The organism is Winogradskyella sp. 4-2091 (assembly GCF_045765065.1).
Taxonomy (GTDB): Bacteria; Bacteroidota; Bacteroidia; order Flavobacteriales; family Flavobacteriaceae; genus Winogradskyella.
The window spans coordinates 365722-481064 of record NZ_JBJKOD010000001.1; the positions used below are offsets into that span (position 1 = coordinate 365722).

104 protein-coding genes and 1 tRNA gene (2 of these 105 only partly in view) are annotated in these 115343 nt (G+C 32.5%); 61 read left to right on the forward strand and 44 right to left on the reverse strand.

Going from position 1 to position 115343, the window contains the following annotated elements:
- From ACJBCC_RS01580 to ACJBCC_RS01610, 7 genes are all read left to right on the forward strand, one after another.
- On the forward strand, window positions 1–2050 hold the 3' portion of the coding sequence (locus ACJBCC_RS01580) for a glycoside hydrolase family 3 N-terminal domain-containing protein (protein ID WP_407556211.1). Its footprint begins 170 nt before the window's first position; only the last 2050 of its 2220 coding nucleotides appear in the window; the start codon falls outside the window, past its left edge; it ends in the stop codon at window positions 2048–2050.
- Window positions 2051–2060: 10 nt separating this feature from the next.
- On the forward strand, window positions 2061–4664 hold the full coding sequence (locus ACJBCC_RS01585) for a glycoside hydrolase family 2 TIM barrel-domain containing protein (protein WP_407556212.1): 2604 nt from the start codon (window positions 2061–2063) through the stop codon (window positions 4662–4664).
- 78 nt (window positions 4665–4742) lie between these two features.
- The gene (locus ACJBCC_RS01590; protein ID WP_299099347.1) at window positions 4743–5627 is read left to right on the forward strand and encodes an alpha/beta hydrolase; all 885 of its coding nucleotides are present in this window, start codon (window positions 4743–4745) and stop codon (window positions 5625–5627) included.
- A 1-nt stretch (window position 5628) separates the two neighbouring features.
- A complete protein-coding gene (locus ACJBCC_RS01595; protein WP_407556213.1) occupies window positions 5629–7335 on the forward strand; it encodes a sulfatase in 1707 nt (568 codons plus the stop codon).
- 3 nt (window positions 7336–7338) lie between these two features.
- Window positions 7339–9186, forward strand: a complete 1848-nt coding sequence (locus ACJBCC_RS01600) for a family 43 glycosylhydrolase (protein ID WP_407556214.1) — start codon at window positions 7339–7341, stop codon at window positions 9184–9186.
- A gap of 1 nt (window position 9187) precedes the next feature.
- Window positions 9188–10012, forward strand: a complete 825-nt coding sequence (locus ACJBCC_RS01605; protein ID WP_407556215.1) for an endonuclease/exonuclease/phosphatase family protein — start codon at window positions 9188–9190, stop codon at window positions 10010–10012.
- A gap of 57 nt (window positions 10013–10069) precedes the next feature.
- Window positions 10070–10528, forward strand: a complete 459-nt coding sequence (locus ACJBCC_RS01610; protein WP_299099351.1) for an RNA methyltransferase — start codon at window positions 10070–10072, stop codon at window positions 10526–10528.
- Window positions 10529–10616: 88 nt separating this feature from the next.
- Here ACJBCC_RS01610 and rho read toward each other — a convergent pair whose 3' ends face one another.
- Window positions 10617–12329 (reverse strand): transcription termination factor Rho, encoded by a 1713-nt coding sequence (rho, locus tag ACJBCC_RS01615; protein WP_407556216.1) that lies wholly within the window; start codon window positions 12327–12329, stop codon window positions 10617–10619.
- Window positions 12330–12542: 213 nt separating this feature from the next.
- On the opposite strand from rho, the gene ACJBCC_RS01620 reads away from it, so the two are divergent.
- Complete coding sequence (locus ACJBCC_RS01620) at window positions 12543–12953, forward strand: DUF4293 domain-containing protein (RefSeq protein WP_407556217.1); 411 nt, start codon at window positions 12543–12545, stop codon at window positions 12951–12953.
- A 63-nt stretch (window positions 12954–13016) separates the two neighbouring features.
- On the opposite strand, the gene ACJBCC_RS01625 is transcribed toward ACJBCC_RS01620, so the two are convergent.
- Window positions 13017–13511 carry a metallophosphoesterase family protein gene (locus ACJBCC_RS01625; protein ID WP_407556218.1) on the reverse strand — a complete coding sequence of 165 codons (495 nt, stop codon included), beginning with the start codon at window positions 13509–13511 and terminating at the stop codon, window positions 13017–13019.
- 96 nt (window positions 13512–13607) lie between these two features.
- Between ACJBCC_RS01625 and truA the strand changes: the two genes are divergently transcribed.
- Window positions 13608–14354, forward strand: coding sequence for a tRNA pseudouridine(38-40) synthase TruA (truA, locus tag ACJBCC_RS01630; RefSeq protein ID WP_407556300.1), 747 nt, complete (start codon window positions 13608–13610; stop codon window positions 14352–14354).
- A 28-nt stretch (window positions 14355–14382) separates the two neighbouring features.
- Complete coding sequence (locus tag ACJBCC_RS01635) at window positions 14383–16152, forward strand: ABC transporter ATP-binding protein (protein WP_299099358.1); 1770 nt, start codon at window positions 14383–14385, stop codon at window positions 16150–16152.
- 95 nt (window positions 16153–16247) lie between these two features.
- Here the strand turns inward: ACJBCC_RS01635 and ACJBCC_RS01640 are convergent, their stop codons facing one another.
- Genes ACJBCC_RS01640 through folP form a run of 4 tightly spaced genes read right to left on the reverse strand, consistent with a single transcriptional unit; the run spans window position 16248 to window position 19368 of the window.
- Window positions 16248–17027, reverse strand: a complete 780-nt coding sequence (locus tag ACJBCC_RS01640; protein WP_407556219.1) for a DUF3667 domain-containing protein — start codon at window positions 17025–17027, stop codon at window positions 16248–16250.
- Window positions 17027–17809: a diadenylate cyclase CdaA gene (gene cdaA / locus ACJBCC_RS01645; protein WP_299099362.1), complete on the reverse strand. Its 783-nt coding sequence runs from the start codon at window positions 17807–17809 to the stop codon at window positions 17027–17029. The genes ACJBCC_RS01640 and cdaA overlap by 1 nt, the downstream gene beginning before the upstream one ends.
- 26 nt (window positions 17810–17835) lie before the next feature.
- Entirely contained in the window at window positions 17836–18537 is a 702-nt protein-coding gene (locus ACJBCC_RS01650; protein ID WP_407556220.1) for a hypothetical protein, read from the reverse strand.
- Between the two features lie 3 nt (window positions 18538–18540).
- Window positions 18541–19368 carry a dihydropteroate synthase gene (folP, locus tag ACJBCC_RS01655; RefSeq protein ID WP_407556221.1) on the reverse strand — a complete coding sequence of 276 codons (828 nt, stop codon included), beginning with the start codon at window positions 19366–19368 and terminating at the stop codon, window positions 18541–18543.
- 188 nt (window positions 19369–19556) lie between these two features.
- On the opposite strand from folP, the gene ACJBCC_RS01660 reads away from it, so the two are divergent.
- The 6 genes from ACJBCC_RS01660 (at window position 19557) to ACJBCC_RS01685 (ending at window position 24749) form a co-directional block, all read left to right on the forward strand.
- Window positions 19557–20099, forward strand: a complete 543-nt coding sequence (locus tag ACJBCC_RS01660) for a DUF1599 domain-containing protein (RefSeq protein ID WP_299099366.1) — start codon at window positions 19557–19559, stop codon at window positions 20097–20099.
- Between the two features lie 18 nt (window positions 20100–20117).
- Window positions 20118–21212 (forward strand): BT_3928 family protein, encoded by a 1095-nt coding sequence (locus ACJBCC_RS01665; RefSeq protein ID WP_299099368.1) that lies wholly within the window; start codon window positions 20118–20120, stop codon window positions 21210–21212.
- Window positions 21213–21359: 147 nt separating this feature from the next.
- Window positions 21360–22436, forward strand: a complete 1077-nt coding sequence (locus ACJBCC_RS01670) for an ABC transporter permease (protein ID WP_407556301.1) — start codon at window positions 21360–21362, stop codon at window positions 22434–22436.
- A 189-nt stretch (window positions 22437–22625) separates the two neighbouring features.
- Window positions 22626–23375, forward strand: a complete 750-nt coding sequence (tpiA, locus tag ACJBCC_RS01675; RefSeq protein ID WP_407556222.1) for a triose-phosphate isomerase — start codon at window positions 22626–22628, stop codon at window positions 23373–23375.
- Window positions 23376–23575: 200 nt separating this feature from the next.
- Window positions 23576–24412, forward strand: coding sequence for a 50S ribosomal protein L11 methyltransferase (prmA, locus tag ACJBCC_RS01680; RefSeq protein WP_299099372.1), 837 nt, complete (start codon window positions 23576–23578; stop codon window positions 24410–24412).
- 64 nt (window positions 24413–24476) lie between these two features.
- The gene (locus ACJBCC_RS01685) at window positions 24477–24749 is read left to right on the forward strand and encodes an ATP-dependent Clp protease adaptor ClpS (protein ID WP_157362944.1); all 273 of its coding nucleotides are present in this window, start codon (window positions 24477–24479) and stop codon (window positions 24747–24749) included.
- Window positions 24750–24890: 141 nt separating this feature from the next.
- On the opposite strand, the gene ACJBCC_RS01690 is transcribed toward ACJBCC_RS01685, so the two are convergent.
- The 6 genes from ACJBCC_RS01690 to ACJBCC_RS01715 all read right to left on the reverse strand — a co-directional run bounded on the left by ACJBCC_RS01690 (window position 24891) and on the right by ACJBCC_RS01715 (window position 29218).
- On the reverse strand, window positions 24891–25160 hold the full coding sequence (locus ACJBCC_RS01690) for a heavy-metal-associated domain-containing protein (protein ID WP_299099374.1): 270 nt from the start codon (window positions 25158–25160) through the stop codon (window positions 24891–24893).
- A 107-nt stretch (window positions 25161–25267) separates the two neighbouring features.
- Window positions 25268–26674 carry a rhodanese-like domain-containing protein gene (locus ACJBCC_RS01695; RefSeq protein WP_299099375.1) on the reverse strand — a complete coding sequence of 469 codons (1407 nt, stop codon included), beginning with the start codon at window positions 26672–26674 and terminating at the stop codon, window positions 25268–25270.
- A 71-nt stretch (window positions 26675–26745) separates the two neighbouring features.
- Complete coding sequence (locus tag ACJBCC_RS01700; RefSeq protein WP_299099377.1) at window positions 26746–27549, reverse strand: sulfite exporter TauE/SafE family protein; 804 nt, start codon at window positions 27547–27549, stop codon at window positions 26746–26748.
- 1 nt (window position 27550) lies between these two features.
- Window positions 27551–27967 (reverse strand): DUF6691 family protein, encoded by a 417-nt coding sequence (locus ACJBCC_RS01705; RefSeq protein ID WP_299099379.1) that lies wholly within the window; start codon window positions 27965–27967, stop codon window positions 27551–27553.
- A 2-nt stretch (window positions 27968–27969) separates the two neighbouring features.
- Window positions 27970–28527, reverse strand: a complete 558-nt coding sequence (locus ACJBCC_RS01710; protein ID WP_299099381.1) for a YeeE/YedE family protein — start codon at window positions 28525–28527, stop codon at window positions 27970–27972.
- Between the two features lie 55 nt (window positions 28528–28582).
- Window positions 28583–29218, reverse strand: a complete 636-nt coding sequence (locus ACJBCC_RS01715; protein WP_299099383.1) for a Crp/Fnr family transcriptional regulator — start codon at window positions 29216–29218, stop codon at window positions 28583–28585.
- Between the two features lie 85 nt (window positions 29219–29303).
- On the opposite strand from ACJBCC_RS01715, the gene ACJBCC_RS01720 reads away from it, so the two are divergent.
- A tRNA-Arg gene (locus ACJBCC_RS01720) sits at window positions 29304–29377 on the forward strand.
- A 119-nt stretch (window positions 29378–29496) separates the two neighbouring features.
- Here ACJBCC_RS01720 and ACJBCC_RS01725 read toward each other — a convergent pair.
- On the reverse strand, window positions 29497–29649 hold the full coding sequence (locus ACJBCC_RS01725; protein WP_299099385.1) for an SsrA-binding protein: 153 nt from the start codon (window positions 29647–29649) through the stop codon (window positions 29497–29499).
- Between the two features lie 566 nt (window positions 29650–30215).
- Between ACJBCC_RS01725 and ACJBCC_RS01730 the strand changes: the two genes are divergently transcribed.
- Window positions 30216–32174 carry an endonuclease gene (locus ACJBCC_RS01730; RefSeq protein WP_407556223.1) on the forward strand — a complete coding sequence of 653 codons (1959 nt, stop codon included), beginning with the start codon at window positions 30216–30218 and terminating at the stop codon, window positions 32172–32174.
- 77 nt (window positions 32175–32251) lie between these two features.
- Here ACJBCC_RS01730 and ACJBCC_RS01735 read toward each other — a convergent pair whose 3' ends face one another.
- Together ACJBCC_RS01735 and ACJBCC_RS01740 are read right to left on the reverse strand one after the other, a co-directional pair.
- Window positions 32252–34594 carry a M56 family metallopeptidase gene (locus ACJBCC_RS01735; protein WP_407556224.1) on the reverse strand — a complete coding sequence of 781 codons (2343 nt, stop codon included), beginning with the start codon at window positions 34592–34594 and terminating at the stop codon, window positions 32252–32254.
- Window position 34595: 1 nt separating this feature from the next.
- Window positions 34596–34955, reverse strand: a complete 360-nt coding sequence (locus tag ACJBCC_RS01740) for a BlaI/MecI/CopY family transcriptional regulator (RefSeq protein WP_299099391.1) — start codon at window positions 34953–34955, stop codon at window positions 34596–34598.
- Window positions 34956–35121: 166 nt separating this feature from the next.
- Here ACJBCC_RS01740 and ACJBCC_RS01745 point away from each other — a divergent pair, with 166 nt between their 5' ends.
- Complete coding sequence (locus ACJBCC_RS01745) at window positions 35122–36072, forward strand: calcium/sodium antiporter (RefSeq protein ID WP_299099393.1); 951 nt, start codon at window positions 35122–35124, stop codon at window positions 36070–36072.
- Between the two features lie 57 nt (window positions 36073–36129).
- Here the strand turns inward: ACJBCC_RS01745 and ACJBCC_RS01750 are convergent, their stop codons facing one another.
- Window positions 36130–37155, reverse strand: a complete 1026-nt coding sequence (locus ACJBCC_RS01750) for a glutamine synthetase beta-grasp domain-containing protein (RefSeq protein WP_299099395.1) — start codon at window positions 37153–37155, stop codon at window positions 36130–36132.
- 178 nt (window positions 37156–37333) lie between these two features.
- On the opposite strand from ACJBCC_RS01750, the gene ACJBCC_RS01755 reads away from it, so the two are divergent.
- From ACJBCC_RS01755 to ACJBCC_RS01775, 5 genes are all read left to right on the forward strand, one after another.
- Entirely contained in the window at window positions 37334–39520 is a 2187-nt protein-coding gene (locus ACJBCC_RS01755; protein WP_407556225.1) for a glutamine synthetase III, read from the forward strand.
- 205 nt (window positions 39521–39725) lie between these two features.
- Window positions 39726–39863 carry a hypothetical protein gene (locus tag ACJBCC_RS01760; RefSeq protein WP_299099397.1) on the forward strand — a complete coding sequence of 46 codons (138 nt, stop codon included), beginning with the start codon at window positions 39726–39728 and terminating at the stop codon, window positions 39861–39863.
- A 182-nt stretch (window positions 39864–40045) separates the two neighbouring features.
- Window positions 40046–40720, forward strand: coding sequence for a Curli production assembly/transport component CsgG (locus tag ACJBCC_RS01765; protein ID WP_407556226.1), 675 nt, complete (start codon window positions 40046–40048; stop codon window positions 40718–40720).
- A 38-nt stretch (window positions 40721–40758) separates the two neighbouring features.
- Window positions 40759–41937, forward strand: a complete 1179-nt coding sequence (locus tag ACJBCC_RS01770) for an AIR synthase related protein (RefSeq protein WP_407556227.1) — start codon at window positions 40759–40761, stop codon at window positions 41935–41937.
- 19 nt (window positions 41938–41956) lie between these two features.
- The gene (locus tag ACJBCC_RS01775; RefSeq protein ID WP_299099404.1) at window positions 41957–42961 is read left to right on the forward strand and encodes a DUF3078 domain-containing protein; all 1005 of its coding nucleotides are present in this window, start codon (window positions 41957–41959) and stop codon (window positions 42959–42961) included.
- Between the two features lie 10 nt (window positions 42962–42971).
- Here ACJBCC_RS01775 and ACJBCC_RS01780 read toward each other — a convergent pair whose 3' ends face one another.
- A complete protein-coding gene (locus ACJBCC_RS01780) occupies window positions 42972–43631 on the reverse strand; it encodes an ATP-binding cassette domain-containing protein (RefSeq protein ID WP_407556228.1) in 660 nt (219 codons plus the stop codon).
- A 61-nt stretch (window positions 43632–43692) separates the two neighbouring features.
- On the reverse strand, window positions 43693–43980 hold the full coding sequence (locus tag ACJBCC_RS01785) for a hypothetical protein (protein ID WP_299099408.1): 288 nt from the start codon (window positions 43978–43980) through the stop codon (window positions 43693–43695).
- 242 nt (window positions 43981–44222) lie between these two features.
- Here ACJBCC_RS01785 and prfA point away from each other — a divergent pair, with 242 nt between their 5' ends.
- The 4 genes from prfA to ACJBCC_RS01805 all read left to right on the forward strand — a co-directional run bounded on the left by prfA (window position 44223) and on the right by ACJBCC_RS01805 (window position 47689).
- Entirely contained in the window at window positions 44223–45299 is a 1077-nt protein-coding gene (prfA, locus tag ACJBCC_RS01790; protein WP_299099410.1) for a peptide chain release factor 1, read from the forward strand.
- A gap of 28 nt (window positions 45300–45327) precedes the next feature.
- Window positions 45328–45999, forward strand: a complete 672-nt coding sequence (lepB, locus tag ACJBCC_RS01795) for a signal peptidase I (protein ID WP_299099413.1) — start codon at window positions 45328–45330, stop codon at window positions 45997–45999.
- Window positions 46000–46821 carry an orotidine-5'-phosphate decarboxylase gene (pyrF, locus tag ACJBCC_RS01800; RefSeq protein ID WP_299099415.1) on the forward strand — a complete coding sequence of 274 codons (822 nt, stop codon included), beginning with the start codon at window positions 46000–46002 and terminating at the stop codon, window positions 46819–46821.
- A gap of 85 nt (window positions 46822–46906) precedes the next feature.
- Window positions 46907–47689, forward strand: a complete 783-nt coding sequence (locus tag ACJBCC_RS01805; protein ID WP_407556229.1) for an ABC transporter substrate-binding protein — start codon at window positions 46907–46909, stop codon at window positions 47687–47689.
- Between the two features lie 155 nt (window positions 47690–47844).
- On the opposite strand, the gene ACJBCC_RS01810 is transcribed toward ACJBCC_RS01805, so the two are convergent.
- Complete coding sequence (locus tag ACJBCC_RS01810) at window positions 47845–48555, reverse strand: DUF4197 domain-containing protein (protein ID WP_299099418.1); 711 nt, start codon at window positions 48553–48555, stop codon at window positions 47845–47847.
- Between the two features lie 165 nt (window positions 48556–48720).
- Here ACJBCC_RS01810 and ACJBCC_RS01815 point away from each other — a divergent pair, with 165 nt between their 5' ends.
- Complete coding sequence (locus tag ACJBCC_RS01815) at window positions 48721–49851, forward strand: TlpA disulfide reductase family protein (protein ID WP_299099420.1); 1131 nt, start codon at window positions 48721–48723, stop codon at window positions 49849–49851.
- Between the two features lie 37 nt (window positions 49852–49888).
- Here ACJBCC_RS01815 and ACJBCC_RS01820 read toward each other — a convergent pair whose 3' ends face one another.
- Complete coding sequence (locus ACJBCC_RS01820; protein WP_299099422.1) at window positions 49889–50989, reverse strand: OmpA family protein; 1101 nt, start codon at window positions 50987–50989, stop codon at window positions 49889–49891.
- Between the two features lie 280 nt (window positions 50990–51269).
- Window positions 51270–52124, reverse strand: coding sequence for a formyltetrahydrofolate deformylase (gene purU / locus ACJBCC_RS01825; RefSeq protein WP_407556230.1), 855 nt, complete (start codon window positions 52122–52124; stop codon window positions 51270–51272).
- 145 nt (window positions 52125–52269) lie between these two features.
- On the opposite strand from purU, the gene ACJBCC_RS01830 reads away from it, so the two are divergent.
- The 4 genes from ACJBCC_RS01830 (at window position 52270) to ACJBCC_RS01845 (ending at window position 57788) form a co-directional block, all read left to right on the forward strand.
- Window positions 52270–55707, forward strand: a complete 3438-nt coding sequence (locus tag ACJBCC_RS01830) for a methylmalonyl-CoA mutase family protein (protein ID WP_407556231.1) — start codon at window positions 52270–52272, stop codon at window positions 55705–55707.
- A 149-nt stretch (window positions 55708–55856) separates the two neighbouring features.
- Window positions 55857–56330 (forward strand): OsmC family protein, encoded by a 474-nt coding sequence (locus ACJBCC_RS01835; RefSeq protein ID WP_407556232.1) that lies wholly within the window; start codon window positions 55857–55859, stop codon window positions 56328–56330.
- A 245-nt stretch (window positions 56331–56575) separates the two neighbouring features.
- A complete protein-coding gene (locus ACJBCC_RS01840; protein ID WP_407556233.1) occupies window positions 56576–57115 on the forward strand; it encodes a sigma-70 family RNA polymerase sigma factor in 540 nt (179 codons plus the stop codon).
- 58 nt (window positions 57116–57173) lie between these two features.
- Window positions 57174–57788: a DEAD/DEAH box helicase gene (locus tag ACJBCC_RS01845; RefSeq protein WP_407556234.1), complete on the forward strand. Its 615-nt coding sequence runs from the start codon at window positions 57174–57176 to the stop codon at window positions 57786–57788.
- Between the two features lie 3 nt (window positions 57789–57791).
- Here ACJBCC_RS01845 and ACJBCC_RS01850 read toward each other — a convergent pair whose 3' ends face one another.
- Entirely contained in the window at window positions 57792–58187 is a 396-nt protein-coding gene (locus tag ACJBCC_RS01850; RefSeq protein ID WP_407556235.1) for a hypothetical protein, read from the reverse strand.
- Between the two features lie 123 nt (window positions 58188–58310).
- Here ACJBCC_RS01850 and ACJBCC_RS01855 point away from each other — a divergent pair, with 123 nt between their 5' ends.
- The gene (locus ACJBCC_RS01855) at window positions 58311–58748 is read left to right on the forward strand and encodes an Lrp/AsnC family transcriptional regulator (RefSeq protein WP_407556236.1); all 438 of its coding nucleotides are present in this window, start codon (window positions 58311–58313) and stop codon (window positions 58746–58748) included.
- Here ACJBCC_RS01855 and ACJBCC_RS01860 read toward each other — a convergent pair whose 3' ends face one another.
- Genes ACJBCC_RS01860 through ACJBCC_RS01870 form a run of 3 tightly spaced genes read right to left on the reverse strand, consistent with a single transcriptional unit; the run spans window position 58749 to window position 61321 of the window.
- Entirely contained in the window at window positions 58749–59723 is a 975-nt protein-coding gene (locus ACJBCC_RS01860; RefSeq protein WP_407556237.1) for a YpdA family putative bacillithiol disulfide reductase, read from the reverse strand.
- Window positions 59724–59732: 9 nt separating this feature from the next.
- Entirely contained in the window at window positions 59733–60110 is a 378-nt protein-coding gene (locus ACJBCC_RS01865) for a VOC family protein (protein ID WP_299099438.1), read from the reverse strand.
- Window positions 60110–61321, reverse strand: a complete 1212-nt coding sequence (locus tag ACJBCC_RS01870) for an MFS transporter (protein ID WP_299099439.1) — start codon at window positions 61319–61321, stop codon at window positions 60110–60112. The genes ACJBCC_RS01865 and ACJBCC_RS01870 overlap by 1 nt, the downstream gene beginning before the upstream one ends.
- Before the next feature lie 234 nt (window positions 61322–61555).
- Here ACJBCC_RS01870 and ACJBCC_RS01875 point away from each other — a divergent pair, with 234 nt between their 5' ends.
- Window positions 61556–62158 carry a DUF1684 domain-containing protein gene (locus ACJBCC_RS01875; protein ID WP_299099441.1) on the forward strand — a complete coding sequence of 201 codons (603 nt, stop codon included), beginning with the start codon at window positions 61556–61558 and terminating at the stop codon, window positions 62156–62158.
- A gap of 114 nt (window positions 62159–62272) precedes the next feature.
- On the opposite strand, the gene crcB is transcribed toward ACJBCC_RS01875, so the two are convergent.
- The gene (crcB, locus tag ACJBCC_RS01880) at window positions 62273–62638 is read right to left on the reverse strand and encodes a fluoride efflux transporter CrcB (protein WP_299099443.1); all 366 of its coding nucleotides are present in this window, start codon (window positions 62636–62638) and stop codon (window positions 62273–62275) included.
- A 45-nt stretch (window positions 62639–62683) separates the two neighbouring features.
- Entirely contained in the window at window positions 62684–63718 is a 1035-nt protein-coding gene (locus ACJBCC_RS01885) for an SRPBCC family protein (protein ID WP_299099445.1), read from the reverse strand.
- Between the two features lie 89 nt (window positions 63719–63807).
- On the opposite strand from ACJBCC_RS01885, the gene ACJBCC_RS01890 reads away from it, so the two are divergent.
- The 12 genes from ACJBCC_RS01890 to ACJBCC_RS01945 all read left to right on the forward strand — a co-directional run bounded on the left by ACJBCC_RS01890 (window position 63808) and on the right by ACJBCC_RS01945 (window position 81917).
- Window positions 63808–65844 (forward strand): dipeptidyl-peptidase 3 family protein, encoded by a 2037-nt coding sequence (locus ACJBCC_RS01890; RefSeq protein ID WP_407556238.1) that lies wholly within the window; start codon window positions 63808–63810, stop codon window positions 65842–65844.
- A 169-nt stretch (window positions 65845–66013) separates the two neighbouring features.
- Window positions 66014–67171, forward strand: coding sequence for a DUF3095 family protein (locus tag ACJBCC_RS01895; protein ID WP_407556239.1), 1158 nt, complete (start codon window positions 66014–66016; stop codon window positions 67169–67171).
- A gap of 202 nt (window positions 67172–67373) precedes the next feature.
- Complete coding sequence (locus tag ACJBCC_RS01900) at window positions 67374–68888, forward strand: phospholipase D family protein (RefSeq protein ID WP_407556240.1); 1515 nt, start codon at window positions 67374–67376, stop codon at window positions 68886–68888.
- Window positions 68889–69076: 188 nt separating this feature from the next.
- Window positions 69077–69988 (forward strand): DUF1837 domain-containing protein, encoded by a 912-nt coding sequence (locus ACJBCC_RS01905; RefSeq protein ID WP_407556241.1) that lies wholly within the window; start codon window positions 69077–69079, stop codon window positions 69986–69988.
- A complete protein-coding gene (locus ACJBCC_RS01910; RefSeq protein ID WP_407556242.1) occupies window positions 69955–72354 on the forward strand; it encodes a DEAD/DEAH box helicase in 2400 nt (799 codons plus the stop codon). The genes ACJBCC_RS01905 and ACJBCC_RS01910 overlap by 34 nt, the downstream gene beginning before the upstream one ends.
- A 524-nt stretch (window positions 72355–72878) precedes the next feature.
- Window positions 72879–73604, forward strand: coding sequence for a tRNA-uridine aminocarboxypropyltransferase (locus ACJBCC_RS01915; protein WP_407556243.1), 726 nt, complete (start codon window positions 72879–72881; stop codon window positions 73602–73604).
- 40 nt (window positions 73605–73644) lie between these two features.
- Window positions 73645–74160 carry a hypothetical protein gene (locus ACJBCC_RS01920; protein ID WP_407556244.1) on the forward strand — a complete coding sequence of 172 codons (516 nt, stop codon included), beginning with the start codon at window positions 73645–73647 and terminating at the stop codon, window positions 74158–74160.
- 98 nt (window positions 74161–74258) lie between these two features.
- A complete protein-coding gene (locus ACJBCC_RS01925) occupies window positions 74259–75461 on the forward strand; it encodes an aspartyl protease family protein (RefSeq protein ID WP_407556245.1) in 1203 nt (400 codons plus the stop codon).
- A gap of 54 nt (window positions 75462–75515) precedes the next feature.
- Complete coding sequence (locus ACJBCC_RS01930; protein WP_407556246.1) at window positions 75516–75740, forward strand: hypothetical protein; 225 nt, start codon at window positions 75516–75518, stop codon at window positions 75738–75740.
- 10 nt (window positions 75741–75750) lie between these two features.
- On the forward strand, window positions 75751–76239 hold the full coding sequence (locus ACJBCC_RS01935) for an AAA family ATPase (RefSeq protein WP_407556247.1): 489 nt from the start codon (window positions 75751–75753) through the stop codon (window positions 76237–76239).
- A gap of 226 nt (window positions 76240–76465) precedes the next feature.
- On the forward strand, window positions 76466–77710 hold the full coding sequence (locus tag ACJBCC_RS01940; RefSeq protein ID WP_407556248.1) for a glycosyltransferase: 1245 nt from the start codon (window positions 76466–76468) through the stop codon (window positions 77708–77710).
- Window positions 77711–77720: 10 nt separating this feature from the next.
- Window positions 77721–81917 (forward strand): phosphodiester glycosidase family protein, encoded by a 4197-nt coding sequence (locus ACJBCC_RS01945; protein ID WP_407556249.1) that lies wholly within the window; start codon window positions 77721–77723, stop codon window positions 81915–81917.
- 124 nt (window positions 81918–82041) lie between these two features.
- Here ACJBCC_RS01945 and ACJBCC_RS01950 read toward each other — a convergent pair whose 3' ends face one another.
- The 4 genes from ACJBCC_RS01950 to ACJBCC_RS01965 all read right to left on the reverse strand — a co-directional run bounded on the left by ACJBCC_RS01950 (window position 82042) and on the right by ACJBCC_RS01965 (window position 84946).
- A complete protein-coding gene (locus tag ACJBCC_RS01950; RefSeq protein WP_407556250.1) occupies window positions 82042–82947 on the reverse strand; it encodes a TIGR01777 family oxidoreductase in 906 nt (301 codons plus the stop codon).
- A gap of 380 nt (window positions 82948–83327) precedes the next feature.
- Window positions 83328–84008, reverse strand: a complete 681-nt coding sequence (gene mnmD, locus ACJBCC_RS01955) for a tRNA (5-methylaminomethyl-2-thiouridine)(34)-methyltransferase MnmD (RefSeq protein WP_299099472.1) — start codon at window positions 84006–84008, stop codon at window positions 83328–83330.
- 1 nt (window position 84009) lies between these two features.
- Complete coding sequence (locus tag ACJBCC_RS01960) at window positions 84010–84468, reverse strand: hypothetical protein (RefSeq protein WP_407556251.1); 459 nt, start codon at window positions 84466–84468, stop codon at window positions 84010–84012.
- Window positions 84446–84946: a DUF4920 domain-containing protein gene (locus ACJBCC_RS01965; protein ID WP_299099475.1), complete on the reverse strand. Its 501-nt coding sequence runs from the start codon at window positions 84944–84946 to the stop codon at window positions 84446–84448. Before ACJBCC_RS01965 ends, ACJBCC_RS01960 begins: the two co-directional genes overlap by 23 nt.
- A gap of 117 nt (window positions 84947–85063) precedes the next feature.
- Here ACJBCC_RS01965 and ACJBCC_RS01970 point away from each other — a divergent pair, with 117 nt between their 5' ends.
- Entirely contained in the window at window positions 85064–86137 is a 1074-nt protein-coding gene (locus ACJBCC_RS01970; protein WP_299099478.1) for a branched-chain amino acid aminotransferase, read from the forward strand.
- Window positions 86138–86192: 55 nt separating this feature from the next.
- Here ACJBCC_RS01970 and ACJBCC_RS01975 read toward each other — a convergent pair whose 3' ends face one another.
- Both ACJBCC_RS01975 and ACJBCC_RS01980 read right to left on the reverse strand, forming a co-directional pair.
- Window positions 86193–86579, reverse strand: coding sequence for a nucleoside triphosphate pyrophosphohydrolase family protein (locus ACJBCC_RS01975; RefSeq protein ID WP_157362990.1), 387 nt, complete (start codon window positions 86577–86579; stop codon window positions 86193–86195).
- Between the two features lie 298 nt (window positions 86580–86877).
- A complete protein-coding gene (locus ACJBCC_RS01980; RefSeq protein WP_299099482.1) occupies window positions 86878–87531 on the reverse strand; it encodes a YceI family protein in 654 nt (217 codons plus the stop codon).
- 154 nt (window positions 87532–87685) lie between these two features.
- Here ACJBCC_RS01980 and ACJBCC_RS01985 point away from each other — a divergent pair, with 154 nt between their 5' ends.
- From ACJBCC_RS01985 to ACJBCC_RS02025, 9 genes are all read left to right on the forward strand, one after another.
- Window positions 87686–88237 (forward strand): nucleotide exchange factor GrpE, encoded by a 552-nt coding sequence (locus tag ACJBCC_RS01985; RefSeq protein WP_299099485.1) that lies wholly within the window; start codon window positions 87686–87688, stop codon window positions 88235–88237.
- A 49-nt stretch (window positions 88238–88286) separates the two neighbouring features.
- Window positions 88287–89408, forward strand: coding sequence for a molecular chaperone DnaJ (gene dnaJ / locus ACJBCC_RS01990; protein ID WP_407556252.1), 1122 nt, complete (start codon window positions 88287–88289; stop codon window positions 89406–89408).
- Window positions 89409–89738: 330 nt separating this feature from the next.
- On the forward strand, window positions 89739–90665 hold the full coding sequence (locus tag ACJBCC_RS01995) for an ABC transporter ATP-binding protein (RefSeq protein WP_299099489.1): 927 nt from the start codon (window positions 89739–89741) through the stop codon (window positions 90663–90665).
- Between the two features lie 2 nt (window positions 90666–90667).
- Complete coding sequence (locus tag ACJBCC_RS02000; RefSeq protein WP_299099491.1) at window positions 90668–91981, forward strand: ABC transporter permease; 1314 nt, start codon at window positions 90668–90670, stop codon at window positions 91979–91981.
- Between the two features lie 4 nt (window positions 91982–91985).
- The gene (locus ACJBCC_RS02005; RefSeq protein ID WP_407556253.1) at window positions 91986–92858 is read left to right on the forward strand and encodes a mechanosensitive ion channel family protein; all 873 of its coding nucleotides are present in this window, start codon (window positions 91986–91988) and stop codon (window positions 92856–92858) included.
- A gap of 18 nt (window positions 92859–92876) precedes the next feature.
- Entirely contained in the window at window positions 92877–93767 is an 891-nt protein-coding gene (locus tag ACJBCC_RS02010; RefSeq protein ID WP_299099494.1) for a DUF6268 family outer membrane beta-barrel protein, read from the forward strand.
- 2 nt (window positions 93768–93769) lie between these two features.
- A complete protein-coding gene (locus tag ACJBCC_RS02015; RefSeq protein ID WP_299099496.1) occupies window positions 93770–94933 on the forward strand; it encodes a sigma-54 dependent transcriptional regulator in 1164 nt (387 codons plus the stop codon).
- A 630-nt stretch (window positions 94934–95563) separates the two neighbouring features.
- Window positions 95564–99847, forward strand: coding sequence for a T9SS type A sorting domain-containing protein (locus ACJBCC_RS02020; protein ID WP_407556254.1), 4284 nt, complete (start codon window positions 95564–95566; stop codon window positions 99845–99847).
- A 147-nt stretch (window positions 99848–99994) separates the two neighbouring features.
- Window positions 99995–100873, forward strand: a complete 879-nt coding sequence (locus ACJBCC_RS02025) for a PPK2 family polyphosphate kinase (RefSeq protein ID WP_407556255.1) — start codon at window positions 99995–99997, stop codon at window positions 100871–100873.
- A gap of 51 nt (window positions 100874–100924) precedes the next feature.
- Here ACJBCC_RS02025 and ACJBCC_RS02030 read toward each other — a convergent pair whose 3' ends face one another.
- Both ACJBCC_RS02030 and lysA read right to left on the reverse strand, forming a co-directional pair.
- Entirely contained in the window at window positions 100925–101944 is a 1020-nt protein-coding gene (locus tag ACJBCC_RS02030) for an AI-2E family transporter (protein WP_407556256.1), read from the reverse strand.
- A gap of 90 nt (window positions 101945–102034) precedes the next feature.
- On the reverse strand, window positions 102035–103240 hold the full coding sequence (gene lysA / locus ACJBCC_RS02035) for a diaminopimelate decarboxylase (protein WP_407556257.1): 1206 nt from the start codon (window positions 103238–103240) through the stop codon (window positions 102035–102037).
- A 121-nt stretch (window positions 103241–103361) separates the two neighbouring features.
- On the opposite strand from lysA, the gene ACJBCC_RS02040 reads away from it, so the two are divergent.
- From ACJBCC_RS02040 to ACJBCC_RS02050, 3 genes are all read left to right on the forward strand, one after another.
- Window positions 103362–104018: a hypothetical protein gene (locus tag ACJBCC_RS02040; RefSeq protein WP_299099506.1), complete on the forward strand. Its 657-nt coding sequence runs from the start codon at window positions 103362–103364 to the stop codon at window positions 104016–104018.
- A gap of 63 nt (window positions 104019–104081) precedes the next feature.
- On the forward strand, window positions 104082–105272 hold the full coding sequence (gene sucC / locus ACJBCC_RS02045; protein WP_299099509.1) for an ADP-forming succinate--CoA ligase subunit beta: 1191 nt from the start codon (window positions 104082–104084) through the stop codon (window positions 105270–105272).
- Between the two features lie 163 nt (window positions 105273–105435).
- Window positions 105436–105774 (forward strand): hypothetical protein, encoded by a 339-nt coding sequence (locus ACJBCC_RS02050; protein ID WP_299099512.1) that lies wholly within the window; start codon window positions 105436–105438, stop codon window positions 105772–105774.
- A gap of 87 nt (window positions 105775–105861) precedes the next feature.
- On the opposite strand, the gene ACJBCC_RS02055 is transcribed toward ACJBCC_RS02050, so the two are convergent.
- Both ACJBCC_RS02055 and ACJBCC_RS02060 read right to left on the reverse strand, forming a co-directional pair.
- Window positions 105862–106122: a DUF1456 family protein gene (locus ACJBCC_RS02055; RefSeq protein WP_299099514.1), complete on the reverse strand. Its 261-nt coding sequence runs from the start codon at window positions 106120–106122 to the stop codon at window positions 105862–105864.
- A gap of 8 nt (window positions 106123–106130) precedes the next feature.
- Window positions 106131–106934 carry an alpha/beta hydrolase gene (locus ACJBCC_RS02060; protein WP_407556258.1) on the reverse strand — a complete coding sequence of 268 codons (804 nt, stop codon included), beginning with the start codon at window positions 106932–106934 and terminating at the stop codon, window positions 106131–106133.
- Between the two features lie 142 nt (window positions 106935–107076).
- Here ACJBCC_RS02060 and ACJBCC_RS02065 point away from each other — a divergent pair, with 142 nt between their 5' ends.
- Entirely contained in the window at window positions 107077–107478 is a 402-nt protein-coding gene (locus tag ACJBCC_RS02065; RefSeq protein WP_008268994.1) for a hypothetical protein, read from the forward strand.
- Window positions 107479–107537: 59 nt separating this feature from the next.
- On the opposite strand, the gene ACJBCC_RS02070 is transcribed toward ACJBCC_RS02065, so the two are convergent.
- The 7 genes from ACJBCC_RS02070 to ACJBCC_RS02100 all read right to left on the reverse strand — a co-directional run.
- Window positions 107538–108029: a hypothetical protein gene (locus ACJBCC_RS02070; protein ID WP_407556259.1), complete on the reverse strand. Its 492-nt coding sequence runs from the start codon at window positions 108027–108029 to the stop codon at window positions 107538–107540.
- Between the two features lie 78 nt (window positions 108030–108107).
- Entirely contained in the window at window positions 108108–110111 is a 2004-nt protein-coding gene (gene uvrB / locus ACJBCC_RS02075) for an excinuclease ABC subunit UvrB (protein WP_299099521.1), read from the reverse strand.
- 143 nt (window positions 110112–110254) lie between these two features.
- Window positions 110255–111664, reverse strand: coding sequence for a tail fiber domain-containing protein (locus tag ACJBCC_RS02080; protein ID WP_407556260.1), 1410 nt, complete (start codon window positions 111662–111664; stop codon window positions 110255–110257).
- Between the two features lie 2 nt (window positions 111665–111666).
- Entirely contained in the window at window positions 111667–112149 is a 483-nt protein-coding gene (locus tag ACJBCC_RS02085) for a T9SS type A sorting domain-containing protein (RefSeq protein WP_299099525.1), read from the reverse strand.
- Window positions 112150–112681: 532 nt separating this feature from the next.
- A complete protein-coding gene (locus ACJBCC_RS02090; protein WP_407556261.1) occupies window positions 112682–113290 on the reverse strand; it encodes a hypothetical protein in 609 nt (202 codons plus the stop codon).
- Between the two features lie 24 nt (window positions 113291–113314).
- A complete protein-coding gene (locus ACJBCC_RS02095; protein WP_407556262.1) occupies window positions 113315–115036 on the reverse strand; it encodes an OmpA family protein in 1722 nt (573 codons plus the stop codon).
- An 8-nt stretch (window positions 115037–115044) separates the two neighbouring features.
- Window positions 115045–115343: the final stretch of a hypothetical protein gene (locus tag ACJBCC_RS02100; RefSeq protein WP_407556263.1), read on the reverse strand. 1282 nt of this gene lie beyond the right edge of the window; the window shows 299 of its 1581 coding nt (coding positions 1283–1581); its start codon lies off the right edge, out of view; it ends in the stop codon at window positions 115045–115047.

Here is a 115343-nt window from a genome sequence, read left to right on the forward strand (position 1 = left end):
CTCGGACAATGGAAAATATATTCGGGAAGGCAATATGGGAGCAATGCTAAATGCGATGTCTGTAAAGGGTACACGTGATTTACAAAAGATTGCAGTTGAAGAATCTCGTTTAGGTATTCCATTATTGTTTGGTTATGACGTTATCCATGGTCATCGTACAATTTTCCCAATCAATTTAGGCTTGTCCGCAAGTTGGGATTTAAAAATGATTGAAGAAAGCTCACGTATAGCTGCTGAGGAAGCATCTGCGGAAGGAATTCATTGGACATTTGCACCAATGATTGATGTTTCTAGAGAACCACGTTGGGGAAGAATATCCGAAGGAGCAGGTGAAGATGTATATCTTAATAATAGAATTGCAGAGGCTTATGTAAAGGGATTTCAAGGCGATGATTTATCAAAACACAATACTATTTTAGCTTGTGCTAAACATTATGTGGCTTACGGAGCTGCCCAAGCAGGTAGAGATTATCATACTACAAATATGGGTGAGGGTGAATTGCGAAATGTATATTTACCGCCTTTTAAAGCCGCTGTTAACGCTGGTGTAGAAGCTTTTATGTCTGCATTCAACGAGTTGAATGGCGTGCCAACATCTGGTAATAAATTCACATTAAGAGATATTCTAAGAGATGAATGGAAGTTTGATGGTTTTGTAGTTTCAGACTATACTTCGATTAATGAAATGATTAATCATGGTTTTGCAAAAGATAGTATTGATGCCGCAAAAATAGGAATGAATGCTGGTGTAGATATGGATATGGTAGGTGACGTTTATCGTTTGCATCTTCAACAATTAGTAGAAGATGGAAAGGTGTCAGAAACTTACATAAACGATGCTTGTAAAAGAATCCTTATGGCAAAATATAAGCTTGGTTTGTTTGATGATCCATACCGTTATATCGATGAAAAAAGAGAGGCAACAACAAAATACAGACCAGAATTTTTAGCAAAAGCTCAAGAAATAGCTTCAGCATCTTCGGTATTGTTACAAAATAAAAATGAGACCTTACCGCTTTCTAATACCACAAATACAATTGCGTTTATTGGACCTTTAGTAAAAGATAAAGCAGATATTCTAGGTAATTGGGCAGCAAAAGGTGACAGGTATGGTAAGGCTATAAGTATTTTTGAAGGACTCTCAGCGTATTTAAAACCAGAACAAATCCTATTCGCAAAAGGATGTGATATTTTAACGGATGACGAATCTGGATTTGAAGAAGCCATAAAGATTTCTAAACAAGCAGATGCTATTGTTTTAGTAATGGGTGAAGATCATCACATGAGTGGAGAAGCGGCTTCTAGAACCGATTTAAAAATACCTGGAATTCAGCCTAAATTGATTAGGAAAATTCGTGAAGCAAATCTTACTAAAAAAATTACTTTGGTTTTAATGAATGGTCGTCCATTAAATCTGTCTAAAGAAGTGGAACTGGTAGATGCTATTCTAGAAATTTGGTTTCCAGGGACAATGGGTGGCGCAGCTACTGCAGATTTGCTATTTGGAAAAGTGAATCCTTCAGGTAAATTAACAGTTACTTTTCCTAGGAATGTTGGGCAAGTTCCAATTTATTACAACATGAAAAATACAGGAAGACCAATACCAGAACACTGGCCAAAGGCAGATTATAAGAGTAATTATATAGATGTCGCTAATACACCTTTGTTTGCTTTTGGGCATGGTTTAAGCTACACCAGCTTTAAATATTCAGAATTAAAATTATCTTCGGAAACATTGACGTATTCAAATGCAATTGAAGCCAGTATTGAAGTTTCAAATACAGGTAAATTTGATGGTTATGAAATAGTTCAACTTTATATACATGATAAAGTAGGAAGCGTTACAAGACCTGTTAAAGAGCTAAAAGGCTTCGAAAAAGTCTTCTTAAAAAAAGGACAAACTAAAACGATAACATTTACTATTACTGTTGAAGATTTAAAATTTTACAACAGTGAAATGACATATGGTGTGGAAACGGGCGAATTTGAAATTGCCATAGCTCCACACTCAGACTTTAAATTTAAACACGCATTTAACCTTATAGATTAATAGCTGCTCTATGCCACACTCAATTAATAATATTAAATCCCTTTGTTTGTTTCTTGGTGTGGTTTTTACATGCCTTAGTTTTTCTCAATCTATAACTATAAATTCTGGTTGGCACTATTCTGAAAACAATACGGAATGGCAAACCGTTAATATTCCACACACATGGAATCAATTAGATGCCTTTGATGATACATCTGGTTACAGACGCGGATTAGGTTACTACAAAAAGCAAATTTTTATTTCTTCTACAGAAAAAGAAGAGGTTCATTATTTAAAATTTAATGCTGTTAACCAAGAAGCAACGGTCTTTTTAAATGGTAAAAAAGTTGGAAGTCATAGAGGAGGTTACACAGCTTTTGTTTTTAATATTTCTGAATATATTAAATACAACACAGTTAATTTAATAGAGGTAACCGTAGATAATTCTCATAATGAAGATATTCCACCTCTAGATGCCGATTTTACGTTTTATGGAGGTATATATCGCGATGTAGAACTAATTGCCTTACCAAAACAGCATTTTAGTTTAGATGATTTTGCTTCGGATGGATTTTATATTAATTACCCGCAGGTTTCTGAGGAGAATGCAACTGTTGAGGTTACAGGGCTTCTAAATAATTTAAGCAAGAAAAAGGAAAAGGTTGTTGTGCAATTTACCTTGTTTGATGCTGAAGGTAGTATTGTAAATACGCATTCTGAAAAATTAAAATTAAAGTCACAATCTAATAACAAATTTGTGGTTACGCTCCCAGTAGTGAATACGCCAAAACTATGGTCGCCAGATAATCCTTATTTATATAAATTACAAATGAGTCTTCAGGATAGTGAAGGTGTAACTTTAGATTCAAAATCATCAAATATCGGTTTTCGTTGGGCTTCTGTAGATCCCAAAAAAGGATTTTTCTTAAACGGAAAACCTATTAAACTCATAGGTGTTAATCGTCATCAAGATTATGAGAATTATGGAAATGCAGTTCCGCTTTCACTTCAAAAGGAAGATATAAATATCATTAAAGAAATGGGTTCTAATGTCATTCGTTTTGCACATTATCCACATGCTAGGGAACTTTATGATAAATGTGATGAATTGGGTATAATCGTTTGGACGGAAATTCCTATTGTAAATAAAGTAACAAATTCTGAGTCTTTCTTTGCTACATCTATTAACATGCAAAAAGAGCATATAAAGCAATATTATAACTATCCATCTGTAATAATGATGGGTTATATGAACGAGATCTTTTTAGGCCTAGCTTTTGATAAAAAAGAATCTGAAGAGGAAAAAGAAGCACGTAAAATATTTACCTACGATCTTGCAAAACAGTTAGAAGACTTAACCAGAAAAGAGGCACCAAACCATATCACTGTGATGGCGCTACATTTTAATGAACTTTATAACGAAACTAAGATAGCAGACCTGTCTATGCTAGTGGGTTGGAATTTGTATTTTGGGTGGTATCATGAAAAAATAAAGGATCTAGGTGTTTTTTTAGATGATCAGCATCAACGCTTTCCTAATCGGTCACTTTTGGTTTCAGAATATGGGCCAGGTGCTGACGTGCGTGTTTCAGCAACACATCCTTCTCGATATGATTATTCTCAAGAATACCAATTATTGCTGCATTCTGGCTACGTAAATCAAGTAAAAGAACGCGAATTTGTTTCTGGTATGACGGCTTGGAATTTTGCGGATTTTGGTTCAGAATTTCGTGGAGAAACAAAGCCACATATTAATCAAAAAGGCTTGGTGCAATATAATCGTGAGCCTAAAGAAATTTACCATTGGTATCAATCAGTTTTAAAAACTGAAACGCCGTATGTTCATGTGGCTAATTATTTAAAAGATGTCACATTAGTAGATACAGATGCACACGAAATTGTAGTGTTTTCTAATCAAGAAAAAGGTCAACTATATGTAAATGACAATTATATTAAAGATATCAATTTTGAATCTGGAATTGCAAAAGCAACTGTAAGTTTTAATGATGGAATAAACACCGTTAAAGTTGAGACAAAAAACGCAGCACATTCAACGGATTTTAACGCTAAAATTATAAAGAACTTAAAAAGTAATACTATAGATAAGTTAGCTATTAATGTTGGTACACATATTAGTTTTAGAGATGAGGTGTTGGGAACTACTTTTATAAGTGACAGATCATATTCTCAAAATTTATTTGGTTATGTCACCGATTCAGGAAAATGTAAAAGAAAATTAATTCCTTTTAATGTTTCTAACACCATTAACGATGCTGTCTATCAAACCGTTCTCTTAGATTGTAATACCTACAAAGTAGACTTGGCTGATGGATCCTATAAAGTGACTTTATATTTTGTAGAACCTGAATTAAAAAATAAAACTAAAGTACTTTTTAATTTAACAACAGACACAGACAATTCAGAAGCAGATGTAATGCATCGCATTTTTGATATTAAATTGAATGATAAAAAAACAGCAAGTCAATTTAATATGGCAAAGGATTATGCAGATAAATACGGCATAGAACATTCTGCAAAGGTAAATATTACTAATAATGAAGGTTTAACAATTTCGTTAAACCCTATTAAAGGCGAAACAGTTATGAGTGGAATTTTAATAGAAAAAATAGACTAAAAATTCTGGTAAAATCACTAAAATCTAACAGGAAAAATAAAATAAGTAATGGCATGTAATTTGATAAAACTTATAGAAATGAAGAACCTATTAATTATAATGCTATCAATTTTCACATTCGGTCTTTCCTCACAAAATAAGGAAACATACATCTATTCTATAAAAGGAAACGACACCCTGAAATTGGATGTCTTTACACCAAAAAACATAAAAAAAACGGATTCATTACCTGTGTTGCTTTGGATGCATGGTGGCGGATTTCAGGGTAGTCATAGAGCGCATCCTGTAGATAGTAAGTTAGTAAAACATGTCGCAAAACATAAAAATTACATTGGTGTATCTATTGATTATCGTCTTTTAAGAAAAGATAAAGCGACAGGTTTTGGTTGCGATTGCACCAAAGATGAAAAATTAGAAACCTTTAAACAAGCCACCATAGATTTTTTAGATGCTGCTAAATTCTTGGTAGATAATGCAGAAATGCTGCAAATAGATACAACTAAAATTATAGCAGGAGGTAGCAGTGCAGGAGCAGAAGGCGCACTTAATGCAGTGTTTATGAAAGACTATTTTATTGCTGATAAAGAAAAATATAATGAGGTTAATTTTGCTGGAGTATTTTCATGTGCAGGTGCCGTTGTCGATGCTAGTTATATAAATGAGGACAATGCTATTCCTACAGTTCTTTTTCACGGAACAGAAGATCAATTGGTTCCATTTGGTAATGCACCACATCATTTTTGTAAACCAACAAAAGCAGGTTACATTATTCTCGATGGTTCTCAAGTTGTAGTGGAGAAATTAAAAGAATTTAAGACCTCTTATTACTTCAATATTGTGAAAGGTGGACGTCATGAAATTTCAAGAATTCCATTCGAAGATTTAGATAAGGTTTTTAACTTTTTCAAGAAAACGATAATGGACGAGGATGTTGTTCAAACTACTATTATTAAAACTAAGTAACATGAGATTTTTGTCAATAATCATTGTTTTACTTTTTACGATTCAATCGTGTAAAAATAAAGGCAACGATATATCAGTAAACTTAAATGAAGTTGAGAATTCTGCACAGCGACCAAATATAGTATTTATTATGGCAGATGATCATGCAGAGCAAGCCATTAGTGCTTATGGCCATCCTATTAGTAAAATAGCACCAACGCCCAATATTGATCGTATAGCTTCAGAGGGTGCGATATTCAAGAATAATTTCTGCACTAATTCAATTTGTGGACCAAGTAGAGCAGTAGTCTTAACTGGTAAATTTAGCCATCAAAATGGATTTAGAATGAATGGCGATCAATTTGATGGTAGCCAACAAACATTCCCTAAATTGTTACAAAATGCAGGTTATAATACAGCTGTTATAGGGAAATGGCATTTACATGGCTTACCAGAAGGTTTTGATTATTGGAATATATTAACAGATCAAGGTAATTATTACAATCCAGATTTTATTGCAATCAATGAAAAAACAAAGGCTGCAGATACAACACGTATAGAAGGTTACGCTACAGATATAATTACACAAGATGGAATTGCCTATCTTAATTCGGTTAAAGATAAAGATCAACCTTTTATGCTAATGCTTCAGCATAAAGCGCCACACAGAAATTGGATGCCAGCTTTAAGACATGCTAATAAATTTGATAATGTTGAGTTTGAATTACCAGATACCTATTTTACAGCCCACGAAGGTTCGCTTAGCTCACAGCAACAACAACAAACGATTTATAAGGATATGTATGAAGGTCATGACTTAAAATTGACCAAAGAGAAAGGAAGCCCAGAGTTAGCACACAATCCTTGGAAGTCGGATTTTAATAGAATGACAAAAGAACAAAGAACAGCTTGGGACAAAGCGTATCAGAAAAAAAATGATGCTTTCCACGATGCGAATTTATCTGGTTCAGCTTTAGCTAAATATAAAGGTCAACGTTATCTGCAAGATTATTTAGCTACCATAGCTTCAGTTGATGAAGGTGTGGGTGAGGTTTTAGATTTTCTTGAAGAACATGGTTTAGCGGAAAACACCATTGTAATTTATACTACAGATCAAGGTTTTTATCTAGGAGAAAAAGGATGGTTTGATAAACGTTATATGTACGAAGAATCATTAGCTATGCCTATGGTTGTAAAGTATCCTTATGCTATTAAACCAGGAACAATAATTGAAGATATGACGCAGAATTTAGATTTTGCCGAAACGTTCTTAGACTATGCGCAAGCAAATATACCAGCGGACATGCAAGGTCAATCGCTTAGACCGTTGTTAGAAAATAAATTTGAAGGCGATGATTTTAGAGATGCCGTGTATTACCATTACTATGATTATCCTGCATTTCATATGGTAAAAAAGCATTATGGAATTCGTACAAAGCGCTATAAACTAATGCATTTTTATGATGATATTGATACTTGGGAATTATATGATTTAGAAGAAGATCCTAAAGAGATTCATAATCAAATTGATAATGAAAAGTACGATGCTATTGAGGCAGAATTAAGAATAAAGTTAGCAGAATTACAAGCTAAATATAAAGTTACACCAACTGATTTTGAGCGTGCACCAGAAGAGCAAGTAAAACGAGGTTATAAGCAATTTGAAAGATTAAGAGGACACACAGGCACATCTTATAATCCTCAAACTGATGAAGACATTAAATTATAAACTATGAAGAACATATTTTTCTTATTCACTATTGCGGTCTTGTTTTCTTGTAACTCAAATAAAAATGAGGCAACAGAAAAGGATCGTAATTCAGAGGAGAAATCAGAAATAAAAAAAGGATTTGAGACCTATATTAACCCGTTAGATATAGATTATACATATATGGTTTATAATTCTAGTAAAAATAAGTCGTATCGATCTGGTGCAGATCCTGCAGTTATTGAATTTAAAGGAGCGTATTATATGTTTGTAACACGTTCTTTTGGCTATTGGCATTCTACCGATTTAGTAAACTGGGAATTTATAAAACCACAACAATGGTTTTTTGAAGGAAGTAATGCGCCAACTGCATTTAATTATAAAGATTCGTTAGTATATTTTGCAGGTGATCCTGCAGGTTATGGAAGTATTCTTTATACTGATGATCCAAAATCTGGAAAATGGACACCAACAGCATCAATATCAAATAATATTCAAGATTCGGAATTATTTATCGATGATGACGGTAAAACATATTTATTTTGGGGCTCTTCTAATGTGCATCCTCTTCGTGTGAAAACGCTCAATAAAGATGATCGTTTTTTAGAAACAGGTGTTAAAAAAGAACTATTCAACCTAGATGAAGAAAAACATGGCTGGGAACGTTTTGGAGAAAATAATTTTCATCCAACCTTAAAAGAAGGTTATATGGAAGGTGCGTCTATGACAAAGCATAATGGCAAATACTATTTACAGTATGCAGCACCAGGAACTCAGTTTAATGTATATGCAGATGGTGTTTACGTTGGTGATACACCTTTAGGTCCTTTCAATTACATGAAAAATAATCCTATGAGTTTTAAACCAGGTGGTTTTACAAATGGAGCAGGTCATGGTATTACAGTAAAACAAACCAATGGTCAATATTGGCATTTCGCAACTATGGCTTTAGCGTCTAATGCGCAATGGGAAAGACGATTATGTATGTTCCCTACTTATTTTGATGCTGATGGATTGATGTACTCTAATACAGAATATGGAGATTATCCGCGTTATGGCGCTAATCATCCTACCAAAGCAGGTCAGCATAATGGTTGGATGTTATTGTCTTATAAAGGTGATGTAACCGTGTCTTCCTCGTTAAAGCAAGTTATGAAGTTTACATCTAATGATGATGAGGTGACAGTTACCGAACTACCGAAGGAAACAAATAAAAATGGTGCTATTATTTCTAAAATTTTAACGGATGAAAATCCAAAAACATTTTGGGTTGCAGAGGCAAACGATAGTAGACAATGGATAACAGTAGAGATGCAGAATGCAGGAACTATTCACGCATTTCAACTAAATTTTCATGATCATGAATCTGGTATATACACACGTATAGACGGATTAAAACATCAATTTAGTATTGAGGTTTCTGAGAATGGCAAAGATTGGAAAACCGTTGTAGATAGAAGTAGCAGCGAAAAAGATACGCCAAATGCTTACATAGTTTTAGATGAACCTACTATGGCAAAATTTGTGCGTTATAACAATGTAAAAGTGCCTGGAGAAAATTTTGCAATGTCGGAGTTTAGAGTTTTTGGCTTAGGAGTTGGAAGTCAACCAGAAAAAGTTTCAGGATTTAAAATCAAGCGTGAGGAAGATCGAAGAGATATTTCTTTTTCATGGAACCCAGTTAAAGGTGCTCAAGGCTATAATATTCGTTGGGGAATTGCTAAAGATAAATTGTACCAATCGTGGCAAGTATATGATACTAATAAACATTTTATGCGTTGTTTAGATAGGGATACACCTTATTATTTTAGCATAGAAGCCTATAGTGAAAACGGAATTTCTGAAAAAAGTGAAATCATTTATATCGAATAACATGAAACATATTTTAACAATCTCTCTACTAATGTTCTTAACAATTTTACCTGCACAAGAACTAAACGTAATGTCCTATAATATAAAATTAGATGCACCAAAGGAAGGTAAAAATAGTTGGACCAATAGGAAGGCATTTTTTATTAATCAGATTAAGTTTCACGAACCAGATGTTTTAGGCGTACAAGAAGCGATGCCAAACCAGATGATGGAAATGGATAGTCTTTTAGTAGATTATAGTTTTGTTGGTGTTGGTAGAGATGATGGAAAAGATAAAGGCGAGTATTCTGCAATTTTTTACAAAAAAGATAAGTTTCAGGTTGAGAGCTCTAATACGTTTTGGTTGTCAGAAACACCAGATAAAGTCTCAATGGGTTGGGATGCTGTATGCAATAGAGTTTGTACTTATGCTTTATTTAAAAATATAGATACAGGAAAAAAATTCTACTTATTTAATACACATTTTGACCATGTTGGTAAAGTAGCTAGAGTACAAAGCGCTGTCTTAATTGATAAGAAAATAAAAGAAATTAATACAGAAAATTATCCTGTAGTTCTAAGTGGTGATTTTAATATGGAGGACGATCATGAAAGTATTCAGTTTTTGTCTAAAAATTTAAACGACAGTAAAAATGTAGCAGAACTGACTTTTGGACCAATAGGAACTTATAATGGTTTTCATTTTGATCAACCTGTAATTAGACGTATAGATTATTTATTTGTTAGTAAAGATATTGATGTAAAAAAGTATGCTGTTTTAAGTGATTCGTGGGATTTAAAATATCCATCAGATCATTTTCCGATTATGATTTCCTTCAATTTATAACTCTTATCTCATAGCAATCAATTTCGTTTAGAGCACGAGCTTTCTTAGTTTTGTGATATGAATGATAATTTTACGAATGAATTCTTTGGTATAGGAATTCAAAATGGAAAAACACCTGAAAATTTAGGTGTACTGTGGCGATCAGCTCAAAATCTTGGTGCTAGTTTTATTTTTACCATTGGTAATCGTTATGCAAAACAGGCATGTGATACGCACAATGCCGTAAAATCAATGCCATATTTTCATTACGATACATTTGATGATTTTTATAATAATATCCCAAAAGGAGCAAGGCTTGTAGGCGTAGAATTAACTGAAGACGCTGTGTCTTTAGAAACCTTTAATCATCCTAGACGATGTGTGTATTTGCTTGGCGCAGAAGATCATGGTTTATCTAAACAAGCCATAGAGAAAAGTCATTTTCTAATAAAGTTTCAGTCGCAATTAAGTCTTAATGTTTCGGTTGCAGGTAGTATTGTGATGTATGATAGAGGTATTGCTAAACCACGTGTTTAATTCAATAGTTTAATCTTTTATATTTAAACATAAAAAAAACCTTGAACGTTTAATTCAAGGTTTTTTAATAAAATATATTTAAAGCGTTTTATCCATTCATAGAAATTAAAAACTCTTCGTTGTTTCTTGTCTGTTTAAAACGATCATTAATGAATTCCATAGCTTCAACCGGATTCATATCTGCTAAATACTTACGCATTACCCACATTCTTTGAATCGTGTTCGCATCTAAAAGAATATCATCACGTCTTGTGCTAGATGATGTTAAGTCAATTGCTGGGAAGATTCTACGGTTAGAAATCTTACGATCTAACTGCAGTTCCATGTTACCAGTTCCTTTAAATTCTTCAAAAATTACTTCGTCCATTTTAGAACCAGTTTCTGTCAATGCTGTGGCAATAATTGTTAAAGAACCACCATTTTCAATATTACGAGCAGCACCAAAGAAACGTTTAGGTTTATGTAATGCATTGGCATCAACACCACCAGAAAGTATCTTTCCTGATGCTGGTTGAACCGTATTATAAGCTCTAGCTAAACGTGTAATTGAATCTAATAAAATAACCACATCATGGCCACATTCTACCAAACGTTTTGCTTTTTCTAATACGATATTCGCAATTCTTACATGCTCATGAGCTTCTTTATCAAAAGTAGAAGCAATGACTTCACCACGTACATTACGTTGCATGTCTGTTACTTCTTCAGGACGCTCATCAATAAGTAAAATCATTTGATAAACTTCTGGATGATTGGCTGCAATAGCATTAGCAACATCCTTAAGTAACATAGTTTTACCCGTTTTTGGTTGCGATACAATCATACCACGTTGTCCTTTTCCAATAGGAGCAAACAAATCCATAATACGTGTAGAAATTGTCGCTTGCTTTTCAGCTAAATTGAATTTCTCTTGAGGAAATAAAGGTGTTAAGTGCTCAAAAGCTACTCTATCTCTAACCACATTTGGACTTTGTCCATTAATTTTACTGACCTTAATTAAAGGGAAATACTTTTCACCTTCTTTAGGAGGTCTTACATGTCCAAGAACTGTATCACCAGTTTTTAATCCGAATAAACGAATTTGAGATTGCGAAACATAAATGTCATCTGGTGATGATAAATAGTTATAGTCAGATGATCTTAAGAAACCATAACCGTCTTGCATAATGTCTAAGACTCCTTCACTCTCAATAATAGCATCAAATTCAAAATCTGGCTCACGATAGCGATTTCTGCTATCCTTATTGCCATTATTTTTTTGATTATTGTTGTTTCTATTGTTGCTTTTAGATTGGTTGTTCTGTCTTTTATCGTTGTTTTGATTAGAGTTAGAACGTCTCTTGTCGTTAGACTTGTTATCCTGGTTTTTGTGTTGAGGATTTTCCTTGTTGGAATTGTCTTTTTTCGTTTTGTCATTTTGCGACCTAGTGTCTTTACCAGAAGAATCACTTACTTTATCGTTATTAGATTTAGTGTTTCTAGGTTTTTGTGCTCTAGGCTTTTCGTCCTCTTTTTTATCCTTATCAGTAAACTCTATGGCTTTTTGATCTTTGTTTTCTTGAGGTTTTTTCTGAACTCTAGCACGCTTTTGAGGTGCTTTAGCTTCTGCCTTTGCTGGTTCTGGTTTAGCTTCAGTTTCTACTTTAGCTTTAACCGCACCAGGATTGGCTGCTTGGTAATCTAAGATTTGATACACCAAGTCTAATTTTTTTAATGTACGGTATTTTGGTACGTTTAGTTGTTTCGCTAACTCCTGTAATTCAGGTAGTTTCTTAGCTTTTAACTGGGAAATTTCAAACATTCGAATGTTGTATATGTATTATAATTTGATATTATTAATTCAATATTTTCTAAATGAAATAAAAAGAAAAAAAGAGAGATTAATTTGGAAGATTATAAAGATGTAACTCAGTATGTTACTTCTTACTATTGCAATAATACAATTTTATTTTAAAACATTTTCTATCTTTTTAAAAAATAAACTACTAATTTTGCAGAGCTTTTTTAGTAAAATATGATTCAACGCGTTCAGACCTTATATTTATTTTTAGCCGCAGGTATTTCTGCAGGCTTAATATTTGTGTTTCATTTGTGGTTAAATAATGAAGGCGTTAAAGTATTCGCTATAGATAATTACACGTATCTAGGCTTATTTTTAGGATCTGCATTATTATCATTAATTTCAATTTTTAGTTTTAAAAACAGGAAGTTTCAATTTGTTTTGGGACGACTCAATATAATATTAAACTTTATTTTACTAGGAATCTTTGTATATCAATCGCAAAATTTATCTGGAGAAACTAACGTTTCTGAGAAAGGTATTGGGATTCTTCTTCCTATTTTTTCTATTGTGTGTTTAGTCTTGGCTAACAAGGCTATTAAAAAGGATGAAGATCTTGTGAAATCTGTAGATCGATTACGATAGACCTAAAATCTTAGTAGTATTAGTGTGAAAAACCCAGACGCTGCCGTCTGGGTTTTTTGTTTTTTATCGGGTTTCAAATTCTATCACTTCCAAGTCTGTTATATTTTTACCATCAATTTTAAAACGAAGCATCGTTCTCACTTTATGAAAGCCATGTTTACCTGCAGCTCCAGGATTCATGTGTAGTAAATCTAATTTTTTGTCTGGCATCACTTTTAAAATATGTGAATGACCTGTGATAAATAGATCTGGCGGATTTGCGGCCAAAGCCTCTTTTACTTTATTATTATACTTAGGTGGATAACCACCAATGTGAGTAATCCAAACATCAACACCTTCGGACATAAATCTATTATGTAAAGGGAATTCAGCTCTTGCTTTAGCGTTATCGATATTCCCGTAAACGGCTTTTAAAGGTTTTAGTTCTACAATACGATCAGTTACTGATAAGTCGCCAATATCACCAGCATGCCAAACTTCATCAGCTTGTTTTACATATTTTAAAATAGCATCATCAATGTAACTATGTGTGTCAGATAAAAGGAGAATTTTTTTCATATTTGCTTTTTACGAAGACAGAAATCTTATTAATTATTTAGGATTTCTTTAGCATCTAAAACTGTAACTTTGCATTTAACAAAAGTAAGATTTCTATTGCGATTTTTCATAGAACTTTCATATAATGGTAGAGCATATCATGGTTGGCAAAACCAACCCAATGCTATTTCTGTGCAAGAAGTATTAGAAAAGGCTTTGTCTACTATTTTGAAAGCTAAAATTTCAATTATGGGAGCAGGTAGAACAGATGCTGGTGTACATGCATCACAGATGTTTGCTCATTTTGATTTTGATGGCGAATTTCAATCGAAAGATTTAGTGTATAAGCTCAATTCGTTATTACCAAAAGATATTGCCGTTACATCTATTTTTGAAGTAAAACCTGAAATGCATGCGCGTTTCTATGCAACGAGCAGAACATATAATTATAAGATTTCTACTTCAAAAAATGTTTTTGATTATGATTATGCTTATCTCGTACATCTACCTCTTAATCTAGAAGCGATGAATGAGGCTTGCAAGATTCTATTTCAATATAAAGATTTTCAATGCTTTTCTAAGTCGAATACAGATGTAAAAACGTATAATTGTGATATAATGGAAGCGTTTTGGGAACAAAAAGAACATCAGCTAATATTCACAATTAAAGCAGATCGTTTTTTGAGAAACATGGTAAGAGCTATTGTTGGCACGATGGTAAATATTGGTTTAGGCAAATTAAGTCCAGAAGATTTGCATCACATTATAACTTCTAAAAATAGGAGTGAAGCCGGATTTTCGGTGCCTGCACAAGGCTTGTATTTAGAAGAAATAGTGTATCCTGAAACAATTAAAATAAACTAAAAAGATACTGAAGCAAGTTCAGTAGAAGATGGCAGAAAAAGAAAAGAAAATATTTGATGTATCGTTGTTTACACGATTACTGCAGTACATAAAACCGTATCGCACTGTTTTTGTAATTTCATTGATTTGTGTTGTTGGCTTAGCAGTTTTTGGTGCACTTAGACCTTATATTTTAAAAGAAGCTATTGACGTGCAAATAGCAGATAAAAAATACAATGGCTTTGTCTTGTATATGGTTATTATGCTTGTGCTCTTAATTTTAGAAGTTATTTCTCAACTCCTGTTTATTTATTATGCAAGTTGGTTAGGGCAGTCTGTGGTTAAGGATATCAGAGTTAAGCTGTTTAAGCATATGCTTAAATTTAAAATGACTTATTTCGATAAATCTTCGGTAGGTGTGTTAATTACAAGAGCAGTAACTGATATGGAACGTATAGCAGATATATTTGGGCAAGGTCTGTTTATGATTTTTAGTGATATTCTGAAAATGTTAGTAGTAGCAGGCTTTATGGCATTTATAAATTTAAAGCTTAGTCTTATTGTTTTTGTGACCATGCCAATCGTGTTGTTTGCAACAAAGATCTTTCAGAAATATATGAAACGTGCTTTTGAAGATGTACGTACGGAAGTTTCTAACTTAAATTCATTTGTGCAAGAACGTGTAACAGGAATGAAAATTCTTCAATTGTTTACAAGAGAAGAAACGGAATACAAGAACTTTAAAGCCATTAATGAACGTCATAAAAACGGTTGGATAAAAACGGTTTGGTATAATTCCATATTCTTTCCTATTGCTGAGTTTTTAGGATCATTAACTTTGGCAATGGTTATTTTAGTTGGTGGATTTGATGCGCTCACAAAAGTGCCAGGTACAACACTAGGTGATTTAATTTCATTTACGATGTTTATTCCAATGTTGTTTAGACCATTAAACCAAATCGCCAATAAATTCAACACCTTACAAATGGGAATGGTGGCTGCAGATCGTGTTTTTAAAGTATTAGATACAACATCTAATATTGATGATTCTGGTACTATTGAGGCTAATCATTTTAAAGGTGCTATTGCGTTTAGTGATGTAAGATTTTCTTATGTAAAAGATGAAGAGGTCCTTAAAGGAATTTCTTTTAATGTTGAAGCAGGAGAAACAATTGCAATTGTAGGAGCAACTGGAGCAGGAAAATCTACGATTATTAATTTGTTGAATCGTTTTTACGATATCAATTCAGGAATTATTAAAGTCGATGACACTGATATAAAAGACATGACTTTAAGTTCATTAAGAAGCCAAATAGCAGTAGTATTACAAGATGTGTTTTTATTTGCAGATACAATTCTTAATAATATTACATTAAATAATGAAAATATTACTGAGGAAGATGTTGTGAAAGCTGCGAAGGCGATTGGGATTCATGATTTTATTTCTAGTTTGCCAAACGGTTATCATTATAATGTGAAGGAAAGAGGTGTGATGTTATCTTCTGGACAGCGCCAATTAATTTCGTTTTTAAGAGCTTATGTCACTAATCCAAGTATTTTAATATTAGATGAAGCAACGTCTTCTGTAGATTCATATTCAGAGCAATTAATACAGGATGCAACCGATAAAATTACGGAAGGTAGAACATCTATAGTCATTGCTCATCGATTAGCTACTATACAACAAGCAGATAAAATCATAGTGATGGATGCTGGAGAAATTGTAGAAATTGGTACGCACAAATCACTTCTAGAAAAAGAAACAGGTTACTACAAAAACCTTTATGAAGTACAATTTTTAAAGGCAGAAGCGGTTTAGTTTTGCTAGAAAAAAAACTGTACTGTAAATAGGTTTGAAGTATTTATAAATGATTTTAAAAATTATACAAAAGGACTTGAAGTCTACATAATGTTTTAAATAGATAGTATTATAAATAGTAAAGTAATTATAATACCAATAATAAACATGGAGGTCAATGCGATGAAACTTGCAATGATGAATCTCAAAAATGCAGCCCAAAACGTATCTTTAAATACGCGTTTCAAAATATAGAATAAATAAAGAAGTGTTGGGATAAATAATGCTAAAGATACTATATAGTATTCAACGCCTATTATGGCGAATAAGGTTCCAAATACAGCTGTAAGTATAATAATTTGAGCATTATAATATAAATTAATAACAATATGTTCTGTATAATTATAAACTCTTTCGTTTAAGATATAATAGGTGAACCATGTCCCAAAGGCGTAGAAGGGAACAAATAAAATATATAATATACTCTGGGATTTGCTAAAAAAATCAGTGTTGATATTTTTGAAAGGATTATCTTTTTGTGATGATGAAGAATTAAGGCCATCTACAAAACCACTCTGAAAATCTAAAGATTCTTTAAAAAACGTACTCATAATAAATAACTGAATACCAGCTAAGGTTAATGCAATGGCAAAATATTGTAAAACATCAATATATTTTTTTCTTGTCCCATCTATATAACTAACAATAACCATTTCTGGTTTATTAAAAAGATGAATAAAAGTGCGCAGGAATTTGTTATCTACGCAAAGAAATTGCTCATTAACTTGCGCGACTAAAACTTTTGGTTTTAATCTATTCTGAATGATTTTTGCACCACACTCGTCACAAAATTTTTGTGATTCCCTTAATGTATTATTACAGTTTTTACAGTTCACTAGCCTAAATCTTCTTTTATTTTTTGAATGAGATCGTCAGTGTTACTGAACATAACAAATTCTCCATTTTTAATATAAGATATTTGCCCTGTTTCTTCACTTACACAAAGTGCTAATGCATCAGTTTTTTCGGTAATACCAATTGCAGCTCTGTGACGTAATCCAAACCGCTCCGGAATATTCTTTTCATTGTTAACAGGCAAAATAACACGTGTCGCCTTAACCACATTTTTATCAATAATTATTGCACCATCGTGTAATGGACTATTTTTAAAAAAGATACTTTCTATGATGGGTTGAGAGACTAAAATATTCATTTCGTCTCCAGTGTTTGTCAAAAAATCGAGATTGTTGTTGCGTTCAATTACAATTAATGCACCAGTATTTGAAGATCCCATTTTGTTACAGGCATTAATAATAGCATCAATATCTGTAGAGGTTTGATCTTCGTTTTTTAAGAATTTAAAGTTCTTAAAAATTCCTTTTTTACCACCAATATTTGTGGAGCCAACGAGCAATAAAAATTTTCTAATTTCAGGTTGAAAGACCACAATTAAGGCAATAATACCAACTTTCATAAAACCATCAAAAATGCTGTAAAGCATCTGCATATTGAGATAGTCGGTTAAACGCCACGCAAAATAAATAACAAGTATTCCGATAAAAATATTGATGGCAACAGTACCTTTTACAAGCTTATATATGTAATATAAAAGAATAGCAACTAGGAAGACATCCACGAAGTCTATAAATCTAAAATCCCAAAGTTGTAAGTTTTCCAAGCGGTTAGTGTTTTTGCTAATTTAAGTTAAAATATGTATTCATTAAAATCCACTGAAATTAAATCTGAATCAATAGAATTAATTTTTCTTTTAATAGTTATATAATCTTGGAAAGATAAATTCCTTGAAAAGTATAATTCTAAATGCACGCCAATGAAATTAACATCGGTAAGTGACTTTAATTTACTATTTAGATTATCAAAATTAAAATATTCATTTCCAATTTGAAATTTTAAGTCTTCCCTAATAATTATTGGAATTGTGTTTCTAGCGTGGAAACCAGCCATATTCATTAGATTTTCCTTTGTAGGAATGTTACGCTCATTATAAACAGAGTCGATTTTGAGCTCTTCTTTATAATAGATATCAGTAAAATCCATAAACCCCAAATTCCCAATACTTGTATCATTACAAGAAAAGTAATTTCTAGCCGCTTCATTTTTGTGCATTTCTGCATTTCTCTTTTTGTCTTGTAAGAATTTAATGTGCGGAATGGCTTGTTTTAATGTCAAACGTTTATCTACATTAACCAGCCAATTGGTGGTAATTATTAAATTCTTTCGGTTTAATAATGTAGAATCTGGTTGTGTTTCATCATAAAATATATAAGCAGGAGACACATCTAAGACTTCTGTGATTTCTGCGTTTTCAATTTCTGGCAATAGTAGAACGCGTTCGTTATTACAGCTAAAGCAACATAGAATGATTAGGAGGTATATAATGCGCATAGGTTAATTAGATTTCAGTTGATTATAAAGTGTAATGCACTCCATGGCTTCTTTAACATCATGGACGCGTAATAATTTTGCACCTTTTTGCAAAGCGACCATGTGTAAGGCGGTTGTGCCATTTAAAGCTTCTTGTGAGGTTAAGTTTAAAGTTTTATAAATCATAGATTTTCTAGAAATTCCAGCAAGGATAGGCTGGTCTAGCATCTGTAGTAACTCTAGTTGGTTTAATAATTCAAAATTTTGTTCTGTTGTTTTTGCAAATCCAAATCCAGGATCTATAATTATATCATTAATTTTTTCTTGGTGTGCAGCTTCAATACGTTCGGCAAAATAAGAAATTACTTCTTTGGTTAAATCAGTGTATTGCGTTTGCTGTTGCATAGTTTTGGGCGTGCCTTTCATGTGCATCATTATATAAGGCACACTAAGTTTTCCAATGACTGCAAGCATATTAGAATCAAGTTGACCTGCCGAAATATCATTAACTAAAGCAGCACCAGCTTCAACACTTTGTTTGGCGACTTCACTCCTAAAAGTATCAATAGAAATTAAGGCTTCAGGAAAGTGCTTTAAAATTAATTCTATAACTGGTAAAACACGGCTAAATTCTTCGGCTTCGCTAACATCATCTGCATTTGGTCTAGAACTGTAGCCACCAATATCTATAAAAGTGGCTTGGTGTTTTAGCATGGTTTCCACCTGATTTAAAATTTCGGTTTCATCCTTGTATTTTCCACCATCAAAAAATGAATCTGGCGTAACATTAAGGATTCCCATTACTTTAGGCATCGATAAATCGATTAATTTTCCTTTACAATTTATATTCATGTTTCATCTTATAAAGGCCTTAAGAAAACTTTAAACCTCAAACTTTGAACTTCTAATTTATTTATGCGAAATTTACGGAAATTTTACTCGATAATCGAGAATTACATTATTCTAGTAAAGCCGTTATTCTAATTGTATTTAGGCTAACTAATTTTTCAAACTTTATACTAGAATCTAATTTTTAATAGATGCAAGATACTTCAAAACAATACGATGCTGTTATCGCAAAATGTAGGGCACTTTTTGTAAATAAAATGAGTGATTATGGTAGTGCATGGCGCATTTTAAGATTACCATCTTTAACCGATCAGATTTTTATAAAAGCACAACGCATTAGAGGCTTGCAACAAAACGATGTTAGAAAAGTAGATGAAGGCGAAGTAAGCGAGTTTATTGGCATCATTAATTATTGCGCCATGGCATTGGTACAATTAGAAAAAGGTGTGGTGGAGCAACCAGATTTAGATACTGAAGAAGCTACAGAACTTTACGACGAAAAAATTGCAGTCACTAAGCAATTAATGCTGGATAAAAATCACGATTATGGTGAAGCTTGGCGAGATATGCGTGTAAGCTCATTAACCGATTTAATTTTACAAAAATTATTACGCGTAAAGCAAATTGAAGATAATGCTGGTAAGACTTTAGTAAGCGAAGGTATTGATGCAAATTATCAAGACATGATTAATTATGCTGTTTTTGCAATGATTCATTTAGGAGAAGGTCAATAGTTTAGAAGATATAATTTTATGAAATACATAGTACAACTTAGTAGAATATTTACAGGAATATTATTTATAATTTCAGGATTTATTAAGCTAAATGATCCATTAGGATTTTCATACAAACTTGAAGAGTATTTTAGTGCAGATGTCTTAAATATGGAATTTTTAATTCCATTTGCGCTAGGTATTTCTGTAATTGTAGTGGTATTTGAGGTTGTTTTAGGTGTATTTCTTTTAATAGGTTATAAACCAAAATTTACCGTTTGGAGCTTACTATTAATGATTGTGTTTTTTACATTTTTAACGTTCTATTCTGCTTATTTCGATAAAGTTAAAGATTGTGGATGTTTTGGAGATGCGCTAAAACTAACACCATGGGAAAGCTTTACAAAAGATTTAATCTTACTTGTTTTAATTTTAATATTGTTTGTGGGCATAAAACATATCAAACCAATTTTCACAAAACTGCCAACAACAATTATTGCTTTGTTAAGTTTTATAGTTTCACTTTGGTTTGGTTACCATGTTTTAATGCATTTGCCATCTATTGATTTTAGAGCATATGCCATTGGTAAAAACATACAAGAGCAGATTATAACGCCTGAGGATGCGCCAAAGCCAGTTTCAGAATATACTTGGACGTTTAATGTAAATGGCGAAAACCAAGAGTTTATTACAAATGGTAGTTATCCAAAAGTAGATGGAGAATATGTGAGTGTAGAAACTAAAGTCATTGATGAAGGTTACATTCCACCAATTCAAGATTTTACGATTGAAGTCGATGGAGAAAACCAATTAGACTATTTCTTAGGTATAGATAAATTACTGATTATTACCATTTATGCTAAAGAGAAAACCGAAGCACAAGGTGTAGCTGAGATAAAAGCATTAACTGATAGAGCTATAGCAAAAGGATATACTGTAATTGGTATTTCGGCTTCAAGTTCAGATGATATGGCGCAATTAGCGAAAGAGAACGATCTTAAATTTAACTTTTATGCTACCGACGAAAAAGTGGTAAAAACCATAGTGCGTTCTAATCCAGGTGTCATAATTTTAAATAAAGGTACAGTTGTAAACAAAGCACACTGGAATGATTTTGAAGATGTAGAATTGTAGATTTCAGTAGGCAGTGTTCAGTATTCAGTGACAGTAAGCAGTACACAGTCTTCGTAAACAGTCATAAGTTTTTAACCATTAATTGTTTATCTTAAAAGTTTTAAATTCAATTTATTAAAAGCCAAAAAACAACAAAAAACCAACAACCTGATACGATATTTAATAAATAAAATCTTCTACGCTTTAATCACATTATTAGGTGTGGTAACAGTCATTTTCTTTTTATTCAATATTCTACCTGGTGATCCTGCAAAAATGATGTTGGGTCAAAACCAAACGTCCGAACAAGTTGCAGCCGTAAAGCAGAAATATGGATTCGATAAACCCATTGGGACACAATTTTTATATTATCTCAATGATTTATCACCAATTTCATTTCATTCAAATTCGCAATCAGATTACACGTTTTTAAGTCCAAATAAATACACAGCATCAGAACTCTTTACTTTAGGGAATACCACAACCGTAATAAAAGCACCATACCTTAGAGAATCCTTTACCAAACAAGGAAAAAAAGTAACGCAAGTTATAGGCGAAACTATTCCAAATACCTTTGTTTTGGCAGTTTCAGCCATTGTAATAGCAATTATATTAGGTGTTATTTTCGGAATCATTTCAGCATTATATAAAGACACTTGGATAGATAAAACCATTCAAATTTTAAGCACATTTGGTATGAGTGTACCATCGTTTTTTTCTGCCATTCTTTTCGCATGGTTATTTGGCTTTGTTTTACACAAATACACCAATTTAGAAATGACAGGCAGTTTGTACGAGCTAGACGATTTTGGAGAAAAAATGACTATAAAATGGAAAAACCTTATACTGCCAGCCATTGTTTTAGGTATAAGACCATTGGCAGTAGTCATTCAATTAATGCGAAATTCATTATTAGAAGTTCTCAATCAAGATTACATACGTACCGCTAGAGCAAAAGGCTTAAGTGAGTTTCAGGTTATTAAAAACCATGCCGTGAAAAATGCATTAAATCCAGTGGTTACAGCAATTTCAGGATGGTTTGCATCTATGTTAGCAGGCGCTGTTTTTGTAGAGTATATTTTTGGGTGGAATGGCCTCGGAAAAGAAATTGTAAATGCACTTAATACCTTAGATTTACCTGTAATAATGGGTGCCGTTTTAGTCATTGCCATTATCTTCATAACCATCAATATTTTTGTAGATATCATCTACGCATGGTTAGACCCAAGGGTAAAACTATCATAAAAAAAACGACAGATTTTTTTAAAATTTGCGATTCAACTTCGTATTAATAATTAATTCGAATTTCTACAACGTTTGCGCTGATTATTTGAGCTTTCAGACCAGATTTGTGTCGTCTTTTTATCTTATTTTTGTATTATAAAATTACAAATCAATAAACACTTCTTTTTTAAGAAGTTAATACATAACATTATGAGAAAAAACATAGTAGCCGGAAACTGGAAAATGAACAACGATTTAGCACAAACTGAAACGTTAATTACAGCCTTACAAGGTCAAACCAAAACCTCAAATGCAGAGGTAATGGTAGCACCAACATTTACAAATCTATGGCACGCTTTTCAATCATTAAGAGAATCAGATATAGAAGTCGTAGCACAAAACATGCACTTTGCAGAAAACGGAGCTTACACAGGTGAAATCAGCGCAAGTATGTTAAAAAGTATTGGTGTTAAAACTGTAATTTTAGGTCACAGTGAGCGTCGTGCTTATTTCAATGAAACGGATGAGTCTTTAGCCAAGAAAGTAGACGCAGCATTAGCAAATGATATGCGCGTAATTTTCTGTTTTGGAGAAGAATTAGCAGACCGTAAAGCAGGTAACGAAGAAGCTGTTGTAGGTAGCCAAATTAAAAACGCATTGTTTCATTTAGGCGCAGAAGCTTTCAAAAATATAGTGTTGGCTTATGAGCCAGTTTGGGCTATTGGTACAGGCGAAACTGCAAGCCCTGAGCAAGCGCAAGACATGCATGCATTTATCAGAAAAACATTAGCGGACAAGTACGGAAACGACGTTGCAGACAGTGTTTCTATCCTTTATGGAGGAAGTGTAAAGCCAGCAAATGCGCAAGAAATTTTTTCTAAGCCAGACGTTGATGGTGGATTAATTGGAGGTGCTGCACTTAAGGCCGAAGATTTTTACGCTATAGTAAACGCGTTTTAAATTTTAACTAATTAGGGCGTTACCACAAGGGTCGCGCTATACACTATATCTTTTTATTCGGTGGCTTCTGCTTCGCTCAGCCACCAAATAAAAAGGATGCCGTTTCTATCGCTAACGCATGCAATCCAATGCTAGTGATAAAGACAAAAGTCAATTAATTACCAAGGGTTATTCAACCAATCGTATATCAAAAAAATAAGATGTCTAATACAATTTACATAGGTTACAATTTTAAAGTAAAACCACTACAACCAGCCACCGAAATTCTAATTGCAGAACTCGGTTACGCAGGTTTCGAAAGTTTTGTAGAAACCGAAGAAGGAGTAACTGCATACATTCAAAAAGAGGAATGGAATGAAAACATCTTAGATGATATCTATATTTTAAGTTCAGAGGAGTTTGAAATTACATCAGAATTCAACGAAATAGAGCAAACCAACTGGAATGAGGAATGGGAGCAAAACTTTAACCCAATCATTGTGGATGATTTAGTATCTGTACGTGCACCATTTCATGAAAAACCAGACACTAAATACGATTTAATTATAGAACCCAAAATGAGTTTTGGTACAGGTCATCATGAAACCACACATATGATGATTCAGCATATCTTAAGAAACGATTTTACGGGTAAATCGGTTTTAGATATGGGTTGCGGAACAGGTGTTTTGGCTATTTTAGCAGAGAAAGTTGGTGCAACTAAACTAGATGCTATTGATATAGATAATTGGTGTTACCTAAATAGTTTAGAAAATGTAGAACGTAACGATTGTCATAACATTTCAGTTTACGAAGGTGATGTAAAGTTGTTAGAAGGTAAAACGTACGATAGCATCATTGCTAATATCAATAGAAACATTCTTTTATCAGATATTCCAAGTTATGCCAAATGTTTAAACACTAATGGAACACTGTTTTTAAGTGGGTTTTATGAAGAGGATATTCCAATTATAACGGCAGAATGTGAAAAACACATGTTAAAATTGAATGAAACTATACAAAAAGGACGTTGGGTATCGTTAAAATTTATAAATTAGTAGAGATTAACAAATAGAGTCTGTCACACTAAGTACACAAAACGTACTTAAAAAGCGATTTAAGATGACAAAAGAAAAATACTCAGAAGAGCTGCTTTTACAAGAAGAAGTCGTAAAAGAAAATGAAATTGTGTTGTTTAATGATGAGGTTAATACCTTCGACCACGTTATAGATACTTTAATATATGCATGTGACCACATGCCAGAACAAGCCGAACAATGTGCTTTATTAGTGCATTACAAAGGTAAGTGTACGGTAAAAACTGGGCCTTACGAAGATTTAGAGCCTAGATGCTCTAAGCTTTTACAAGCAGGCCTTAGTGCAGAAATAGTTTAATAAAAAATCCCACGTTGAGTGGGATTTTTTATTTGTAACCTTTGCTAATTCTGTCATTCTGAATTTGTTTCAGAATCTAATTTATAATGTTACGAGATTCTGAACCAAGTTCAGAATGACAAACATAGACTATAATTAGGTTTACTTCGTCATTCTACCAACAGCACAACTCACAAAAGACTTTGCCTTTTTTGGTAATGAGTTAGCATCTCCAACAATAGGGTAACCTAAATCTGATAACTTCTGTTTTACAGATTCAATTTCAGTTACAGAAACCGTATTAAAACTGACTTCATCAGTATCGTTATTAACTTCAACTTCAGAAATCCCATCTAGTTTAGATAATTGTGTCACGATTGTATTTGCACAACCACCACATTTTAAGTTCTGTATGTTAAATGAATTTTTCATGTTTATTAGTTTTTATAGACTACTACTTGAGTCTTATTTTTCATTATTAATGATTTAAAAAAGACCTGCTAGGTTTTTAAAACCTGCTAGGTCTAGTCATTATTTATCTATAATGTTGTAGGACAAACAAAATCAGTTACTGGTAAATCTGTATTTTTAATAGCACCAAAACCACCTTCAACATCAATTAAATTATTATAACCTCTTGCTTTTAAAATAGACTCGGCAATAACAGAACGATAACCTCCAGCACAATGTACATAATAGGTTTTGTCTTTATCTACCTCGTTCATCTTTTCATTAATAAAGTCTAAAGACAAGTGTTGTGCATCTTCTATATGAGATGATAAATACTCGCCATCCTTTCTTACATCTAAAATATTAAGTTTGCTTTCTTTGGCTTTTGCGGCAAATTCTTCAGCTGAAATAGATTGTAAGGTTTCAATGTCTTTTCCGGCGTTTTGCCAAGCTTCTAATCCACCTTCAAGATAACCTAAGGTATTATCATAACCAACACGCGATAATCTTGTTACAGCTTCTTCAGATTTACCTTCAGGAACTACCAAAACAATAGGTTGTTTAATGTCTTTAATTAAAGCACCAACCCAAGGTGCAAATCCACCATTTAATCCTATAAAAATAGATTTAGGAATATGTGCTTTTATAAAGTCGGCTTGAGTTCTAACATCTAAAACTAATGCAGCCTCATGGTTAGCCATAGCTTCAAACTCTTCTGGATTAAGTGGCACGTTTCCTGTTTTTAAAACAGTTTCAAACGTATCGTAACCCATTTTATTCATAATTGCATTTTTAGCAAAATATTGTGGAGGAGGAGCAATGCCATCTAAAACTTCTTCAACAAATTCGGCTTTTGTCATATCTGCACGCAGCGCATAATTTGTTTTTTTCTGTTCGCCTAAAACACCAACAGTTTCTTTGCTTAAATTTTTACCACAAGCAGAACCAGCTCCATGTGCAGGATAAACGATAACATCATCTTCGAGCGTCATTATTTTATTTCGAAGCGAATCGTATAACATGCCAGCTAAATCTTCTTTTGTTAAATCAGATTTAATCGCTAAATCTGGTCGGCCGACATCACCTAAAAATAAAGTGTCACCAGAAAAAATAGCGTGATTTTTTCCATTTTCATCAATTAAAAGATAAGTTGTAGATTCTAAAGTGTGTCCTGGTGTATGTAATACTTTAAGCGTTACATTTCCAAGTTTAAGCTCTTCACCATCTGTTGCAGTATGTATGTTATATTCTGTAGTTGCTCCAGGTCCAAATACAATTGTTGCTCCTGTTTTTTTAGCCAAATCTACATGTCCAGAAACAAAATCAGCATGAAAATGTGTTTCTAGAATATATTTAATTTTTGAATTGTTAGCTTCTGTTTTGTCAATATACTGCTGTACTTCCCTTAAAGGGTCTATTATAGCAACTTCTCCTTCTGATTCAATATAATAAGCACCTTGTGCTAAACAGCCAGTATATAATTGTTCAATTTTCATAAATAGTAGATATTATAGTGCAAATTTACAAAAGTTCATTTTCCGAAATGTGATATTTGTCACAAAGTCTGTTAAAATAACTCTTTATAAGTAATATAAATTGCCATGATTAAAGTGAAATAGCCAAAGCCTCTTTTTAAGCCTTTAGCGCTAATTTTTTTAGATAACGCTAACCCAATAAATATACCAATTATTGAAATGATAGTAAATCTAATTAAGAAATTCCAGTCAATTTCTATGGTATTTAAATCGCCTAAAAATCCTATTAAAGATTGTATTGCTATGATAAATAAAGAGGTACTTATTGCTTTTTTGATAGGTAGTTTGACTAAAAGGACCAATGCAGGTACAATTAAAAATCCACCACCAGCACCAACCAAGCCAGCTAATGCACCAATACCAATGGCTTGTGTACCAATAGCTAAGTAATGATTACTGTCGTACTCCTTTATTTCTTGCTCAGTTGTGATTTCTTTAGACTTTATCATAGACCAACCTGCTAAAAGCATAATGAGCGCAAAAACTAACATTATAAAAAGAGAATTGGTTAAGTGAAACTTGCCTATCGAAAATAAAACATCTGGTAGGTTAGGTATCACTAAGCTTCTCATCATAAAAACAGCAAGAATTGAGGGTATTGCAAAAATTATTGCTGTTTTAAAGTCGATTGTTTTTTTTCTAATATTTCTAAATGTTCCTATTAATGAAGTACTACCAACCACAAATAGAGAATAACTAGTAGCTACAATAGGACTAAATCCTAAAAAATAAACCAAAATAGGAACTGTTAAAATAGAGCCACCTCCTCCTATAAGTCCAAGAACGAGTCCAACAATTAATGCACCGAAGTAGCCTATTATCTCAGTTAATTCCATTTTAATGTGGTAGTTTATCTTTTGTTAAGCCGTACACATAAGTTCCTAGTAATGCAGCAGCAATTACAACTAATATAGAGAATGCACCAGTACCAATTAAGATGTACATTGGACCAGGACATGCGCCACATAGTGCCCAACCTAAACCAAAAATAATGCCTCCTAAAATATAACGAATGAATCCACGATCTTTTAAAGGCACTCTTAAAAATGAACCTTCTATGTTTTTAATTTTAATTTTTTTTGAAACTAATAGTAAAATTATTCCTGTTATAACGGCAGAACCAATAATACCATACATGTGGAAGGACTGAAACTTAAACATTTCAAAAATACGATACCATGAAACGGCTTCAGATTTTACTAAAACAATACCGAATACCATACCTACGGTTAAAAATTTTAAATACTTTCCCATAATTAAAATAGTATTGGATATATAAGATGAATCATAATTAAACCTCCAGCAAAAAAGCCTATTACAGCAATTAATGATGGTAATTGCAAACTGCTTAAGCCTGTAATCGCATGGCCAGATGTGCAACCACCTGCATAACGCGTACCAAAACCAACTAGAAACCCACCTACAATTAGTATTAAAATACCTTTAATACTAAAGACAGCATCCCAACTAAATAATTCTGGTGGTACTAAACTTTGCCCAACATTACTAAATCCAAATGCGTTTAAATCTTTTATGGTGGCTTCACTTAGATTAATATTTGTTGGATTAGACAATAGATAATGAGCAATAAATCCACCTAAAATTGCACCTAATACAACAACGAGATTCCAGCGTTGGCTTTTCCAATCGAATTTAAAGAATTCAACACGTTTACCAGCACCTCCAATGGCGCATAAGGTTCTTAAGTTAGATGACATGCCAAAAGTTCTTCCAAAATAAAGGAGAAGAAACATTATTATTGCCAACAAAGGTCCAGTAACAAACCAAGGCCAAGGTTGTAAGATGTATTCCATATTAATAGATAGTAAAAATAAGTTAGTTGAAAAAAAGGTTGTGTGACAAAAGTTGCTAAAAGTCTAAAACAGAGATTTTATTTCTGCCAAGTTCTATTTTATTTTCGCGTTCTAGCTGTTTTAAAAGTCTTGAAATAACTACTCGTGAGGTGTGCAGGTCTTCTGCAATTTCTTGATGCGTAATTTCTAGATTAGTGGAAGCAGAAAGTTTAACGTGATCTGTGAGGTATTTAAATAAACGTTCGTCCATTTTCATAAACGCAAGTGTGTCTATAGTTTCTAGCATTTCGTCAAAACGAATTTGATAACTTTGAAGTATAAAGTTTCTCCACGTTTCATTGGTATTAAACCAAAGTTTCATGTTTTCAATTGGTATCATTATTACTGTGACGTCTTCATCTGCTATCGCTCGTATTTTACTTACAGATTTTACCATACAGCAAGTCAATGACATGGCGCAAGTATCACCAGATTCTAAAACATAGAGTAAAAGTTCGTCTCCATTATCATCTTCTCTAAGTACTTTGATGTTTCCAGAAATTAAAAGAGGAATGTAATTTAAGTCTTGACCTATATCTATGATTATGTCTAATTTTTTAAACGTTTTTAAAAAGGCAACATTAGCAATTTTATCGATTAATTCTGAATCGAATAAGTAGTTGAATGGTTGTAATAAATCTGTAGAAATCATACCTCAAAAATACTAATTTAAAAATTTGAAATAAATAGTTTGGCTATGATTTAATAAATGTATTATATTTGCACCCACTAAAAAAGGCCTCGTGGCGCAACTGAATAGCGCACTTGATTACGGCTCAAGAGGTTACAGGTTTGAATCCTGTCGAGGTCACAAGAATATAAAGTTCATTTCTTAATTGAAATGGACTTTTTTTTTGGATTTTTTAAAAGCAGTCTCGCTTTTTAACAATAGGGAATACTGTGCTTTTATTTAAAATGCGTTGATATATCTTAGTCTAATGCGTTTTTGGTAATATAAACACGCCAGCCTATAATAGCTAGCTGTAGCTTAGAGGCTTTGCTTAAATCTAATTGTTTTTTAGAGTAAGAAGGTAATATGGCTTTATTAAGTTGAGCTAAGATTTTAAAGATTTTGTTTTTCATTATATATTGAATAGTAAATCTTTAACAAAAATAGTAAAACTTATTCTAGAACTAAGCTTCACATTTTTATGATTGGTGATTAGTTGGTTACTAATTTAAAATATTGAAATTATTATTTCAATAATTAATTTTGCTAGAGTCATCATAGTTTTTTGGTTTTAGTGGTTAATAAAATACGTTGTTTGCTTGATTGAGTTTTCAATATATAACCACAACATATTGTCTTCCAAATAATTTTAATGAAATCGACGAAATTGAATTCTAAATTATAACTATATTAATCATAGTTGTTATAATATTTTGTGACTTGTCTGTATGTAAGTATTGAAAATGAACTAAAATTCTATTTTTAGTATTAATTTGATACTTTTGTAGGGCTTTTTTCAATGGGTTTTGCGAAACCTAGAGGTATTTGGTCATAAAATGGCTCTATTTTGAGGTTTTCATCTTTTTACAAAACTATTTTTATGACAAAACTCATATTTTATTTCATTGGTTTTTAGTATTTAATTTAGTCATAACATATACCTATATTATTCGGTTATCTTTGTATAAAAAAATATAGCATGAAAAAAATTACATTGATTGTATTCTTACTAATATCCGGAATTAGTTGGTCTCAAGTTTTATTGATAAATGAATTAGATGCAGATTCACCGAGTACAGATACCGCGGAATTTATTGAATTAAAATCTGAAACGCCTAATTTCTCAACAGACGGTTATATTCTTGTTTTTTTTAATGGTTCTAGTAGTGGAGGAGATAAAAGTTATATGGTTATTGATCTTAATGGCTACTCAACTGATATTAACGGATTACTAGTGGTTGGTAGTGAAGGTGTAGCTCCATTTCCTCAATTAATTATTTCACAAAATGTAATACAGAATGGTGCAGATGCTGTTGGAATATACCAAGCTACAGTAGAGGATTTTCCAGAAGGTACTTTAGCAAATCAAACGAATTTAATCGATGCTCTCGTTTATGATACAAATGATGCTGATGATACAGGCCTAATGACTTTATTAGGACAAACTGAGCAACATAACGATAACGGAACAAATGCTAATCCAAAATCAATACAAAGATATGTTGATGCTATGGACAATGTTACATTTGCTGCTGCTACACCAACTCCTCGTAGAGAAAATGATGGTTCTGGCACAGCTGTAAATCCAATAACTATTTCTGTTGCACAGGCACAGTATGGTGAAGATGACATGTTTGATATCACATTTACAATAGAAACGGCTCCAGATTCAGATTTAAACTTCAATATTAATTTAGATAATTATGGTTTTAATACATCAGACTTTACAGGTAATACAAACTTAATCATACCAAGTGGCCAGAATTCAGTAACCACATCAATTACTTTAGTAGATGATTCTTTAGATGAAGGTGACGAGGTTGTGCAAATTAAGTTTGTGGATTTGGTAGAGCCAATTATAGCTTATAATAACTATGTTGAGGTTAGGATTGTAGATAATGATTTTACAATAGCTCCATTTGGAACACCATTAAATCCTACAACAGGAATTGTAGAAAGTACGCAACCAGATGGCTACTACGATAGCACAGATGGTTTGGCTGATCTAGCTTTAAGACAAGCATTGCAAGATATCATTGCAGATCCATCAATAGTAAGAGCACAAACTTATGCAGATGTATTAGCTATATTAAATGAAGCAGATCAAAATCCAGCGAATAGTAACCAAGTTTGGCTACTTTATACTGAACAAGGAAGAGCTAAGTTAGATGTACAAACGGGATCTGATAATACAGACAAATGGAATAGAGAACATACCTTCCCAAGATCCTTAGGAGGGTTTTTTGATATAGAGGAAGATGAAGTTGCAGATGGGATCGATATATATTGGACAACCAAAGCAGATTCTTTGCGTCATGGCAATTCTGATGCGCATGCACTAAGAGCGGCAGATGCTGCAGAAAATAGTACAAGAAATAATCAGCATTATGGTGAGTATAATGGACCAACTGGTACTTTGGGTAGTTTTAAAGGCGATGTAGCACGTAGCGTGTTATATATGGAAATTAGATATATTGGTTTGTCTGTAGAAAATGGTTTTCCGAGTACAACAGGGCAACTTGGCGATTTAGCTACGCTTTTAGATTGGCATAGAAATGATCCGCCAGATGATTTTGAAATGAATAGAAATAACATCGTATATAGTTGGCAGAAGAATAGAAATCCATTTATAGATCAGCCGTTAATGGTAGAATATATTTGGGGAGATAATGTTGGAGATACTTGGATGCAATCTTTAAATGTTGAAACCAATGAGACTTTAGAGGTTTCAATTTATCCAAATCCTTCAACAGGAAGAATCTATCTTTCAGGATTAACCAATAAGGCAGATGTTGAAGTCTTTTCGGTAGAAGGTAAACTCTTAAAACAATTTACAGCAGTAGAAGACTATATTGACTTAGATCTATCTAGTGGTTTATATATGATGAAACTACTAAATAATAACCGTTCGGTAATTAAAAAAATAATACTTAAATAAAGGGGTATAATCCTTATGAAAGTTAAAAAGCCAAGCTAAATTATTCTAGCTTGGCTTTTTTAGAAAAACTATCTGGATTATTCTATGGATCTTGCTATCAATGTCTCTTCAGATATGCCAAATTCTATATTAGGAATTCCGCTATTAGATTTCCAGTTACCACTAGATTTTGAACCATTATTGTTTGAAATACTGATTTTTAAACTAGTAATTTCGTTTAATTTATTGCGTCTTATTTTTGAATACTTTACAATGATGCCTTTCTTTGAGAGTTCCATTTTATAACTTTCTAAACTATCATCGGTTGAATTTTTTGAAATATAAAACAAAGTACCATTATTTGCATCGTTTTCATTATCAGTATAGGTAATATGTTTTCTTTCACTATCTGAAGACCAGGAATTGTTATCCTTTAAACTAATAACGATAACGCCATTTTTGCCTTTTTCTCCGTAAGTTTTTATAGCTTTTTCATCCTTTAAAACAATGGTGCCCTCAATGTCGTCAGGGTTTAGTTTTTTTAGTGAATCTGAGTGTACTTCTTTGCCGTCAACAATAATAAGCGGTTTAGGATTTTGGCTATTAGAGAGCCTAATATTGTCAATTTTATTTTGTTCCGTTTGTAAATTCTTATTTTCTTCTTTTGTTATTTGTGTTGTATTAGAGTTTACGTCTTCATAATAAATTTGAGATGGCTTCTCTAAACTACGATTTACTCGCAATGTATCTATGGTAATAGTTATAGTGTCTTTAGACTTTGCTTTGCCCATTGAAGTTTGTAGTCTATTGCCAGTTGTGTTTTCGTCATGATTTTGAAATGTGCTTACCTTAAAATTACCATCGTCATTCATTTCAAAATAGAAAGGATCAATACCATTTTGGTCCTTTTCCTTGTAGATTGTTGATCCGTATTCTGTAATAAATTCAATAGCGATATTTGCGATCTCGTTATCGTTATTTCGTTTTATTTTATTGATAAACATTGTAACGTTATGCAATTTTAAAAACTTAGCCATTTTATCTAAACTTTCACTATTCATGTCTTTAGTGAATTTCACTTTTATAGATTCTGAAATAACTTGAGATCCTGACTTCTCTTTTTTTGTATTATTCTGAATCTTATTTTTAGTGTTATGTAAATTAGAATTTTTCAATTCATTTTCATTGTAAATTCCAGCTTTTAGAATTGCTTGATGTGCTCGTTTGGTTAGTTGATCTAAAATTGTGTTATCATATATTTTATGATCTTCATCAAAGTGAATAGTGGCACCATTTATTCTTCCAACATAACCGCCACCATAACCAGAGAATTCTTTATAGATAATGAAAGCATCTATTGTATTTTTAGAATTACCTCCACCATATTTATGATTGTTTAGTTCTAAAAAGATATCGATTAATTCATTATTAGTGTTACGTTTTATTTGACTAAAAACTAAAGTGCCACCTTTTTGTTCTATAGAATTAGACATGCTTTTTAATTCTTTATCTGTTGTGGTTTTTGTGACTACAAACTCTATAGTGGAGTCTTTTACACTAACAGAAGTTACGTTGTCTACATAGATATTTTTAGTATTCATACTTAATAACATTGCCCCTAAAAGTGGTATCATTAATAAATACTTTAATTGATTCTTCTTTTTTGATCTTGATTTGTTTAACATAAGAATTCGTTTTTTGATTGATGAGTTAAAAAAGTTGTTTGTAATTGACATGTTGTGATTTGCAACACTTGTTTTTAATAATAAATGTTGGTATTCTTTTTTGTCAGTAGAGTTTTTAAGAGTAGTTAAATCTGCAATGTACTCTAAGTTTTGTTGAATCTCTTTTCGGTAAAGCCAAATTAAAGGGTTAAACCAGAAAACAACGCAAGCGAGTTGTGTGAATAATATATCGATGGAATGGAGCTGCTTTGCGTGTGTTTTTTCATGAGTTAGTATTATCTCTAACTCATCAGCGCTATAGTTTTTTGGATTATAAACGATCCATTTAAAAAATGAAAATGGAGTAACCTTACTATTTATAATAACATACGTAAATTGTTGATCTTTCTGTTTAGGGTTTTTTAATAACAATACAATTAGAGATCCAAACTGAAATAAAAATTGGCTAAAAAAAATAGACAATCCAATATAATATAGAATTGAAAATAGGTTTAGCCAATTAAAAGATTGTTCCGTTGTTGTGTAGGTTTCATTAGTATTGACTAATGAATTTGGTGTAAATGTTGTTTCTGTAATTGGTATAGATTCAATCACTATATAATTTGGTATCACAATTAATGGGAAAATCAGTGCTATTATTAATCCTAATAAAAGAAAAGATCTATTATGTTGGAAAAATGTTTCTTTCTTTAAAAGAAAGAAAAAACAAAAGTAAAATATGGCGATTACGGCAGAAGCTTTTAATAAATATTCCATATTATTTTTTGTTTTCAATTAAACTAATAATTTCTTTAAGCTCATCAACACTTATTTTTTCTTCTTTGGCGAAAAAAGAAACTACATTTTTGTAGGAATTATTGAAGTAGTTTTCAATAGCCGTATTCATAAATTTTGTTTTGTAGTCTTCTTTGGAGACAATTGGAAAATATTGATGGGTTTTACCATAGGCATTATAGCTTACGTAACCTTTCTCCTCTAAATTTCTAATTATTGTGGAGAGTGTATTATAGTGAGGTTTGTCATCGTTAATTTCTGATAAAACATCTTTTACGAATGCTTTTTCAAGCCTCCATAAAATGTGCATTATTTCTTCCTCTTTGTTTGTAAGCTTCTGCATGATTAATTTATATAGATTAACTTTAAATCAAATATATAACTATTTTTATAGTTATAAAACTACTTTAATAGTTATTTAACGAAAAATCTAGTTTTGGATATCTGTAAAAAGTAAATAGTATCTTCGCAGCTTTAATAAATTAAGGTATTAAAAAGTAGAATAGAGAATGAGTGTATTTTATGTTATTGCTGGTTTAGCACTATTGGTTGTTGGTGGAGATTTTTTAGTTAGAGCGTCCGTAGGATTGAGTTTTAAACTTAAATTATCCAAATTGGTAATAGGTATGACTGTGGTTTCTTTTGCAACTTCAGCACCAGAATTATTAGTGAGTTTACAAGCGGCTTTAGATGGCGTTTCAGATATTTCGCTAGGCAACGTCATAGGATCTAACATTGCAAATATTGGTTTAGTTTTAGGAATCACAGCCATCATTGCGCCTTTGGCAGTAGACAGAGAGTTTTATAAATTAAATTGGCCAATGATGATGTTGTCTTCTTTTGCATTATACTATTTTTTATGGAATGATAATATTTTAACTGCTACAGAAGGTGCAATTATTTTTATTGCATTAATCGTATTTCTAGTAGTATTAATTAGAAGCTCAAGAAAAAAGACAAAAGCCAATATGGAGGACGTAGATGATGCGCTTTCAACGGTTTCTAACTTTAAAATTACAATGTGGCTGCTAATAGGAGCGGCTGGCTTGTATTTTGGTTCAGAATGGCTAGTAAGAGGAGCAAAACAGTTAGCAGAAGATGTAGGTGTTAGTGATTACGCTATTTCTGTAACAGTAATTGCAATTGGTACTAGCGTACCAGAATTAGCGGCTTCTGTTATTGCTGCATTAAAGAAAGAGAAAGCGCTGTCATTAGGAAACTTAATTGGGTCTAATATCTTTAATATTGCATCGGTTTTAGGGCTTACTGCTATTATAAAGCCAATTGTAGTAAATCCTGCAACACCTCAGATTTTATCAACTAACATATGGTGGATGATCGCTTTTGCTGCCATTTTAATTCCATTGATAATGATTCCTAAGCGTTTTGAAATAGGAAGACTAAAAGGAATGCTGTTATTTGGGGCTTATTTAATCTTCATATATATATCTTTAAAATAAGGGAAAAAAAAAGGCTTGTAGAAACTACAAGCCTAAGTATATAAGTATTAGTGCTAACTAAGAAATATTAGCGCTTTTTACAGTCTTAATAATTCTACCTGCAATTTTGTATGGATCACCATTAGAAGCTGGTCTTCTATCTTCTAACCAACCTTTCCAGCCTTTTTCAACTGCAATAATTGGAATACGGATTGAAGCACCTCTATCAGAAACTCCCCAAGAAAAGTCATTGATTGAAGCTGTTTCGTGATCACCTGTTAAACGTTGGTCGTTAAACTCACCGTAAACAGCAATGTGTTCTTTTACTACTGGACGGAACGCTTCACATATTTTTCCATAAGTTTCTTCAGAACCACAAGTTCTTAAAACTTCGTTAGAGAAATTAGCATGCATACCAGAACCATTCCAATCCATATCTTTACCTAACGGTTTTGGATGATAATCAATATAATAACCATACTGCTCAGTTAAACGGTCAAGTAAATATCTTGCGATCCAGATTTCGTCTCCAGCTTTCTTTGCACCTTTAGCAAATAATTGGAATTCCCATTGTCCTGATGCTACTTCTTGGTTAATACCTTCAAAGTTTAAACCAGCATCGATACATAAATCTGCATGTTTTTCAACTAATAATCTTCCGTGTGTGTTTTTTCCGCCAACAGAACAGTAATACATTCCTTGAGGTGCAGGATATCCACCAATTGGGAACCCTAAAGGTAATTGAGTTTTAGTATCCATAATAAAATACTCTTGCTCAAACCCAAACCAAAAATCATTATCATCATCATCAATAGTAGCTCTACCATTAGAAACATGTGGTGTCCCATCTGCATTTAAAACCTCAGTCATTACTAAATAACCGTTAATCCTTGCAGGATCTGGGTAAATTGCAACTGGTTTTAGTAAACAGTCAGAAGAACCTCCTGAAGCTTGTTTAGTTGATGATCCATCAAAAGACCACATCCCTAATTCTTCAACAGTTCCTTTAAAGTCTTCATGTTCTTCTACTTTGGTTTTACTTCTCATATTTTGAGTTGGGAAGTAACCATCAAGCCAAATGTATTCTAATTTAATTTTTGCCATAATGAAATTTTGTTTATATAATATATAGTTACAAATATTGTTATTTTTTTTCTGTACTCAAAAAATTCAGGGGCTTTTCAATGAAATGTTATCAATTATTGTTAACAAGCCATATTTTTATATGGGTCGCTGAAATAAATTTAATTATTTAGTATTTTTGCCCCCTAATTTTATCAATATGTCAACGCTAAGATTTCATGCCGTAAAAGCATCATTAAAACGTAAACCTTTAAAGATTAAAGAAACTAAAAGACAGTCCGAAATCTTCGGATCTAATGTGTTTAATGAGGTTGCTATGCGCCAATATTTAACCAGTGAAGGCCTAAATAGTGTAACCGAAGCCGTAGAAAAAGGATCTAAAATTGATCGTAAAATCGCAGATCATATTGCCACAGGAATGAAGGAATGGGCAATTTCTAAAGGTGTGACGCATTACACACATTGGTTTCAACCACTAACTGGTGCAACAGCAGAAAAACATGATGCTTTTTTTGAAACTATAGGTAATGGTTTAGCTATAGAAAAATTCGATGGTGGTCAATTAGTGCAACAAGAACCTGATGCATCTAGTTTTCCTAATGGTGGCATAAGAAATACTTTTGAAGCGAGAGGATATACAGCTTGGGATCCTACATCACCTGCATTTATATACGATGGTACATTATGTATCCCAACAGTATTTGTTTCTTATACTGGCGAAGCTTTAGATTATAAAACACCGCTTTTAAGAGCGCTGCATGCTGTAGATAAAGCATCAGTTGCCATCTGTAAATATTTTGATAAAAATGTAAAAAAGGTAACCGCTTCTTTGGGTTGGGAGCAAGAGTATTTTTTAATAGATAGAGCACTGGCAACATCAAGACCAGATATTTTACTCACTGGGAGAACGCTTTTTGGACATTCACCAGCAAAAGGGCAACAGTTAGATGACCATTATTTTGGATCTATACCAACTAGAGCAATGTCTTATATGAGGGATTTAGAGCATCAATGTATGTTATTAGGTATTCCTGTAAAAACGAGACATAATGAGGTTGCACCAAACCAATTTGAATTAGCACCTATTTACGAGGAAGCTAATTTGGCTGTAGATCATAATTCCTTATTAATGGATATTATGCAAAAGATAGCAAAGCGTCACGATTTTACAGTATTAATGCACGAAAAACCGTTTGTAGGTGTCAATGGATCTGGTAAACATAATAACTGGAGTTTAAGTACAAATACAGGTGTTAATTTATTGTCGCCAGGGAAAACTCCTATGAGTAATCTACAGTTTTTAACATTTTTTATCAACACAATTATAGCTGTACAAACGCACGAAGAATTATTGAGAGCAGCCATTGCGTCTGCTAGTAACGATCATCGTTTAGGTGCTAATGAGGCTCCACCTGCAATCATATCCGTTTTTATTGGTGACCAATTAACTAAGGTGTTAAATGAGTTAGAATCCGTAACAAAAGGTAAACTATCACCTAAAGAGAAAACAGATTTAAAATTGAATGTTGTTGGTAAAATTCCTGAAATTTTAAGAGATAATACAGATAGAAACAGAACGTCTCCTTTTGCATTTACTGGAAATAAATTTGAATTTAGAGCTGTTGGGTCAACAGCAAATTGTGCTAATCCTATGACAATTTTAAACTCAATTGTAGCTAAACAACTCATAGATTTTAAAATTGAAGTAGATAAGTTAATAGATGATAAAGACATGAAAAAGGACGACGCTATATTCAACGTTCTTAGAGAGTATATCAAAACCTCAAAAGCTATATTGTTTGAAGGTAATGGATATAGTGAAGCATGGGAAAAAGAAGCAAAGAAGCGTGGTCTAAGTAATAATAAGACAACACCTGAAGCATTAAAAATTAAAAAAGCAAAATCTACAATTGAGTTGTTTGAGAATTTAGGTGTATTAAATAAAGTAGAATCAGAAGCACGCTATGAAATAGAAATCGAAGAGTATATACTTCATGTTCAAATTGAAAGTAGAGTTAGTGGAGATTTGGCAAGAAACCATGTTGTCCCAACTGCAGTGAAGTACCAAAATATTTTAATTAAAAATGTTATGGGCTTAAAAAGTATTTATGGTGATCATTATAAAGATTTTGCAAAAGAGCAGTTGTCATTGATTGAACAAATTTCAAAACATATAGAGGCTATTAATTCATTAGTAACAAAAATGATTGATGCTCGTAAAATTATTAACAAGTTAGAAGATTTAGATAAAAAAGCTGATGGTTATTGTAATAAAATAAAACCATTGTATGAAGATATCAGATATCATTGCGATAAATTAGAAATTATGATAGATGATGAATTGTGGCCTTTAACGAAATATCGAGAATTATTGTTTACCAAATAAGCGCTTAAAACCTTGTTTTTCATTGTTTTGTTATGCTAGCATAAGTATATCTACGTATATGAATTATTCATTATGTGTCGTTTGTCGATGACATTAAACTAGTTATCGAAAAGGTGGCTTAAAGTTGTTAAATTATTCAGTGGAGTCATTTTATAACACTGATTATGTCGTATTTTTGTCTCGCTATTAATCAATAATTTATAAAATGAAAAAGTTACTACTTAGTGTAGCGATACTTATTGGAGCAACATTAGTTCTTTCACAAGATAAATCTGAGGATTTAAATCAAGTGACAACTGAAGATGTTGTTAACATTCAATCTTCGCTTCAAGCGGAATCTTAATTTTAAGATAGACCTAAGGTATTTATTACCACTAACATAGAGGATGAAATCGAATATCGGTTTTATCCTTTTTTTGTTTTACAGAATAATTAAGTTACTGCTTTTATGTGCTGAATTATTTTCTATATTGCGAGCCGCCTCACTATCTATAATGACATAAGCTTATTTCTAATATAAGGTTTATGACTTCAAAATTCAATGCTTTGATAATGTGCATTGCAATACCACTAGTTTGTTTTAGTTCTGTCAGCGCTCAGGAGTCCACACTAAAAGCAGATAGAATAAACAAGCACAGATATGCTTTTTACAACAGTAGAGGAACAAATTCAATAGATTTAGCCATTGGTTCTTCAATCTTAGATATAGATTATCCTGACTTTGATTATGAATCGTATTTTAGAGTGGGTTATAAAAAGCATATAACTAGTCATTTAAGTTTGGGTTTAACTTTTAATAAGTATAACGTTGCTATAAATGATACTTATAACGAAGGATTTATGTCTTTTGATCTCAATGCAGAATTTCTATTAAGTCCTTTTACAAAATTCTCTCCTTTTCTTTATGTTGGTGGTGGCTATAATGCTGCAAATTATTTTGAAACTGCTACAAATAAAGCTCAGGCTGGTTTTGGGCTAGAGTATATTATAACCACAAAATTGGGCCTTAAGCTTTTTGGAGAATACAATTATACATTCACAGATGAACTCGATGGATTAATAAGTGGAGATACTGATGATTCGTTTATAAGAGTGGGATTAGGGTTTCATGTTTATTTTGGTGGTAAAAAGAAAAAGGAAATGTATCAAAGAAAATTAAAAACAGTAATTAATTCCAACCTAATCGTTCCATATAATTAAACGCAATTCTTACTTTTGTACCACCAACACAAATGTCCATGAGTAATTCGGTTAGTAAAAGATATGCGCAAAGAGGTGTTTCAGCTTCAAAAGAAGATGTTCACAATGCAATTAAAAATATTGATAAAGGTTTATTTCCTAAAGCCTTTTGTAAAATAGTACCAGATTATTTAACAAACGATAATGATTATTGTTTAATAATGCATGCGGATGGTGCTGGTACAAAATCATCCCTAGCCTACATGTATTGGAAAGAAACTGGAGATATTTCTGTATGGAAAGGTATTGCTCAGGATGCATTGATAATGAATATTGATGATCTACTATGTGTTGGGGCAACGGATAATATTATGTTGTCTTCTACTATAGGAAGAAACAAAAATTTAATTCCGGGAGACGTTATTTCTGCAATTATTAATGGAACAGAAGAATTAATTGAAGATCTAAAATCCTTTGGCGTTACAATTCACTCTACAGGTGGAGAAACTGCGGATGTTGGTGATTTAGTTAGAACCATAATTGTAGATTCTACTGTAACTGCTCGTGTAAAACGAAGAGATGTTATAGATAACGCTAATATTACGGAAGGAGATGTTATCGTTGGTTTAGAATCATTCGGTCAATCCTCTTATGAAAAGGAATATAATGGTGGCATGGGTAGTAATGGTTTAACATCTGCTAGACACGATGTGTTTTCTAAATATTTAGCTAATAAATATCCTGAAAGTTTTGATGCTGCTGTACCAGAAGATTTAGTGTATTCTGGCCAAACAAAACTAACTGATAGTGTAGAGAATACACCAATAGATGCAGGTAAGTTAGTACTATCACCAACCAGAACTTACGCGCCAATTATAAAAGCAATTTTAGATAAATATAATAGTAACGACATTCACGGAATGGTGCATTGTAGTGGAGGAGCACAAACCAAAATTCTTCATTTTGTTGATGATCTACATATTGTAAAAGATAATATGTTTACTGTTCCACCGTTATTTAAACTGATTCAAGAACAATCTAAAACAGATTGGAAAGAAATGTATCAAGTATTTAATTGTGGTCATCGCATGGAATTGTATGTAAAACCAGAAGTAGCAGATGCTATTATAGAGATTTCTAAGACATTCAATGTTGATGCCAAAATTATTGGTAGAGTAGAAGCTTCAGAGAAAAAGAAGTTAACGATTACCAGTGAATACGGTACGTTTACATATTAAGTTTAATTTTTTTTCAGACATGAAAAACTATTCGTGGTTTATATTTAGTGCTTTTATTTTATGTACAAGCGTGTTGTGTGCACAACCAAATTCTTTGTTCTTTCAAAAGAAAAAAAATGATCAGATAATATTAGGTTGGCGAACACAAAAAGAAGTTGGTTTTAACTTAAATCAAGTTTCTTTTACTAATTGGAATTCTGGTGGTACCAATTCAATATCCGGAATTTTAACAGGGAAAGCTTCAGCAAAATACAAACAAGAAAAATGGTTTTGGAACTCTAACTTTAATATTAATTACGGATTAAATAAGCAAGAAGGACGAGAATTACGCAAAACTGACGATGCCATAGAAGTCATTTCTAATATAGGTTTAGAGAAAGATCCAAAAAGTAATTGGTTCTATTCTTCAAAATTTAGTATAAATACGCAGTTAGCCAATGGTTTTAATTATCCTGATAGAGATAATCCAATATCTAAGTTTTTAGCGCCAGGTTACATGTTTTTTGGAGTAGGTATGGAATACGGAAGATTTATAGAACGTATGTCTTTTTATGGGTCGCCTTTTACTTTAAAAACCACTTTTGTCTTAGATGATGATTTGGCTAATAAAGGTGCTTTTGGTGTTGATCCTGCAATTTATGACCTAGAGGGAAACATTGTTAAGGATGGTGAAAAGATTAAGCAAGAATTAGGAATTTTATTAACTAATCAATATCAGCAAGAAGTTTTTGAAAACATTAAAGTGACTAGTCTTTTAAGACTGTACACGGATTACATTAATAGTTTTGGTAATATAGATTTAGAATGGGAACTTAATTTAGACATGAAGGTTAATAAATTTGTAAAAGCGTCGTTAGGCTCACATTTGAGATATGATAATGATATTAAAGTTGAAGTTGAAACCAATGAAATGACAAATGAAGAAAATGTCATTGTTGGGCCAAAATTACAATGGAAACAAATTTTGGGCGTTGGTGTAGTTGTCGATTTAGATAACTTTTTGAAGTCTAATTCAAACTCGTAATTTTTGGTTGTTAAAGGCTACCTTCACTTAAATATTTATAGTCTTCTAGTTCCGTTAACGCATTAATTTTTTTAGTCGCTCCATTCTTTAGAAGATAAATGGTATCCGAAGTATCTATAATGTGCTGATACATGTGATCCGTTATAATAATTATTTTGTTTTTCTTTTCTTCAGTAATTAACTTTTTCACAGTTTCAATATATAAAGGTGCTATATGGGAGAAAGGTTCATCTAAAAAAACAATGTCGCACTTAGCCTTAAGAATAATGTAGGTTTCAATTATTCGTCTTTCGCCTCCAGACAGATTTTTAAATTTTGAATTTTTGTAGCTAGCAAGCGATTCAAAGTTTTCTGAAAACAACTGCCATTCCATTTTATATAATTTAAAAATGAATGATAACTTAAAACTACTTGGAATAAAGTTGTATTGAGGTAAATATTTAGCGATTCCTGTAGCGTATAATGGTTTTAGTATAGGTTTGTTGTCAATTCTAATAAGTTTATATTTTGGTTTCAGGTTACCAAAAGCAATGTTGAGCAAACTACTTTTTCCACAGCCATTGCTTCCTAAAATAGCTGTTACTTTTCCTGTTTCAGCCTTTAGGTAAATACCGTTTAAAATGCGTTTGTTCTTAAAGTAAAGTTCTACATTGTCTAATTCAAAAATCATTTAATTCATATAAATTCGCTCCTTTAGTGCGATTAATATTGGGTTCTAGAAATATAAGTGTTTAAGTAAACTCTCTAAAAATGGTTAAGTAAATAACCGTTAGTAAACAATCTACTAAAAACATAATTGAAAAAAGCTTAAATGGCGAAATTCCTATGTTTTTATAAAACGTCAATTTGCGTTTATTAGGAGTTTCGCTCACATAATACCACGCAAAAACCGTAAGAAACAATTTGGTTGCTATTGCTGGTGCTATCTGTGCATTAAAAAATGAGACAACCACAGTAATCACAAAAGACCAAACCACAAACGGTTTATAAAAAGATAGTATAGCTAGGAACCGATACATATTACATATTTAACGCTTCTTTTATCCGTTTTATTTCTCGAGCGACTGAGAGATGTTTTTTTAACACCTCTAGTTTAAAAGATTTTGGTTATTCAGTGAAAACTGAAGCTTTCATTTTTAGCCATATATCACAACTAAAACTCTGTTCTTTATTATAAAAGTAAAATGTGCTTAACTAGTTTTAGTTAGTCACCTTTTATCTTAAAAAAATTGTATTTTTGAATTCCAATTTTTGAAGAGCCATGTTAGAGAAATTACAAATAATAAAACAACGTTTTGATGAGGTAAATGACCTTATTATTCAACCAGATATTATATCAGATCAGCAACGCTATACAAAGCTGATGAAAGAATATAAGGATCTTAAATTAATTGTAGATAAAGGCGAAATTTATAAAGAGGCTACAGACAATGTTACTGAGGCCGAAGAAATTATTGCAGATGGTTCTGATGCCGAAATGGTAGATATGGCTAAAATGCAATTAGAGGAGGCTAAAGAAACTATAGATAAGCTAGAAGAAGAAATTCGTTTTATGCTTATTCCTAAGGATCCAGATGATGCTAAAAATGTTGTAGTTGAAGTACGTGCAGGAACAGGTGGAGATGAAGCCAGTATTTTTGCAGGTGATTTATATAGAATGTATTCTAAATACTGTAGCGATAAGGGCTGGAGAGTGGATGTAGTAAGTCAGAGTGACGGAACATCTGGTGGATTTAAAGAAATAATTTTTGAAGTTTCTGGTGAAGACGTATACGGAACATTAAAATTTGAAGCTGGTGTTCACCGTGTACAGCGTGTACCACAAACCGAAACCCAAGGTCGTGTTCATACAAGTGCTGCAACCGTTATGGTACTGCCAGAAGCTGAGGAGTTTGATTATGAATTAGACATGACAGAAGTACGTATTGAGCGTACAACGTCTACAGGTCCTGGTGGTCAATCCGTAAATACAACCTATTCTGCAATAAAGCTGCATCACGAGCCAACCGGAATGATTGTTAGTTGTCAAGATCAAAAATCTTCACATAAAAACTTAGAAAAAGCATTAAAGGTATTACGTTCGCGTTTATATGATTTAGAATTAGCCAAGCAACAAGCAGCAGATTCTGAAAAACGAAAAAGTATGGTAAGCTCTGGTGATAGATCTGCAAAGATTAGAACGTACAATTATCCACAAGGACGAGTAACAGATCATAGAATTGGTTTAACGCTTTACGATTTATCTAATATTATCAATGGTGATATTCAGAAAATTATAGACGAATTAATGTTAGCTGAAAACACAGAGTTGTTGAAAGCTAGTGATGATGTAATATAAACACAAGCCTCTTTTTGAGGCTTTTTTTATGGACAAGAAAAAAATCATATTTCTCATTGCAGCATTTATAGTCTTCGTGATGTTGTTTAGATGGTCTGGAGTCATTAGGACGTATAGTATAAGTTCAACTTCAAGCGAACCAAATTTAAAAGTTGGAACTACAATCTTAGGTTCTAGTTTAGTAAAGCCAAAACGATTAGACTTTGCATATTTTAAATATTCAGATAGTTTAGACGGTTGGACAATAGTGAAAAGATTAATTGCGATACCAGCGGATACATTAGAATGTAAGAATGGGAATTATTTTGTTAATGGAAAAAATATTGATGAAGACCTAGATTTAAGATTCTTGTATAAGATGTTACCTCAAGATTATGATACATATATAAAAAATAATGTTATAAATCCTGAACTAAATTCGCACTATAGAGCAGATACAATTAAAGTTTTTTTAGATGATTCGTTTGTAAAAACACTTCCTGTAAAATTAGAAAGACACTATTACATGGGTATTGAAAGTTTATCTAAAGCCATTTTTCTTAATCATTCTAATTGGAATTTTAATAATTTTGGACCCATTGTAATACCAGAGGGGAAGTACTTTTTTTCAGGAGATAATAGAGATAATTCTTATGATTCAAGGTATAGAGGATTTGTAAATGAAGCACATATATTAGGTACAGTTTTAATTAATTTTTAAATGACAACAACTCAACTCACAACCCAAATTAACAAAAAGAAATCCTTTCTCTGCATAGGTTTAGATATTGATTTAGATAAAATTCCGAAGCACTTATTAAAAGAGGATGATCCCATTTTTGCTTTTAATAAAGCAATTATAGATGCAACGCATCATTTGTGTGTTGCATATAAACCAAATACCGCATTTTACGAAGCATACGGAATTAAAGGTTGGCAAGCTTTAGAAAAAACAATCAACTATCTAAACGAAAATCATCCCGAAATTTACACCATTGCAGATGCTAAACGAGGCGATATTGGTAATACAAGCACCATGTATGCGAAAGCATTTTTTGAAGATTTAGGGTTTGATAGTGTAACGGTTGCACCTTATATGGGAAAAGATTCGGTAGAACCTTTCTTAGCTTTTGAAGATAAGCATACCATACTTTTAGCCTTAACATCTAATCAAGGAGCATTTGATTTTCAAACAAAGACTGTGGATGGTGTTGAATTGTATAAGCAGGTTTTAGAGACTTCCAAATCTTGGAAAAACTCTGAAAATTTAATGTACGTTGTTGGTGCAACTAAAGCTGAATTTTTAGGAGATATAAGAAATATTATTCCAGATAATTTTTTACTTGTTCCTGGTGTTGGTGCACAAGGTGGAAACCTGCAAGAGGTTTGCAAGTATGGAATGAATAATTCAGTTGGTTTGTTAATTAATTCTTCAAGAGGAATTATTTATGCTTCAAACAAAATGGATTTTGCGGAAGCTGCCGCTAAAAAAGCGGAAGATTTACAATTGCAAATGGCTATTGAGTTAAATACAAATAGTTAAAGTCCAATTATTATATTAGGTTTTAGTTTCGTTGTTTTAAATCGCCAGGATTGTTAGTCTCTGTTACTAATTTTGATATACTTTTATGAATTACACAGACCAACTAAAAAGAGATATTAAACTTAATGGGACGCCAAAACGAATCATTTCGTTAGTGCCTTCTCAAACGGAATTGCTTGTAGATTTGGGTTTAGAAGCTTCAATCGTTGGTGTTACTAAATTTTGTATTCATCCTAAACATCTTAGAATTTCTAAAGCCGTAGTTGGTGGCACCAAACAAATTAATCTTAAAAAAATAAAAGATTTAAACCCAGATCTTATTCTCTGTAATAAAGAAGAAAACACAAAGGAAATAATTGAAGAATTGGAAGGGGTTGCGCCAATTCATATCAGTGATATTTTTAATCTAGAAGATTGTTTTGAGTTAATTAGAATGTATGGCGAAATCTGTGGTGTAGAAACTAAGGCGTCAGAATTAACTACTACTATTCAAGCGGAACGAGAGGAATTTCAGCTTCATCAAAAAAATAACGAAGAAATAAAAGTGGCTTACTTTATCTGGAAAAAGCCTTGGATGGTTGCGGCTTCAGATAATTTTATAAATATAATGCTGAGTGAAGCGGGTTTTACAAATGCCTTTAAAAATCAAAAACGCTATCCTGAAATTGAGTTAGATAATTCTAACTTAGCCGAAGCCGATATTATATTTTTATCCAGTGAACCTTTTCCTTTTAAGGAAGAACATGTTTTAGAGTTTATTCAGAAATTCCCAACTAAAAAAGTCAAAATTGTAGATGGCGAAATGTTTTCTTGGTATGGAAGTCGCTTGTTAAAGGCCTATGAGTATTTCAAAACACTAAATGTGTAGGTGCAAAAAAGTCGATACTTCTCTAAATACCGACTTTAAACTAACAATCTTAATCTAACTAAAGACCAACTACTAACTCAATCTTTTGCACAGCAAAAATATTTGATTTATATGAGATGTATGTTAACCTAATATTAGCTAACGATTAAATGTAATTAATCTTGTAATGCAAATACTTTTTGTAATAAATCTGTAGTACGAGAAGAAGCCTTGGTTCTAATTTCTTTCTCTTCAACAGCAATCATAGTATATACACCTTTAAGTGCTTCGTTAGTTACGTAATCTGTAAGATCAGGATTTACGTTGTTTGTTAATGGGATATTGTTGTATTTTGTAATAAGATTTGTCCAAATTTGATCTGCACCTACTTTACTAAATGAATTCTCAATAACTGGCTTAAATTTGTCGTAAAGCGCAGTTTCTGTTTTAGTTGTTAAGTAAGATGTAGCTGCATTGTCTTCACCTAACAAGATGTTTTTTGCATCATCGAAAGTCATTTCGCTAACTGCCGTTACAAAAATAGGAGTTGCTTCTTTTACTGCATCCTCTGCAGCTCTGTTAAGAACTTTTAAACCTTCGTCAGCAAGACTGCTTAATCCAATTTTACGTAAAGCAGAATCTACTTTTTGTAAATCATCAGGTAATACTATTTTTACTAATTCGTTTTTAAAGAATCCATCTTCTTGCGTTAATTTGGTAACTTGTTTGTCTATTCCTAGATCTAATGCTTCTTTTAATCCAGATGCAATATCAGTACTACTAAGTACGCCTCCAGATTGTGGTATTTGGTTTACAACTTCTTGTAATTCGTCACAAGAGTTAAAAAATAATGTAAAACAAAGGAATGCTGCTAATAATCGTTTCATGATAATGTTTTTTTATTTTTTGCAAATATATACTAAAGTAGAGCCTTTTAGGTTTAATTATTAACCAATAATTGTTAATAGTAATATTTTTAAAAGCCTATTTAATTTTTCAAATTATTACTTTAGCATCATATTTGATTACAGTTAACAAAACTATCATATTTAATGGAATTAATTAGAAACAGAATCCTTATTGTATTGTTAATTTTTATCGGTTTTGGCAATGATGTTCAAAGCCAGATTAAAGTTTCAGAATTTTTACAGGAATCTAAGATTGCATCTGCAGAAAATAATAAGTTATATTTTGTCGATTTTTGGGCGACTTGGTGTGGACCTTGTATAACAGCAAAGGAGCATTTAGGCGTATTACAAAAGCAGTTTCCAGACGATTTATATATTGTTTCATTAACTTCAGAGAACCCTTTAGTTGTAGAACGTTTTTTAAAAAAGAAGCCTGCTGACTTGGCAATAGCTATTGATTATAATAAAGAAACGTTCAAAAATTATGAAGTTGCTGTATTGCCAGATGGCGTACTTTTTAATAGCCAAGGAAAAGTATTATGGCGAGGTGGCGCACCAGATTTGAAGAAGGAAGTTGTTTCTCGTTTTTTAAGACAGCAGTCTTCTAAATCATCATTAAACTCTTTTTTTAGTGTAGAAGTTATTGAAGAGGATATTGTTTCAGAATATGTGCCAAGTGAAGCGTTAGAGATAAAAGCACTAGATCATAAGGTAGATGAATTAGCAGTAGTAGATGCTAAAGATTATTTAAAATTAACAGGATCATTAAAGCAAATCGTGGGTTATCTCGCAAAAATTTATAAAAATCAGATTATCTTAGATGAGAGTCTTAATACTAATTACGAGGTTTATTTTAAAAAACCTTTGAATACAAATGAAAATTTGGCTGTTAAACTTGTTAATGAAATGAATCTCGGTGTTGTTAGAAAATACAATGAAGGTGAAGGGATTAGTTTTGTAGCAGATGCCTCAAAGTTTTGGGATACCAAACAAATAGATTGGGGAAGTAATAATGCCAAATATTTGGTTGGTGATGCTCAAATAAAAGCAGATAATGTATCCTTAAGAGATGTGGCTTATCAATTGGCTTACGTTTTAGATATGCCAATAATTGTACCAGAAGATAATTTGGTAAGCCTTTCTCTACATGATTGGGACTTTCATTATAAGTTCTTTCAGTTGATGCAGTCTGATTTAGAAGATAACTTCGGTATCACTGCAGAAAAGAAAATAGTATCATATCCTGTTTATCATATACAAAAAAAAGCTCCTTAAATAAGGAGCTTTTTTATGCGGTTGTAATACGTAATTCTTAGTTACTGATAACTCTAAATTCTGTACGTCTGTTGTTTTGGTGTTGAGACTCAGAACAGTCAACGCCATTAGAACATCTGTTTCTTAATTTAGTTTCTCCAAATCCTCTTGCAGTTAATCTGCTTCTAGAGATACCTTTAGATACTAAATAGTTTACTACAGAATTAGCTCTTTGTTGAGATAAAGATTGGTTAAAATCATCGTTACCTCTAGAATCTGTATGAGACATAATTTCAATACTTACGTTAGAATCAGTTAAGATTGGTAATAAAGTACTATCAATTGTCTTTTTAGAAGCTCCTGTTAATCTTGCACTACCTAATTCGTAATAAACTGGTAATACATTAGGATCTAATAATTCACATTCAACTTCTTCCCAAGTAGTAATTCCACCTTTTTTGTCTAATACTGTTCTCGTTACAGTTTGGTACTGTGCAGCAATTGTATTCGTAGTAGTAGAAGCTGGCGTGTCAATAACTCTTTTCTTAATAGTAGTGTACTCAGCAGGAATATCAATTTCATCCATTCTTGCAGGTGTTTTGATAACACGTTTTTTGTAAGATGTCGTTTGTTCAGCTACAGGTACAGAGTTTGTACTAGCGTCTGAAGATAATGTTGTAAATCCAACATCTCTAGATTGTGCAGGATACTCAACGAAACAAGCAGCAACACAATCATCTTTATTTACAGAAGGACAATCTTCTAATATTTTGTATTCCCATCCTGAAGTTTGAGGGTAAACTTCAAATGTTCTAGAATCGTTACCAAAAGAAGCTGGTACAACTTTTAAGTCTGTACGGCTTTCTTGTTTAACGTAAGGTACTTCTACTGTTTCGTAAGTCGCAGGTACGTAAACAAACTTTTTAGAAGCTTCTTTTACTAATACGCTTTCTTCTACAGTTTTGTATGTTGCAGGTACAACTTTCAAAGTTGTGTAAGCAGGATACGTTTGTATTGTTTCTTCTACTTCTTTAAAAGAATCTTTAGTGATACATTTTACGTAACATTTTCCTGGTTCTGGATTGGTTGGTAAACCTTGTGCTTGTGAGAAGCCAATTCCGGCTATAAAACACACCAATAATAATAGCTTTTGTTTCATGGATAAAATAATTAAATTAGTTAATAGATAACATTTTGTTCAACAAGAAAAATATTTCCTTGCATATTATTAGATACAATAATATAAGAATGGTCACATTAACTTTTAGTTAGGATACCTGCTAATGAATAAAGTGTTGCTTTTTGGAAGATTTGATTGTGAATAATCAATAAAGGGTGTGGCAATATATGAAATAATTCAAATTTTTAACATAAAAAATATGAATTATTTATATTATTAAGAATTATTACTAAAACTAATTTGGTTTTTAGGAAAATATTTAAGAGAAAATAACAGTCTTATTATTAAAAACCATCACTTTTCTATTCGCATGAAGTTTAATAGCATTAGACAATACTATTTTTTCTAAGTCCCGTCCTTTGGCAATTAAGTCTTTAATAGAATGTGTGTGAGAAACATGTGCAACATCTTGTTCAATTATTGGTCCTGCGTCTAGCTCTTCAGTAATATAATGACTCGTTGCTCCAATAATTTTTACACCACGCTTGTAAGCAGAATGATATGGTTTTGCGCCAACAAAAGCAGGTAAGAAAGAATGATGAATATTAATGATCTTATTAGGATATTTATCAATTAAAGTTTCAGAGACAATTTGCATATAACGCGCTAAAACTATGAAGTCAATATTATGTGCTTCTAAAAGTTTTAATTGCTGTTGTTCGGCTTCTTGTTTTGTGCTTTTTGTAACAGGTACATGATAAAATGGAATATTAAAACTATCTGCAATAGGTTTTAAATCCATATGATTACTTAATATAAAAGGAATTTCAAGAAATAATTCTCCAGAGTTATAACGGCCAAGAATATCATATAAGCAATGGTCGTATTTTGATACAAATAAAGCCATTTTTGGTTTCTTCTCCGCAGCATAAATACGCCATTTTAGCTTAAATTTATCAACTAAAGTGCTTCTAAATAATTCTTTAAAAGCTTCAATAGAAAATGAATCAGATAAAAACTCACATTCTAATCGCATAAAAAAGATGTTTTGCTCTCTATCTACATGCTGATCTATGTAAACAATATTACCATCGTTTGAAGCCATAAAATTGGTCACCGAAGCGATAATATTAGACTGATCTTCGCAATTAATAAGTAAGGTTATTTTCTGCATAAAATTAAACTTGAATGAGCTGATAAAAGTAATTAAAAATGTAAGCGATACAGACTTTCTTTAAGTTTTAGATATTTGTTGATTATTGCTGTAATTTTTTGAATAATCCGTAAATTGCAAGCCTAAAACAGATTATTTTTTAAGAATGATACAAGCTATACCATATAAGCCAAAATATAAAGTAAGAATAGTTACTGCTGCTTCTTTATTTGATGGACACGATGCATCTATAAATATAATGCGTCGTATTATTCAGTCTACAGGTGTTGAAGTCATCCATTTAGGGCATGATAGAAGTGTAGATGAGGTTGTAAATACAGCTATTCAAGAAGATGCTAATGCTATTTGTTTAACCTCTTATCAAGGTGGTCATAACGAGTATTTTAAATATATGTACGATCTTTTAAAGGAAAGAGGTGCAGAACATATTAAAATTTTTGGAGGTGGAGGAGGTGTGATTCTACCTTCTGAAATTAAAGAATTGATGGATTACGGAATCGCTAGAATTTACTCTCCAGATGATGGTCGTGCGATGGGTTTACAGGGCATGATTAACGATTTGGTGGAGCAGTCGGACTTTGCGATTGGAGACACTTTAAATGGCGAATTAGAAATACTTCCAACTAAAAACCCAAAAGCAATTGCTAGAGTGATTTCTTCTGCCGAAAACTTTCCAGAAGTTGCAAAAGACACTTTAGATAAAATTCATATTAAAAATAAAGATTCTAAAACCCCAGTTTTAGGAATTACAGGAACTGGAGGCGCAGGAAAATCTAGTTTAGTAGATGAATTAGTTCGTCGTTTTTTAATAGATTTTCCGGAAAAAACAATTGGTTTAGTATCTGTAGACCCTTCTAAACGTAAAACTGGTGGTGCACTTTTAGGTGATCGTATTCGTATGAATGCTATCAATTCGCCAAGAGTTTATATGCGTAGTTTGGCAACACGTCAATCTAACTTAGCATTATCTAAATATGTTAATGAAGCGGTTGAGGTTTTAAAAGCTGCAGAATATGATTTAATTATCCTAGAAACGTCAGGAATTGGACAGTCTGATACTGAAATTATTGAGCATTCTGATGTTTCACTTTATGTTATGACACCAGAATTTGGTGCTGCAACACAATTAGAAAAAATCGATATGCTAGATTTTGCAGATCTAGTTGCCATTAATAAATTTGATAAACGTGGTTCTTTAGATGCCTTACGCGATGTAAAAAAACAATACATGCGTAATAACAATCTTTGGGATACACCTCAAGAAGAATTGCCTGTTTACGGTACAATTGCATCACAATTTAACGATCCAGGAATGAATACGCTTTACAAAGCCATCATGGATAAGTTGGTTGAAAAAGCAGATTCTGACTTAAAATCTACTTTCCATATTTCGGATGAAATGAGTGAAAAGATTTTTGTGATTCCGCCAAGTAGAACACGTTATTTATCTGAAATTGCTGAAAATAACCGTGCTTACGATAAAACAGCAAACACTCAAGTTGAAGTTGCACAGAAATTGTACGGAATTTACAAAACTATTTGTTCCGTAATGGATGTCACATCGAGTACAGTCGAGATATCTCTTATTGGCAAGCAAGGACTAGATCAAGACGAGATCCTGAAACAAGTTCAGGATGACAATAAGACCTTTATAAAACTCCTTATTGCTGAATTCGACCGTGTAAAATTAAACTTAGATCCTTACAATTGGGAAGTTATTACCGGTTGGGACGAAAAAGTAAATAAATATAAAAATCCAATCTATAGCTTTAAAGTAAGAGATAAAGAGATTAAAATTGAAACACATTCTGAGTCATTGTCTCACTTACAAATTCCAAGAGTGGCTTTACCAAAGTATCAAGCTTGGGGAGATTTATTACGTTGGACGTTGCAAGAAAACGTACCAGGAGAATTCCCATATACTTCAGGATTATATCCTTTTAAACGAACAGGAGAAGATCCAGCACGTATGTTTGCAGGAGAAGGTGGACCAGAACGTACTAACAGACGTTTTCACTATGTGAGTGCAGGTTTACCAGCAAAACGTTTATCTACCGCTTTTGATAGTGTTACTTTATACGGAAATGATCCGGATTTACGTCCAGATATTTATGGTAAAATTGGTAATGCAGGAGTAAGTATTTGTTGTTTAGATGATGCTAAAAAATTATATTCTGGTTTCGATTTAGCAAACGTTATGACATCAGTAAGTATGACCATTAATGGGCCAGCACCAATGTTGTTAGGTTTCTTTATGAATGCTGCCATAGATCAACAATGTGAATTTTACATTAAAGAAAATGGTCTTGAAGGCGACGTAGAAGCAAAAATAGCGAAGCTTTATAAAGATAAAGAACGTCCTTCTTATAATGGCGATTTACCAGAAGGGAATAATGGTTTAGGATTGATGTTATTGGGTGTTACGGGAGATCAAGTATTACCAGCAGACATTTATGCAGACATTAAAAAGAATACGATTGCGCAAGTAAGAGGTACTGTTCAAGCAGATATTTTAAAAGAAGACCAAGCACAAAACACCTGTATTTTTTCTACCGAATTCGCGTTGCGATTAATGGGAGATGTACAAGAATATTTTATCGAGAATAATGTGCGTAATTTCTATTCGGTTTCAATTTCTGGATATCATATTGCAGAAGCAGGCGCGAACCCAATTACACAATTAGCTTTGACGTTATCTAATGGTTTCACTTACGTGGAATATTATTTAAGTCGTGGTATGGACATCAATAAATTTGGACCAAACTTATCGTTCTTTTTCTCAAACGGAATCGATCCAGAATATGCCGTAATTGGTCGTGTAGCTCGTAAAATTTGGGCAAAAGCCATGAAGCATAAATATGGTGCAAATGCAAGAGCGCAAATGTTGAAGTATCATATTCAAACGTCTGGACGTAGTTTACACGCTCAAGAAATTGACTTTAACGATATACGTACAACGCTTCAAGCTTTATATGCTATTTACGATAATTGTAACTCATTACACACTAATGCGTACGATGAAGCTATTACAACGCCAACAGAAGAATCGGTGAGACGTGCTATGGCAATTCAATTAATTATCAATAAAGAATTAGGATTAAATAAAAACGAAAACCCAATTCAAGGTTCTTTTATTATTGAAGAATTAACCGATTTAGTTGAAGAAGCCGTATTACAAGAATTTGACAGAATTACAGAACGCGGTGGTGTTTTAGGAGCTATGGAAACGATGTACCAACGTAGTAAAATACAAGAAGAGAGTTTGTATTATGAAACGTTGAAGCATAACGGGAAGTTCCCAATTATTGGCGTAAATACGTTTTTAAGTTCTAAAGGTTCTCCAACGGTTATTCCTGCGGAAGTCATTAGAGCAACAGAAGAAGAAAAGCAATTTCAGATTAAAACTTTAGAGAATTTACATAAAGCAAATGATACTAAATCGATGCTTAAAGACTTACAAAACAAAGCCATTAATAACGAAAATATTTTTGAAGCCTTAATGGATGTTTGTAAAGTTTGTAGTTTAGGAGAAATAACGTCAGCGTTGTTTGAAGTAGGTGGTCAGTATCGTCGTAATATGTAAGCAGAGAACCACTTTTTGCCTTTTCGCAAAAAGTGTGTGAATCGCTTATGCTGAGCGCAATCGAAGTATCTTTTGAAGAACTTTAAATATAATTATAAAAAAAAGCGTTTCATTTTTAGAAACGCTTTTTTTACTTTCAATAAAAAGTTATGTCTATAAAACACACTTTTAAAGCACAAGTCAATTGGACTATTAATGAAGGCGGAAGTACGAGTAATCCAAGAACCTTTAGCCGAAATCATGAGGTTCTAATTGCCAATAAAACGTCGGCATTACAAGTGTCTGCAGCAGAACCCTTTAGAGGCGATGACGCGTTATACAATCCAGAAGATTTATTATTGTCGGCTTTAGTTTCATGCCATATGATGTCTTATTTATATGTGTGTGCACAACATAATATTGAAGTTTTAAGTTACACAGATGGTGCGGAAGGTAATTTAGAAGTGGTAGCAAATGGTAGTGGAAGTTTTAAATGTGTGCGATTAAAACCAGTGGTGACTATCAAAGATTCTGACCAAAAAGATTTAGCATTACGTCTTCATGCTAAAGCAAATGCACTTTGTTTTATAGCTAATTCTTGTAATTTTCCTATTTCGCATGAAGCCACTATTGTTGTGGCATAATTCACATTGAAAAAAATAATGCTATTGTTTTGCATCTTTTCTGAAACACTCTCGTCTATTATATGAACAATAAAATCATATATCATGAAAAATATAGAATGTAACTGCAACTGCGATGGTTGCTCAAAAGGAAATTGCAACAATTGCACATGTGATAACTGTACATGTACCAATTGTAACTGTTAAATTACTGTTAGTTCGGATACGATATTTTGCATCCGAACTAATTTTAATTAAATTAGAATATGACTACAAAAGAGGTTTGGGGAATTTATGCAGAAGATGTAAAATACTTTATTTTAAGTAAAGTAAAGAATACATCAATTACAGAAGATATTCTGCAAGACACTTTTATTAAAGTGCATACCAAACTTCACACATTAAAAGATGAGACTAAGCTTAAACCATGGCTATTCTCCATTGCACGTTATACAATCTTAGATTATTTTAGAACAAGTAAACATGCGTTTCCCGTTGAAGAATTAGAGTTAGAAGCAGACCCAGAACCCAAAGAACATTCTGAGCAAGATTGCTTAAGAGGTATTATAAAAAGTTTGCCTAAAAAATATAGAGACCCTTTGTTTTTGTCTGATATTAAAGGCTTAAAACAACAAGAGGTTGCTAACCAATTAAAACTATCGTTACCAACGGTAAAGTCACAAATACAGCGTGCTAGAAAACAGATAGCGCAAGGATTTATGGATTGTTGTGGCTTTAAAATGAATGACCAAGGACATTTGGTTGGAGAAATACAAGACAAAGCAGACTGTAAAGTTTGTCATTAATAGTATCTTTGGAGCTTCATGCTTAAATTATTAATCGAGCTATTTTATAATCAACACCATGTCTTTCAAAAAACTACACCCTTTATTAAAAGAATCTTTAGAAAACGCAGGTTTTGAAACTTCCAATTCATTTCAGAAAAAAGTATTACCTGTTTTAAAAGGTGGCTCAGATGTATATGTTATTGCGCCTAAAGGCAAGGGGAAAACGACAGCATTGATTATAGCAACGATTCATAAATTAAAAGCGGCTGCTTTTGAAGATTCGCCAAGAGCAATTATTGTGGTAAACGATAAGCAAGATGCATTAAACTTAAAAGAAGAATTTGAGAAATTTACATATCCAACAGATTTAAGAGTTTATGCGCTTTATGATGAGTATGATATTGAAAAACAGAAAACAGAAGTCTACTACGGACAAGATATTGTTATTGCAACACCTTCTCGATTAAGTAAACTGTATTTTTTAAATGGAATTCATTTAGGTGAAGTTCAACTATTTGCTATTGAGGACGCCGATTTTTTAGCTCGAAATAACGGTTACAATCATATATTAAGATTATCTGAAAGTCTTACTAAATGTCAGTTTGTTATTATTGCAGATGAGTTAAATTCTAAAATAAAGAATTATCAGAATTCATTTATGAGTAATGCCCAATTGGTAAAGCAGAAATAAATATTATAGCGTCATCATCCAATGATGCTTCAATTTTCTAAATTTCCTTAATTCACCACGAAGAATTGGTAAGTATTCTCTACCATTACTATTAGATTTTTCAAGTCTTCTACAGTTACTATACAAACGTGTCGTTAAGATATCTAAACTCTCTAAATGCTTGTTTTTTTTATCTGTGCAACGTTCTCGTTCTGCACTTATAATTCTAGGCGCAAGATTCGTAGATTGTTGAATTATATCTCCTGTGAAATAGATGTGTTCATCCTCAGACCCATCTGTATTTAAATAAGATAAATCTTGATTTAAATAGGTTGATATGCTTCGAGAGAGCACAATAATATCCATTGCCTTTTGATATACAGGCAGTTCGGAAAAATTAGATGGTAGGTTATAATTCATATTTTCAATAGCAATACTGACGAAATTAAGCACTAAAAATTGAAGTTAACTTTAGATTTTAAAGCAAATACGTATATTTGCTTTAATAATATTTTAATTACTGCATTTTAACTTTAATAAATTATGGATAATTTGAATTGGAAGATTTTAAAGTGTCTTCAACAGAATGCAAGAGTGTCTAATGCCGAGATTGGAAGACAAGTTGGTATAACATCTCCTGCAGTTTCCGAACGTATAAAAAAGATGGAAGATGCGGAAATTATACAAGGTTATACAACCTTTATTTCGCCCTTTGAAGTCGGTTATCAGCTAAAAGCACTTATTACATTAAGAGCATTTATGGGTATGCTAAAACCTTTTTTAGAAAAAGTTAAAACCTATGACGAAGTGGTTAATTGCTACCGAATTACAGGTAATGAAAATATTGTAATGGAAGTTGTTTTAAAAAATCAAAAGCATTTAGAAAGCTTCATAGATCAATTAATTAGCTTCGGCGAAACAAAGACACAAATTGTATTGTCTCATGTGGTAAAGCACAGCGAAATAAAACCACTAAAATAGTTAGCCAATACTTTGTTCAATATGAGCGGCTATTATTTTAGCATGAATTCTTGAGTTTTCAATAAACCATTTATGTGTTTCTAGTCCACCACAAATTACACCTGCTAAATACATACCTTCAACATTAGATTCCATGGTGTTCTCATTATAAATAGGAATTTGTTTTCCGTCTCTAGATAATTCAATTCCGGCTTTGGCTAAGAATTGAAAATTTGGTCTGTAGCCTGTTAAGGCAATTACAAAATCATTAGGAAGTGTTATTTTGCCATTCGGCGTATTTACACTTATTTCATTGGCTTTAATTTCCGTAATATCAGAATTAAAATAGGCTTTTATACTTCCTTCTTCAATTCTATTAATAATATCTGGTCTTACCCAATATTTTACACGTTCGCCAACAGCATCATTTCTAATAATCATTGTTACATGGCCACCTTTTCTATAAATTTCTAAAGCGGCATCTACAGATGAATTACTAGCACCTACTATAGCAACATTTTGTAAAGTATAAGGATGCGCTTCTTTATAATAATGTAACACTTTTGGTAAATTCTCACCAGGTATATTTAGCAAATTAGGAATGTCATAAAACCCAGTCGCAATAATTACTTTTTTGGTGTTATAACTGTTTTTATCTGAAATTACCGTAAATCCATCAGCTGTTTTTTCAAAAGATTGCACTGCCTCAAATAAGTTTATATGTAATTGATTTGAGGTTGTAACACGTCTGTAATATTCTAAAGCTTCACTTCTGGTAGGCTTCGGGTTATTGCTAATAAACGGAATATCATCAATTTCTAATTTATCTGAGGTGGAAAAAAATGTCATATTTAAAGGGTAATTAAATAAGGAATTGGTTAAAGCTCCTTTTTCAATTACAGTGTATTTCCAACCACGTTTTTTACATTCTAGTGCGCACGCAATTCCAATGGGTCCAGCACCTATAATTATAACGTCTTTAAGTTCAGTATTCATTTTTCAATTTTAATTGATTCGCCAAGGTGGATTTTTTCTGTTGCTTCCAGCATGATAGATAATTATCTCATGTCCATCAGGATCATTTAAATGTATATCAGTCCACAACCAAGATTGATCAGCAATTTCAGAATTAAAAGTAATACCTTTTTCTTTGAGTTCAGAAACCGTTTTAGAAAGATTTTCAACTTCAAAGTAGAGTGTTATCCCTTTATTAATAATTAAATCTTCCGTCTGATGAAGGGAAAATGTTGTATCGCCTTCAGGACATTCAAAACGCGCGTATCTTGGTAAGGCGTCTACAATTAGATTTAATCCCAGTTTTTTATAAAATCTGACAGACCTTCTAGTGTCTGTTGATGAAATTGTTATTTGATTTAAATTCATTAAAGATTATTTTTTATTCGTTTTTGCAGCCAAATAGAAAGTAGTACAGCTATAACACTATACAAACCTGTTATTATCCAATTAATTTGGTAGCCAAGATTATATATGATATCCATGCCTATTTTTGGTCCAACTATTGAGGCTAAGGCAAAAGACATAGTATATAAAGCCATATAACTCCCTTCATTACCCTTTTTTGCTCTACTCAAAGCAAAAGCATTAGTGTAGGGAAACCCTATCATTTCAGCAAAAGTTAATAATATTATATTTATGACTAAAATGCCAACCCAAGCATCAAATAAGAGTACAAAGTAACTAATGGCAAATAAAACTGCACTTATTAATATGAGTTTAGTATGTGACATATTTTTAGACTCTAAATACGCAATTAGTGGCATTTCTAGCGTTACAATTATTGCACCATTGATAAACATAATAAATCCTGTTTGTAATTCGGTTAAGCCATAAGCATCAAAATGATAAATTGGAATTGAAGTTATTAATTGAAAAAATGATAATGCAATTAAAAAACTAATCCCAAAAAAGATGAGGAATGACTTATCTTTATAAACCGCATTTCTATTTTGTTTATGTATTAATTTTTCTTCCTGCGTAAATTTTCGTTTCGTTTCTTTTATAATAAATCTAAACAGTATTATTGCCAAAATACAAGTGATTCCATCTATCCAAAATAAAAGATTGTAACCATCTAAACCAATGATAAATCCGGCAATTATTGGACCAAATGCCATGCCTAAATTAATAGCCAACCGCAATAGGGTAAGCGATCTTGTTTGGTTTTCGGGTTTACTATATGTTTTAAGCGATACAAATAAAGCTGGTCTAAAGGTGTCCGCAATACTCATAAGAATCAGTATACAAATACACAAGCCTAAGAACGATGTTATGTATTGTAAGGCAATAAAACCAAATCCAGTTAAAAGTAAACTGTAAAACATAACTTTATAAAAACCTATCATATCGGTTAATTTTCCACCTAACCAAGAGCCTATAAATGAACCTATACCAAAGCACATTAAAATAGTCCCAGCATCTGGAATTGAAAATTCTAAATTTTCTTTTAGATACTTAGATAGAAATGGAATAACCATTGTACCAGCTCTATTTATTAGCGTGATGAGTGCGAGCCACCAGATTTCTTTAGAAAGCCCTTTAAAATTATTGATGTAGTTGTTATATAATGTTTTCATGTTATTGGTTGGTATAAAAATAAAAAGTCCGACGATAACGTCGGACTTTTAAATATTGTTAATTAGTATATGTGTATAGCTACAATAGATAATGCATCCGAAGGATTCTCGAAGAATTCGATTTGGTTTGCTTTGTATATCTAATGACTTGAAACATTATTTTTCTTTATTTACTGAGTTCAAAGCTACAATAAATTTTTGTAAATCGTATTTTTGAATTTCAAAATTTTAGAAATGAAGACTATTTTAATACTCCTTTTTGTAACATTATCAATGAGTTGCACTCAGAGTAAGCAGCCAATTAAGGAAGGTACAGCTTGGCAGAAAAAAATGAATGCAGACTTTAAGGATGCTTCAAAATCGCCTTTAAAGTCAAAGGACAGAAAAACTTTTAGTGGTTTAGACTTCTTTGATTTTGATTCTACTTTTGTGGTAACAGCTGCTTTAAAAAGAACACCAGATACAGAATGGTTTGAAATGAAAACCACAACAGATAGATTGTCTTTAGAGCGCGTTTTTGGCGTGTTAACCTTTAATATTAATGGAAAATCTTTTCAACTCAATGTTTATCAAGGAAAAGAATTAATGCGTGAAGAAGGTTTTGAGAATTACCTGTTTTTACCGTTTTTAGATAATACCAATGGAAACTCTACCTATGGTGGTGGACGCTATATCGATTTAAATATTCCTGATGGCGATACCATGATCATTGACTTTAATACTGCTTACAACCCTTACTGTGTTTATAATGATAAATTTTCTTGTCCAATTGTGCCTAGGGAAAATTATATTGATACAAAAATTGAAGCAGGTGTGAAGATGTTTGTGAAAGAGTAGAATCTTTTTAGTTTCAAAGTTTCAGAATTACTCCGTTTCAGAGCTTCAAAGTTCTAATTTGAAATTTTTTCTTTGCGGCTTTGCGATTTAGCGAGAAAAATTAATTTCCAACATCTACTTAGCCAAATACATGCCTAAAAACACGGCTAAAAATCCAATTATAAAACTAGCAATAGTATAAATAGCGAAACTCATAAAGTCGCCAGATTTCAAAAATATATGATTCTCATAAGCAAAGGTTGAAAATGTTGTAAATCCACCACAAAAGCCAGTAGCTAGAAGTAATGTTTGACTCTGTGATAACGTGTCGTTTTTTGCGGCAAGTCCTAAGATTATTCCAATGAGTAAACTTCCTATAATATTGGCTGCAAACGTTCCGTAAGGAATACCAGTTTCAGAATTATTAAGCCATTTTCCTATAATATATCGTAAGGAACTTCCAAACCCTCCACCAAGAAAAACGAGTACTATTTGTTTCAAATTTATCCTTTTACTTTATTGTTGTTTGCTTTCAGTCTTCAGTCTTCAGTCTTCAATCTTATCCTCAACTTCTACATAAATCTCAGTTACCCATTTCGCAGGATTTAACTCACTCATAGGATCATTTAAATAGGTTTCGAGCATTGCGCCACCTTCAACCATAACTAAATCATTAGCCGAAATATATTTCATAGTGGTTTCCCATGCTTCTCGTAGGTTGCTATAGTTTCCGGTTAATACTGTTTTTACAGCTCTAAAAGAGTCTAGTTGTCCTGTTAAAATATCGTCTTCAGTGGTTACGACTTTAGAATTTGTTGGTATGCAACAAGAAAAAATAACAGCATCGTTTGCTTCATCCCATTTATGATATAAAATAAAAGGAGGTCCAGCCATAGTTACATTATGAGTCATAGCATAAGCACCAACTTTTGGAAGCATTGCAGTCATGTTTTTTTCAAAATCACTAAATTTACAAGACATGGTGTTGTATAAATAATAACCACCACTATGTTGTGTAACACCTTCAGTTTTTATGCTATAAACTTTCATCTCTTTTTGAATAACACTATCTAAAAGTGTTAATCCTCGTTCATAATGAGGTCCAATTTGTTTTTCCATGCCTCCCATAAACGTAGAAAACATCTTGAACACAAAAGGTAAATCCTTACCAGATATAGTCCACGTTACTTCAGTAGCACCATCTTTGGTTGGGTTAAAATCCCAAGAAACATCAGATTTAGGAAACTCTCCAAATTGCATTTCTTGTGTTATAGAAGTGTTTGGTGTTGCTTTTATTGTTTTCATAACACCGATGCCATCTTCGTCTTCCCATGTGTACGATCCACCAACACCTTTGGTATTTTCGTCAAGTGTCATTATAAGTTCTGGGTTTTCTTCTTTCCAAGAATTCCATGGTTCCCAGTTTTTAAAGTCAATCACATTATCGTACACAACAGAAGGTGGTGCTTTAATGATTTTGCTGCGTGTAACTTCAAAAGAATTAGGTTGTACAGCAATATAAATTGACAATCCTATAACGAGGATCAGCAATAAGAAAAGTATATATTTAACAGCTTTCATTTACTAAGATTATTTTGCGTTTCTCAAAGATAGTGATTTTATGATATGTGATATAAACCTTATCTTTGGTTTCAACTAAAAAATATAACATGAATATAAAATCATTTTTAAAAATTGGTCTTTTTGCCTTATTAATAGTGGGTTGTAAGGATCAAGTTCAAACTGAAATTGCTGAAGCAGAAGCGACTGTGGAACAAGAATTCAGTTTTAATGTTGAAGAATTTGCAGACATTAAGGTTCTACGTTATCAAATTCCAGGTTGGGATAATTTAACCCTTAAAGAGCAAAAGTTAGTGTATTATTTAACGGAAGCAGGTTTGGCAGGTAGAGACATTATGTGGGATCAAAACTACAGACATAATCTTGCTATCAGAAAAGCTTTAGAAACGGCTTATACAGAATATAAAGGCGATAAATCCACGTCAGACTGGACAAATTTTGAAACCTATTTAAAACGTGTTTGGTTTAGCAATGGTATTCATCATCATTACTCAAATGCTAAGATAGTGCCAGAATTTTCAAAAGATTATTTAAATAAGTTATTGTCAGCAACGAGTGCAACGTTAGAAGGCGAAGCGTTTGAGGTATTGTTTAATGATAAGGATTCTAAAAAAGTAAATCAAGCCAAAGGTGTTGATAATGTATTAGAATCTGCCGTTAATTTTTACGGACCAAATGTTACAAACAAGGATGTTGAAGATTTCTACAAAACTAAAAAATCGCCAGATCCAAAGAAGCCATTATCTTATGGCTTAAACTCGCAATTGGTAAAAGAGAATGGTGTTTTAAAAGAGCGCGTTTATAAATCTGGTGGACTTTACGGTTCTGCAATTGATGAAGTTGTAAAATGGTTAGAGAAAGCAAAAGGTGTTGCAGAAAATGAAGCTCAAGGCAATGCTTTAGGCTTATTAATTGACTATTACAAAACAGGCGATTTACAAACTTGGGATGATTACAATGTCGCATGGACAGCAGCAACAGAAGGCAATGTAGATTATATTAATAGTTTTATTGAAGTGTACAATGACCCATTGGGTTACAGAGGCTCTTATGAAACTATTGTACAAATTAACGATTTTGATATGTCTAAAAAAATGGCTGTGTTATCTGATAATGCACAATGGTTTGAAGACAATTCGCCTCTAATGGCAGAACACAAAAAGAAAGATGTTGTTGGTGTAACCTACAAAGTAGTTAACGTAGCTGGTGAAGCTGGTGATGCATCGCCAAGTACGCCAATTGGAGTTAATTTACCAAATGCAAACTGGATTAGAGCTGCCGTTGGAAGTAAATCTGTATCCTTAGGAAACATCATCCATGCATACAATAATGCTGGTGGTTCTGGTCGTTTAAAAGAATTTGTAAATGACGAAGAAGAACTTCAACTTGAAGAAGCATACGGACAATTAGCAGATAAATTACACACAGCGTTGCATGAAGTTATTGGTCATGCCTCAGGACAATTAAATCCTGGTGTTGGTGAAACAAAAGAAACACTTAAAAATTATGCATCTACTCTAGAAGAGGGAAGAGCTGATTTAGTTGGTTTATATTACTTATACGATTCTAAATTACAAGAATTAGGATTAGTTGAAGACTGGAAAAAAGTTGGGAAAGCGGCTTACGATGGTTACATCAGAAACGGTTTAATGACGCAGTTAATTCGTTTAAATCTTGGTGATGATGTAGAAGAAGCGCATATGAGAAACAGACAATGGGTTTCTGCTTGGGTTTTTGAAAAAGGAAAAGCAGATAACGTTATTGAAAAGGTTACCAGAGACGGAAAAACGTATTTCAATATTAATGATTACGAAAAACTACACGCACTTTTTGGTGAATTATTAAAAGAAACACAACGCATTAAGTCTGAAGGCGATTTTGCAGCCGTTGAAGCTTTAGTAGAAGGATATGGTGTAAAAGTAGATCAAGCAATACACGCTGAGGTTTTAGAACGAAATAAACAATTTCCGTCGCCTCCTTATAGTGGTTTTGTAAACCCAGTGTTGGTACCAGAAACAAATGATGCTGGCGACATCACAGCAATTAAAATTACACAGCCAAATGCTTTTGCAGAGCAAATGCTAAACTATAGTAAAAACTACAGTCATTTACCTGCAGTAAACTAATTCATTTAGAAACTTAGGAGTATAAAAGCACTTGCAATTCTGTAAGTGCTTTTTTGTAGGATAGATTATTTTTTTTAAGATGAATGTTATTGCGCATCATATTAAAAAAAGGAATAATTTAGAGGCAAAGGAAGATGATCAAATTTAAACAAAATAGCGTGAGCCCAAAATGGTAGAAAACCTAAAATACTATAACCATCTACAAAAACATACAGGTACACTTGTAGCGTTGCTAGATAATGCATCTGCTTTTTCAGATGTGCCAGATACTTGGCATGTTGTTGTAGTCGATATTTTAAATTCTACACAAGCTGTGGATCAAGGTAAACATCATAAAGTTAATTTAACAGCCACAGGCGCTATTATTTCCGTTTTAAATTTTATTAGAAAAGCAAAGCAAGGTGTAGAAATTCCCTACTTTTTTGGAGGTGATGGTGCAACCTTTATAATACCGACTTTATTTTTAGATAACATCATACAAATCTTAGATAATTACAGTATTCATATAAAAAACCACACAAATTTAGTACTTAGAGTAGGTCATATTTCGGTAAGTTATTTAATGGGTCAAGACTATGGTTTAAAAATGGCAAAGCACCAATTAACCAACCAATTATCAATACCTGTTGTTTTAGGTGATGGTCTAAAGAAGGCTGAAGACATTATTAAAACTAATTTTGAAGAGAAGCGGACTAATTTCGAAAAAATGCTTTTGAATTTAGAAGGCATGGAGTGCCGTTGGAAACAAATTGAGCCAGACCAATCTGAGAAAAAAGTAGTGTGTTTGTTGCTAGATGCTCGCCATGAAAAAGATCAAAGATTAATTTACAGAGACGTCATTAATAAAATGGATAGGGTGTTTGGCGATTTTAATGAACGCCAAATTATTAAAACAGATAATTTAAAATTGAATTACAGTATTCTCACTATTTGGGAAGAGATGAAAATTAGCTTACACAAGCAAAGCTTAGGTTACTTGTTTAAAAAATGGTTCTCAACTCTTATTGGTAAATTTTATCTCAACCTGTCTGCTGACGGTAAAAACTATTTAGAACAGATTGGGCAATTATCGCACACCTTTATGCTAGATGGTATGATTAACACAGTTTTTACAGCAGAACAATCTAAAATAGATGAATTTACAACCTATTTAAATCAACTCGAAAAAGACAACAAACTCATTTATGGTATTCACGTGACGCATGCATCAGTAATGTCATGCTACGTGTTAGACCGAAAAACCAAACACTCACACTTTGTCGACGGAACAGAAGGCGGTTACACCTCTGCAGCAAAAATGTTTAAGCAAAAGTTGAAAAACCAATAGTTGCAGAGTTTTTATCAAATTCGTCAGTTCGAGTGAATTTTTCGATTGCAATGCGTAAAATTAGTATCGAGAACAAGAATTTATACTCAAAATCACTCGAACAGACGTTTTATCATATTTTTGTTTCAATAGACTAAAATAATTTACAACAATGCAAACCCAACCAAAACAGTCACAATACCATTTCTTAAAGCAAAACATCATGTTTTTATGGCTAGCATGCGTTGTAATCATATCCTGTAAAAACGAACCAGAACGTCAAGCAAAAACCGATTTTTGCGCCAGTATTCACAGAGACGAAAGCACATCTCTATCTAAAGAACTGGCATCACTCAACGCCAAAATGGAAACCCAAACAGGTGTTTATGTGTTAGAAGACGGAAGCGGTTCTATGGTCGCCAGAGCGTGGTTGAGCGAGTATGCCGAAAAAACCATAGACATTCAATATTTTATATTTTCATTAGATAATGTAGGTCTCATCGCTTGCGATTACCTTATTAGAGCCGCAGATCGTGGTGTAAAAGTGCGCATCCTTGTAGATGATATTATGGTAGATGCAGATATCGAAGATATTTTAAGCTTTGCATCTCATGAAAATATTACTGTAAAAATCTACAATCCTGGTGTTAACTTAGGCAAAAACCTATTCGGGAAACTAAAAACCTTCACAACCGATTTTAGGTCTGCCAACCAACGCATGCACAACAAAACTTTTATTGTAGATGGTAAAGTAGCCATTACAGGCGGACGCAATATTGCAGACGAATATTTTGATTACGACCACGAGTACAATTTTAGAGACAGAGACATACTTTTATTAGGCAAAGTTTCAAAAACCATGAATACCTCTTTTGAGGACTTCTGGGTTAGCGATTTAAGCCAAGACGTTACCACTGTAGTAGACCAAGTGCCAACCAACGCAACCGAATCCAACAGATTTGATGCCTTGCATGAGTATGCCTGTAACCCAGAAAATTTCTGGCCACAAGTAAGAACACGTATTGCTAACCTGCCAGAAACCTTTAAAAACATTAATGCCTCCGGAAAATTAGTATGGTTAGATGATGTGCAATTTATTTCAGATATTCCCGGAAAAAACGATGGCACTAACGGACTAGGAGGAGGCGGACGCTCTACCACAGCATTAATAGAGTTGGTAAAAAATGCAAAAACGACCATAGACATTCAATCACCATATTTAATCACAGGCAGTTTAGCGCAACGCTTATTTACAGAAGCCACAGCAAGAGGTGTAAAAGTGAGAATCCTCACCAACAGTTTAGCCTCAACCGACAATTTAGAAGCCTTTAGCAGTTACCAAAGCACCAGAGCAACCTTATTAAAAACAGGTGTACGCATTTTTGAGTTTAAACCAGATGCCGAAGAACGCATAAGTATTATGACAGGCGAACTGCAAGAAACCCTAGAGCACAAACCCATTTTTGGCTTACATGCCAAATCTATGGTTGTAGACAATAAAATCACTGTGGTTGGTACTTTTAATTTAGACCCAAGAAGTGCCAATTTAAACACCGAATGCGTAGTCATTGTTAACTCACCACAAATCTCAGAAGGCGTTTTAAAAGGTATGGAAATAGAGTTTAAGCCCGAAAACTCTTGGGAAACTACTTTAGAGTACAATCCAGATGCTGAGGTAGATAACTACAAACGTCTTAAAACTTGGACGCGCAAAATTTTGCCAAAGTCTATTTTGTAACGCCTTTGGTGTCCTCTTTTAAATTTGAAAAATACGTAGATCTACGTATAGGTTTCTTCTTACTTTTTGTTAATTTTAGGAACTATAAGAACAATTTGAAAAAGTACTGGAATACCAATTATAAGTTGGGGTACCTCTTACGTCGAGTTTTATATAACCAGTTAACTACAAGCTGAAAAAAAATACCAATGAAACCAAGTCTAAAAGATTTAATAAGTAAGACCATTCTTCTAGAATGTAGTTTACCTGACTTGACAACTAAAATTGACAAAACTTGTGTTACTTCTGCAAATATTCAGGATGACTGCTTTAAATCAGATGATGATTCAGATTTAGCAAAAATAATTTACGAAGGTATTCTTTATTATGCTTATGATGAATTTCAATTAAGTGGTGCTAATCACCAAAAAATGTTTTTAAAAGCATTTAATAATAAGTTTAAATTCAATTATTCTGCTAATGACCTTGCAAAAAGAAAGCTTGGAATTTACGGAGAATCTTTGCTCTATTGCATCTTAAAGCATTTTTATAAAACAGACACCTTAATATCAAGAGGATACTTTTATGACATTCAAAAGAAAACCGAAGTTACTGGCTATGATGCCTTTCATCTAGTCCAAAGAAAAGATGAAATTGAACTTTGGTTTGGCGAAACAAAATTTTATGAAGATTGTAAAAGCGCAATAAATAGCGTTTTTAAGAGTATTGAAAAAGCAATTTCTGATGACTATTTGGTAAATACAAACTTCACTACAATACTTCAGCACAAAGGTAATATAGTTGATAAAACCTCAAAATTATATTCAATATTAAATAAATGGGAAAAATGCATAATAGATTCTCTGGAAGAAGAATTGAATGATAATAACATCAGCTTAATTTATCCAGTACTTGTTACATATAACTCTATTAGCGAAACTTATAGTGATTCAATAAAGTTAGCAGTCGAACATATAAAAGACAAATTCAGTCATATCAGCTTTGATGATATAAGTATTGATTTCTCAATATTCTTTATATTCTTACCTATAGATGATGTTAAAGCGACAAAAGAAACAATAATTAAATGGATAGATACGAAAGAACCCTTAATGTCGTAAAAGCACTAAATTCATTTAATAAGGGAGAATTGGAAGACTACAATCTTCTAAGTAGTGTTTGTGAATATTTTGATTTCATTAAAAACGAAGACCTTGATGATGCTGATAAAAGGTTTCTACTCTACCTATCCAATAAAGCTGGAATACCGCACTATTATGATATTCTGACAAATTTCAATAATGAAAACTCATTAAAAATAGATGATGAAAATATTGGTTTAAGTACAATATCATCTTTGCTTTACGAATCAACTCTTTACACAGATGATAATTCAAAATTACATCAATATCAAAAAGAAATATTAGACCTTTTCGTCTCTAGCAATCAAAATCGATTTTTCCTTTCAGCATCAACTTCATTTGGTAAGACCCATTTAGTATATGAAGTTATTAAAAAAATCAAGTATAAAAATATTGTATTAATATTCCCTAGCATTGCCCTCTTATCAGAAAATCTAGCAAAAATAAAAGAAGGAAAAATCAATTTTCCAATAGACTATGAGATTCATACTTTAAGTGACATTGATAATAAATATGGAGAATATAATATCTTTATTTTTACGCCTGAAAGATTCCTTTCATTCCTTGACAAAAACAATGAAAGTCTTGACCTAGATTTCATATTCGTTGATGAAGTTTACAAAATAGATAATGGATATATTATCGATGATGAGGCACGAGAAAATGAAAGAGATGTAGCCTATAGAATGTCTATTTTTTATGGTCTTTCTAAATTCCCCAATATCGACATATTATTAGCTGGTCCATATATAGAGATTTTAAATGAAAAATCAGATTTCTACAATCCTTCCTTTGATTTGTTTTTGAATGATTTAGGTATAACAAAGCTTCTTAGAAATGAATATGAAATAGTAAAAGTTAGCCAAACTAACATTGAAAATGTTAATACAGAAATAACAGTAGATGGTATAAATTTTAATCTAAAAGGTAAGAATACAAAGAAGAAAAAAATACAAGAACTTTTAGATAGAATATTAATACGTAATGAAAATGCAATAGTTTACTGTAATACGAAAGCCATATCAGAAAAGGTAGCTTCGGAATATGAAAGAAGTAAAATAAACACTGATTACATTGAGGCTTTTCTAAATCACCTTAAAAATAAATATGACAACGATTGGATTGTAATTAAAGCACTAGAAAAAGGTATTGGAGTGCATCACGGAGTTGTCCCTAAATATATTCAGAAAGAAATTGTAAGTCTCTTTAATAATTCAGGTTCTGGTCTTGACATTCTTTGTTCTACAACAACAATTACTGAAGGTGTAAATACTACTGCTAAAAATATGATTGTCTATAAAAGCCTTAAAGGTTTAGGAAAATACGCAAAACCACTAGTTACATTTGATGCTAAAAATATTGCAGGACGAGCTGGTAGGTTTATGGAACATTATACAGGCAGAGTAATTTCATTAGATTCAGAATTTATAAGTAAACTAAATCAACAAGGCGAACCAATAAAACATAAGAATTATGATCCAAGTCAAATAAAAAACGAAATTGACGATGAGATGACACCTAGTCAGTTTTTAGATGATAGAAGTAAGGAAAGACTTGAAGAAGTCCACAAAATGCAAAATGAAAGAGGTATTCCTAATAATATTATTTCGCAATTTAAGGCTATGAGCAAGAGAGATAAGATTATTATTTATGATAAAATAAAACTATTAAACTCAGAAGAACTCAAAAAAATCAAACTTCTTATTGGAAAACTAAACTCACCATCTTTGCGGATTAATAAAGAAGGTATACAAATAATATTAAACCTATGCTTTGAACAAGTACAAAATGAAAATTTGAGAGGATTAATTGAAAACACGTATTTCGATAAGTTTGATAAAAGAGACTATTCAATTCTTATAGTATCATTGAACAGCTATCTAACAAAAGGATTTAAGGGTAATTACGAATATTATTATAATCGTTATTTAGAAGAACAAGAAAAGAAAAAATTATTAAAAGAAAAAAACGGAAAAGAATTTACGATTAATTATAGTCTAATTGTAAATAAAGCAATGAGAGATAGTGCTAGCTTAATATTCAATACGTTTAAATATCAATTAGTAAAATACTTAGGTATATTCAATTTAATGTACAAATACATTGAATCTCAAAGACTAGAAATTACAATTGATGAAGTTTCTGGAATTGACAAATTATTAATTAAGTTAGAATACAATGCATTTAGTGAAGAAGCTAGAATTGCAAGTGATTTTGGTGTTCCTCAAAATATTGTAGATTACTATGACTCTGCCAATGCAATGAACAGAAAAAGGATTTTAGATGAATTTGACTCTTATGAAAGAACTGTTTTTGAAAGAATAAAACGAATAATTGAGGAATAAATCACTCTCTAGCGCTCGTTTTTAAGCAGTAAGATGTTTATTATACTATTTAGTCTAAATTTTCACTCATAACAGGCGAGCACGAGTATTAGTATATCTTAAATCAGAAATTTATTTATGAGATATTTAAAAATAACATTTGTAAGAGTTGTATTAAGTTTTTTTGCTGCAAATATGGTAAGTGCATTAATAGAAACAAATATTGGTAATAGGTCTTTATTTATAATTTTCAAGATTATTTTTATGGGTGTTTTTTATTACGGGCTCATACTTTATGTTAATAACAGAAGATAATATCTAATTTAATCTAAAGTAAAAAACAGTCAAGGATTTTCTATTCGATTTTTATTTGCCATTTTTAATTCTTAAACTACTCAACTGAGCATATGTGCTAAATATGAGTTATCCGCACGAGAATAACAACTAATTCTTTTCGTTATTTGCGAACAACAATAAGCGTATTATTGTATTTTTAAATATAAATAGATGTACTCTAACCGCAGAAAAATAGATAAACCCACAATTTGCAACCAAAAACAAAAGAACCAAGATTAACCTGTTACTACTGCATGAGTCCTAAAAGCACTTGTATTTGTAGTCACATAAATCCTGTTGAAACCCAAACCCGTTTTATTATTTTAATGCATCCAAAGGAGTACAAAAAAGAGAAAAACGGAACAGGCCACATGACGAAGCTTCAGCTTCAAAATTCAGAAATTATAGTTGGCGTCGATTTTACAGCGCATAAGCGCGTTAATGAGATTCTAAACTCGCAAGACAATTGCTTTTTGTTGTATCCAGGTAAAGCGAGTTTCAACTTATCGCTTGGCAGTAGTGCTGATATTAAGTCGAGTTTAGGTAAAAGTCCACACATCTTTATCTTAGATGGTACTTGGCCTTGTGCGCGCAAAATGCTTAAATTGAGTAAGAATTTACAAGCCTTAAAACGCGTGAGTTTTGATAACACTATTACATCAGCATTTATCATTAAACAACAACCAGAACCACTTTGCTTAAGCACTATTGAGTCGGTTTATACGGTTTTAAACTTACTTAAAGAAGGCGGATTAGAAGATTGCGATACTTCTAATTTCTTGTTGCCATTTCAAAAAATGATTGCGCATCAGTTAGATTATATGCGCAACCCAAACCATAAAAACTACAGTTCTCAAGCAACTATTGAGCTTCCAGAAAAAAATCTGTACAAGAAAAACTCGGAGCGAAATACCATTTTTGAGAAAGAATATTAATCTAAGTGAACGTTAAAAGAAACAAACCAAACCCAATACTATGAAATTAAAAAACATCATTTTCGCATTTACATTAAGCCTTTTTGTTGCACAATTAAGTTGGTCTCAAACTTTCGAGGTTCCAGATAATATAAAGTTAGAAGTTGCAGAAGACTATGTAAAACATGAGCCACAAATTGTAGACTGTATTAATTGGTTAGAAAATACACCAATGAGTGAGGAAGCAGATAAAAGGCTTATGGCAAATGCCTATTTAATGAAATGGGCAACTGGCACACCAACTGTTACTATTGCTATGCAATCATTTCAGGTAGATTTAACGACTAAAAATCCTGAGCTTTTAATGGTATTTATAGGTGGCTGGATAAAATATGCTATTGAAAATCCTGATGACAAAGACAATGTTGAAGCTGGTAATATTTCTGGTATTAATAGTCTTATAAAAGTTTATTCTGCCAATAAAGGTAATGGTTTAAAGAAAGATAAGCGTATCGAGAAATTAATAAAAATGGATGCATCTGAGCTACAAAATTGGGTAGCTGAGCAATTAAAATAAAACCCTCAGGCAACCATAACAATAAAATTAGCGTCTAGTAGTATAAAGGGGTAAACCAATGTTTATTCCATTCATTAATCAATCAAAAAACGCTAATTATGAAATTACATCAATTATTTTACGCAGTCCTTATTTTACTAACATTATCTAATTGTGCAGGTTCAAACATTGACAACGTCTTAAAACAAGGCGACGTAGTGCAAGAAAATTTTAAAACAACCATTCCTTTTACATACGTAAATGGTTGGATGGTTTTAGAAGTAGAAATTAGAGATAAAGCTTATAATTTTATTCTAGATACTGGGTCTTCTAATATTGTAACAACAGAATTTGCTGAGGCACTGAATTTAAAAGTGCTTGGTGCTGAAGATATAGAAGATGTCAACGACACTAAAAATTCAACCGAATATGCAACAATTGATAACGTTACAATAGGTAACGTAGATTTTAAAAACACAATTACAGGTATTGCAGACCTCAATAAGATAACAGAAATAAGTTGCACAAAAATACATGGTCTTTTAGGGTCTAACTTAATGCGAAAAGCGGTTTGGGATTTCGATTTTCCTAATCAGACCATTACAATAGCTAATGACGAAAGTAAATTAGACATTCCAACAGAAACTATAGATTCTAAAATGTATATCGGAACAGCAGGAATACCTTCGGTTACCTTAAAAATCAATGGACAAAAAGTACTCAACAATACCATAGATTTTGGAAATGGTGGTACTAATCTGTTAAGAGGCGACTACTTTGTTACGCAACGAGAAGAAGGTTTAATTACAAATTATGTAAAAGGCAGTCAAAAAGCATTCGGTGGATTTGGTCGTTCAGAAGCTAAGCCATTTTATCATACCATGATTAACGAGTTGCAAATTGGTAATCATAAAGTCAATAATTTATTTACCACAGTAAAAAGTGGTTCTGGCAATAATTTAGGATTAGCATTTTTTAAAAATTATAGAGTGATCTTAAACTGGAACAAGAAAAAATTTCGAATGATAGAAGTGACCAAAGCAGGTAATGATACTTATAATTCGTATGGGTTTTCTACATTTTATAATGAAAATGGTGTTGCAATAAATGCAGTAATAGAAACCTCTAGTGCCTCTAAAGTGCTACAACAAGGCGATAAAATATTGAGTATAAACAATACCAATTATGCCAACATAACCGATGAGGAATATTGCAGCTTCTATAGAGATGGTTATGATAACGGTAAAGAAACCTTGGCAATTACCATCTTAAGAAATGATGAAGAATTATCGTTTCAATTATTAAAAACCAAGTTGTTGTAATTAATTATAAAACAGAACAACAACTCTTGTATATTGCAGTAATAAACAATGTCTATGAAACTTAATTTGTTATCCTGCGATGCACAACGACCAGATAAAAGAGCAATTGCAAACTGTATTACTGAAATTTCTTTAACAGGAAATCCGTCTTTATCTAATGAGCTCACAGAAATCCTTTTAGAAGGCGATGCTGTAGATATTGAGGTAAGTGATAAAAATTCGGGTTCGGCTTTAAGAGCCTTACGCAAACTAGATATTGATTACGAAATCATAGACTAAAAGACACAAAATGATTCATCTAATTGTAGGTAATACAGGTTCTGGTAAAACCACGTATGCAAACGAGTTAAAACGAAGAATTAACGGTTTGGTATTTTCTATTGATGTGTGGAATAACGTATTGTTTATGCCAGACAAAAAAGAAACGGATGGTTTAGATTGGTTTTTAGAACGCATAGAACGGTCCGAACGTGTAATGTTAGATTTAATTCATCAATTAGAAGGGTCTAAGACAGACGCTATTTTAGATTTAGGATTGGCTAAAATTGGACACCGCGAAAAGTTTAGAAAATTCGCAGAAATGAATAACTACGAGATAAAACTACATTTTTTAGATGTGCCTAAAGCCAAACGTTTAGAGCGTGTTATGAAACGTAACGAGGAAAAAGGGACTACTTTTGAGTTTGAAGTCACAAAAGAAAACTTCGATTTTATGGAAACTTGGTTTGAAAAACCAACGGAAAAAGAACTGAACGACGCTTTTGTAATTTCAGAATAAAGCGCATTAAAACAAAAAGTTTTAATGCGCTTTAGAGCTCAAAATCCTTGTAATCTATAATTTCTAAATTATCATTTCGTTAAGATAAGCGACCTAAATTATAGTACACATAATTAAATATCACTTAAATTTTTGAAGTCATAAATCTATACATACAGCACTTCAAAACCTTTTAATCTACTTTTCAATTCGCTATATTTAAAGAACTCAAAACTTTAGATAACATATGCGAATAGGAATTATTATAGGAAGAATTGGAGGTGTAGATGGTGTAGCGCTCGAAACCGAAAAATGGATAGATGTATTAAAAAAGCTAGGACATGAAGTCTTTATTATGTCTGGCGAATTTGAATCCTGGGAAATGGATTACGACCACGATTACTTGTATCCTCCATTATCTTTCTTTTCCGTTGAAGCAGAATGGGGACAACGTAAGGCCTTTTTTGAGCCAGACGACGACCCTTATCCTTTATTAGGTCACGTTGAGGATGCTTCAAATAAAATTCATCAAGCAATGGAAGCTTGGGTTTTAGAAAAGCGCATACAAGTATTGCTCTCGGAAAATGCCTCAGCTTTACCTTGCCATTTATCAATGGGAGTTGCCATTAAAAAGTTAATTAAATCTACAGGTTTACCTATTGTAACACACGACCATGATTTTCATTGGGAACGCGGCGAACGTTACGTCTCTGTACATCCAGAAATTAATAAATATGTAGATGATAACTTTCCGTTATTGTTACCAGGCGTAAAGCATGCGGTTATTAATACGTTTGGCGTAGAAACCTTTAAAAATCGTTTTGATATTGATGCCACGTTGGTACCAAATGTTATGGATTTTAATCGTGTGTATGGTGTGCCAACACCAGAAAATGAGTTTTTTCTTAGAGATGTTGGTGTTCTAAAAGATGAAATTGCGCTACTACAAGTGACGCGTATTGTAAGACGAAAAGGGATTGAAACAGCCATTTCTCTAATAGACCAACTAAACGATAAAAAACTAAAATTAGTTATTACTGGTAATAATAATGACGATGAAAATAAGACCTATTATAATGAGTTAATAGACCAAATTCACGATTTAAATTTATCGAGCCAAGTCATATTTGCAGCACATAAGGTTTTAGACCATAAAGATTTATCTGATGTGTATGCACACGGAAGAGCAGCGACTTATTTTAGTACGTATGAAGGCTTTGGTAATGCCTTTGTAGAAACTGTTTTAGCTAAAAAACCAATTTTTGTAAATGATTACCAACCGGTTTATAGTCAAGATATAGGGAACAAAGGTTTTGAAACAGTAATGATTTCAGATGGTAATCTCACGCCAGAAAGTGTGCAGCAAATGTCTGATATTATTTACAACCCAAAACGTTGTATTGAGATTGGAGAATATAATTTCGAAATTGGTAAAAAACACTTTTCGTATGAAGTATTAGAAGAAAAGTTAAGCCAATTATTTACATTTTAAGAATTAAAACATGACGACTGATAAGACAACAACAAAAATTACAACCATATTAAATGAACTTAAAAATGAAAAAATAAATACCTGGTTTGACTTAGGTTTATTTATGGATAAATTTAAAGAGCAGAAAAAAACTTCTGCTTTTAAAGGCAATGTGTCCACTTTCGATTCGCATATTGAAAAAGGAGGTATCGCATTCCTAACCTTTTACTTTACCATTGATGGTATTACAGTTGAAACTGAAAAGTATGCCAAAACCTTCAAAAATATCTATCCTAATATTCCGGTACATTTTATTGCAGGCGAAATAAAAGAGGAAGCAGATGAGTTAATTCCAAAAACGGCCTTCAAAAAAGTAATTCCAGAAATGGAAGCTTTTGATGCTTGGCCTTTGTACGAGGATTTCTTCAAAATAAAAATGGAACGTGGTAGTGAAGCCTACAATAATCTTATTGGTAAGTTTTGGGCTGAGGTATTAGTGCTTGTAGAAAAATTAGGAAGTTATATTGAGGAGCATAACATTTCCATGTTATACCTTATTAATGTCTGTTCTAATCCTGGTAACGTGTCTTTGGCATTAGCAACGGTTTTAATTTCAGAATATTTAGGCATTCCTGTGATTAATAATAATCACGATTTTTATTGGGAAGGTGGTAATAGAGACGTTGAAATTAAAAAGAAAGGTCTTAAAAAAGGGCCAAGAGATTTCTTTTTTCACAATGCACATGTTGGCGAATTTTTCTCAATTATAGAAACCATTTATCCATGGGAAAGTCGCTCTTGGATGAACGTGAATATCAACAGAATTCAGCAAGACCATTTAATCAATGTTAATGGTCATAATCCGGCAAACGTAGCCTTATTAGGTACAGCAGTAGATACCAAATTGCATGCCATGAGTAAGCGCGATATTATTAAAGCGTTTATGCAAGTCTCTACTATTTTTGCCAATAAAAAGGAGACAATTACAGTACATACAGCGGCACATCATACCGAAAGTAAAAGGTCTTTAAAGCCTATTTTATTAGGTCATAAAACCATTAAAAAATTCGATTTTGTAAACAATAACATCGTCTTTTTACAACCTACACGTGTCATTAGTAGAAAGTCTATTGAGTTGAATTTTAAACTCATTAAACGTTTGTTTTCTTATGATTCTTTTGCTGAAAAATTCATTACTAATCCACAATTAAAGTTGTCCTTAATTGTTTCAGGACCAATTCCGCATGGTCAGCAAAACTATTATCACGACTTAAAAAAGGATTTCAAAAAATTCTTAAAAGACCTTCCTAAAGAATTTAAATCGCGAGTGTTACTTGGGTTTCTATTTAGTGAATTCGATAAAAATGATTTTAAAAAGAAGCATAAAAAGCCATTAGACATCAAACAACTTTTTGATGTGGCTTCACTTATTTTATTACCAAGTCAAACCGAAGGACGCGGTTTACCGATAATAGAAGCTGCAGCTTGCGGAACACCAATTTTCTGTAGACAATATGAGCCAAGAGAAGTATATGATGAGGTCATTGGTAGACATTTAGATGAGTCGCTTCGTCTTAATGTTTTAGAATTTAAAGGGTCTAAAGTACCAAAGAAATTGGCAGAGCGTATTTGCGACCACGTGTTTTATCCACAGAACAGAATGGTAGATGTAACCCATAATAGAAGCGTTATTAAAAAGCGATATAGCCTAGAAGCGTTAGAGAAAAACATACGTTATATTTTACAACGTATGTATTACCAATTGGTATCGGTGTCTATTGAAGATAATCCGCAAGTGATTAATTTATTGAAACAATATAAAGCCTCAGTAGATTTTGAAAATGATGACCTTAATGCCATTCTTAATAAAAAAACAAGACATTATTTACCTGGTTATGGTCGTTTGTCTTTTATGCATTATTTAAAATCACTGATAGACCCAAGTTTCTTTAGAGTTGAAGAACAATTGGTAAAAGGTCGTGTGATGCGTTATGCCAGAACCATGGAGAATGACATTCCAGATTTGGTAAATACCAATCTTGAAGTGATTCATAAATATTACAATGCTATTGATGATATTTTTAAATACGTAGATGGCGAAATTTCTATTCGTCACGACCATGCTTTGGCCTATCGTCATAGAAATAAGAAGTCTTATGCATATCAGGCCTTTACGCTTCAAGAAATTACAGGTTTGGTAAATATGATTTATACAGATGTTTTTAAACCAGAACATTTACCAGATTTAACCTTGGCACCACAGTTTTTTGCCGATTGGGAATTAGCCCTTTTTCAATTAACCAATAGTAAATATTTAGGTATTGATGACCGTAAAATTTTAACCAAGAATTTAAAAAAGAATGTGCCTAAAGGGTATTTTCCTGGTCGTTATATTAAGCATGAATTAGAGTATTTTGTACTACAACCAATTCGTGCACAATTAAATTTAACCATACAGCAAGAGTTAACATCAGAAATACTGGATGCCAATGTAGATAAGTTAGAAAAAGTTTACATTTTTATTCACGAAGCTAGAATTACAAAATGGTTCTCTAGTGCAGATATTAAAGACTATTTAGAAAGCGGAAAAGAGCCAGAATTAGGCTTGTTGTATAAAGCAGGTGTTGTTCGTATAATTGAAACCAAACAATGGTCAGAAGGTGTGCATTTTCCACAAATGGGACCAAAAGCCATCAAGATTTTACGAGATATTAAAGAGGCGAATGGCTTCTTAATTACCAATGGAGAATCGGCTGCAATGATGACTGATATTATTGAAATTGACCATTTTCATATCGGAAAAGTGCTGTATGGCATGACGGCTAAAATCATGGGAATTCCTAAAGGTAGTGGCTTCATTCAGTTTGTACCAGCAGGTGTGCGTACAACCTTAGCGTATCCTACACCAATACAAACCGCAAAAGATTTTGATGATGTACTTAAAAGTGATTTATATCAAGATTTAAAAGACACCTTAAGCGAAAAGGAATTGTTGAGTATCGTCACTAAAGATGCAATTGAAAACGGTACACCAATTGAAAAATTATTACTTCAAATAAAAGAAGACTTAAAATTATCTAAAACCGTTGAGAAAGTAAAATCATCGTATGCAGGAGGCGTGTATGAAGATGGTTTGCCTTGGAGTGGTGTTTTGGCAGAAATAGATACTAAAAAACACCATTGGAAGTTCGCGGCACATATTGCTAATAAAGAACCAAAAAATGTACCAGCACTTGTAAAAGAGTACAAGAAGAAAAGCAAAAACCCAAATAAAATTGAATTGGCTTGGAATGGTGGTTATATTTTAAATCCGGAATTGGTTGGTAAACTCGGACTACCAGAAACCTACATTGGTTCGCCTTTAGGTTTGCTAATTATGGATAACAAAGTGTTTTGTCCACCACTTTTTAATAAGCCTGCTTTTATCATTTATAAAAATGGCGATGTAGATATTAGAAAAGTGAATAGTAAAGCGGGTTTAACCGTTAAAGGAAAAGAAAAAGACTTAACATTTACGGGTGCTCATTACAATACACATAGCGAAACAGAACCTTGTTTTTACGATTTATCATTTACTGAAGAAACCTACAAAGGCAACGGAAATGTAATTGTTAGAACTGCAGGCAATACGGTAAAAGAAATTATAAAAACAAAGCCTAAAGAAGATGTAAAAGTGATTCCTGTTGGAATTACATTATCTATTCCTGAAGTTTTATTTTCAGAAACTATGTTTGAAGAAGGTAAGCCGTTATCAATTCAATTATTAGAACCAGAAGAAAATCCTTATAAATGGGATGAGATTTCTTATGCCATTGAAGCAGGACCAATGTTAATAGATGGAGGCCAACAAATTCTAAACATGGAAGACGAAGGTTGGAAAACCACCAATTCTATTAAAACACAAGCAGCACGTTTGGATTTTACAGATATGAGAGGTCCAAAAATTGCGGTTGGTATTACCAAAGAAGGTAAATTAATGGTGTTGATGGTAAACGGTCGTATTAGAGAATCTGTAGGTGCTGCGCATTTTGACATGGTAGATATTCTATTAAAATACGGAATGGATAAAGCAATGGGCTTTGACCCAGGAGGAAGTAGTACTTTGGTTGTAGATGGAAATATTATGAATATTTCGCCATACAATAAAAATTACGAAAAAGACATTTATGCTTTACCACCAGAACCTAGATTTGTAGCCAATGCTATTATGGGTTGGATTGAAGACTAACATGAAATACTAATTATAAAAAAGAGGCAAATAGTGATATTTGCCTCTTTTTATTTATCAATTTCTGTCAACTGTCAACTGTCAACTGTCAACTGTCAACTGTCAACTGTCAACTGTCAACCATCTATCCCAACAAATCCTCTAAAGCAGGTTTCAAATTCACATACTGAAAATTAAAACCTTCATTTTCTACTTTTTGAGAACTGACACGTTGACTTTCGAATAAAAGAATGTGCATTTCGCCCAAAACTAATTTCATAGCGAATTTTGGAATATTAGGTAAAATCAACGGACGATGTAACACTTTAGCAGCAAGTTTAGTCAGTTCCTTATTAGTAACCGCATTAGGCGCGACACCATTATAAATACCTTCTAAATTTTGTTGTACCGCAAAGACAAAGAGTGACGCTAAGTCTTTAACATGAATCCAGCTTTGCCATTGTTTTCCACTACCAAAAGCAGCACCAGCACCAAACTTTATGGGTTTTACAATTTCTGGTAAAGCACCACCATCTTTGGCTAAGACTAAACCGATTCTTATTTTGGCAACCTTACAACCTAAAGTATTAAATCCATCGACTGCAGCTTCCCATTCCTTAACCACTTTTCCTAAAAACGTATCTGAAATTTCGGTAGTTGTTTCCTCGTAATAATTAACCAAACTTGTTGGATAAATGCCAATAGCACTGGCAGAAACCACGTGGTTAATTTTATAATTATGTGTTTTTATGGTGTCTTGAAGCAGCTTTGCAGTTTTCGTTCTGCTTTCTAAGATTTGTTTTTTGTAATCCTCTGTCCAACGTTTAGAAATAGAAGCACCAACCATATTTATGATGGCAGAAACACCTTCAAAACATTTGTGGTCTATTTCGTTTTTATTGGGATTCCAATAGAAACCTTTGTAATTGTCTGTTGTACTAAGTTTTGATTTTGAAGTCGTTAAGTAATGTACATCAATGCCTTCAGCATGACATTTTTTTACAATTTCTTGTCCTATTAATCCTGTTGCACCTGTTATTAAAACGGTCATTTTCTTTTTTATGTAAAGATACGAAAGGTGTAAAGGTTCTGTAAGTGTTTTAGTTAGGATTTAACGTTTGAAATATTAATGCATACGTTTCCGTCAGTTCGAGTGATTTTGAAGTACGAAAAAATTGTATCGAGAACCTTGTTAATAGAATAGCTTCTCGATACAAATTCCTAAAAAGGGAATTTTACTCGAAGTGACGATAAGGTTAATTTATGTTTATACAAATATTGCTGAATGCTATTCACTCTTTTTTGTTGCTCTCAACATTTAATTTACTATTCGTTCATTGAATGTTTCATTGCTTTTAACATTTAGCTCGCTATTTGCTCACTGAATGTTTCGTTGCTCTCAACATTTAGCTCATTGCATGTCGCTGAATGTTACGAGCCCTTTTTTTGGGCTCGTAACATTTCACGTTTTCCAGGAGGTCCAGGTAAGCGCTCAACAATAAAACCAACAGCTTGCATAGCACGTCTTACACTTCCTTTAGCAGAATACGTTACTAAAACACCATTGTCTTGTAAGGCGTTATACATTATTTTAAAAATATCTTCGGTCCATAAATCGGGTTGAACGCGAGCACCAAAAGCATCAAAATAAATGATGTTGTAAGCATTGACAGCTGTGATATCTTTGAAGAATTTTTCCTGTTTTTCTAATTTAAAATCTGGAGTGATATCGTGTGTTGTTTCCCAAGACGTACTGTGTAATTTATTAAAAACGGCTTCGTGAGGTTTAGAAATTAATTCCACATAATTAAGCTGGTTAATTTCTTCAAGCTGAACAGGATAGGCTTCAACACCAGTATAATTGAGTTTTAACTTCAATTTTTCGGCTTCAATCAAGGTTAAAAACGCATTGAGACCTGTGCCGAAACCAATTTCTAAAATGGAAATGGGTTTAGATTCTGAAACAAATTCAGAATAAAAAAGCAAACCATGTTTTAAAAATACGTGGTTTGCTTCTTGTATGGCACCATGAATGGAATGGTATTGCTCGTTCCAATCTTCTATTTGAATGGTTTTAGAACCATCTGAGGTGGTAATTATTTTTCGTTTCAATTTATTGAATCAATAGTTTTTTAATCTTTGGAATTGGTCCTGTACATTCTGTTTTATAGCAACCTAAACAATTATTAATTGATGCATTGTAACGTTCTTTTAAATCTACGTTAGAGATGGTATCTATAATGGTTTGTTGCGACTCAATAAATACATTTACAAAACTATTCCAAGCAGCTGTTCTGCCTTTTTTATCAGTCATTTCTGCCGAGTGTAATTTAGCTAAATCCAAAGGCAAATGCGTTGGTGTTTCGCCAGCTATAATTTGTGCTTTTAACTGTTGGTTATAAGCATACATGGCATTCATGAAATTCGCCATTTCAGAAGGTTGATACATATCGTATTCAACCACTTTCTTAGTAGTTGATTCAGCTACTTTTTCCTCGTTTTTACAATTTATTAAGAGTAGAAATGAAAATAAAAATAAACTGAGATATTTATTGTTGTAATAAAACGCCATCTGCTTCAAAACGGTATTCAAACTTAGGTTCTGTTATTTTATTTACTTCTTCTTCAGATTTTCCAGCATCTTCTGCGTAATGTCTTAATTCATCAACAGAAGTTTCAGATACAAAAGCTTTACCGTGAATTACAACTTCGCCTTCAGCATTTAAAGGCATAAAAAAACCGTAATCTTTAAATTTCACCATGACTTCTTCTGAACCAGCATCAATAGTCATCCAACACCCTTTTTTAGAACAAACTTCAATTATTTCCCCTTTCATTTTAGAATTAATAGTGTCGCCAACTTTTAAACCTTTGTAATGTTCCATCATTCGCTCAGGAGAAAGTGCATCATTATCTGTGATTTCTTTACCAAAAGATGCGTAGGCAATTTCTTTAGTAGCTTCTTCGCTAGTGTCAACCTCAGTTTTAGTTTCGTTTTTGCATGAAAACAGGGCGAAACAAATTGCGGATAGTAAAATTATTTTTTTCATTATTGATAGATTTTTTATTGAATAATTATCGATTTGTAAATTTAAACAATTTTAAGGAATATTACTTTTTTTTAACGCTGTCGATTATGTATTTTTGTTGCTAAACATCATTTAATTATGGCTATTCAGACACAGAATATTAGCATTGAAAAATCTGAAACTACAAAGATTAATAGTGTAGATTTTAGTAAACTAGATTTTGGAAAAGTTTTTACTGACCATATGTTTGTCTGTGATTACGAAAATGGCGAATGGCAAGCACCTAAAATTATGCCCTACCAAGCGATGACTTTTGAGCCGTCTGCTCGGGTTTTTCATTATGGTCAAGCTGTTTTTGAAGGTATGAAAGCTTATAAGGATAATGATGGAAAAGTTTTTCTTTTTAGACCAAAGCAGAATTTTGATAGAATAAATAAATCATCAGAACGTTTGGCCATGCCTGCTTTTCCTGAAAATTATTTTTTTGAAGGTTTAGAAGCCTTATTAAAATTAGATAATGATTGGATTAAACCAGGAATTGGTAACTCGTTATATATACGCCCTTTTGTAATTGCAACCGAACCAGCTATTTCGGCTTCACCTGCAAATACTTATCGTTTTATGATTATCTGTTCACCAGCACAATCGTATTATAACTCACCAGTACGTGTATTGGTTGCAGAGCAATTTAGTAGATCTGCAAATGGAGGTGTTGGTGCTGCAAAAGCGGCTGGAAACTATGCTGCACAATTTTATCCTACAAGTTTAGCGCAGAAGGAAGGGTTTCAGCAAATAATCTGGACAGATGCTGATACGCATTCATATCTTGAAGAAGCAGGAACAATGAATGTGTTTTTTAGAGTGAATGACAAGTTGATTACCGCACCAGTTAGTGATCGTATTTTAGATGGTATTACACGTAAGAGTATTATTCAATTAGCTGAAGATTTAGGAATTACCTGCGAAGTAAGACAAGTAAAAGTTGATGAAATTAAGCAAGCAGCAAAAGCTGGCAGTCTTAAAGAAGTATTTGGAGCAGGTACAGCAGCTGTAATCAGTGAGATTTCTGCATTTCAGCATAATGAGGAATTATTTGAAATTTCTGGTGTTGGAGCAGAGGATTCTTATGCTAAATTGTTTAAACAAACTTTATTGAATATACAGTATAATGTATCTGAAGATAAACATGGGTGGAGACGTGAAGTTAAATAATACGCTCTTTAGATATATACTTACATAAAAAAAAGCAGCCAAATGGCTGCTTTTTCTATGATTCTAAAATCTCTTTTATGTTGGGTTTAAAATAGTTTGGGCCTTTTAAAACTTTGCCATCTTCTCGGTAAATTGGTTCACCATCAGCGCCTAATTTACTCATATTACTGCGTTGTATTTCTTCAAAAACTTCTTCTATTTTGTGCTGCATACCATGTTCTATAATAGTACCACATAAAATATAAAGCATATCGCCTAATGCATCAGCGACTTCAACCAAGTCATTGGATTTTGCTGCTTCTAGATATTCTTCGTTTTCCTCTCGCATAAGTTCATAACGCAATAAGTTTTTGTCTAGACCAAGGTCTGCTTTTGGAGTTTCGCGATGTCCTATCTTAAAAGCTGTATGAAAAGCTTTAACTGCATTAATTTTGTCTTGCATAGTTGTTGGTTTAATTCCTATTTTTGCATAAAAATAAGAAGATGTTTAGTACTGGTCAATTGATTTTTGGAATATTATTTTTTATAGCTTTCGTAATTATTGTAGGTTACCAGTATCGTAAAGATCTTAAACTACATAGAAAATATTATAAAGGTACTATTTGGATTCTACTTGCCTTTATAGGTTTTATTGGTATGATCGCTGCTATTAAGTTTATATTTATGTAAGTTAAATATTAACAAAAAAAAAGCAGCCATTTAATGACTGCTCTCTCTTTACAACATAAATATAATTATGCTTAAGCTTTTGTTGCCGTTAAGGTAACCTTCATTTCAATATCATCATTAATAAATTTATCTCCTAAATTATCAAAGAATGATTTTGAACCATACTCAACATTCCACTTAGAACGGTCAATAGTAAAGGTTTCACTAGTTAGAGCAATCATATCATCTTTAATTTCTGTAGTTACAGGGAAACTGATATTATTTGTAGCTTCTTTTATCATTAAATTTCCCGAAAGCATGGTTTTGCCTTCTACAGTTTCAATACCTGTAATTTCAAATTTAGCTGTTGGGTGTTTTTCAACGTTAAAAAAGTCAGCATTTTTTAAATGACCAACAAGTTTAGCGTTACCTTCTTCTTCAGCAGGAATATCACTAACAACAATACTATTCATATCAATTGTAAAACTTCCACTTTCAATAGTTTCACCGTTAATATCTATAGTACCTTCAGATATTGCAATCGTTCCAAAGTGAGAACCGGTTGGCTTAAAACCTTTCCAGCTAATACTAGATTCTTCAGTGTTTACGTTATAGGTTGTAGCTGAGACTTCAGCAACGGCAGCTTCTTCAGCCTTCGTTGTTTCAGCTTCTTTAGCTTTGTCTCCACAGCTTACAAATGTTATTATAGTAATTAATGTAAAAATTTTAAAAAATTGGCTTTTCATATCAATGTTTTTTTATGAGTTAGTTAATGTTAAACAAAGGTAGGTAATAGTAAGGTGAAATTATGATAAAAAAATGTTAATGACATTTTGACATTTTTATAATAATGGCAGTACTTTTGCCAATTCTAAATCAAAGATTTAAATAGAACTCAAAATGAGTAAAAAAGATAAGAATACAAAAGTAGAAGAACCACAAGTTGAGGATCAGGCTACAACAACAGCAGAGGCTGATGCAGAAATTCAAGAAAAACGTTCTCCAGAGGAGCAATTGCAAGATCAATTGGTTGCAGAGAAGGATAAATTTATGCGATTGTTTGCTGAATTTGAAAACTACAAAAAGCGTACAACAAAAGAGCGCATAGAATTGTTTAAAACTGCTAGTCAGGATGTAATGGTTTCTATGTTACCTGTTTTAGACGACTTTGAGCGTGCATTGATGCATATTGAAGACGATAAAGAGGCAGAAGAGCTAAGAAAAGGTGTTTTATTGATATACAATAAATTGGTAAACACTTTAGAACAGAAGGGACTCTCTAAAATAGCAGTGAACAAAGGTGATACATTTAACGCTGATGATCATGAAGCAATTACGCAAATCCCAGCACCATCAGACGATTTAAAAGGAAAAATTATTGATGTTGTAGAACACGGTTACAAATTGGGAGATAAAGTAATTCGTTTTCCTAAAGTCGTTATAGGGCAATAAAATCTATAATACGAGTTCCAAATATTTGTGAAACGAAGAAATTAAGTTGATGAAAGAAGATTATTACGAAGTATTAGGCATAAGTAAAGGTGCAACAGCAGGAGAGATAAAAAAGGCGTATCGTAAGATGGCTTTAAAATATCATCCAGATAAAAATCCTGATGATAGCAGTGCTGAAGAAAAATTTAAGAAAGCAGCCGAAGCTTACGAAGTTTTAAGTGATGCTGACAAAAAAGCACGTTATGATCAATTTGGTCACCAAGCCTTTGACGGTAATGGTGGAGGTGGCTTCGGTGGAGGCGGAATGAATATGGATGACATCTTTAGTCAATTCGGAGATATTTTCGGAGGTGGCTTTGGAGGAGGTGGATTCAGTGGCTTCGGTGGAGGCGGTAGACAACGTGTTGTTAAAGGAAGTAATTTGCGTATTCGTGTTACTTTATCTTTAGAAGATATTGCTAATGGCGTAGAAAAGAAAATAAAAGTAAAACGTAAAATACAAGCGCCAGATACAACTTATAAAACGTGTGAAACTTGTAATGGGACTGGTCAAGTGACTAGAGTTACCAATACTATTTTGGGTCGTATGCAAACTTCTGCAGCTTGTCCTACATGTGGTGGAGCCGGTCAGTCTATTGATAAAAAACCTTCAGATGCAGATGCACAAGGGTTAAAAGTATCAGAAGAAACAGTTACTGTTAAAATACCAACAGGTGTCGTTGATGGTATGCAATTAAAAGTTACAGGAAAAGGTAACGACGCACCAGGTAATGGTATTGCCGGAGATTTATTGGTTGCTATACAAGAAGAAGAGCATGCGACATTAAAACGCGAAGGCGATAATTTACATTACGATATGTATGTGAGTTTACCAGATGCTGTATTAGGAAATTCTAAAGAAATAGATACTGTTACTGGTAAAGTAAGAATAAAAATAGAACCAGGTGTTCAGTCTGGTAAAATCTTAAGATTAAGAGGTAAAGGAATACCAAGTATTAATGGTTACGGAAAAGGTGATTTGTTAGTGCATGTAAACGTCTGGACACCAAAGACTTTAAGTAAAAAACAAAAAGCATTTTTTGAAAGCATGAGAGAAGATGAGCATTTTGAGCCTAAACCAGAAAGCTCGGATAAATCTTTTTTTGAAAAAGTAAAAGATATGTTTTCATAATAGGCTTCTTTTTAAGAAAAAATACTATATTTGAATTATCGCTAATAATAATTGGCGATAATTTTTCTTTTTCATAGCAATTTTTTCCCATCCTTGTCTAACCATAAGGGTGGGTTTTGTTTTTGTAGTCGTTACTATAAATATCAATAATTTATGCTTCGGTTCGTTAGATTTAGTGTATATTCTTCATAATACAATTATCAGAACTAATTATTTTTTAGACCTATTTTTGATTAATTAAATTTAATACAAATTGTATGGTATAATTATTCAATATCTATTACATTTAATATCTTTACGTAATAACCAAACCCTAAAATTTAGTTTTGTATGAATGACTTGTTAGTTGCTAATTCCGTTTCTAAAAATTTCGGAAAGTTTAAAGCACTAAATGAAGTATCTATTGCTGTGCCAAAAGGTAGCATATTTGGATTACTTGGTCCAAACGGAGCAGGTAAAACCACGTTAATAAGAATTATTAACCAAATAACAATGCCAGATCAAGGTACTGTTCTTTTAGATGGTCAGCCATTAAAACCAGAACATATTAGAGATATTGGTTACCTGCCAGAGGAGCGAGGCTTGTACAAGTCTATGAAAGTTGGTGAACAATGTCTGTATTTGGCACAATTGAAAGGGTTGAGTAAGACTGAGGCTAAAAAGCGATTAAAGTATTGGTTCGAAAAATTAGAAATTGGAGATTGGTGGAACAAAAAAATACAAGAACTAAGTAAAGGGCAAGCTCAAAAAATTCAGTTTGTTGTTACTGTATTGCATCAACCAAAATTATTGATTTTTGATGAACCGTTTTCTGGTTTTGATCCTATTAATGCAAATCTGATTAAGGACGAAATTTTACAATTAAGAGAGGAAGGTGCAACAGTCATCTTTTCTACACATAGAATGGAGTCTGTGGAAGAATTATGTGACCATATTGCATTAATACATAAATCTAACAAAATTTTAGACGGAAAGTTAAATGACATTAAACGTCAAAATAAGACAAATACTTTTGAGGTAGGTTTAGAGTCATTAGATAAGGATAGAGTTTTTGCTGAAATTCAGGATAAATTTGAAGTGCTTCCGGCAACATTTAGAAATTTAAATGATGATATTAAATTAAATATTAAGTTAGGAGAACACAATTCTCCCAACGATTTACTTTCATTTTTAACATCTAGAGCACAAGTGCATCACTTTGTAGAAGTTATACCTTCTGCTAGTGATATTTTTATTCAAACAATAAAAAATAATTAAGGATGAATCACTTACCATTAATTATAAAACGTGAATATTTCACAAAGGTGAAGAATAAATCATTTGTGATTATGACTTTTTTAAGTCCGCTTATAATGATTGCTCTAATTGCCGTAGTCGCTTATTTATCTCAATTAAATAATGATAAGCAACGAACCATTTCTATTTTAGATGAAACGGGTTATTTAAAAGATGTTTTTCAAAATACGGATAACACTACATATACAAAGTTAAATGGTCTTGAATTGGAAGACGCATTGATTCTAGTAAAGGAAAAGGAGGATTATGGCTTGCTACACATTGCAAAAGTAGATTCTTTAAGTGTATTTGCGGATAATGTAAAATTCTATTCAGAAGATTCACCTTCCCTTAGTATTATGTCTGGACTGGAGCAAAAAATAGAAAAACGATTACGAGAAATGAAGCTTCAAAAAGATGGCGTTTCAATAGCACAAATTGAAGCCTCTAAAACTAATATAGAAATACAGCAAGAGAGTTTTGAAGGTGAAAAAAGTTCTAAAATAGATAATGTTGTAAAATTAGCATTTGGTGGCGCTGCAGGTTACTTGTTATTTATGTTTATTATCATTTATGGTAATATGATAATGCGCAGTGTAATTGAAGAAAAAACAAGTAGAATTATAGAGGTTATTATTTCGTCTGTAAAACCCATTCAGCTTATGATGGGTAAAATAATTGGTACATCTTTGGCAGGTGTTACTCAATTTGTAATTTGGGTAATCTTGGGAGGTGTTTTAATGGTTGTTGTATCAACGATTTTTGGAATTGATTTAACGCAGGTGCAAACACCACAGCAAGAAATGATGAACCAAGCGATACAAGCTGAAGGAGCGCAAGCGATGGCTGAGAATTTAATAGTTGCTATAGGTAATTTGCCAATGACCAACTTAATAATTGCATTTATGTTTTTCTTCATTGGTGGTTATTTACTTTATAGCTCGCTATATGCAGCTATTGGTGCAGCAGTGGATAATGAAACAGATACGCAACAATTTATGCTGCCTATTTTAATGCCACTAATTTTAGCCGTTTACGTTGGTGTTTTTACAGTTATTGAAGATCCACATGGAACAGTATCAACTGTGTTTTCATTTATTCCATTAACATCACCTGTTGTTATGTTAATGCGTATTCCGTTTGGTGTACCGCTTTGGCAACAAGGATTATCGTTATTATTATTAATAGGTACATTCATTTTGGCAGTATGGTTTGCCGCAAAAATTTATAGAGTTGGCATTTTGATGTATGGAAAAAAGCCAACCTATAAGGAATTATTTAAATGGTTGAAATATTAACTTAATGATTCAAAACTTAACTGAAATAGAAGAAAAGATAACTGAGAGTACCATTTGGGAAAAAACCAAGGAATTCTTAGGCTTACATATGGATATCGGTAATGATATCAGTATTTCTATTTTGGATGTAATCATTATTGTCACTGCAATTTTTTTAACTACTATAGTTTTAAGGGTAGTTTTAAAAATCATTACCAGAAAATTACCTAACGAAGATAAGGGCAAATTTAACGTGGTATATGGCTATTTTAGATGGGTAGTTTATCTTGTTATCTTTTTAATAACACTTAATAGTGTGGGCGTCAATGTTACAGCTGTTTTTGCTGCTTCAGCGGCTTTACTTATAGGTATTGGTTTAGCGTTACAAACGTTGTTTAAGGATATTATTTCTGGTGTTTTTATTTTAATAGATCAAACTGTACATGTAGGCGATATTATTGAAATTGAGGGTAAAGTAGGTAGAGTAGAGGAAATAAAATTAAGAACTACTAGAGCTGTTACTATAGATAATAAAGTATTGGTAATTCCCAATCACTTGTATCTAGAGAATAGTCTTTATAATTGGACACAAAACGGCTCTACTACAAGAGAAAATGTGGAAGTTGGTGTAGCTTACGGAAGCGATGTACAATTGGTTAGAAAATTACTTCTGCAAGCCGCAAGTACAAATGATGATGTGTTATCTATGCCTGAACCAAACGTGGTTTTCACAAATTTTGGAGACAGTGCTTTAGAATTTAAATTGGTTTTTACATTATCGGATAGCTTCAAGGCACAATTTCCTAAAAGCGAAATACGTTTTGAAATTGATCGACTGTTTAGAGAAAATAATATTTCCATACCATTTCCACAGCGCGATATACACATTATTAAATAAGAAAAATAGAAAGATTAAATGAATTTACGCTTATCAAAATGTTATACTTTACTCGTCATATTATGTTTTGGCTGTTTGCAACTTGCGCAAGCACAATTAACAGATTTGGCGCGTTTAGAATATTCATTTATTCCTAGCAGTAAATCAGAAGATCAATATACTCGTTTAAAAGCTTCGTTTAATTACCCTATTAAAATTAAAGAAAAAAACTATCTCATTGTTGGAGCAGAATATAATAGAATGATACTTAATCTTGAAGAAGATTATCCTTTTAATATTAAACAATTAGAGAAATTACATGTAATTGATTTTAGCTTAGGTTATACGTTTAAAACTAGCGAACATTGGCGATTGGGATTAAAAGTTACACCAAGAATTGCATCTACGCTAACAACTGATCTTACCTCGAATGACCTCTTTTTAAATGGTGGTGTTTTTGCAATTAAGGACAGAACTGATTCTGAAGATTTAAAAAGACCTTACCGATTAATTTTAGGACTTACTTATAATTCTACAGCAGGTATTCCGTTTCCGTTGCCATTTGTGAGTTATTATAGACGTGTCAATGAAAAATGGTCTTTTAGCCTTGGTGTACCAAAGTCTAACGTAAAATATTTCTTTAACGAAAAAAGCCACTTGCAAACTTTTGCAGGTCTGGATGGTTATTTTGCAAATATTCAAAATCCTATAGCTGTAAATCAGAAGGTTGCTGATAATATTTCACTTTCAGTTGCCATTGGAGGACTTGGGTATGAATATTGTTTTACAAAACATTTAATAGCATACTCTTATGTCGGTTATACCTTTTTATTGAGTAATCATTTGAGAGATGATGATAGAAAAGATGTCTATAAACTAAATGACTTGAATGCCTTCTATTTTAGAAGTGGATTAAAATTTAAATTATAATTATGCCAAAAATATTAATAATAGAAGACGAAGCTGCAATTAGAAGAGTACTAGTTAAAATACTCTCTGAAGAAAATGATACCTACCAAGTAGAGGAGGCAGAAGACGGTTTAGCAGGTATCGAAAAGATTAAAAAAGAGGATTATGATTTAGTGCTTTGCGATATTAAAATGCCAAAAATGGATGGTGTGGAAGTTTTAGAAGCCGTAAAGAAAATTAAACCAGAAACACCAATGGTTATGATTTCTGGACATGGTGATTTAGATACAGCCGTGAACACTATGCGCTTAGGTGCCTTTGATTATATCTCAAAGCCACCAGATTTAAATAGGTTATTAAATACTGTTAGAATCGCTTTAGACCGCAAAGAATTAGTTGTAGAGAATAAAATGCTGAAGAAAAAAGTCAGTAAAAACTACGAAATGATTGGTAAAAGCGATGGTATTGCGCGTATCAAAGATATGATTGATAAAGTAGCACCAACTGATGCTCGTGTTTTAGTCACAGGTCCAAACGGTACAGGGAAAGAGCTCGTAGCACATTGGTTACATCAAAAAAGTGATCGTTCTAAAGGCCCTATGATTGAAGTTAACTGTGCAGCAATACCAAGTGAATTAATTGAAAGTGAATTATTCGGTCACGTCAAAGGTGCGTTTACTTCTGCAGCTAAAGATAGAGCCGGTAAATTTGAAGCTGCAAATGGCGGAACCATATTCTTAGATGAAATAGGAGATATGAGTCTATCTGCTCAAGCTAAGGTTCTGAGAGCATTACAAGAGAGTCGTATTCAGCGTGTTGGTAGTGATAAGGATATTAAAGTGAATGTTAGAGTTGTAGCAGCTACAAATAAAAATCTTAAAAAGGAGATTGCCGATGGAAAGTTTAGGGAAGATTTATACCATAGGTTAGCAGTGATCTTAATTGAAGTGCCAGCATTAAACGATAGACGCGAAGATATTCCTCTTTTAATTAATTATTTCGCGGATAAGATTTCTGGCGAACAAGGCAATGCTAAAAAGTCATTCTCAGCAAAAGCGATTAAATTACTTCAAAATTATGATTGGACAGGTAACATACGAGAATTAAGAAATGTTGTTGAACGTTTAATAATTCTGGGTGAAAAAGAAGTCAGTGAAAGTGATGTGAAAGCTTTTGCTTCAAAATAAGGTGTAATTTTTCGGATTAGTAACTTTTTTTAAATAGCAGTGTCTTAAAGAAATAGCTGTAAATATCGGATGAAATACATTTTTATCCGATAAAATACATATTTCTATTAGATAAAGTGTATATTGCAAAAATTTTAATCACTAATTTAATAGCCTATTTTTGTAATGTTATGAAAGACAATCCCTTATCTTTTGAAGTGTTATATTCGTATAACTACTTATTATAAAGTTAAAGTCAAAAGCACATTTTAACTTAAGTCAATTCCCTTTATAGAAAAATTTCCCCCTAACTTAGACTTTTACACAAACCCTTGATAGTATCTGGTCTAGAATTACTTCATAATGAAAATTTGATTACACATTTTTCGAAACTTTCGATGAATCGATTAATGTCTATACTTACCGTTAAAATACTGATGTCATTTCTGTTGAATATGCCTTAAAGAATTGGGTGAAATCAACTCCTCGACACATAATTGCATTTCATCGTAACAAAAAAGATGCTTTACCGAAATAGTAGATTTGAGCTGAGTATAGCCGATATCTTTGCATCAGAATTATTGATCTTAGATATGGACTATTTCAATAATCATGAAATCAAAATTGAATAATTAAATACCTACATACGTTATGAATTTAAAACCCCTAATTTTCTGTGCTTTGTTGTTGAGTTGCAGTTTAATCAGTTTTTCGCAATCTCCTGGAGGTGTTGGCAAGTCCGACATGTCTATTTGGGTAAGAGGCGACTTTGGTGTTAGTGATGATGGAACATTAACTTGGTTAGATGATAGTGGATTAAACAATGAACTCTATCAACCTACTGCTAATGCTAAACCAATACAAAGTAATGCTTTAAATTTTAATAGTACGTTCACTTTTGATGGTGCAAACGATAGTTTTGCAATTTCTAATCTGAATTATGCTAACAATCAAACCATAAACCAGCTGTACGGGTTTGTGATTTATAAAACCGATTATAGTTCTACAGGTTATAATGGGAATTGGTCGTTTATTGATTTCGATAGAAGTGAAACCTTTAACTTTTATATTCATGGAGATGGGAGACTAGCAATGTCTTATCAATCTGGTGGAACACGAGATTTAGTAGCAAACACAGCATCAAATGATAATGCCGCGCATTTAGGCACATTTATATTCAATTCTTCAGAGACAAATGAGTCTGTTATGAGATTAGATGGTAATGTTGATTATTCTCAAGATATTACATCTTCACCCATTTTAACATCGAGTAATAGATATGGTTTTGTTGGTGATGGATCAGAAGCATCATCCGAAAACGGGACTACAAATAATGTAAATTATGATGGAGAAATTGCTGAAATTATTTTTTACGAAGAAAATAGTTTGTCAGCAACAGATATTCATAAAATAGAATCTTACTTAGCGATTAAATATGGTATTACCTTAAATAAAAGTATCGGTAGTTATGTGAATTCATCAAACACCATTTTATGGGATAATTCATCATATTGGAATGACGTTTCAGGTATAATCAATGATAGTAGTATTGGGTCTATTAATCAAAAAGTTGCTCAATCAAACAATAATGAAGAGCTTGTTGTAGCAACTGATAATGACTATTCATCTTTAAATAGTGAGCTTTCAAGAACAAGTTTACCATTAAATACATCATTACTTTTTGGTCATAATGGAGGAAATTTTGAAGTTGAAAATTTTGACATAGCTAATCATGAATATATCATAAAAAGAAAATGGTATTTCCAAGAAGTAGGAGAAACAGGTACTGTGTTTATAGCTTTGCCTAAATCAGCTTATAATAGTAGTGAAATAGATTTAATAGTTAGTAGTGATGATACGTTTGATGCTAGTGACGCAAGATATGCATTAACAGAAGGAGCAGATCATTTTTATACATCAATTAACCTAAACGACGGAGATCGTATTACCTATATAATTAAGGATAATGCTGCACCAGGTGGAGCTATAGGTTCTAAATTGTGGTATAAAGCAGATAAAGGCGTTTCTCAAGCAGGTGGATCTGTAGATGGTGTGAAGAATCAATTAGGAAACAGCAATCATTTATCACAATCTAATGCTGCTAATCAACCAAGCAACGCTAATTCAATGAACTATAATCCAACATTTACATTTGATGGAAATAGTGATAGATTACCTATTGAAGACTTAAATTATACAAGTGCGGATAACTTAAACCAAGTTTATGTATGGACAGTATATTCTACAACTTATACGGACTTATCAGGAGTTTCTAGTGCATATGACGCTAAAAACTGGGCATTTTTAGATTTTGATAGAAGCGAATGGTTTAGCACTTCTGTTGGTGGTGATGGTACATTAGGGTTTTCGTACCATCCAGCAGGATCTGACATTGTTGACGTTAGCGGAACAACAGTTACAAATGATGGTACACCTCAAATTGGAGGATATGTTTACGATCTTTCAGAGGTAAATGAAACTTCATTAAGATTAAATGGGTCAGAAGAAATTAGTGTGGATATGTCTACCGTAGCTTTAAATAGTAATAATAGACGTTTTGGCTATGTTGGTGATGGTTCTGAAGCCAATAATTTTGATTCTGCAGCGAACAACTTGTACTATTCTGGAGACATCTCTGAAATTATATATTTTGAAAATGTAGTCTTAGAGCCTTCAAAAATTGAGACCATAGAATCATATCTAGCTCTAAAGTATGGTGTTACGTTAAATCAGGACATTACACCAACAAACTATTATGCTAGTAATTGGAATGGTACATCTGGTTTAGTAACTTGGGATGCTACACAAAATATAGGCTACAATAATGATATAGCAGGTATAGGATTAGATAAAAGCACGGGATTAGATCAACGAGTTTCTAAATCTAGAAATGGAGATGCATTAGTAACATTTGCATTAGATAATGACTTTGTATCCTTAAATACAGATGAAATTGCAAGAAGCACTCAGCATGATTCAAATTTAAGTTTCATGACATGGGGAAACAATGATGCCGCTTTATCTTGGTCAGCATTAGATATAGAATCTTGCGAAAAACAAATATTTGATCGTGTTTGGCATATTGAAGAAACAGGTGTTGTAGGTATAGTATACATTTCAGTGCCAGATTATTCTAGTACAGAAACTACAAAAATACCTACAGTAGTATCTAATTTAAGTTTAGTGACTAAACTTGGTGATAATGATTTTTCAACGGGAGCTACAGTGACAGCATTAACATTAAATGGGACAAATTGGGAGTTGCCAGCAGGTATAGATTTAGAAGATGGCGTTTATTTTACCTTCCAAACTTACGTAGAGTCAAAAACTGCTATTGGTACAGATTGGAATACAGCTGCAGATTGGTCGCCTTCTGGTGTGCCAAGTGCATCAAATAATGTTGTTATTCCTAGTGGAATAAATATGAATATAGCAGCAGGACTTAATTCTGCGAATTATATAAAATTAGAAGCTGGTTCAGGACTTACCATAGAAAGTGGCGCAACTTTAGATAGTTACTGTAAAGTTTTATTAGAGTCAAATTCAACAGGCTTTTCAAGTTTAATTTTAGATGGTACAATTAATGGCGAAGTGACTTATGAGAGACATGTAAATATTGCAGCAACGTCAGGTAATGCAACTGCTTCTAATGATTTAATTAGTGCACCATTAACAGGACAATCATTTGGAGATTTTAGAGCAACTAATCCTAATATTCTGTCAGGTACTATTGGTGGAAGTCCGGCGTTTTTATTCGGACCATTTGATACAGCAGCAGATGCCTACGTAAATTATGAGCCAAGTGATGATACATCTACTTTAGATGCAGGTATAGGTTACCGAACAGGTTCTACTGATAATGGAGTTTATAAATTTACTGGTAATATAGAAACAACAACAGTAACTACGCCAGTTGAAACAGGTTCAGAATTGGTATGGAATCTTGTAGGTAATCCATATCCTTCATACTTAAATGTTCAAGATTTTTTAAGCAATGCAGATAACCAACAAATCATTAATAATGGATTTTATTTTGGAGTCTATGGTTATGATGGTGCTGCACATGATGGATGGACGATTTACAATCTAGCCAACACTACAGCGACAACTGCATTGGCACCAGGTCAAGGATTTTTTATCGCAACGGAGCCAAATGTCTCTGGCGATATAACGTTTACAACAGGTATGAGAAGTACTGGTACTTCAGATGATTTTATTGTAGGCAGAAATGAAGCAAGCCCATTAACGTACTTAAAACTTAAGGCGAGTACAGATAATGATGCTTACAGAACAGATTTCTATTTTAATACTAACGGAACAAGAGGGTTAGATGTAGGTTACGATGCAATTACAGGATTTGGAGCTTTAAATGGTTTTTCATTGTATTCTAATTTATTAGAGAATAATGTAGGTGAGCCAATAGCACTTCAAACTTTAAATGATGCTGATCTAAATAATGTTACTATACCATTAGGTGTACATGCTAATGCAGGTGAATTGCTAACGTTTAGTATTCAGTCATCGACGTTACCTTCTGGTACTCAGGTTTATTTACAAGATACAGCTACTAATAGATCGACACTTTTATCAGAAACGGATTATATAATCACACCAACTTCTGATTTGAGTGGAACAGGACGCTTTTATTTAAACATTGTAAACAATGCCTTGTCTTTAATTAATTATGAAGATGAATCATTAGTGCTTTTTAATAATCCTAACTCAAATACTTTAGTGTTAAAAGGAATGTTGAGTACAGAAGCAACGATTCAGCTATATGATATACAAGGAAGATTGGTTGAAAGTAGAGTTCTAGAAACGAATGTAAATTCTCAAAACATTAATTATAACAACTTAAAATCTGGAGTATTTGTTGCAAAAATTTCCGGAGAAAACGTTTCAAAAATTCAAAAAGTAATTTTTTACGATAATTAGACCCTTAATTAATTGACATTTTTGAAATCCTGTAATGGGATGAATAAGCTGGCCTCGTGTCAGCTTTTTCTTTTTAATTAAGTTGATCTGAATTCACAAGCCCTATTTTATAAAATCTTCACTATATTTAAGTCATTAAATAAAAACATGAAAAAAATTAAAGTAGAGGATTTTAAAATTTCTTCAAAGGTAAATATTAAAGATTTAGAGACTAAAGTTGATCTTGGTGTAGGTAAAAAACAGCTTGAACGAGAACTTAGAACGGTCAGTGAAAACTTAGCAGATATACAAAATACAATGTATGCTCATGGCAAATATGCTGTACTAATGTGTATTCAAGGTATGGATACTGCAGGAAAAGATAGCCTTATACGAGAAGTTTTTAAGGAGTTTAATGTGAGAGGAATTGTTGCTCATAGCTTTAAAAAACCAACGGAATTAGGGTTGAAGCATGATTATTTATGGAGACATGTTATTGCCTTACCAGCTCGTGGTAAATTTGGTATCTTTAATAGAACTCACTACGAAAATGTGTTAGTTACAAGAGTTCATCCTGAATATTTAATGTATGAGAATATGCCAGATGTCAATAGTTTAGATGATGTAGATGACGCCTTTTGGGACAGACGTTTTAACGAAATCAATAATTTTGAGAAGCATATAGCAGAAAACGGAACTATAGTTTTTAAGTTTTTCTTAAACCTTTCTAAAGACGAACAAAAAAATAGACTTTTAAGGCGACTGAATAAACCGAGTAAAAACTGGAAATTTTCTCCAGATGATTTAGATGAACGTAAATGTTGGGATGATTATCAAGACTATTATGAAGATGCTCTAAACAGAACATCTAAAGAACATGCACCTTGGTATAATATTCCTGCAGATGATAAACCTGCAGCAAGATATATTGTTGCCAAAATTCTTTATGACACTTTAAAGGAATATACAGATATTAAAGAACCAGAATTGCCTGCTAAACAAAAAGCAAATATAGATTTGTACAAAGCGCAGTTAGAGGAAGAATAACTTTAGATTTACTATAACTTGTTTAATAATAAATGTTATTGGCCGTTCAAATTATATTTGATCGGCTTTTCCATATTCATCTTTATATATTTTAACCAAAGCCATAAACATACTTACTAATAGTGGACCAAAAATTAGACCAATAAAACCAAATAAGGGAACACCAACAATGACACCAATCAATGTGATTAATGGATGGACATTATCTAATTTTTTTAAAACAAATAGTCTAATTAAATTGTCTGTAGAACCTACCACAACAAACCCGTAAATTAAAATACCGTAGGCTTGAAAACTATTTCCAGTGGACAATGTTAAAATAAATACTGGCAGAATACCTACTAAAGTACCTACAAACGGAATCATTGAACCGATGGTTACAATAACAAACCAAAATAGAGGTTCTTCAATACCAAAAATTAAAAAACCAATTAAAGCTATAAGTCCTTGTGCAATGGCTACTAAAGGTATTCCTATTGCGTTAGATTTAACCATTGTCTGTACTTCTCGACCTATTTCATTGATATTATCATTATCCATAGGAATATATTTTCGCAACGATTGTCTTAGTTCCTGTCGGTTGGTAAGCATAAAGTAGAGCATAAAGTACATTAAGCCTATAGCAATAAATAGGTTAAAAGTATTACCAACCATGCTTTGCGCACTATCAGATATCCATGTGGTAATAGCCTCAGTATCCATTTGAGAATTTATATCTATACCAGTTTTAAATTTTATTTTCCCAACTTGATCTTGAAATGCATCTATTACTCTTTCGCTATTAGCTGCTATATTCGAAATTTTATTAGCCAACATAATACCGAATCCACTGAGAGGTATCATAACAATAACAAACGAAGCTAACATTAAAATTAATGCGGCTATGTTCGATTTCCATTTATACTGAGCAACTAAATATCTCATTGGTTTCCTTAAGAGTATATAAAATGTAATTGCGCCTAAAACACCACTCAAATAAGGAAGCATTTCACGGAAAATCAAACTACCAGTGAGTAAGATTAACAGTAAAACAAATATTTGGCGAATAATTTTAGGCGCAATTTGAGTCATATAAAAGTGGAATAAAATCAATCAAAGATAACCGCAATTGATATTAGTTAGTACTTTATATACACAAAAAGTTAACGCAAATAGATGAAGTTAAAAAGCAATCTCTACCTGATTGTGTATGATGTCCTCAAAAACTTCGCGTTTTCTAATAAGATGTGCTTTACCTTTATAGACTAAAACTTCAGCAGGTCTGTAACGAGAGTTATAGTTGCTCGCCATAGAAAAGCAATAAGCACCAGCATTTTTAAAGCATAGAATATCGCCTTCGTTTATTTCTGCAATACGTCTATTATTAGCAAAGGTATCTGTTTCGCAGATGTATCCTACTACAGAATAGAAACGTTCACGTCCTTTAGGATTAGAAATATTTACAATATCATGCTGAGAACCATATAGCATTGGTCTAATTAAGTGATTAAAGCCAGAATCTATCTGAGCAAAAACCGTGGAAGTAGTTTGTTTTACAGCATTCACGTTAGCTAAAAAGACACCAGCCTCACTCACTAAAAATTTTCCAGGCTCAAAGGCTAAGGTTAAATCTTTGCCGTATTCCTTACAGAATTCATTAAATCGTTTAGATAATTTTTCGCCTAACTCTTCAATATTAGTTTCAATATCTCCTTCTTTATAAGGTACTTTAAATCCAGATCCAAAATCAATAAATTCTAAATTCTTGAAATTTTTAGCCGTTTCAAATAGAATTTCACTGGCATATAAAAACACATCGATATCTAAAATATCGCTTCCTGTATGCATATGAATTCCGTTGATATTCATCTTAGTATTCTTAATAATACGAAGTAATAAAGGAATTTGATGAATGGAAATCCCAAACTTACTATCAATATGTCCTACAGAAATATTAGTATTTCCTCCAGCCATAACGTGCGGATTAATACGAATACAAACAGGAACTTCTGGATGTTTTGTTCCAAATTGCTCTAAGATAGATAGGTTGTCAATATTAATTTGTACACCTAATTTTGCAGCTCTTTCTATTTCTTCAAGAGAAACGCCATTTGGTGTAAATATTATATTTTCTGGTTTAAATCCTGCTTTTAGACCTAATTGTACTTCTTGGATAGATACAGTATCTATGCTAGAACCCAACTTGTTAAATAACTTAAGTATTGATAAATTAGAAAGTGCTTTTACAGCATAATTTAATCGCAACTGTTTAACCTTACTAAAAGCTTTTGTTAATCGTTTGTACTGAAATTCTATTTTTTCAGCATCATAGACATAAACAGGACTTCCAAAATCTTTTGCAATCTTTAATAAGGCGTTATCTTTCATTCTTTCTTTATCTTAAAATTTATTTTTATTTGAAGTGCCGAAAATAGAATGATTCCTTTTAATAAACATATAAATGTAAAAAAAAGAGTATTTTTACACAAATTGTTAAATAATTAACAAAATGAAAACAATCGCATCTTGTGTACAAGAGATAATAGTAGAAAGCCCATTCTTAGAAGAGGGCTTGTCTCGTGAGATCATAAATTTTTCGGCTTTAGCTAAAGATTTGAAAGAACCAATTTCAAAAATGTTAAGAAAACCAGTAAAAGAAGGTGCTATAATGATGGCTTTACGACGCTATCAACAACCTCTGAATCTCAAAAATTCTCAGAGTTTAAAAAAGACATTTGATCAATTAGGAGACATTACTGTGCGTTCTAATCTAAGCGATTTTACATTTCAGAATTCTACGACCTTAATAGATAGTCATTCTCAAATTTTAGAAAAAATAAGTAGTAATCACCAGATATTTTATGCATTTACTCGAGGTATGTTTGAGAGTAACATTATTATTTCTACCTCAGAAAAGGAAAGTGTGTTAAATGCTTTTAAAAACGAAACACAAATAGGGTTGCAAGAAAAATTGTCTGCAATAAGTATATATTTACCAAAGGGAAATTCTAAAATAGTAGGATTATATTATCAAATTTTTAAGCGATTGGCTTGGGAAAATATTACACTTTATGAAGTCGTATCTACAACAAATGAATTTACCATTGTAGTAGAAGATTATTTAGTTGATAAAGCGTTTTCAGCGATAAAGCGATTAATTGATTAAAAACTATTGGTAAAAACTTTTAGTATGTGTATTTTTGTTGGACTAATAAACTTCTGATCAAAAATGAATTTACACGAATATCAAGGAAAAGAATTATTGAGCAGTTTTGGAGTACGTATCCAACGTGGTATAGTAGCCCAAAGTGCTAAGGAAGCTGTAGATGCAGCAAAACAATTAACAGCTGAAACCGAAACAGGTTGGCATGTTATAAAAGCACAAGTTCATGCAGGTGGACGTGGTAAAGGTGGCGGTGTGAAACTAGCCAAAAACCTAAAAGAAGTTGAAGAAATTGCAGGACAAATCATAGGTATGGATTTGGTAACACCTCAAACTTCAGCTGAAGGTAAGCGTGTTCATCAAGTATTAGTTGCTGAGGATGTTTATTATCCAGGTGAAAGCGAGCCAGACGAATTTTATATCTCTGTGCTATTAAATCGTGCTACAGGAAGAAATATGATTGTTTATTCTACTGAAGGTGGAATGGATATTGAAACTGTTGCTGAAGAGACCCCAGAATTAATACACAATGAAGAAATTGATCCTTCAACAGGGATTTTACCTTTTCAAGCACGTCGTATAGCTTTTAACTTAGGTTTATCTGGTACTGCTTTTAAAGAAATGACAAAGTTTGTTACGGCTCTATATACAGCTTACGATAAGTCTGATGCTTCTTTATTTGAAATCAACCCGGTTTTAAAAACAAGTGATAGCAAAATAATGGCTGTTGATGCTAAAGTAACATTAGATGCTAATGCATTATACAGACACAGAGATTTAGCTGAGTTACGTGACTTACGTGAAGAAAATCAAATAGAGGTTGAAGCTGGAGCTTTAGGACTAAACTATGTAGACTTAGACGGAAACGTTGGTTGTATGGTAAATGGTGCTGGTTTGGCAATGGCAACAATGGATTTAATTAAGCAAGCAGGTGGAGAACCAGCTAACTTTTTAGATGTTGGTGGTACTGCAGATGCAGCTAGAGTAGAAGCGGCATTTAAAATTATATTAAAAGATCCTGCTGTAAAAGCAATCTTAATTAACATATTCGGTGGTATTGTACGTTGTGATAGAGTTGCACAAGGTGTAATTGACGCTTATAAAAACATGGGTAACATTACTGTACCTATCATTGTTCGTTTACAAGGAACAAATGCAGACATTGCTAAAGAATTAATTGACAATTCTGGTTTAGATGTAATGAGCGCTACAGAATTTCAAGAGGCAGCTGATAAAGTTCAGACTGTACTTGCATAAGGATAATAAGATTTATTATTATATTAAAAATGCGCCTTCTAAGGCGCATTTTTTGTTGGCTAATATTTTGGTTTACTTGTTGTTATGTTAAAAAACGTTAAGAATTGTAACAGATTTATTTAATGGTCGTCTATAGAGTATCAATCATATAAATCGAACAATTATGAAAACTTTTAAAACTATTTTACTAGTCGTAGCAATTACGTTTAGTAGTGTACTTGTAGCAAGTACAGATCCAATCAAGAATTCTACGAAAACTACTATCTCAGAGGTTGTAGGAGACTTATTAGAAAAACCAAAATTTCACATTGAAAGTGATGAGGTAATTAATGTGTATTTTTTTATTAACAAGAATAACGAAATTGTTGTATTATCTGTAGAAACAGAAAATTCAACATTAGAAGATTTTGTTAAGAGTCGTTTAAACTACAAAAAGGTACCTAAAGAAATTGCGCAAACCAAAAGATTTAAGATACCTGTAAAGATTTTGAAATCGAAATAATTACGTATTGGAATTTAAAAAGAGCAACTATTGATAGTTGCTCTTTTTTTTATAGCTATTAAAATGGTTGTTTTTTAAAAGAAAGGATCAATCCTTTTTCTTTGCTGTATTTTTCTTCTCTCCCTTTTTTGGCATTGGCCCACGTAAATGAATAATTAATCCATTCAAGAAATTTCTTAGAATTTGGTCGCCACAAGCCATAAATTTAGGATGGTCTTCATTTCTAAACAGTGCATTTAACTCACTTTTAGAAATTCTAAAGTCAACGAGTTCTAATATTTTTACAATATCATCATCTCTTAGTTTGTGAGCTACTCTCAGTTTTTTAAATATGTCGTTGTTTGTCATAATTTGATTTATTTAGTTAGCCAATTATAAGCTTTACCAAAATGCTCTGCCCAAAATTTTTCATTGTGCTGACCACCTTCTATAATATGGCTTTCAATTTGATTTTGTTTTAGTCCTTTAGATGTTAATAATTCTAGCATTTCCTCTAGCTTAGGAATCATTGTTTCACCTTCATCTGTACCTGCTAAAAAATAAAACTTTGTTGATTCTGGGATTTCAGTGGTTTTGACCAAGTCATAAATTTCTGGGTTTATCCAAAAGGCTGGAGAGAATACACCAGCTTTTCCAAAAGTTTCAGGGTATTTAATTACAGCATAAAAAGATATTAATCCACCTAAAGAAGAGCCAAATATAGTTGTATGCTCTGCATCTGTTTTAGTTCTATAGGTTGCATCAATGTGTGGTTTTAACGTGTTTTTTATAAATGTTAAGTAGGCATTACCATTTCCGCCATCATATATTTCATTAGTATAAGGTGTCAATTCCTCAATTCGTTTGTTATTTCCATGTGCTATACCAACAATGATACTTTTATTCTCGACCAGTGTGTCCATATATTCGTCTACTTCCCATTCGCCAGCATATGCTGTTTCGGTATCAAATAAATTTTGAGCATCGTGCATGTAAATTACTGAAAACTCTTTTTCAGAATTTTGATAGTCACTTGGTAAATACACCCAAATTGTCTTAAGTGTATCTAATTGAGGTGCTGCAATTGTAAACTTGCTAACTTGCTTAGAGGCAGTTGTTTGTGCAGGTGTTATTTGAAGTGCAAAAGCTATAATTACGAGGTATAAATGCTTCAGATTCATGTTAATATAGGTGTAGCGAATTGATAAACGTTATTATTTGCCGACTAAATACAATTAATTTTTCGACAAGATACAGTTATTCGACGACAATAAAATAAACAACCTCTGTAACTTTACAGTATAATTTTATTCCCTCAAAATCATGATAAATCGAGCTGAAAAATTGAGCCTACTGTCTGAAATGATCGCATTTGCTCAAACAGATGAAAATATAAGATCTATTGAATATAATTTTCTATTCAGTATTGCTAAACAATTAGATATTTCAAAAGAAGATTTTGAATACCTCTTTGAGCATCCTGTAACCTACGTACATTTAAAATCGCACAGTGAACGTATTGTACAATTTCATAGATTGGTCCTTCTTATGAATTTAGACCATAAAGTATCTCCTAAACAGTTAGTGAAAATTCACAACTTTGGTTTACGTATGGGTTTAAGTCATGAGTCAATTAATCGCGTGTTGGATTTAATGGATAGTTTTCCTAACAAAATTGTACCACCAGATTTTTTAATTGATATCTTTAAGGTGCAGTATAATTAAAATTTAACCTTCATATTTTGAAGTTAAGTTGGTTGTCATTTTGGGAATATGACTTGTTTTTAGCTTTTCAATTCAGTACTTAGGCTATTGATCAGCTTTAAAAACTTTGCTTCTTTAAGTTGCTTTTTTTCTACTCCATAGTTTCGAAAGCGCAGTATTAGTTCATAGTTGTCTTTTGTTTTAAAAACAATCTTTTCATTATTTAGTATATCTATATTAGTTATTAAATAATGTTGTACGCGGTTTTCTTTTTGTACTAATTGGTATCTATTTGTATGAAATATAAAATGGGAGTTTCTATCATTGTAATAGTCGAAACCATATATTAATAAATCATCTTCTGAATAGATGATATTCAAATCAACATCCATGAGAATGCGAATTTTCGAAAATTCTATTCTTCCAGTAATCTTAATTAGGTTGGGATAATCAGATTGTAAAGATTTTAAAAACTGCTCAGTACCTCTCTTTCTTTTATTATTAAAAATCCAAGAAATAATCATAAACACGACTAACGAGATAAATAATAAAAAGTTTATATCACTATTCATGTAATGAGTTTGTGAATTTATACAATTTGAGTAATTATGTATGTTGAGCTATTAAGACTAATCTTGATTGTTAATGTATTAGGCCTTTAATTTTTCTAGCTTACTCTGATAAGCAGTAATCTCATCTCTAAAACGAGCAGCTTCTAAAAAGTCTAAAGCTTTGGCCGCTTGTTCCATTAATTTACGTTTTTCTCTTATTTTCTTTTCTAATTCGCCTTTGTTAAGATATTCACTTTCTGGTTCTGCCGCTATTTGTGCATCAAGTTCTGTTCTGTATGTACTTACAGAATTTTGAGTTAAGGCACTATCTAAACTCTTATTAAGTGCTTTTGGTACAAGATTATGCTTAGTGTTATAAGCAATTTGTTTTTCGCGTCTATACTCTGTTTCATCAATAGTTTTCTGCATACTTTTAGTTACTTTATCAGCATACATAATAGCTTTTCCTTCAAGATTTCTTGCAGCTCTACCAACGGTTTGTGTTAAGGAACGTGCAGAACGAAGGAAACCTTCTTTGTCAGCATCTAAGATTGCAACTAATGATACTTCAGGTAAATCTAACCCTTCACGTAATAAATTAACACCAACCAAAACATCAAACACACCTTTACGCAAATCTTGCATAATTTCAACACGTTCTAAAGTATCTACATCACTATGAATATATCGTGTTCTTACTGAAATCCTAGTTAAATATTTGGTTAATTCTTCAGCCATTCTTTTAGTAAGTGTTGTTACTAAAGTACGTTCATCTTTTTCTACACGAATTTGAATTTCTTCAATTAAATCATCAATTTGATTTAAGCTTGGTCTTACTTCAATAATAGGATCTAATAAACCAGTTGGCCTAATCACTTGTTCCACAAAAATTCCATCTGATTTTTGAAGCTCGTAATCTGCAGGAGTTGCGCTTACATAAATAACTTGATTTTGAAGGGCTTCAAATTCTTCAAATTTTAAAGGTCTATTATCCATAGCAGCAGGTAAACGAAAACCGTAATCAACTAAGTTAACTTTTCTGCTTCGGTCGCCTCCATACATTGCATGAACTTGAGATATGGTTACGTGGCTTTCATCTACAACCATTAAAAAATCATCAGGAAAATAATCTAATAAGCAGAATGGTCTTGTTCCAGGATTTCGTCCATCTAAGTATCTGGAATAGTTCTCAATACCAGAACAATAACCCAATTCGCGAATCATTTCTAAATCAAATTCTGTACGTTCTTTAAGTCGTTTGGCTTCAAGATGTTTTCCTATTTCCTTAAAGTAATCATGCTGTTTTACTAAATCATCTTGTATTTCTTTTATGGCACCATTTAAAACATCTGGAGATGTAACAAACATGTTTGCAGGATAAATATTCAGTCTGTCGTAACGTTCAATGATTTCATTACTACGAGCATCAAAGGCCTCAATTTCTTCAATTTCATCGCCAAAGAAATGAATTCTAAACGCATGATCTGAATAACCTGGAAACACATCTACTGTATCACCTTTAATTCTAAAGTTTCCGTTTTTAAATTCTGCCTCTGTCCTAGAATAAAGACTTTGTACCAATTGATGCAATAATTTCGTGCGTGAAATGACTTGATCTTTCTCTATAGAAATAACATTTTTCTGAAACTCTACAGGATTTCCTATACCATATAAACATGAAACAGATGCGATTACAATAACATCACGTCTACCAGATAATAGGGAAGAGGTGGTGCTGAGCCGCATTTTTTCAATTTCTTCGTTAATAGATAGATCTTTTTCTATGTAAACACCAGAAACAGGAATATAGGCTTCAGGTTGATAATAATCGTAGTAAGACACAAAATACTCAACCGCATTTTCAGGAAAGAATTGTTTAAATTCTGAATACAATTGCGCTGCTAAAGTTTTGTTGTGCGCCAAAACTAATGTTGGTCGTTGTACTTCTTCAATAACATTGGCAACGGTAAATGTTTTACCAGAACCAGTAACACCTAAAAGCGTTTGGTACTTTTCGTTATCATCGATACCTTTTGCCAATTTTTTTATGGCTTGTGGCTGATCTCCTGTGGGTTTAAATTCTGACTCAATTTTAAATCGCATAATGCAAAGTTACGATAAAGAATTAAGGTCATAACTGTTTTTTATTTGAGCAAATAAAACAGACTGAATAGTGAATTTTATATCATAAAAACCTAAGGCCTAATTTAAGTGCTTTTTTAGACCTTAGGTTGAGTAATACTTTATTATTTGTTTTCGAGCACTTCAATACGTGCTTTCAGGGTTTCTATAATTTGCTGTTGCTCTTGTATGGCTTTTAATGCAACTACTGTAAGTTGGTTATAGTCAACCATGAAGGTGCTTTCTTTTCCGCCCTCTCTATTGATCGTTTCTGTAACTAATTCTGGAAATTGTTCTTGTACTTCTTGTGCTATAAACCCTATAAATTGTTTATTGAGATTGGTTTTGTAATTATATGTTTTGGCATCTAATTGAGCCACTTTATCAAGGACATTTTGGGCGGTATTAATATTGGTTTTTAAGCGACGGTCTGAGGTCGCACTGTAGTTACCGCTAGTTGCATCAAAATTACCAACATAACTTCCATTGGCAAAGAGTTGTAAAGTTGTATTAGCTACGTAAAACTCCCAATTATTGTTAGCATCATTTTGATTAATCAATTGCAGACCATAATTACTTGATTGTTCAATACGAACCGAATAAGGATTTGCACTAAAACCAGGTTCTGTACCAATATTTAGCTGACGTGTACGCATTTCAATAATACCTAACCCATAACCACTGGCGTCTGAAGCTATAAGTCTTGTGCGGTCAAAACCAGAAACAGCATCAAATCTAAAATTTGTGGTGGTATTTCCAACAAGTAATCCACCTCCAATAGTATTACCAATAGTTGCAGCAGGAACTCCCCAACCAACTCCAAAATTATCACCAATAACAAGTTCTTCGTCTGGGTTCGTATTGCCAATACCAACATGGCCATTTTGCTTTAATATAAATCTCGTGTTTGAGTTAGTCACTCCAGAAACTTTAGATTGAAATAACAGGTCTTCACCACTATTTAATGTAGCTAAACGCCATTGATCGCCATTATTTGGATACCCAATTCTTAACGAACCCTCATTAGATTGTACAAGCAAGTCTCCTGCAACGTGCAGATCTACTTCTGGTTCATAAGTGCCAATACCGACATTTCCATATTCATAAGAAATATCATCTTCACCATCTGCAAGATACCAAAATTGATTACCAGCGCTTATGGCGTATGGTACAGCATGTATTTCGGTAGTGCCAATTTCTGTACCGTTTAATGAGACGTTTACATAAGAAGCTAAACCTCCCCATTCAAGAGTATCATAATCGCCTAAGGTTGTTGTACCATCTCCAATTTTAAGATTAAATACACCACCTGCATCTGTGGTAATACTATGTGTTTCTGAATATGACGAAGATACGGTTGGTGCCCCAAAACGTAATTCTATTTCTATGGTAATAGCTTCTTCGGTAAGAATGTCTCCGCTGGCATCTCTAGCAATACCTTGATAATTAATGAAATAAGATTGTCCTGATTGTGCATGTCCTATTTGTGTTGCAATTAGAACTGCTATAATTAAAATGCGTGTAATTATTTTCATGATTATAGTTTTAAGAATTTCATTGTTTTTATAGTTAGCGTTTCAGAATCTTTAATATGCAAAAGATAAAGACCTGCTGATAAATGTTTGATATTTAGATTATTTACTAAAACATTCTCTGAGGTTGATTGATGTGTTTTTTTTCCTTCAGTATTATAAATGGTAAAGACGTAATCTTTTATTTTCTGCATTGAAATATTAAGGATGTCTTCTGCTGGATTAGGATAAATAACTAAGTCATTATCAACCTCAATAGGTTCTGACATACTCAAAGTATTTATAAGATGTGTACTTGCCCAAAAACCTTGATGTAAGGTTTCAGAGTTAGTGATGGTCCCAACTATAGGTTCTCCGATAGTGGAATTAATAGAATTTGTTCCATTGCTATGTAACTCACCTCCATTTGAGAAAGTGTCATTTTCAACCGATTGTGCATTGATATATGCACACATTAATAATAATAGTAACATTGTTTTTGTTTTCATAATTTTTGGTTTTAATTGTGGTTTGTATAAGACTTTAAAATTGTTACTTCAAATCTAAGTATCAGATTATCAGAGGTCTATTTGAGATGTAACAAATGCTGTAATTATTGTAACATGTCAATGATAGTCACGAATAATCGTTGTTTTATAGCCATGATATTTAGGTTTTAACACCTGTTTTTAATGAGAAAAACGTATCAGGTTATTTATTAGGGCTTTGGTAAAACAAGACTGAATCTAATAATTAGAAATAGATCGATTGTTAGGAAATAAATATGGAGATTCTATAAAATTTTGAATGGAAATAGAATCTAATGAAAGTCTACAAACGAAAGTTTTTATACGCCTCTAAGGAATGCGCGTGACTTAAATTATTTTTATTTAGGTCGTTGTAGAAACGTAAATTGAAAATAATGTGGTAATAAAAGCGAATGAGTTACTCTTAATATTTAATCATTAGATTTCTGATTAATTAATTGGGTCATATCGTTAGATTCAAAAAATAGTTTAAATTCTCGTTTTAGAATATTTCTCAACGATTTAACGTATTGTTTTGATAGTTCATTGAATCTGCACGTGCAAATTTTCCACTTATAGTGATACCTTTTAGTTCAAAATTAATCTGACCCTCTATTTTTATTGGTGTTAGTAAAAGGCTAATGTATTTGTCTCCTGTCCAATCTACTTTGTGCAATGCAGAATCTGATGTTTTATGGTTACTAGTATAAGCATTTAAGCTACTTTTTAAACTAATAGTATCTTGATTCTCAAAGTGAATGGTACAAAATAATTGCTGGTATTTATTGGTTCTAAACTCAACTGAGGAGTTTGTTGCTGACTGAAAATTATATTGCCAATACACAGGACCTTCATGTGGTCCTGATGATAACTTCTTTTTGATTTTTTTAGAAATGCTGTCTTCAGCTATTTCATAACTATCTCTTAAATCTAGTGTTTTGTTTAGATTATCTATTTTACAGAAGGCCGAATCATTTTTTAATTCCACGTTAAAATGTGGAGCGACATTAGTATCTAAAAGCTCTTTAAATTTTTCAATCTCATTTTGCTGGAGCTTTTGACTGTGAGATGTTTGAAACATGGATGCAGTTAAAATGCACATAAATAGAAACTTGTTTTTCATGATAATGATTTTTAAATTATATATCTAATTTGGTACGACTAATATCTCCACAAGTCTGTTTTTGCTTCTGTTTTTATCTGAGTCATTTTTTACCAATGGTTTAGATTCTCCATGACCTTTTTCTTGCCACTTAAATTCCGTACTTGGTATTAATGCTCTTAATGCTTTAGATACACTTTTGGCACGTGCAAGCGAAAGTGATTTATTAGATGTTTCGCTACCGACATCATCTGTATGACCTTCAACAATAACTTTTCCTTTTTTAAGTACAGTGATACTATTTACTAATTCTTTTAAAGCGCTTATACCTTCAGCTTTTAATTCGCTTTTTCCGGAATCAAATAAAACCTGACTGTCTAAGTTTAATCGCATCGCAGAACCAATTGCAGCGATGGCATCTACATCTGCACCAGGAACACCACTTTTCTCTTTTAGATCTTTGAACCTTACATAGTAAAATAGATCATTTTGCTTAACAAATGGTCCTATGTCAACTTCAGCAACACCACCATCTATCTTACCGATTTTAATCCAAGTTTTACCATCTTTGGATATTTCGAGTTCAGTAGGTTCTAATTGCCCAATTTCGAATAAATACAAATCAGGTCCATTGACATCAACCAAAGCGTTGTCTGTAAAACGAATTGTGAGTGTACCAGCAAGACCAAGACTATAAATGCCTGTGGCATCATCAAAAGTTTCAATAACATCTGGTTCTCCAAGTACATTTTTTACGTCTTGAGTTAGGAGTTTTGGGTGATTAACTTTTACGACTTCATCAGCAAAAGACAGAGGACCTAGTGGTAAATACACCGTTTTTTTTAAATTACCAACGTAGCTTACACCAACATCATCGCCATAAAATAGATCAGGATTTAAATGTTTAAATTTTCGTTTGGCAGCTTGTGATTTGCGTTGAATATCTTTATGAAAAACATTTACTATCTTTTTTTTGTGCGTAATAACACGTTGGTATTGAGGGCTCGCCTTCATCGTTCCTGAAGCGATAGCTTTTTCTGTAGCTTCTAATTCCGCAAGGAGTTCTTTAGATTCTTTTTCGCTATGCATTTGCCCAGCCTTATCACTAAGTTTTTTTATTTTCTCTAATTCATTTACACTTGCTTTAACTTCATTTTTACGTTCAACATCACTCATAACATAGCCAGCTTCTGTGATGTCGAGTTGAGACATAACATTGGTGCCAGCTAAGGAATCTATCTTTTTTAATTTCGCCATTGTTGCCTCAGGACCAGATTCTGCCTGAACAATGAGAATAGCTTCTTCTAATGATAGGCCAGTAACTGTTTGATTTGAACTTAGTTGTTCTTTAGAAATTTTTCCTTCTAGATCTATTTTGTCATCGTTAGCCGCTTGTCGTTCTTTCATGGCTTGCTGTGCAAGAATTTTAAGACTATCTGGATTATTAATAAGTTGCTCCATTGACTCACGCGATACACCACTTTGTTCTAACATATCTAACAAGGCGTTAGTGTCAAATTCTAAATCTGTATTATTGTTTTTTTTCGACCCTTCTAGTAAGTCTTTACTCATATTTAGAAGGTTGTTGATTTCAGAATTGGAATCTTCATTTACAGTGTTTTTATCTTCGTTTTCTACAGCTTTAGAACCTGAATTCTTTTCGGAATGTGGACTCAAATTGGTACTAGATTTATTAGTGTCACTAGATTTTTTACCGCAAGTATAAATTATACTTAAAAGTAATATAAGAAGGAGTGATTTTTTCATAATGTAAATTATTTGGTTATTCTAGCTGCTTTAAGTATGAATATAACTTGACCCACTTGAGCCTCATACGCTCCTATGCTGGGAAACCTATCGCGATCTCCTGTATAGCAAGATTTAATTAGTCTTAAATCTCTTTCCATTTGTTTTATGTAGTAATCGAACTTCTTATCATATTCGTTTTTTAATTTATCCATAGCAGGTCTTACATCTCTTATTAATTTACCATTCCATCCGAGTCCTCCACCTCCTGGTAAACTTGCTCTACTATTTCCCCATGCTATCCAATCATTTAGTTCTGTAGCTTTTT

What these genes read in the sequence shown, in the direction of transcription:
- ACJBCC_RS01585 (WP_407556212.1), top strand. Translation starts at nt 2,061, where the DNA reads ATGCCACACTCAATTAATAATATTAAATCCCTTTGTTTGTTTCTTGGT.
- ACJBCC_RS01590 (WP_299099347.1), top strand. Translation starts at nt 4,743, where the DNA reads ATGAAGAACCTATTAATTATAATGCTATCAATTTTCACATTCGGTCTT.
- ACJBCC_RS01595 (WP_407556213.1), top strand. Translation starts at nt 5,629, where the DNA reads ATGAGATTTTTGTCAATAATCATTGTTTTACTTTTTACGATTCAATCG.
- ACJBCC_RS01600 (WP_407556214.1), top strand. Translation starts at nt 7,339, where the DNA reads ATGAAGAACATATTTTTCTTATTCACTATTGCGGTCTTGTTTTCTTGT.
- ACJBCC_RS01605 (WP_407556215.1), top strand. Translation starts at nt 9,188, where the DNA reads ATGAAACATATTTTAACAATCTCTCTACTAATGTTCTTAACAATTTTA.
- ACJBCC_RS01610 (WP_299099351.1), top strand. Translation starts at nt 10,070, where the DNA reads ATGAATGATAATTTTACGAATGAATTCTTTGGTATAGGAATTCAAAAT.
- rho (WP_407556216.1), bottom strand. Translation starts at nt 12,329, where the DNA reads ATGTTTGAAATTTCCCAGTTAAAAGCTAAGAAACTACCTGAATTACAG.
- ACJBCC_RS01620 (WP_407556217.1), top strand. Translation starts at nt 12,543, where the DNA reads ATGATTCAACGCGTTCAGACCTTATATTTATTTTTAGCCGCAGGTATT.
- ACJBCC_RS01625 (WP_407556218.1), bottom strand. Translation starts at nt 13,511, where the DNA reads ATGAAAAAAATTCTCCTTTTATCTGACACACATAGTTACATTGATGAT.
- ACJBCC_RS01635 (WP_299099358.1), top strand. Translation starts at nt 14,383, where the DNA reads ATGGCAGAAAAAGAAAAGAAAATATTTGATGTATCGTTGTTTACACGA.
- ACJBCC_RS01650 (WP_407556220.1), bottom strand. Translation starts at nt 18,537, where the DNA reads ATGCGCATTATATACCTCCTAATCATTCTATGTTGCTTTAGCTGTAAT.
- folP (WP_407556221.1), bottom strand. Translation starts at nt 19,368, where the DNA reads ATGAATATAAATTGTAAAGGAAAATTAATCGATTTATCGATGCCTAAA.
- ACJBCC_RS01660 (WP_299099366.1), top strand. Translation starts at nt 19,557, where the DNA reads ATGCAAGATACTTCAAAACAATACGATGCTGTTATCGCAAAATGTAGG.
- ACJBCC_RS01665 (WP_299099368.1), top strand. Translation starts at nt 20,118, where the DNA reads ATGAAATACATAGTACAACTTAGTAGAATATTTACAGGAATATTATTT.
- tpiA (WP_407556222.1), top strand. Translation starts at nt 22,626, where the DNA reads ATGAGAAAAAACATAGTAGCCGGAAACTGGAAAATGAACAACGATTTA.
- prmA (WP_299099372.1), top strand. Translation starts at nt 23,576, where the DNA reads ATGTCTAATACAATTTACATAGGTTACAATTTTAAAGTAAAACCACTA.
- ACJBCC_RS01685 (WP_157362944.1), top strand. Translation starts at nt 24,477, where the DNA reads ATGACAAAAGAAAAATACTCAGAAGAGCTGCTTTTACAAGAAGAAGTC.
- ACJBCC_RS01690 (WP_299099374.1), bottom strand. Translation starts at nt 25,160, where the DNA reads ATGAAAAATTCATTTAACATACAGAACTTAAAATGTGGTGGTTGTGCA.
- ACJBCC_RS01695 (WP_299099375.1), bottom strand. Translation starts at nt 26,674, where the DNA reads ATGAAAATTGAACAATTATATACTGGCTGTTTAGCACAAGGTGCTTAT.
- ACJBCC_RS01700 (WP_299099377.1), bottom strand. Translation starts at nt 27,549, where the DNA reads ATGGAATTAACTGAGATAATAGGCTACTTCGGTGCATTAATTGTTGGA.
- ACJBCC_RS01705 (WP_299099379.1), bottom strand. Translation starts at nt 27,967, where the DNA reads ATGGGAAAGTATTTAAAATTTTTAACCGTAGGTATGGTATTCGGTATT.
- ACJBCC_RS01710 (WP_299099381.1), bottom strand. Translation starts at nt 28,527, where the DNA reads ATGGAATACATCTTACAACCTTGGCCTTGGTTTGTTACTGGACCTTTG.
- ACJBCC_RS01715 (WP_299099383.1), bottom strand. Translation starts at nt 29,218, where the DNA reads ATGATTTCTACAGATTTATTACAACCATTCAACTACTTATTCGATTCA.
- ACJBCC_RS01725 (WP_299099385.1), bottom strand. Translation starts at nt 29,649, where the DNA reads ATGAAAAACAAAATCTTTAAAATCTTAGCTCAACTTAATAAAGCCATA.
- ACJBCC_RS01730 (WP_407556223.1), top strand. Translation starts at nt 30,216, where the DNA reads ATGAAAAAAATTACATTGATTGTATTCTTACTAATATCCGGAATTAGT.
- ACJBCC_RS01735 (WP_407556224.1), bottom strand. Translation starts at nt 34,594, where the DNA reads ATGGAATATTTATTAAAAGCTTCTGCCGTAATCGCCATATTTTACTTT.
- ACJBCC_RS01740 (WP_299099391.1), bottom strand. Translation starts at nt 34,955, where the DNA reads ATGCAGAAGCTTACAAACAAAGAGGAAGAAATAATGCACATTTTATGG.
- ACJBCC_RS01745 (WP_299099393.1), top strand. Translation starts at nt 35,122, where the DNA reads ATGAGTGTATTTTATGTTATTGCTGGTTTAGCACTATTGGTTGTTGGT.
- ACJBCC_RS01750 (WP_299099395.1), bottom strand. Translation starts at nt 37,155, where the DNA reads ATGGCAAAAATTAAATTAGAATACATTTGGCTTGATGGTTACTTCCCA.
- ACJBCC_RS01755 (WP_407556225.1), top strand. Translation starts at nt 37,334, where the DNA reads ATGTCAACGCTAAGATTTCATGCCGTAAAAGCATCATTAAAACGTAAA.
- ACJBCC_RS01760 (WP_299099397.1), top strand. Translation starts at nt 39,726, where the DNA reads ATGAAAAAGTTACTACTTAGTGTAGCGATACTTATTGGAGCAACATTA.
- ACJBCC_RS01765 (WP_407556226.1), top strand. Translation starts at nt 40,046, where the DNA reads ATGACTTCAAAATTCAATGCTTTGATAATGTGCATTGCAATACCACTA.
- ACJBCC_RS01770 (WP_407556227.1), top strand. Translation starts at nt 40,759, where the DNA reads ATGAGTAATTCGGTTAGTAAAAGATATGCGCAAAGAGGTGTTTCAGCT.
- ACJBCC_RS01775 (WP_299099404.1), top strand. Translation starts at nt 41,957, where the DNA reads ATGAAAAACTATTCGTGGTTTATATTTAGTGCTTTTATTTTATGTACA.
- ACJBCC_RS01780 (WP_407556228.1), bottom strand. Translation starts at nt 43,631, where the DNA reads ATGATTTTTGAATTAGACAATGTAGAACTTTACTTTAAGAACAAACGC.
- ACJBCC_RS01785 (WP_299099408.1), bottom strand. Translation starts at nt 43,980, where the DNA reads ATGTATCGGTTCCTAGCTATACTATCTTTTTATAAACCGTTTGTGGTT.
- prfA (WP_299099410.1), top strand. Translation starts at nt 44,223, where the DNA reads ATGTTAGAGAAATTACAAATAATAAAACAACGTTTTGATGAGGTAAAT.
- lepB (WP_299099413.1), top strand. Translation starts at nt 45,328, where the DNA reads ATGGACAAGAAAAAAATCATATTTCTCATTGCAGCATTTATAGTCTTC.
- pyrF (WP_299099415.1), top strand. Translation starts at nt 46,000, where the DNA reads ATGACAACAACTCAACTCACAACCCAAATTAACAAAAAGAAATCCTTT.
- ACJBCC_RS01805 (WP_407556229.1), top strand. Translation starts at nt 46,907, where the DNA reads ATGAATTACACAGACCAACTAAAAAGAGATATTAAACTTAATGGGACG.
- ACJBCC_RS01810 (WP_299099418.1), bottom strand. Translation starts at nt 48,555, where the DNA reads ATGAAACGATTATTAGCAGCATTCCTTTGTTTTACATTATTTTTTAAC.
- ACJBCC_RS01815 (WP_299099420.1), top strand. Translation starts at nt 48,721, where the DNA reads ATGGAATTAATTAGAAACAGAATCCTTATTGTATTGTTAATTTTTATC.
- ACJBCC_RS01820 (WP_299099422.1), bottom strand. Translation starts at nt 50,989, where the DNA reads ATGAAACAAAAGCTATTATTATTGGTGTGTTTTATAGCCGGAATTGGC.
- purU (WP_407556230.1), bottom strand. Translation starts at nt 52,124, where the DNA reads ATGCAGAAAATAACCTTACTTATTAATTGCGAAGATCAGTCTAATATT.
- ACJBCC_RS01830 (WP_407556231.1), top strand. Translation starts at nt 52,270, where the DNA reads ATGATACAAGCTATACCATATAAGCCAAAATATAAAGTAAGAATAGTT.
- ACJBCC_RS01835 (WP_407556232.1), top strand. Translation starts at nt 55,857, where the DNA reads ATGTCTATAAAACACACTTTTAAAGCACAAGTCAATTGGACTATTAAT.
- ACJBCC_RS01840 (WP_407556233.1), top strand. Translation starts at nt 56,576, where the DNA reads ATGACTACAAAAGAGGTTTGGGGAATTTATGCAGAAGATGTAAAATAC.
- ACJBCC_RS01845 (WP_407556234.1), top strand. Translation starts at nt 57,174, where the DNA reads ATGTCTTTCAAAAAACTACACCCTTTATTAAAAGAATCTTTAGAAAAC.
- ACJBCC_RS01850 (WP_407556235.1), bottom strand. Translation starts at nt 58,187, where the DNA reads ATGAATTATAACCTACCATCTAATTTTTCCGAACTGCCTGTATATCAA.
- ACJBCC_RS01855 (WP_407556236.1), top strand. Translation starts at nt 58,311, where the DNA reads ATGGATAATTTGAATTGGAAGATTTTAAAGTGTCTTCAACAGAATGCA.
- ACJBCC_RS01860 (WP_407556237.1), bottom strand. Translation starts at nt 59,723, where the DNA reads ATGAATACTGAACTTAAAGACGTTATAATTATAGGTGCTGGACCCATT.
- ACJBCC_RS01865 (WP_299099438.1), bottom strand. Translation starts at nt 60,110, where the DNA reads ATGAATTTAAATCAAATAACAATTTCATCAACAGACACTAGAAGGTCT.
- ACJBCC_RS01870 (WP_299099439.1), bottom strand. Translation starts at nt 61,321, where the DNA reads ATGAAAACATTATATAACAACTACATCAATAATTTTAAAGGGCTTTCT.
- ACJBCC_RS01875 (WP_299099441.1), top strand. Translation starts at nt 61,556, where the DNA reads ATGAAGACTATTTTAATACTCCTTTTTGTAACATTATCAATGAGTTGC.
- ACJBCC_RS01885 (WP_299099445.1), bottom strand. Translation starts at nt 63,718, where the DNA reads ATGAAAGCTGTTAAATATATACTTTTCTTATTGCTGATCCTCGTTATA.
- ACJBCC_RS01890 (WP_407556238.1), top strand. Translation starts at nt 63,808, where the DNA reads ATGAATATAAAATCATTTTTAAAAATTGGTCTTTTTGCCTTATTAATA.
- ACJBCC_RS01895 (WP_407556239.1), top strand. Translation starts at nt 66,014, where the DNA reads ATGGTAGAAAACCTAAAATACTATAACCATCTACAAAAACATACAGGT.
- ACJBCC_RS01900 (WP_407556240.1), top strand. Translation starts at nt 67,374, where the DNA reads ATGTTTTTATGGCTAGCATGCGTTGTAATCATATCCTGTAAAAACGAA.
- ACJBCC_RS01905 (WP_407556241.1), top strand. Translation starts at nt 69,077, where the DNA reads ATGAAACCAAGTCTAAAAGATTTAATAAGTAAGACCATTCTTCTAGAA.
- ACJBCC_RS01910 (WP_407556242.1), top strand. Translation starts at nt 69,955, where the DNA reads ATGGATAGATACGAAAGAACCCTTAATGTCGTAAAAGCACTAAATTCA.
- ACJBCC_RS01920 (WP_407556244.1), top strand. Translation starts at nt 73,645, where the DNA reads ATGAAATTAAAAAACATCATTTTCGCATTTACATTAAGCCTTTTTGTT.
- ACJBCC_RS01925 (WP_407556245.1), top strand. Translation starts at nt 74,259, where the DNA reads ATGAAATTACATCAATTATTTTACGCAGTCCTTATTTTACTAACATTA.
- ACJBCC_RS01930 (WP_407556246.1), top strand. Translation starts at nt 75,516, where the DNA reads ATGAAACTTAATTTGTTATCCTGCGATGCACAACGACCAGATAAAAGA.
- ACJBCC_RS01935 (WP_407556247.1), top strand. Translation starts at nt 75,751, where the DNA reads ATGATTCATCTAATTGTAGGTAATACAGGTTCTGGTAAAACCACGTAT.
- ACJBCC_RS01940 (WP_407556248.1), top strand. Translation starts at nt 76,466, where the DNA reads ATGCGAATAGGAATTATTATAGGAAGAATTGGAGGTGTAGATGGTGTA.
- ACJBCC_RS01945 (WP_407556249.1), top strand. Translation starts at nt 77,721, where the DNA reads ATGACGACTGATAAGACAACAACAAAAATTACAACCATATTAAATGAA.
- ACJBCC_RS01950 (WP_407556250.1), bottom strand. Translation starts at nt 82,947, where the DNA reads ATGACCGTTTTAATAACAGGTGCAACAGGATTAATAGGACAAGAAATT.
- ACJBCC_RS01960 (WP_407556251.1), bottom strand. Translation starts at nt 84,468, where the DNA reads ATGGCGTTTTATTACAACAATAAATATCTCAGTTTATTTTTATTTTCA.
- ACJBCC_RS01965 (WP_299099475.1), bottom strand. Translation starts at nt 84,946, where the DNA reads ATGAAAAAAATAATTTTACTATCCGCAATTTGTTTCGCCCTGTTTTCA.
- ACJBCC_RS01970 (WP_299099478.1), top strand. Translation starts at nt 85,064, where the DNA reads ATGGCTATTCAGACACAGAATATTAGCATTGAAAAATCTGAAACTACA.
- ACJBCC_RS01975 (WP_157362990.1), bottom strand. Translation starts at nt 86,579, where the DNA reads ATGCAAGACAAAATTAATGCAGTTAAAGCTTTTCATACAGCTTTTAAG.
- ACJBCC_RS01980 (WP_299099482.1), bottom strand. Translation starts at nt 87,531, where the DNA reads ATGAAAAGCCAATTTTTTAAAATTTTTACATTAATTACTATAATAACA.
- ACJBCC_RS01985 (WP_299099485.1), top strand. Translation starts at nt 87,686, where the DNA reads ATGAGTAAAAAAGATAAGAATACAAAAGTAGAAGAACCACAAGTTGAG.
- dnaJ (WP_407556252.1), top strand. Translation starts at nt 88,287, where the DNA reads ATGAAAGAAGATTATTACGAAGTATTAGGCATAAGTAAAGGTGCAACA.
- ACJBCC_RS01995 (WP_299099489.1), top strand. Translation starts at nt 89,739, where the DNA reads ATGAATGACTTGTTAGTTGCTAATTCCGTTTCTAAAAATTTCGGAAAG.
- ACJBCC_RS02000 (WP_299099491.1), top strand. Translation starts at nt 90,668, where the DNA reads ATGAATCACTTACCATTAATTATAAAACGTGAATATTTCACAAAGGTG.
- ACJBCC_RS02005 (WP_407556253.1), top strand. Translation starts at nt 91,986, where the DNA reads ATGATTCAAAACTTAACTGAAATAGAAGAAAAGATAACTGAGAGTACC.
- ACJBCC_RS02010 (WP_299099494.1), top strand. Translation starts at nt 92,877, where the DNA reads ATGAATTTACGCTTATCAAAATGTTATACTTTACTCGTCATATTATGT.
- ACJBCC_RS02015 (WP_299099496.1), top strand. Translation starts at nt 93,770, where the DNA reads ATGCCAAAAATATTAATAATAGAAGACGAAGCTGCAATTAGAAGAGTA.
- ACJBCC_RS02020 (WP_407556254.1), top strand. Translation starts at nt 95,564, where the DNA reads ATGAATTTAAAACCCCTAATTTTCTGTGCTTTGTTGTTGAGTTGCAGT.
- ACJBCC_RS02025 (WP_407556255.1), top strand. Translation starts at nt 99,995, where the DNA reads ATGAAAAAAATTAAAGTAGAGGATTTTAAAATTTCTTCAAAGGTAAAT.
- ACJBCC_RS02030 (WP_407556256.1), bottom strand. Translation starts at nt 101,944, where the DNA reads ATGACTCAAATTGCGCCTAAAATTATTCGCCAAATATTTGTTTTACTG.
- lysA (WP_407556257.1), bottom strand. Translation starts at nt 103,240, where the DNA reads ATGAAAGATAACGCCTTATTAAAGATTGCAAAAGATTTTGGAAGTCCT.
- ACJBCC_RS02040 (WP_299099506.1), top strand. Translation starts at nt 103,362, where the DNA reads ATGAAAACAATCGCATCTTGTGTACAAGAGATAATAGTAGAAAGCCCA.
- sucC (WP_299099509.1), top strand. Translation starts at nt 104,082, where the DNA reads ATGAATTTACACGAATATCAAGGAAAAGAATTATTGAGCAGTTTTGGA.
- ACJBCC_RS02050 (WP_299099512.1), top strand. Translation starts at nt 105,436, where the DNA reads ATGAAAACTTTTAAAACTATTTTACTAGTCGTAGCAATTACGTTTAGT.
- ACJBCC_RS02055 (WP_299099514.1), bottom strand. Translation starts at nt 106,122, where the DNA reads ATGACAAACAACGACATATTTAAAAAACTGAGAGTAGCTCACAAACTA.
- ACJBCC_RS02060 (WP_407556258.1), bottom strand. Translation starts at nt 106,934, where the DNA reads ATGAATCTGAAGCATTTATACCTCGTAATTATAGCTTTTGCACTTCAA.
- ACJBCC_RS02065 (WP_008268994.1), top strand. Translation starts at nt 107,077, where the DNA reads ATGATAAATCGAGCTGAAAAATTGAGCCTACTGTCTGAAATGATCGCA.
- ACJBCC_RS02070 (WP_407556259.1), bottom strand. Translation starts at nt 108,029, where the DNA reads ATGAATAGTGATATAAACTTTTTATTATTTATCTCGTTAGTCGTGTTT.
- uvrB (WP_299099521.1), bottom strand. Translation starts at nt 110,111, where the DNA reads ATGCGATTTAAAATTGAGTCAGAATTTAAACCCACAGGAGATCAGCCA.
- ACJBCC_RS02080 (WP_407556260.1), bottom strand. Translation starts at nt 111,664, where the DNA reads ATGAAAATAATTACACGCATTTTAATTATAGCAGTTCTAATTGCAACA.
- ACJBCC_RS02085 (WP_299099525.1), bottom strand. Translation starts at nt 112,149, where the DNA reads ATGAAAACAAAAACAATGTTACTATTATTATTAATGTGTGCATATATC.
- ACJBCC_RS02090 (WP_407556261.1), bottom strand. Translation starts at nt 113,290, where the DNA reads ATGAAAAACAAGTTTCTATTTATGTGCATTTTAACTGCATCCATGTTT.
- ACJBCC_RS02095 (WP_407556262.1), bottom strand. Translation starts at nt 115,036, where the DNA reads ATGAAAAAATCACTCCTTCTTATATTACTTTTAAGTATAATTTATACT.